Consider the following 96,151-nt stretch of genomic DNA (forward strand, 5'->3'; position numbering starts at 1 on the left):
GCATCACCGACTCATGACGTTTGACCCGAACCAGCCCGATACCCGATGATCAAAGTGTCAACTATGTCCCCGACGAAAGTGTCAACCATGTCCCCGGTCTATACACAGCAGCAAAGAAAGTAACCAAAGAAAGCAGCTTTTCACCGCCCGCGGTCACACGCAGTTTGGCCATGCTTGCCAGCTCGCGGTGGCCCTCGCCTAAGTGTCGCCCTCGAAGGACCAACCGGGCTTGGCTCGCGCACGGTCTGACACATCGCACCACAAGACAGACTGGTTCAGCACCAGATAGCTCCGGCCCGCTTCGCGGCCGATGGGTCAATCGGGTCCGCGCGTACTTTCGTGCTAACGCCACCATCTTAACGCGCTGCACATATATTCCGCTGGTTTCCCTTGCATACCCGACGGCAGCGCGTAGCGCTGTGCCGAAGCGATTTGGTGCTGAACCAGCGCGCTCAAACTTCTAGCGCGGCAGACCGTGCGCGAGCCAAGCCCGATGGGGCCTGTGAGGGCGACACTTAGGCGAGTGCCATTGACGGCTGGCAAGCGTGGCCAACGTGCGTGTGACCGCGGGCTTAAACGAGCTGCTTTCTTTGGTTACTTTCTTTGCAGCAGCAAAGAAAGTGACTGCCGCCCCGCACAGGGGCAGAGCTAATAGACCGACACGAAACCGGGATCCGGCGACCCCCACCCCAACCCCGCAAAACGGAACCAACCTACGGGTAAACCTAAATTCAACAATATAAAACCACTTGTACAATGATAAACAACTAACCCAGAGCGAAGAGATTCGCACCCGAGCTGAACGCGTCTTGCAAAGACGACAAAAGGCCCGACGATGGAGACGATCGAATGTCCGTGAACTACGCCAGTCTGCGTTTCGACTACGAGCGCGCACCCGAGCACGATGCGCCCGTGTCATCGCCATATCCCGTCGCCGTGATCGGCGCCGGCCCTGTCGGTCTTGCAACGGCGATCGAACTCGCGCAGCAAGGCGTGCGCACCGTGCTGCTCGACAACGACGACACGGTCTCGACCGGCTCGCGCGCCATCTGCTTCGCCAAGCGCACGCTGGAAATCTTCGATCGCCTCGGCTGCGGCCACAGAATGATCGAGAAGGGCGTGAGCTGGAATGTCGGCAAGGTCTTTCTGCATGACGATCTCGTCTACACGTTCAATCTCCTGCCGGAAACCGGGCATTCGCGACCCGCGTTCATCAACCTGCAGCAGTATTACGTCGAAGGCTTTCTCGCCGAACGCGCGATGGAGCTCGAGCAACTGCAATTACGCTGGAAGAGCAACGTGACCGGCGTGACGCAGCATGAAGATCACGTCGAATTGCAGGTCGAAACCCCGGACGGCAGCTATTCGCTCAATGCACAGTACGTCGTGGCCGCCGATGGCGCCCGCAGCCCGATGCGCAAGAGCCTCGGTCTCGACAGCCACGGCCGCACGTTCAAGGACCGCTTCCTGATCGCCGACGTGAAGATGAAGGCGCCGTTTCCGACCGAGCGCTGGTTCTGGTTCGATCCGCCGTTTCATCGGAATCAGTCGGTGCTGCTGCATCGTCAGCCGGATAACGTATGGCGCATCGATTTTCAGCTTGGCTGGGACGCGGACCCCGTCGCGGAGAAAGAGCCCGAGCGTGTTATTCCGCGCGTGAAGGCGCTGCTCGGCGAAGACGCCGAATTCGAACTGGAATGGGTGAGCGTGTACACGTTCTCGTGCCTGCGCATGGATAGCTTCAGGCATGGGCGCATCATTTTCGCGGGCGACGCGGCGCATGGCGTGTCGCCGTTCGGGGCGCGCGGCGCGAACAGCGGCGTGCAGGACGCGGACAATCTCGCGTGGAAGCTGAAGCTCGTCGTGAACGGCGACGCGCCGCACACGCTGCTCGACACCTACGCATCGGAACGCGAATACGCCGCCGACGAAAACATCCTCAACTCGACACGCGCCACCGACTTCATCACGCCGAAGAGCGCGGTATCACGCCTCTTTCGCGACGCGACGCTCAATCTCGCGAAGGATTGCGCGTTCGCGCGGCGCATGGCGAACAGCGGACGTCTTTCGGTGCCGGCGGTGCTGCGCGACTCGCCGCTCAATACGCCCGATGCGGAAGGCGACACCTTCGATAGCGCGATGATTCCCGGCGCACCGTGCGTGGATGCGCCCGTGCGCGTCGATGACCGCGATGCGTGGCTCTTGCCTCAGACCCACGGCGGCGCGTTCACTGGCATCTATTTCTGCGGACTGGGTCACGGCCCCGACGTCTGCGCGCAAAGCCTCGCCGCGTTAGCGAACGCGCCGTTGCCCGTGCGCGCGCTCATCGTCGTGCCGCGAGGCATGACTTGCAGCGTGCCGGGCGTCACCGTGATCGAAGATATGGAAGGCATGGTCGCGCATCGCTTCGATGCACGGCCCGGCACGTTCTATCTGCTGCGTCCCGATCAACACGTGTGTGCGCGCTGGCGCGCCTTCGATGCCGCATCGGTTACGGCCGCGGTAAAACGTGCAACCTGCAACGGATGATGAATCGTATGAAGCTCAATCTCGAACTGAATATCGCGGATCACGATGCGTTCTACGAGCGCCTCATCGATACGCACAACGGACTCTCCGACGAAGCGAGCCAGATGCTCAACGCGAAGCTCGTGCTGCTGCTCGCGAATCACATCGGCGATAACGATGTATTGAAGGAAGCGCTCGCGATGGCGCGTCACGGTCTCGCCGCGAGCTGATCCTTCAGCACGATGCCCACGCGGTCGCAGATGAACGCGCCGATGCTCGCGATGTCACTCAGATCGAGCATCGGCAAGCTCGACTCGATCGCGGCCGCATCGTCGGTTGCAATTGCAACGATCTCCACATCGGTCCTGTAGAGCGGATCGCGGCCCGCCGATGGCCGCACGACTTCGAGCCGCGGCATCGCTTCGCGCGCGAATCCTTCGACGATCACGAGGTCCGCGTGCGACAGGCGCGCGGCCAGCTCGGCAAGCGGCGGCTCCGCGTCGCCGTTCAACTCACGCACGATCGCATACCGGTAGGGCGACGCGATCAGCACTTCCCCTGCGCCCGCGCGGCGAAAGCGCGCACTGTCCTTGCCCGGCGGCTCCAGTTCGATCGAGTGATGACTGTGCTTGATGACGTTGACCGTGATGCCGCGAGCGCGCAGCCACGGCAACAGCGCTTCGATCAATGTGGTCTTGCCCTGGCCCGAGCGGCCCGAAATGCCGAAGAGCGGCGGATGACGCGAGTTCATGCGTATGGTCGGCTGATTGCTTTGGTTTCGATCAGACGAGTTTAACGGCTCGATGGCGAGCGCGGAGAATTCGCGCTATCGTCGGGCATTGCCTTTGCGGCACTTCACGCCCGCGCGCGCAACGCTTTTCCGACCCCATCGCGCGAGGCGCAGCAATCAAAGGATCTCCGACATGGCAGAAGACAATCCCAGCACCGCTCTCGCACCGCAGCAGTTCTCCATCGACGTGATGCTCGAAAAATATGCCAAGGGCGACGAGACGCGCGTCGAGGATATTTATCGCCGCGTGGCGCGCGGTGTCGCACTTGCCGAGCCGAAAGAGGCGCGCGCGAAGATCGAAGCGGAGTTCGTCGATAACTTCAAACGCGGCGCGCTCGGCGCCGGACGCATCATGAGCGCGGCCGGCGCGGGCATCGACGCGACGCTCATCAATTGCTTCGTGCAGCCCGTGGGCGACGCGATACAGAGCGTCGATGCCAACGGCTTGCCGGGCATCTACGTCGCGTTGCTGCAGGCCGCCGAGACGATGCGTCGCGGCGGCGGCGTCGGCTATAACTTTTCCGCGATCCGTCCGCGCGGCGCGCGCGTGCATTCGACGGGATCGGCGGCGTCGGGTCCATGCAGCTACATGGACGTGTTCGATGCATCGTGCCGCACGGTCGAGAGCGCGGGCTCGCGGCGCGGCGCGCAAATGGGCATTCTCGATTGCTCGCACCCCGATCTGCTCGAATTCATCGCGGCAAAACATACGAAAGGGCGCTGGAACAATTTCAATGTGTCGGTCGCGGTGACCGACGAGTTCATGCAGGCCGTCGCCGATGACGCCACCTGGCAACTCGTGCACAAGGCCGAGCCTTCACCGGCGCAGCGCGCGGCCGAGGACATGCATCAGCGCGAGGACGGTCTTTGGGTCTATCGCGAAGTGCGCGCGCGCGAAGTATGGAACACGATCATGCGCTCGACTTACGATGTCGCCGAGCCGGGTGTCGTGTTCATGTCGCGCATGAACGACGACAACAATCTGCGCGCGGTCGAATCGATCCGCGCGACCAATCCGTGCGGCGAACAACCGCTGCCCGCATACGGCTGCTGCAATCTCGGTCCGCTCAATCTCACGCGCTTCGTGCACGATCCGTTCGCGCAGATGCGCGGCGGCGCGCCGTCCTTCGACTGGGACGCACTCGCGCGCACGACGCGCACGCAAGTGCGCTTTCTCGACGATGTGCTCGACGTCACGCTCTGGCCACTGGAGGAGCAGGCGCGCGAAGCGGCCGCGAAACGGCGCATCGGCGTGGGCTTCACAGGCCTCGGCGATACGCTCGTGATGCTCGGCCTGCGCTATGACGCGCAGGAAGGGCGCGACTTCGCTATACGCGTCGCACGCACGATGCGTGACGAGGCGTATCGCGCATCGGTCGAGCTCGCGAAAGAGCGCGGCAAGTTTCCGCTCTTCGATGCGAAGCGTTATCTGGAAGAGGGCACGTTCGCCTCGCGCCTGCCCGATGACATCAAGAGCGCGATCCGCGAGCACGGCATCCGCAACAGTCATCTGCTGTCGATAGCGCCGACGGGCACCGTGAGCCTCGCGTTCGCGGACAACGCATCGAATGGCATCGAGCCGGCGTTCTCGTGGACCTATCAACGCACGAAGCGCATGGCGGATGGCACGCGTCAGACCTTCCCCGTCGAAGATCATGCGTACCGGCTTTATCGCGAGATGGGCGGCGACGTGAACGCGCTGCCCGAGTACTTCGTGAGCGCACTGGAGATGTCCGCGCACGATCACATGGAGATGATGGCCGCGGTGCAACCGTTCGTCGATACATCGATTTCGAAGACCGTGAACGTGCCCGCCGATTATCCGTTCGACAAGTTTCAGGATCTTTATTTCGAAGCATGGCGGCGCGGACTGAAGGGGCTCGCGACATACCGGCCCAACGAGACCCTGGGCGCGGTGCTTTCCGTCACGCCCGCCGAGACGCCGAGCGATTCACCGGACCCTGAGCTCGATCTCGATCCGTTGCGCATTGCGATCGATCATCGGCCGAGAGGGGAGTTGCCCGGCATCATCGAGAAGGTCGAGTATCTGACGCAGGCGGGAAAGAAGTCGCTTTATCTCGCGGTGTCGTTCATCGAAGTGACCGGGCGAATCGGCGGTGAGGACGTGACGATCGAGCGGCCCATCGAGTTCTTCATTCCCACGGGGCAGCGCGACGAATCACAGCAATGGATCACGGCGACGATGCGTTCGCTCTCGCTCGCCGCGCGCGGCGGTTTCGCGGCGCGCACGCTGCAGGACATGCGCAAGGTGTCGTGGGATCGCGGGCAAGTGCGTCTCGGCGACGTCGAACGGCTCGACGGACATCGCAGTCCGCGCTGGCACGATTCGGAAGTCGCGGCGCTAGCGTATGCGATCCAGCAGATTCTTTATCGCCGCGGTTTTCTCGACGCAGAAGGAAACCAGGTACCGTCGCGCGTGCTTGCGCGCAAGCGTGCCGATGGCGCGCCGCATCCGGTAGCTGTAGCCGATGAACGCGAAGAGGTATCCGAGGGTATCGCGCGAAGCGAGATCGATCCGCATAGCCTTCCCCTGATGCACGGCCGAAAATGCGCGACGTGTGGTGCCAATGCAGTGATCCGCAAGGATGGCTGCGACTTCTGCACGGCATGCGGCGAAATCGGGGCGTGCGGTTGAGTTAAAGAAAAAAAGGCGCGGGCTTTTGTCCGCGCCTTTCATGTCACGCCCGATGCGAGCGTTCGGTAGTCTCTTGCTTCGTGTCTTGCGCAGCCGTTGACGTATGCCCGGCGTGTTGCGTGAACGGATGCCATACCGGCGTCAGTGCAGGAAGTTCGTCGAGAAGCGAGAACTGATCGAGTGATGTGTTTTCAAACATGATGACCTCTTGAATCTTCTTCTGACGGCGTGATCAGCGCGCCGTTACGTTGCCTTGCGTTGCCGAGCCGTTGGCATACTCGACGATCTCACGGTTGCGCGCTTCCGCCTGCGCCGCATCGCGTGCGCGTTGCTCGCTTTGAGCGGCGACGGCATCGCCCCACATGCTGCGTTCCGGATACGAATTGCGGTTCAATGCCGGCAGAGAACCGTTCGAATAGGCGGCCACGAGTTCGGCGCGAACTTGTGCGCGCGTCTTCGGCGTATCGCTCGAAGTGGCTTGCGTTTGCGTCTGAACCTGATACGTGCCTGCGCGGCCGATACCCTGACCGCCTTCCGCGAATGCGGTTGTCGTGACGACGGCGGAAATGGCTGCGAGAGAAAACCCCGTGATGAGCTGCTTCATGCTTGCGACTCCTTTCATTCCGATGCTGCGTGCGGGCAAATGCGGATTGCAATTGACGGATGAGCACGCTGCGTTAGGGATGAATGTAGTCGCGTGGCAGAGGGGGATAAATGCCGTATCAGCGAATAGATTTATCGATTTCGGCGAATAATCGCGTGAAGGCTTGTGGGGCGGGCGTTTGCGCGCCGCTAAGCGAGTTGCTTATGGAAGAAAGTCGTGCCGCAAAACGTGCCGTCGGGCATCAATGCATAGTTCGGCACGACGCCCACACGCTGCCATCCCGCGCGTTCATAGAGGCGCTCGGCATCGCCGCCGGTAACGGTGTCGAGCACGAGAACCGACTTGCCCGCGGCGCGCGCCGCTTCGTCGGCGGCGATCAACAGACGCTGTGCAATGCCGCGTCGCCGTGCCCGACGCGCGACGAGCATCTTCGCGACATCCGCGCGATGCGGCTGATTCTCGGGCTGATCGGTGACGATCTGCACCGTGCCCAGAACATGCCCTTCGGCGTTCTCCGCAACGAGCAGGATGCGCTCGTCACGCGCGATGCCGTGCATCACGCGTGTCCAGAATTCGATAGCTGTGGCACGCGAGATCGGTAGCATGAAACTGATCGACGCGCCCCCTTCGACGCAATCGATCAGCACGTCCGCCAGCGCTTCCACATACCCCGATGCTTCATTCGCGCCGACGCGGCGCACGGTGATGCTTTCGTTCATCGTTGGTCTTGTGCAAAGCCGCTATGCAATGACATCCTCGGTGCCCGCAACCTCCGGCGTGCCATGCCGCACGATCGTGGGCGATGCCGTGCTCGTCGGCAGGCAGCGTTCTTCCGCATCCTTCTGGCCTTGCAGAAGCGGGCAGCGTTCGAACAACTCGGCTGCCCAGTCGACGAACACGCGCACCTTCGGCGACAGATGCCGGTTATGCGGATACACCGCGGAAATAGGCATCGGCAGCGGATTCCATTGCGGCAGCACTTCGACGAGCTCGCCCGCGCGCAGATGCGGCAACGCCATGAAGCGCGGCACTTGAATGATGCCGACGCCCTTCAGCCCGCAACTCAGATACGCTTCGGCGTCGTTCACCGCGATCATGCCGCGCATCTTCACTTCGATGGTCTCATCGTCGATGACGAAGTCCATATCCATGACGCGCCCGGTGCGGCTCGAAAAATAATTCACCGCCGTGTGATTCTGCAAATCCTCGATCGTTTTCGGCGTGCCGTTGCGTTCGAGATATTGCGGGGCCGCGACCGTCACGCCCTGAAACACGCCGATGCGGCGCGCGACGAGACTCGAATCCTGCAGCGTGCCCACGCGAATCACGCAGTCGACGCCTTCCTGGATGAGATCGACCGGCTTGTCGCCGAAGCCCATCATGAGTTCGATATCCGGGTAACGCGTATGGAAATCGCATAGCTGCGGCATCACGATGAGCCGCCCGATCGCGCCCGGCATATCCACGCGCAGCTTGCCGTGCGGTCCTTTGCCATTGTTCGAGAACGAGCCTTCCGCTTCCTCGATATCCGCGAGGATGCGCACGCAGCGCTCGTAATACGCGGCGCCGTCGGGCGTGAGATTGAGCCTGCGCGTCGTGCGCTGGAGCAGGCGCACGTTCAGATGCGCTTCCAGATTCTGGATGATCGTCGTGACTGAGGCGCGCGGCAGATTGAGCGTGTCCGCTGCGCGCGAAAAGCTGTTGGTGTCGACGACGCGGGTGAAGACCTGCATTGCTTGTAGCCGATCCATGTTCTCTCACCTTCTTTGCTTAGCGTCGCAACTATTTAAGCGAGCGCTAAAAAAATAGCCGGATAAACAATCGCAAGGGATAACCACGATTGTTCGGTGCGACCGAATTGTGTTGCCGGATTATAGGCATTTATTAAAAAAGGCGCGGACTCCAGAATTCGCAGCATCGCAACTCATGCGTGAAGGCCTTGCAGCACGGGCCATGCACCGAGAATAACCATGGCATCACTGTTGGATCTGGAGTCGAGCCCCCGTTTGTGCATCGAAGATGTGCACATCATGGGACACGCGCAGCCGATCACGCTGCGCAGCTATCGTCCCGCATCGGATGGCACGGTGCTGCCCATCGTTCTTTACTTCCACGGCGGCGGTTTTATTCGCGGCGGACTCGATGACGCGGACACCGCCGCCGCAACGATCGCACGCGATACGCCGGCTTGGGTCGTATCGGTCGGCTATTCGCTCGCGCCGAAGTTTCCGTTCCCCGCCGCGCCCGAAGACGGTTATCGCGCGGCGCAGTGGGCCGTCGCGAATGCCCGCGCGCAGCGTGCGGACCCGCAGCGTATCGGCGTTGCCGGTCACGACGCGGGCGGCAATCTTGCGACCTGCGTCGCGGCGATCGCACGTGATCGTGGCGATATTCGCATGTCCGCGCAAGCGCTGCTCGCACCGCTGCTCGATCCGAGCATGACGCGCCTCGCCGACGAACGCAAAGTGCTGTGCCCCGATTTCGAAGCGTGCGAATGCGCGCAGTGGTATCGCGCGTATCTGCCGAATCCTTCGCAACGCCTGCATCCGTATGCCGCGCCGCTCGAATCGCGCCGTCTCGGTGGCCTGCCTCCCGCCATCATCGCGAGCGCCGAGCACGATCTGCTGCATATCGAAGCGGAAAAATACGCGGGCGAACTGATCGCCGCGGGCGTGCCGACCGAAGTGACGCGTCATGGCAAGACCTCGCATCAGGCGCTCGCCGCGCATCCCGATGCGCTCGCCGATGTCGTCGTGTTCTTCAGAAAACGGCTGGCGCGCGCGAAGTAAGCGCTGAAACGTGAGCGCAAGAAACGGCACGCCACGCACGCACCACACAACAACAATCTCAAATCAACCGGAGCCTCTCACCATGTCTTTCACTCGCAAACGCATCTACGCCGCGCTAGGCGCGACGCTGATCATCGTTGGCGCGGGCGGATACACCGCCTGGCGCGGTCACGGCGACTCAGCGATGAACGAAGCCAAAGCCGCCGCCCACAGTCCGACCGCAACGGAAGTGGATGTCGCGGCCGTGGTGTCGAAGACCATCACCGACTGGCAGAGCTATTCGGGCCGTCTCGAAGCGGTCGATCACGTCGACATTCGCCCGCTCGTGCCGGGCACGATCGTCGCGGTGCATTTCAAGGACGGCCAGCTCGTGAAGAAGGGCGATGCGCTCTTCACGATCGACCCGCGTCCGTATGAAGCCGAAGTGGATCGCGCGCAGGCGCAACTCGCGGCGGCGCAGGCGCGCAACGGCTACACGTCGACGGATGCAGCGCGCGCGGAACGGCTGCTCGCCGATAACGCGATCGCCAAGCGCGACTACGACGAGAAGCAGAACGCCGCGCGCGAGGCCGTCGCGAACCTGAAGGCCGCGCAGGCTGCGCTCGAAACCGCGAAGATCAATCTCACTTACACGCATATCGTCGCACCGGTCGCGGGACGCGTGTCGCGCGCGGAGCTCACGGTGGGCAACATCGTGTCGACGGGTGCGAATGCGCCGTTGCTGACGACGCTCGTGTCCGTGTCGCCGATCTACGCATCGTTCGATGTCGATGAACAGACGTACTTGCGTTATCTCGGCCGCGATGCGGGCAGCGCGGTGCCGGTGTCGCTCGGGCTCGCGAACGAGGACGGCTATTCGCGCGAGGGTGTCGTCGATTCCGTCGATAACCGGCTCGATACGACCTCCGGCACGATCCGCGTGCGCGCACGTTTTAACAACCCGGACGGCACGCTCGTGCCGGGTCTCTATGCGCGCGTGAAAGTGGGCGGCGGCACGCCGCACCCGGCCGTGCTCGTGGAAGACGAAGCCATCGGCACCGATCAGGACAAGAAGTACGTGATGGTCGTCGACAAGGACAACCGCGTGCAGTACCGCGAAGTGACGATCGGTCAGACGCATGAAGGTTTGCGTGTCATTTCGAAGGGCCTGCAGCCGGGCGAGCGCATCGTCGTCAATGGCCTGCAGCGCGTGCGTCCCAACGATGTGATCAAGGCCAACAACGTCGCGATGAACGATAGCGGCGCTGCACCCGCGCCCGCCGTGAAGACGGCATCCACGCAGTGATGCGCGTCATCCGCAACAGACAGAATCCGTCATGAACATATCCAAATTTTTCATCGACCGTCCGATCTTCGCGGGCATGCTATCGGTGGTCGTGCTGCTCGCGGGCATCATCGCGATGTTCAAGCTGCCGATCTCCGAGTATCCGGAAGTCGTGCCGCCTTCGGTCGTCGTGCATGCGCAGTATCCCGGCGCGAACCCGAAGGTGATCGCGGAGACCGTGGCCTCGCCGCTGGAAGAGCAGATCAACGGCGTCGAGGACATGCTCTACATGCAGTCGCAAGCGAATAGCGACGGCAACCTCACGACCACGGTCACGTTCAAGCTCGGCACCGATCCGGACAAGAACACGCAGCTCGTGCAGAACCGCGTGAACCAGGCATTGCCGCGTCTGCCGCAGGACGTGCAGCGTCTGGGCGTAACGACGATCAAGTCATCGCCGACATTGACGATGGTGGTTCACCTGAACTCGCCCAACGGCCGTTACGACATGACGTATCTGCGCAACTACGCGCTGATCAACGTGAAGGACCGGCTCGAACGCATCGCGGGCGTGGGTGAAGTGCAGTTGTGGGGCTCGGGCGATTACTCGATGCGTGTATGGCTCGATCCGCAAAAGGTCGCGCAGCGCGGCATGACGGCGACGGATGTCGTCAACGCGATCCGCGAGCAGAACGTGCAGGTCGCGGCCGGCGTGATCGGCGGTTCGCCGACGCTGCCGAACGTGCCGCTGCAACTGAACGTGAATGCGCGCGGCCGCTTGCAGAACGAGTCGGAGTTCCGCGACATCGTGCTGAAGACATCACCGGATGGCGCGGTCACGCATCTCTCCGATGTAGCACGCGTCGAACTCGCCGCATCGGAATATGGCTTGCGCTCGTTGCTCGACAACAAGTCGGCGGTTGCGATCGCAATCAATCAGCAGCCGGGCGCGAACTCGCTGCAGATCTCCGACGAAGTCCGCAAGACGATGAAGGAGCTGAAGGCCGACATGCCGGCGGGCCTCGAATATCAGATCGTCTATGACCCGACGCAGTTCGTGCGTTCGAGTATCGAAGCGGTGATCCACACGCTCGCGGAAGCGATCGCGCTGGTGGTGCTCGTGGTGATCGTGTTCCTGCAAACGTGGCGCGCGTCGATCATTCCGTTGCTCGCGGTGCCGGTATCGATCGTCGGTACGTTCTCGCTGCTGCTTGCGTTCGGCTTCTCGATCAACGCGTTGTCATTGTTCGGGATGGTGCTTGCAATCGGTATCGTCGTCGACGATGCGATCGTGGTCGTCGAGAACGTGGAGCGCAACATCGAGTCGGGGTTATCTGCGAGAGACGCGACGTATCAGGCAATGCGAGAGGTGAGCGGGCCGATCATCGCGATTGCGCTGACACTGGTCGCCGTGTTCGTGCCGCTCGCGTTCATGTCGGGTCTCACGGGCCAGTTCTACAAGCAGTTCGCGATGACCATCGCCATCTCGACGGTGATCTCCGCGTTCAACTCGCTGACGCTGTCGCCCGCACTCGCCGCAATGCTGCTGAAGGGTCACGACGAGCCGAAGGACTGGCTCACGCGAGGCATGGACCGCGTGTTCGGCGGATTCTTCCGCGGCTTCAACAAGGTGTTCCATCGCGGCTCGGATGCGTACGGCAAGGGCGTGAAGAGCGTCATCAATCGCAAGGCAGTGATGATGGCCGTGTATGCCGTGCTGCTTGCCGGCGCCGTGCTGATGGGCAAGGTCGTGCCGGGCGGTTTCGTGCCCGCGCAGGACAAGGAGTATCTGATCAGCTTCGCGCAATTGCCGAACGGCGCATCGCTCGACCGCACCGAAGGCGTGATCCGTCAGATGTCGGATATCGCGCTCAAGCAGCCCGGCGTGGAAAGCGCGGTGGAGTTTCCGGGCTTGTCGGTGAACGGCTTCACCAACTCGTCGAGCGCGGGCATCGTGTTCGTCACGTTGAAGCCCTTCAAGGAGCGTGTGCATGACAAGGCGCTGTCCGCAAATGCCATCGCGGGCGCGCTGAATCAGAAATACGCGGGCATCAAGGGTTCGTTCATCGCCGTGTTCCCGCCGCCGCCGGTGCTCGGTCTCGGCACGCTCGGCGGCTTCAAGATGCAGCTCGAGGATCGCGGCGCGCTCGGCTATGCGGCACTCGCCGATGCAACCCAGGCGTTCATCAAGCGTGCATCGCAGACGCCCGAACTCGGACCTACTTTCTCCAGCTACCAGATCAACGTGCCGCAGTTGAATGTCGATCTGGATCGCGTGAAGGCGAAGCAACTGGGCGTATCCGTGACCGACGTGTTCGACACGATGCAGGTCTATCTCGGCTCGCTTTACGTGAACGACTTCAATCGCTTCGGACGCGTGTATCAGGTGCGCGTGCAGGCGGATGCGCCGTTCCGTGCGAATCCGGAAGACATCGGCTTGCTGAAGACGCGTAACGCGAATGGCGACATGGTGCCTTTGTCGTCGCTCGTGAAGGTGACGCCGACGTATGGCCCCGAAATGGTCGTGCGCTACAACGGCTACACCGCCGCGGATATCAACGGCGGGCCGGCTCCGGGTTATTCGTCGGGGCAGGCGCAGGCGGCGGCGGAACGCATCGCGGCGGAAGTGCTGCCGCGCGGGATCAAGTTCGAATGGACCGATCTCACGTATCAGCAGATCCTGGCGGGCAACGCGGCGCTGTGGGTGTTCCCGATCAGCGTGCTGCTCGTGTTCCTCGTGCTCGCCGCGCTGTATGAAAGCCTGACGCTGCCGCTCGCGGTGATCATGATCGTGCCGATGAGCATTCTGTCCGCGCTGCTCGGCGTATGGCTCACCGATGGCGACAACAACATCTTCACGCAGATCGGTTTGATGGTGCTGGTGGGCTTGTCGGCGAAGAACGCGATCCTGATCGTCGAGTTCGCACGCGAGCTGGAGATGCAGGGCCGCTCCATCGTGCAGGCCGCGATCGAGGCAAGCCGGCTGCGTCTGCGCCCGATCCTGATGACGTCCATCGCGTTCATCATGGGTGTGGTGCCGCTCGTGCTGTCGACGGGCGCGGGCTCGGAGATGCGCCACGCAATGGGCATTGCGGTGTTCTTCGGCATGCTGGGTGTGACGCTCTTCGGTCTGATGCTGACGCCGGTGTTCTACGTGATCCTGCGCAAGCTCTCCCGCACCGAGCACGTGACGGACAAGCACGGCTCGCATCCGCAGATGCGCGGTATCGGTGCCTCCTACGAGGCGTAATGAGGTCGATGATGAATAAGCTACATGTTTTATCGAGTCTGATGGCCACGCTATTGCTGGTGGCGGGCTGCTCGCTCGCGCCCACTTACGAGAAGCCCGACGTCAACGCGCCGTCCGCGTACAAGGAAACGCCGCAAAAGACGCTGGACGCATCGGAAGCGGGCACGTGGAAGACGGCGCAGCCTTCGGAAGAGATGATGCGCGGCGAATGGTGGACGATCTTCGACGACGCCGCGCTCAACGATCTGGAAAAGCAGGCGCAGGACGCGAACCAGAACCTGAAGGCAGCGGCGGCGCGCGTGAAGGAAGCGCGCGCGATCAACCAGACGGCGCGCGCAGGTCTCTTCCCGACGCTCGATGCGGGCTTCGGCCCGACGCGCGAGAAGTTCTCGCCGGCATCGCAATTCCTGCCTGCGGATGGCAACGTGCCCGCGCAGACGCTGTGGCGCGCGCAGGCGAGCGCATCGTATGAAGTGGATCTGTTCGGGCGCGTGGCGGACTCGGTGCGGGCCGCGAACGCCGACACGGAGCAGAGCGAAGCATTGTTCCGCTCCGTGCAGCTCGCGTTGCAGGCGGACGTTGCGCAGAACTACTTCAATCTGCGCGAACTCGATGCCGAGACGGATGTCTTCACGCGCACCGTGCAGTTGCGCGAGGAAGCGCTGAAGCTCGTGCAACGCCGCTATACCGAAGGCGATATCAGCGAGCTCGATGTTGCGCGCGCCAAGTCGGAACTCGCGACGGCGCGCTCGGATGCGATGACGGTGCAACGTCTGCGCGCGGCATCGGAACATAGTCTCGCCGTGCTGCTCGGCAAGGCGCCCGCCGAGTTCTCGGTGGCCGCGAACCCGCTCAAGCCGGTCACGGTGCGCGTGCCGCCGGGGCTGCCTTCGGCGCTGCTCGAACGACGTCCTGATGTCGCGTCGGCGGAACGCGCGATGGCGGCGGCGAATTCGCGTATCGGCGTGGCGAAGGCGGCGTTCTTCCCGTCGCTGACGCTGACGGGCTCGGGCGGCTTCGAATCCGCGACGCTCGGCGATCTCTTCAAGTGGTCGAGCCGCACGTTCCTGCTCGGGCCGTTCGCGGGCACGGCGCTGAACATCCCGATCTTCGATGGCGGCCGTCGCAAGGGCAATCTCGCGAATGCGCGTGCGGTGTATGAAGAGGACGTCGCGAGCTATCGTCAGCAGGTGCTCGTCGCGTTCCGCGAGGTGGAGGACAACCTTTCGGATCTGCGCATCCTCGAAGACCAGACGGCGACTCAGGACGATGCCGTGAAAGCATCGGTGCGCGCGGCGCAGCTTTCGCGCACGCAGTACACTGAAGGCGCGGTGAACTACCTCGACGTAATCGACGCGGAGCGCACCGTGCTGCAGACGCAGCGCGCGTCGGTGCAGTTGCGGGGCACGCAGGCGGTATCGACGGTCAATCTGATCCGCGCGTTGGGCGGCGGCTGGGGCGATGCGAAGCCTACGCCGGTGCCTGAGCCGAGTCTCGCTCAGAAGTGACGTGAACATGGCCCTGCACCACGCAGGGCCATTTCGTTAGTGCGCCCGCTGAAAAGACAGATCGAAGAGACGAGGCCGATTGTTCGTCTCACGGAACATATGTCTTCACCTTCCGAGCGTTTATCCGCAGGGCTCCAATCCTTAAAATTCTATTCATGGGATAGGGAGCCGAAGATGAAAGACTTGATCGCAAAACAACTGTATCAGCCGGCGGTGGTGCTGCCACTGCTGCTGTTGACGCGCCTGATGGTCACGCTCGACTTCAATCTCGCGCAGGTGATGTTCGTGATGATGCTCAAGGGTTCGCAGCACGCATATCAGTTCGCGCTGCGCCACACGGTGGCGCGTCAGCGCAGCAATGTCGCCGTGAAGCATGTCCCGTGCAACAACTGCTGCTGACCCGCGGCGCGTCGTCGAACTTCAATAGATTTCGGGAACGTACATTTCATCCGGCACGGGCTGGCGCAGATAATCGGGGTTGAATACGCGATCGGGCAGTTCGATAGGCTGATGCTCGATCTCGTGATACGGCACCTGACTCAACAGGTGATGAATGCAGTTCAGGCGCGCACGCTTCTTGTCGACGGCCTGCACGACCCACCACGGCGCTTCCGGAATGTGCGTGCGCTGAAGCATGACTTCCTTGGCCGCCGTGTACGCCTCCCAGCGGCGGCGGCTTTCCAGATCCATGGGGCTCAGCTTCCATTGCTTGAGCGGATCTTCGATACGCGCCTCGAAGCGCACTTCCTGTTCGTCGTCGGTGATCGAGAACCAGTACTTGACGATCTGGATGCCACTGCGCACCAGCATCTTCTCGAACTCGGGAACCGAGCGGAAAAATTCCTCATACTCTTCGTCGGTGCAAAAGTTCATCACGCGCTCTACACCCGCGCGGTTATACCAGCTTCGATCGAACAGCACGATTTCGCCTGCCGCGGGCAAGTGCGTGACATAACGCTGGAAATACCACTGTGTGCGTTCGCGATTGTTCGGTGCGGGGAGCGCCGCCACGCGGCACACGCGCGGATTCAGCCGCTGCGTGATGCGCTTGATCGCGCCGCCTTTGCCCGCCGCATCGCGTCCCTCGAACAGCACGACAAGACGATGCCCCTTGTTCACGACCCAGTCCTGCAGCTTCACGAGTTCGCCCTGCAGACGGAACAGCTCGCGGAAATAGGTCTTGCGCAAGACCCGCTCTTCTTCCGAGAAGGTCGATTCGCCGTCCAGGAAGCGATCATCCACCTCCATCTCGAACTCTTCGTCATAGCTGTCGATGATGTCGGCATGGAAGCGGCGCTGTTTTTCCGTCTGATTCATGAAGGGCTCCGTGGGCGTTCTTGGGCTGCCGTCGTCGGGATGACCGGTCGGCGCGGGCGGCGCGATTATGACGCTATTCGATGGCAGTCGTATGACAACGATCGATTCAGGCATTGTAGAAAGCGGCGCGCGCGGGCTCAAATCCGGTTTGCCGCTTTGTGACAAGGCGCCGCGCGCCGTTAGAATGTTCCGGCATTTCGATGGCATGCCGATGGCACATTCAACCGCACCTCAACATCCACAGCGAGCGAACACGATGACCGCAACGATCCCGAGTTTCGACGAAGCCCAAACCGCGCGCCTCGTGCCTTATGACCGGCTCGTGGACACGCTCGCCGCGACGATGCTCGATTACGCGGCCGGCCGCATCGTGAGTCCGGAGCGCATGGTCGTGCCGATAGAGGGCGGCGTCATGCTGTCGATGCCCGCGAGCGCCGCCGATATCGCGATGCACAAGCTCGTGAACGTGTGCGCCGGCAACGGCGCGCGCGGCCTGCCGACGATTCACGGTCAGGTCACCGCATACGACGCCGCGACGGGCGTGCCGCAATTCATGCTCGACGGTCCCACGGTGACGGGGCGGCGCACGGCGTCGGTGTCGATGCTCGCGATCCGCGCGCTTCACGCCGCCGCGCCGCGCGAAGTGCTCGTGATCGGCACGGGCAAGCAGGCGGCGTATCACGTCGAAGCGCTTGCCGCCGTCTATCCGGATGCGCGCATTCGCGTGCAAGGCTCGCGTCCCGGACGCGCGCGCGAGTTTTGCGCCGCGCACGCGTCGGCTTCGGGCAATCTCGCCGCGCTCGACGACGCCGCGATTCCCGATTCGATCGATGTCGTCATCGCCGCGACCACGAGCAAGACGCCCGTCTACACGATGCCCGCGCGTGCGGGGCGACTCGTGATCGGCGTGGGCGCCTTCACCGCCGATGCCGCCGAGATCGCCGCCGCGACCGTCCACGCGAGCGAGCTTTATGTCGATGACCTCGCGGGCGCGCGTCACGAAGCGGGCGATTTCATTCTCGCGGGCGTCGACTGGAACGCGGTGCATGCGCTCGCCGAAGCGCTCGCCGCTCCGAAAAAGGCAGAGCGTCCCGTGATGTTCAAGTCGGTCGGCTGCGCGGCGTGGGATCTCGCGACGTGTCGCGTCGCGCGCGCGGTTTTGTCGGAGGAAAACGGCGCGCCCTGAAAGTTCGGTTGGAACGGTACTTGCTGACGGTTTGCTTAATGATAGAGGCGCAACGGCGTCACGAGATAAACGGCGCAGGCCATGCGCCAAAGCAATCGAGCCAGCGAACTGACCCATGAAAAGTCGATACGACAGCAAGTGGCACCCGTGGATTCCGGCGCACGACGACGGCGGCGAAGGTGCGGGCGCAAACCGAAAGGCGCTCCCGCATGCGTCCGCCTCACCGCCCGCGGCTTACTTCATCTCCGTACTGGAGCTTGCAACAGGCGAAAAACTCGGCAGCGACGAGCGTGTGCGCGCCGTCGCGATGCTCGAATCGCAGTTCGGCGAGGGCCGGCCGCGCACGCTGAAGGAAGCGGTCCGTATTTGCGCCGCAGCGATCGATTCATCGACATTGCAGCGCATGGCGCGCGGCGCAAAGGCCTGAAAAAAAGTCCGATAAAACGACGAATCCGAAGCGCGCTTTTTTCACACGCTTGTAAAACGCGCGTGCTCGCCAAAAAACGCGCGATCGTTCGAGCGCGCGCGTCGGCTTGTTATTTGACGGTCTGAATCACTTCGAAGCCTTCGAACTCCGGATGTCCGAGATAAAGCTGGCGTGTCTCGCCGCCGGCATTGCGATGCGCCGCGCGAAACGCGTCCGAACGCGTCCAGTCTTCGAAAGCCGCCTGATTCGCCCAGATCGTGTGGCTCGAGTACAGGACGTGATCGTCCTTCACCGGGCCCTTGAGCAGATGAAACTCGACGAAACCCGGCACGTCCTTGAGATGCGTGTCGCGACTGGTCCAGAGGCGTTCGAAATCCGTCTCGGCGCCGGGCACGATCTTGAAGCGGTTCATGGCGATAAACATGTCGATGCGTTTCCTTAACCGTAGCGTTAAAAATCAAAACGATCAGCCGCGCTCCAGTTCGACGAGCGTCGTGAAGCCGCCGAAGAACATGCGCTGAGGGTCGAACGGCGGCTCGCCGGACTCCATCATCGCCTTGAGGCGCGGGTCTTCCATCACTTTCGCATTGACGCTGTCGCGCTGCTCGCGCGACTCGTAGACGATATACGAGAACACGACGGTCTCGCCTTCCTTCTGTTGCACGCTCTGCGGAAACGACGTGAGCTTGCCGGGCTTGACGTCGTCGGCGATGGTCTCCACGAATTGCAGCGCGCCATGCTCCATCCAGATCTTGCCGGCGGCTTCGGCCATGGTGCGGTAGGCGTCGATCTTGTCGATCGGCACGGGTACGACGAATCCATCCACGTAATGCGCCATCTGAGTCTCCTGAATCGGTTCGAAAGCGGAACGCGCATGCGATGCGCTGCTCGTTTGAGCGATTCGTAAGCAATGAAGTTCAGGCCGGCTGACGTGGCAGTTCGGCAGTCCATGCTCCGGCGGCCGATGCGCGCTTGAGCACCGTGGACGAGAGCGGCGCGAAGTTCATCCGGTAGACGGATTCGAGCGGCATGCCGAGCGCATGCGCGAGCGCCACTTTCACGACGATCGCATGCGTGACGACGATGCAGCGCTCGCACGCATTCAGGCCATCGATGAACTCCAGCCCCTGCGCGACGCGCACCGCGAGCATGGCGATGCTCTCGCCGCCATGCCCGCGCGCCTGCGGATCGGCGAGCCACGCGGCGACGTGCTCTGGCTCGCGTTCGCCTGTCTCGCGTATCGATTGCCCGCGCCAGCGGCCATAGTCGATGTCGTCGAATGCGGGATCGATGTCGAATGCATCCGCGAGCCATGCTGCCGTCTGGCGTGCCACGGGCGCGGCGCCTGAAATCACGCGCGTACGGTCTTGCGGCCCCACGAAGAGCGGTGCGAGCCGCGAGCGCGCGTCATGCTCGGCGAGCTCGTCGCCGTTGGGAAAGTGGCCGGTTTTCATCGCGCGCGTGGCGGCGTGACACAACAGAATGAGTTCCAAGGGGCGTTAGGGCAATTCGGAATCGTTTTACTTTGCCGCCGATCATCATAGAATGGCAAGCTTGCAGTGCGAGGAAGCCGGTGCAAACCCGGCACGGTCGCGCCACTGTATGCGTTCGTCAGCGTGAAAGCGTTGCGCCGCGAGTCAGACCCCGCTGCAAGCTCTTCGTCAATCGGGACGCGCTTTTCCCTGGAGAACCATCATGAATGCTTCCAGCACGCCGGTCTTTTCCGCTCCGGTTTCCCCGTCGCTCGACGCACCCGTGCCCATCCCGGTGCGCGAAGTGCTGCCGTGGGCCGTCTTCATCGGCCTTCTTTTGCTGATCGCCATTTATTTCGTCGGCGCGGAGCAGGGCGCAACGTCGATTTTCTCGGGCATGTACGTCCACGAATTCGTTCACGACGGCCGGCATCTGCTCGGCTTTCCGTGCCACTGAGGACGCGTCATGATTCGCACTTTGCTGATACGCGGCATGATCGCGGGGCTGGTCGCGGGCCTGATCGGCTTCGGCTTCGCGCGTGCGTTCGGCGAGCCGTCGGTGGCGCGCGCCATCGCGTTCGAGGAACAGCACGAGCATGCGCAAGCCGCGCATGAGCACGAACATGAGCATGCCGACGCCGCGACAGGCGCCGCGCATTCGCACGATCACGGCGACGAGGAACTCGTCTCACGCGATACGCAAGCGGGCCTCGGCCTCCTGACGGGCGTTGCGGTGTTCGGCACCGCGCTGGGCGGTCTTTTCTCGCTCGTGTTCGCGTTCGCCTACGGGCGGCTCGGCGCGTTGCGCGCGCGGGGCACGTCGGCGCTGCTGGCGTTGTTCGGCTTCGTGAGCATCGCCATCGTGCCGTTCCTCAAGTATCCGCCCAATCCGCCGGCGGTCGGCAATGCCGACACCATCGGGCCGCGTACGGCGCTTTTCTTCGGCATGGTGGCGATTTCCATCGCGGCGGCCGTGTTCGCCGTGTGGCTGCGGCGGCGCATGGCGGCGCAACATGACGGCTGGAACGCGACGCTCATCGCCGCGGCCGCGTATATCGTCGTGATCGTGGTGGCGCAGGTCGCGCTGCCGCGCATCGATGAAGTGCCCGCCGATTTCTCGGCCTCGCTGCTGTGGAACTTCCGGCTGGCCGCGATCGGCATTCAGGCGCTGATCTGGACGACGCTCGGTCTCGTGTTCGGCGCACTCGCCGCGCGTGAGCTGGAACGGCCGGCCGTCAGGAGAATGGCCGCGGCTTGACCGGCTTATCCGGCTCGATCACACGGCTCACTTCGCGCGCGCCGCACGCCGCGCGAGCAACGCGTCGAACAGATCGAGCTTCGCGGCATCGTCCATCGATCTGAAGGTCTTGATCTCTTCGCGGCTTCTGAAGCAGCCGAGGCATAAGCCCGTTTCGGGATCGAGCTTGCATACGTCGGTGCATGGCGAGCCGACCGGTTCCTGCGTCTTGGCGCGCTCGATCGTGAAGGCGAGGTCGAGGGGCGTGCGGATGTCTTGCGTGGTCGTCATAGTGATTCGCCGCGAAAGAGCGCGGCGGCAGCGGCCGGATTCGACGGCCAGTAAGCGTGCATGTAGGTGGCCGTCACCGGACCGTGCCGATAGAGCGCTTCGCCCGATGTGCCCGTCGTCGCGTGTTTCGCTTCGAGGACGGCCTGCATCGGTGTGTGCAGCGTCGAGTAATGGAACGTGTGGCCCGTCATCGCGCCGTGCATCGTGTCGATGCGCTGCATCGCGAGGCGCGACAGCTTGCGTTGCATCGCGGCATCGCCGGGGAGAATGCCGAGCATCGCGTGCCGCGTGCCTTCGATGTCCGTCAGCGTGTCGAGCAGATACAGCATGCCGCCGCATTCCGCGACGACCGGCCTCTCTTTCGCGACGTGTCCGCCGATCGACGCGCGCGTGCGCGCATTCACGGCGAGCGTCGCCGCATGCAGCTCGGGATAACCGCCGGGAAGATAGAGCGCATCGGCGTCGTGCGGTGCGGGTTCGTCGGCCAGCGGCGAAAACGTGCTGATGCGCGCGCCCATCGCGACGAGCAGATCGACGTTCGCCGGATAGACGAACGAGAACGCGGCGTCACGCGCAATCGCGATATGCATCCCGTCGAGCAGACGCGGGGGCGTGGGAAGGCTCGCTTCATCGAAATAAACCGACGGCGGCAGATCCGCGAGCGTGGTTTGCGCGATTGCATCGGCGGCGCGATCGAGCCGCGCGTCGAGACCCGCGATTTCTTCCGGCTGCGTGAGGCCGAGATGACGCTCGGGCAGCGCGATATCGTCCGCGTTCGACAGATAGCCGCAATAGCGCAGCCCCTCTGGAATGGTCTCCGACAGCATCTGCGCATGACGCGGCGACGCGACGCGATTCGCGAGCACGCCGTGAAACGGCACGTCCGCGCGATAACGCGCGAGCCCGAACGCGATCGCGCCGAAGGTCTGCGCCATGCCGTGCGCGCCGATCACCGCGAGCACGGGCACGTTGAACGCGGCGGCGAGATCGGCGCTGCTGGGCGTGCCGTCGAAAAGACCCATCACGCCTTCGATGAGGATGAGATCGGCCTCGCGCGCGGCTTGTGCAAGCATTGCGCGGCACGCATCGAGCCCGACCATCGACAGATGCAGCGAATAGACGGGCGCGCCGCATGCGCGTTCGAGGATCATCGGATCGAGAAAATCCGGGCCGGTCTTGAAGACGCGCACGTTCAGGCCACGGCGCGTGTGATGACGCGCGAGCGCGGCCGTCACCGTGGTCTTGCCTTGATGCGACGCGCTTGCGCCGATGAAAAGAGCGGGGCAGTCGGGCATCGCGTTCAGAACTCGACGCCGCGTTGCGCCTTCACGCCCTGCTCGCGATAGGGGTGCTTCACGAGCCGCATCTCGGTGACGAGGTCCGCGAGTTCGATCAGCGCATCGGGCGCATGACGGCCCGTCACGACCACATGCAGCATCGCGGGGCGCGCCTTCAGCACGTCGAGCACTTCATCGAGCGGCAGATATTCGTACTTGAGCACGGTGTTCAGTTCATCGAGCACGACCATCCGATACTCGCCGCTTTCGATCATGCGCCGCGCCTCGTTCCAGCCTTTGCGCGCGGTCGCCATGTCGGCTTCGCGGTTCTGCGTGTTCCAGGTATAGCCGTCGCCCATCGTGACGAAATCGCAATGAGCGATCGCGCCGAGGAAATCGCGCTCGGACGTATGCAGCGCGCCCTTGATGAACTGCACGACGCCGAGCTTCATGCCATGACCGAGCACGCGCACGGCCATGCCGAACGCCGCCGTGGTCTTGCCCTTGCCGTTGCCGGTATTCACGATCAGAAGGCCTTTTTCGTGATCGGCGGCGGCCTGCTTTTTCTCGTGACCTTCCTTGCGGCGTTGGGTCATGCGCAGATGCGATTCGGTATCGGTTTTCACATCGACTCCAGTGTGAACGGGATTGCGGCGGGTCTTTGCATGACGAAAGACGGCCGTATCGTACATCAGGTGGCGGCTGCGTTCGCGGCTTAATTCTGCGCTAACAGACGGTGGGCATCATGCACTCACGCACTCACCGACTTCAGGAGCAGAAAAATGGACGCGCTCTATCTCTATCTGGAACTCGTGGCGCTCATCGTTCTCGTCTGGCTCTGCCGCGACAAGTTCAGGCCGGTTGTCGCGAAGCCGCTCGCCGAAACCAAAAGCCCGCGGATGGCGACGAAGCCGGTATTCATGTTCCGTTCGCACCGGTTTCATGCGCCGCTGCGATCGCGACGGTTACGCCGCAATCGATCGTCTTTGGCACGATGAGCGTGCGCGCGTTGCCCGCAAGCAGCGCGCAGGGCTCGCATACGCCATCGACGTTCAGATGCTTCGCTGCATGATGTGAAATCGCGGTGCGTGGCGCATGCGCGATTTCATCGGCGCTATAGAAGCGCAGCGGCAGACCGCGACGCTCGCAGAACGCGAGCAAGCCCGCTTCATCCCTTTTCGCATCGATACTCGCGACGATCGCGATCTCATCGAATCGATGCGCTCCCAGCGCGAGGCGCACCGCGCGTTCGATCGCATCGGCGCTCGTGCCTCGCCTGCAGCCGATACCGACCGCGAGCCGCATAGCGGCAGACGCATTCATGCGAGCAATGACGGATTCCATGTGCGATTCAAAGAAAGCGCGCCGCGCGGGCCAGCATTATGACACCGCGCGCGCCGCGTCATTTCTTGACGCTCGCGCCCGCCGGGCCTAGACTTTCACGCAGTTTTGGTGCTCGCGCGCGGATTCTCTCGCGCGCAGTTAAACGGGAAGCAGGGCGCGTTCCTTCGACCGATCGAGCGGACGTCAACCTGCGCTGCCCCCGCAACGGTAAACGATTCCCCGTCCACGCGATGTTTTCATCGCACGAACGGGAAGCCGGCTTCGAGGCCACTGCGCGTGATAACGCGCGGGAAGGCGAAGCGGCGCAATCGTCAGCCCGGATACCGGCCAGACTTTCACAGGGATCGCTGTCGCGGGGATGCGGCGCGGCCCATGATCCATCAAGCGTGCGTTTCCCATTTCATCCCGCGGCGTTGTCACGCATCGCGCGACACGAAGCGCACGCACCTGAAGCCACGGAGCTACGATGCAAACCCGCAAGATCCCCGTCACGGTCGTGACCGGCTTTCTCGGCAGCGGCAAGACCACGCTGATGCGACATATCCTGTCCAACGCGCAAGGAAAGCGCATCGCGGTGATCGTCAACGAGTTCGGCGAGCTCGGCATCGACGGGGAAATCCTGAAGGGCTGCGGCATCGGCTGCGACGACGAAGCCGGGTCCAAAGATCGTAATCTGTATGAACTCGCGAACGGTTGCCTGTGCTGCACCGTGCAGGAAGAGTTCTATCCGGTGATGGAGCAGCTCGTCGAGCGGCGTGAGAGCATTGATCACGTGCTGATCGAAACATCGGGTCTCGCGTTGCCGAAGCCGCTCGTGCAGGCGTTCAACTGGCCGTCGATCAAGAATGCGTTCACGGTCGATGCGGTCGTCACCGTGGTCGATGGCCCCGCTGCCGCGAGCGGGCAGTTCGCGGCGAATCCCGTCGCCGTCGATGCGCAGCGCAAGGCCGATCCGAATCTCGATCACGAATCGCCGCTGCACGAGTTGTTCGAGGATCAGCTCGCGTCGGCGGATCTCGTCATCGTGAACAAGACCGATCTCATGGACGATGCAGCGCTGCAAAAAGTCGAGGCGCTCGTGCGTCCCGAGATTCCGCGCGAAGTGAAGATCGTGCCCGCGCAAATGGGCAAGCTCGATGTGCATACGCTGCTCGGTCTCGAAGCGGCGTCGGAAGAGACGATTCATCTGCGCCACGATCATCACGGCTCGCCCGACGATGAAGGCCACGCGGATCATCATCACGACGAGTTCGATTCGTTCGTCGTTCACGGCAAGGTGGAATCGCGCGAGCAGGCCATCGCGGCATTGCATGCGCTCGTCGAGCATCACACGATCTATCGCGTGAAAGGTTTCGCCGCGCTGCCGGGCGCTGCGATGCGGCTCGTCGTGCAGGGCGTCGGGCGTCGTTTCGACAGCTATTTCGATCGCCGCTGGCAAGCCGGCGAAGCGACGACGCAAAGCCGTTTCGTGCTGATCGGCGAAGACCTCGATCGCGACACGCTGCAACGCGCATTCGACGCGGCGCTCGCAAGCGCTGCGGTGCAGGCATAAACAGCCATGCATCTGCTCCGCACGACACCGGGAGGCTTCGTCGACGATGCGCAAGGCGTCATGCGCATCGATCAGACACGCGCGCCGATCGTGGTGCTCAGTTCCGCCGACACGACGCTCGCGTTGCTCGCGAGCGTGTTTCCGCGTCTGGAAGCGGGCTTTCCCGAAGTGCGGCTCGCGAATCAATCGTTTCTGCGCCAGCCCGCGTCGGTCGATTTCTATATCGACGATGTGTTGCGTCACGCGAAGGTCGTGATCGTCGATCACCTTGGCGGCGAATCGTACTGGCCTTACGGCATCGAGCGGCTCGTCGCGCTCGCGAAACAAGAGCAACAGATGCTCGCGATGTTTTCGGGCGATCTCACGGAGGATCCGAATCTCATCGGCAAAAGCACGGCGGATGCCCGGTTCTGCCGCGAGCTGTCGCGCTATCTGCGTGAAGGCGGCGCGCGCAATGCGGAAGAATTCCTGCGCACGATCGCGCATCACGCGTTCGGCTTCGGACGCGAACCGCAGCCGCCGAGCCCGCTGCCTGCCGTGGCGATCTATCATCCCGAGCGCGATATCGCGACGATCGAAGACTGGCAGGCGCGCTGGACCGAAGGCGCGCCCGTTGCCGCTATTCTTTTTTATCGCGCGCATTTGCAGTCGGGTAACACCGCCGTGTTCGATGCGCTCATCGAAGCGCTCGAAAAAGAAGGCATGAACCCGTTGCCGATCGCGATCTCATCGCTGAAAGAGAGCGTGAGCCGCGAAGTCGTGGACCGTTTGTGCGCGGAGCATCGCGCATCGCTCGTATTGAATACGACGGCTTTCGCGGCGAGCGTGATAGGCGAAGACGAAGTATTCGAAGTCGCGGGCGATGCGCCCGTGCTGCAAGTCATTCTGAGCGGCGGCAATCGCGACGACTGGCAAAAGGACAATCACGGGCTGAACTCGCGCGATGTCGCGATGCATGTCGCGCTGCCCGAAGTCGATGGCCGCATCATCACGCGCGCGATCAGCTTCAAGGGCCTCGCGTATTACTGCAAGCACACGCAAGTGGACGTGGTGCGCTATCAGGCCGACGTTGAGCGCGTGCGCTTCGTCGCGGAACTGAGCCGCCGCTGGTGCAGGCTGCGTCATACGCCGAATGCGCAGAAGCGCATCGCGCTCGTGCTCGCGAACTATCCGGCGAACGAAGGGCGCATCGGCAACGGCGTGGGACTCGACACGCCCGCATCGGCCATCGGCATTCTGTCGATGCTCGCGCGCGAAGGCTATCGCGTGGGCGACATTCCCGCGAACGGCGATGCGCTCATCGCCGCGCTGACCGAAGGCGTGACCAACGATCCCATCGTGCGCGACTTGCGTCCCGCGCTGCAGAGTCTCGCGCTCGACGACTATCTCGACGCATACCGCATGCTGCCCGCCGATGCGCGCGCCGCGCTGGAAAAGACCTGGGGCGCGCCCGAAGACGATCCCACCATAAGACGCGGCCGCTTCATGATCGCGGGCTATCGTTGCGGCGAAGTCTTCATCGGCATACAGCCTTCGCGCTCGCGCGAACGCCACGATTACGCGAGCTATCACGATGCCGAACTCGTTCCGCCGCATTCGTATCTCGCGTTCTATGTCTGGCTGCGTCTGCGCTTTCAGATGGATGCGATCGTGCATGTCGGCAAGCACGGCAATCTCGAATGGCTGCCGGGCAAGAGCGTCGCGTTGTCATCGTCGTGCTGGCCCGATGCGATTCTCGGTCCGATGCCGCATCTCTATCCGTTCATCGTCAACGATCCGGGCGAAGGCAGCCAGGCGAAGCGTCGCGCGCAGGCGGTCATCATCGATCATCTGATGCCGCCGCTCACGCGCGCCGAGAACTACGGGCCGTTGCAGGATCTTGAGCGTCAGGTCGACGAATACTACGAAGCGCTGATGGTCGATGCGCGGCGCGCGAAGCTGTTGCGCCGGTCGATCCTCGCGAACATCGTCGAGAACAGGCTGCACGAAGAGCTCGGTCTCGATGCGCCGCGTGATGCCGTAGGCGAAGATGCCTTGCTCACGCGCGCCGACGCGTATCTCTGCGAGCTGAAGGAAGCGCAGATTCGCGATGGCCTGCATGTGTTCGGCGTTTCGCCGCAAGGCATGCAGCGCCGCGATACGCTGCTCGCGCTCGGCCGTTTTCCGATCGGCGACGGGCAGGGCGCGAACGCAGGCCTCATCACGGCGATCGCGCGCGATCTGCAACTGCCCGCCGAGTTCGATCCGCTCGATGCCGACTGGGCTGCGCCGTGGAACGGGCCGTGTCCACGTGCGCTCGTCGAAGTCAGCGATGCGCCGTGGCGTCATCAGGGCGATACGCGCGAGCGCCTCGAAACGCTAGCGATGCAGCTTTTGTCGGACGACGATACCGCAGCGCCCGGTCCGCATGCATCGCTCGTGCTCGAACGTCTGCGCGGCGATGTGCTCGCCCGTCTGGATGCATGCGGCCCGCAAGAGCTTTTGCAATTGAAGCGCGGCCTCGAAGGGCGTTTCGTGCCGCCGGGTCCGAGCGGTTCGCCGTCGCGCGGCAGGCCCGACGTGCTGCCCACGGGCCGCAATTTCTATTCCGTCGATACACGCGCATTGCCGACGCAGGCGGCCTGGTCGCTCGGACTCAAGTCGGCGAACGCACTGGTCGAACGTCATGTGCAGGACCACGGCGATTTTCCGCGTGCCATCGGCTTGTCCGTGTGGGGCACGGCGACGATGCGCACCGGTGGCGACGACATCGCTCAGGCGTTCGCGCTCATCGGCGTGCGGCCGAAGTGGGCGGCGGGCAGTCATCGCGTGACCGACTTCGAGATCCTGCCGATATCGATCTTCAACCGGCCGCGTATCGACGTGACGCTGCGCGTGTCGGGCTTTTTCCGCGATGCCTTCGCGAACCTCATCCATCTCTTCGATGCGGCCGTGCAGGCCGTCGCCGAACTCGACGACGAACCCGCCGATATCAACCCGATCCGCGCACGCATTCTGCGCGAACGCGACGAACTGATCGCGCGCGGCATCGAAGCGAAGGAGGCGCGGCAGCGCGCGGGCTGGCGCGTGTTCAGCACGAAGCCGGGCGCATACGGCGCGGGCTTGCAGGAGCTGATCGACGCAAGACAATGGCAGTCCGATGCCGATCTTTCCGCTGCCTATCAAAGCACGGGCGGTTACGCATACTCGCAAGCGGGCGATGGCGTCGAAGCGCGCGCGAGCTTCGGCACGCGGCTTTCGACGCTCGATGTCGTGCTGCAGAATCAGGACAATCGCGAACACGATCTGCTTGATTCGAACGACTATCACCAGTTTCAGGGCGGCATGATTGCGGCCGTGCGTTATCTGTCGGGCGTGCAGCCGCAGGCGTATAACGCCGATCACAGCAATCCCGCCGCGCCGCGCGTGCGCACCTTGAACGAAGAGATCGCGCGCGTGGTGCGTTCACGCGTCGTCAATCCGAAGTGGATCGACGGCGTGAAGCGGCATGGCTACAAGGGCGCGTCCGAACTCGCCGCCACCGTCGATTATCTTTTCGGCTATGACGCCACGGCGCGTGTCGTGTCGGATCATCAATACGCGCTCGTCACCGATGCATACGTGAACGACGCCGACACGCGCGAGTTCATCACGCAACACAATCCGCACGCGCTGCAATCGATCTGCGAGCGCTTGCTCGAAGCGATGCAACGCGGTCTGTGGCAAGAACCCGCGGGCTATCGCGAGCAGGTCGAACGGCATCTGCTCGATGTCGAACAGTGCATCGAGGGCCGACAACATTGAACCAGAACACTTTCCCCTTTACCGCGCTCGTTGCGCAAGCGCCCTTGCAGCAAGCGCTTTTGCTCGCGGCAGTCGATCCATCGATCGGCGGCGTGCTCGTCAGCGGGCCGCGCGGCACGGCGAAATCCACGGCGGCGCGCGCGCTCGCGGAGCTGCTGCCCGAGGGAAAGCTCGTGACCTTGCCGCTCGGCGCGAGCGAGGAGCAGCTGATCGGCACGCTCGATATTCAAAGCGCATTGCGCGATGGCGGCGTGAAGTTTTCGCCCGGCCTGCTCGCGAAGGCGCATCTCGGCGTGCTGTATGTCGATGAAGTGAATCTTCTGCCGAATCCGCTCGTCGATCAGTTGCTCGATGTCGCGGCGAGCGGCGTGAACATCATCGAGCGCGATGGCATTTCGCATCGGCATGACGCGCGCTTCGTGCTGATCGGCACGATGAATCCGGAAGAGGGCGAGCTGCGTCCCCAATTGCTCGATCGTTTCGGTCTTGCCGTGGAGATGAGCAATTGCTTCGATGCAGGCGTGCGGCAGCGCATCGTGAAGTCCCGGCTCGCATTCGATACGGATCCCGAAGAATTTCGCGTGCGGCACGAAGGCGAACAGACGTCGCTGGGCCAGTGCATTCATGCGGCGCGCGCGGCGCTTTCGTCATTCGATTTCGACGATGCGGTTCATGCGCGCGTGAGCGAGCTTTGCATCGAGGCACATGTGGACGGCTTGCGCGCCGATATCGTGATGCTGCGCGCGGCGCGGGCGCTTGCTGCACTGGACGGTGCGTCGAACGTGACGGTGATGCATGTCGAGCGTGTCGCCGATGCGGTGCTGAAGCATCGACGGCGAGAGACCGAATCGCCTTCGCGTGAACCCGCCGCGCGTGAATCCACGCCGCACGATGCAGGCTCGGGCGAATCGGACTGGGGCGCGATGCCGCCGGAGCCGACGGGCATCGCGAAGGTCAAGCAAGTGAGGCCGCTCGCCGCAAAAAAAGCCTGAACCATCGAAGGCGCGACGCGGATGCCTTCGACGTGAGGCATCGCCTTCGATGGAACGAATCGCGCACGAAAGGCCGCTACGTTGCGCGCGAGGGTGAAGAGAGCGCGTCGATCGACTGGATATCGACGCTGCGCGCGAAGCGCTCGAGGCGTCTCGATGCCCGGCATCTTCGCTATCGGCGCACGCAGGGCGAGGGCGCGGTGCTGCATTGCTTTCTGCTCGATTGCTCCGGTTCGATGCTCGCGGGCGAGCGGCTTGCGCGCGCGAAGGGGATGCTCGTTGCGTTGTTCGATCGGGCCTATCGCGAACGTGCGAAGACCGCGCTCGTGTGTTTCGGCGGCGGACGCGCTGAAGTGCGCCGTCAGCCGGGCGCGGCGCATTGGTTCAACGAGCGCTGGATCGCGCCGATCGGCGGCGGTGGCGGCACGCCGCTCGCGCTCGGGTTATCGAGCGCCGCCACGGTGCTCGAACGCGCGGCCAGGCACAGGCCAGCGCAACGGCGCTGGTTGTGGGTGCTGACCGACGGGCGCACGAACGAGAACCCGCAAGCGCCCGCGTCGGCCGATGAGATCGTCGTCGTGGACTTCGAAGAGGGTTCGATTCGAGCCGGACGCGGCAAGGCGCTCGCCCTCGATTGGGGCGCGCGATACATCACCGCCGATGCGCTGAGCGAAGGCGGCGATCACTCATACCATCGCGGCGTATAAACCCAGTCTCCCACCACACGCGTCGTCGATGATCCGACGATCACCATCGTCCGCATATCGACGTGTTCGCTTTTCAGTTCGCCCAGCGTGACGATGCGCAACGCTTCAGCCGGTCGCCCGATATCTCTTCCCAGCACGACGGGCGTGTGCGGATCGCGATAGCGCTTCACGATGTCGATTGCGCGGTCGAATTGCCAAGGCCGCGCTTTCGACAGCGGGTTATAGAACGCCATAACAAGGTCAGCTTCGCCCGCGTGTGCGATGCGTTTCTCGATCACGTCCCACGGCTTCAGGTTATCCGATAGCGACAGCACGCAGAAATCGTGGCCGAGCGGCGCGCCGGCACGCGCGGCCGTCGCGAGCGATGCCGATACGCCCGGCACGATCGCGAGCTTCACAGCGCTCCATTCGGGATGCGCCGCGCGCCCTTCGTCGAGCGCTTCGAGCACGGCGGCGGCCATCGCGAACACGCCCGGATCGCCGGACGACACCACGACCACGCGCCGTCCCTCGGTCGCCAGTTCGAAGGCGTGGCGCGCGCGCTGCAGTTCCTCGCGGTTGTCGGTCATGTGCACGCGCTGATCGTCGCGAAACGGCCCGGCCATGCGCACATAGGTTTCGTAGCCGAGCACGTCTTGCGCGGCGACGAGCACGGCTCGCGCGGCCGGCGTCATCAGTTCCGCGCTGCCGGGGCCGAGCCCGATCACGGTCAGCGCGCCGCGCGCACGGCCGATCGATTGCGCATCCACGGGCGTATCGCTTACGTGCAATGCGATGCCTTGCGTATCGGCGTCGAACGGCGCGGCATCGCAAAAGCGCAGCGGTACGTTCAGCGCACGCGCGGCGTCTTCGAGCGAACGCGATGTCATGTAGCGCGCAGGCGCTGCCAACGCCGCGAGCGCAAGCGGCGATAGTCCCTGAGCGCGCATCGCGGCACGTATGCGTTCGGCGACATCATCGTCATCGGAAGATAGATGTTCGATCCACGCGAGCACGCAGCGCGGATGAATCACGAGACTGTCTTCGTCGTGCGCGGCGAGCGGCGTGATGCGCACGGCAAGACGTGCATCGCCTGAGCGGGGCAGGTCGGCATCGTCGAGCCAGGGCGCGTGGCCCTCGATGCGCGTGGTTTCGCCCGCGAGCAAATCCGACACGAAGCGCTTGCCCTGCTCGATATCCGCGAGCGCATAACCTTCGGGCGGCGCGAGCAGACATTGACCGAAGCGCAGCTCGCCGCTCGTCGTGATCGCGGGCATGATGCCGAGCGAAACGCCGATCTCGCGCGCCAGCACGTTCACGCCGCTCATCCCGCCGAGCAGCGGCACGACCGCGCTGCCATCCTGCGCAATGGCGAGCACGGGCGGTTCCGCGATCTTGTCGGCAAGCGATGACGCGAGCGCGCGAATCACGATGCCCGCGGAGCACAGCGCGACGATCGGCGTGCCCGACGCATACAACGCGCGTACATGCGCGCCGAAATCGTCATACGCGATATCCGCATTCACGCGGCTGGCGAGGCCATGAACGCGCGCTTGCTCGAAACTCGTCTGAATGCGCCGCGCCGTATCGAGCGCGCCCGCACCGAGAATCACGATCGCCATCGGCATGGAAGCACTCACGCGCGCCATTTTTTCCCCGGCACGACGAGCAGCGAGAAATACGGCGACGCCATCGGATCGACTTCATCGAGCGGCACGATGCGCTGATTCGCCATCGTCGCGCGCTCGACATAGAGCGCACGTTCATCGAGCCCGAGCTCGCCGAGCACGCGCCGCACTTTCTCGAAGTTGCGGCCGAGCTTCATGATGACAGCCGCATCCGCCGCTTCGAGACGGCGCTTCAGATCGTCTTCGGGCAATACGCCCGACAGTACCGACAGACTCTGATTGCGATACACGAGCGGCACGCCCAGCACCGCGACGCCGCCGAGCATCGAGCACACGCCCGGCACGACATGCGCATCGAAGCGCGCAGCGAGACGGTCGTGCAGATACATGTACGAGCCGTAAAAGAACGGATCGCCTTCGCAGATCACCGCGACGTCGCGTCCGGCTTCGAGATGACCGGAGATCGTGAGCGCGGCTTCGTCGTAGAACGCGCTGATGATCGTCTCGTAGCAGAGCGGCGGTTCGAGCGCCTCGGTCGTCACGGGATAGACGAGCGGCAGCCGCGTCTGCGTGTCGTCGAGATGCGATTCGATGATGCCGAACGCATTGCCCTTCTTGCCCTTCGCGACGAAATAAGCAACCACCGGCGCGGCCTTGAGCAAGCGCAGCGCCTTCAGCGTGATGAGCTCCGGATCGCCCGGGCCGACGCCCAGTCCATAGAGACGGCCGCGCATCATTCGGTCTCCGAAGCAAGTGCGTTCACTGCCGCCGCCGCCATCGCGCTGCCGCCGCGCCGGCCGAGCAGGGCGACGAAGGGCACGCCGCGGCTATCGGCGGCGAGCATCGCCTTGGATTCCGCCGCACCGATGAAGCCGACCGGAAAGCCGAGGATGAGCGCGGGTTTCGGTGCGCCCGCATCGAGCATGTCGAGCAGATGAAAGAGCGCGGTCGGCGCATTGCCGATCGTAACGATCGCGCCTTCGAGATGGGGCCGCCACAGTTCGAGCGCGGCGGCCGAGCGCGTGTTGTTCATCGCGCGGGCGCGTTCGGGAATCGACGGATCGTTCAATGTGCAGACGACACGGTTATCGGCGGGCAGCCGCGCGCGCGTGATGCCTTCCGCGACCATGCGCGCATCGCACAGGATCGGCGCGCCTGCCGCGAGCGCGTGCCGGCCGGCGATGCCCGCGCCGGAAGAAAAGCGCAGATCGCTCACGATATCGACCATGCCGCACGCATGGATCAGGCGCACCGCGAGCTTTTCCAGATCGGCGGGAAGGGCGGCGAGGTCGGCTTCGGCGCGGATCGTCGCAAAGGACTGGCGATAAATCTCCGCGCCGTCGCGGATGTAGTCAAGCATCGGCATGGCTCCGGGCGAGCCGTTCGGCCGCCTCTTCGATGGTCAGGTTGCTCGCGACGATTCGTTCGCCGCGATGCAGGTCATATCGTCCCGGCGCGACTGCATAGAGCGTCACCGGGACCGGATGCGCCGCCGCGCACGAGCGCTCGCAGCCGCTCAAGTGCACCTCGCTTTCATCATGCGAGGGCAGAAGCGAAGCGAGGCGATGCGCGTCGGCTTTGGTATCGGCGTGGCTTTTCGCGCAGCCTTCGGACCCTGCGCACGCGATGAGGCGCGCGAGCGGATCGCGCGGGTCGGTCGCGAGGCCTTGCGCGTGTAGGCGTCGCAACACGTCTTGCGCGTCATGCGCGGCGATGCCCGGTATCAGCACGCTTTGCCACGGCGTCATCGCGAGAAGGCCTTCGGCGTGCGTGTCGGCGATATCGGCGAGGGCTTCGAGCATGGCCGCGTCGAGACGACCGAGGGGCGTTTGCGCGCCCGCGTACCACGTCGCGCGATATGGTTCCACGTGGGCGCCGAGGCGCAGCGATGCATCGGCGGGTGCGCGTCGCCAGTGCTCGATGGCTGCATCGAAATCGAATGCTTCGAGAAAGCGCGCGATGCCGACACGTGCGAGCAGATCGCGCATACGATGTTCGTCAGGCGTGGCCAGCGCGAGAAACCTGCGCAGCACGCCGGACACGAATGTCACCATGTCGCTGCGATGAATCGCGCCGAGCGGACACTGGCGTATCGTTCCCGCGAGGCCGAATGCGAAGCGCGCGCCATCGTCCATTGCAGAGAGCCACAGGTCGTGCGGATGATCGAGCATCGCGAGGCGCTCGCCGCCATCGAGTTGCAGCGCGAATTTGGGCGACAGCGCATGCAGCGACGCGTCGGCCTGCATCGCGTCGATGATTTGTGCGGCAAGCGCGCGCGTGTCGTCGCTTGCGAGCGGACTGAGCATCACGTTGCGGATGTCGTCGCCGCCCGACGTCGACGGACCGAGGCCCGCATCGAGCGCGATATCGATCAGCGCGGCATGGGCATCGTCGCGGATGCCGCGCAACTGGAGATTCGCGCGATTGGTCACCTCGATCACGCCCGAGCCGCAGTCACGCGCCGCCCGCGCGACGGCCCGCGCCGCGTGCGCGCTCAACACGCCGCCCGCAAGCCGCAGGCGCGCGAGCCCGCCATCGCGCGCGGGCACGATGCGCATCAGGCCCGGACACGCGGATGCGCGCGGCGCGGCGTTGAGCGATGAGCGGTTCAATGAAGTCAAAAGCGTGACCCGTTGGGCTTCGCGCGTAATGAGCGAACCGGTACACCCCGCCCGGTCGGCGTCGCGCGAATGCGATGAGTCGGCAGGTCTCTTGGCTGGCAGGTCTTCATTCGCGCCGGCCTTCCCGGTAAAAACCAGTGGCAGTGGAGCGCGGACTCGCTGCGTACAATTGCGGGGGCAGCCACAGTTTTCTGTGTTCCCTCTTAGGCCCTGGGTCTCTTCGACCCCGGGCACCGACGGACCTGTATTATGCCCGCTTTTATCGACCATCCAGGCGCTTCGGGGCTGCAGCCGCAAGCGCATTACGAATCATGTGAAGGAGGCGGCGCATGTCGAACTGGCTGACCGTAGTGGGGATCGGTGAAGACGGCTGGCACGGGCTGTCCCGCGTTGCACGCCGCGCGCTGCTCGACGCCCAGTCGATTCACGGCGGCGAGCGCCATCTCGCGTTCCTGCCGGCGCGCATCGCCGCGAGCCGCGTGCCGTGGCCGAAACCCTTTTCGCTCGACGCCGTGCTCGCCGGACGCGGCGACGGCAAGACCCGCATATGCGTGCTCGCGAGCGGCGATCCGATGTGCTTCGGCGTCGGCGCGACGCTCGCGCGTGAAGTCGCCAACGGCGAGATGCGCGTCATTCCCGCGCCGTCGTCGCTGTCGCTCGCGGCGGCGCGCTTGCGCTGGGCGCTGCAGGATGCCGTGTGCGTGTCGCTCGTCGGGCGGCCCGTCGCGTCGTTGCTCGCGAGCCTGCATCGCGGCGTGCGCCTGCTCGTCTTGAGCGCGGACGGCGCGACGCCCGCCGCCGTCGCCGCGGTCCTGACCGCGCATGGTTTCGGCGCGAGCCGCATGACCGTGTTCGAGCATCTCGGCGGCAACAATGAGCGACGTATCGACGAGCGCGCCGACGACTGGCGCGAGCCGCTCGTCGCCGCGCTCAATCTCGTCGCCATCGAATGCCGCACGCATGCCGGGCACGCCGGGCCGCCGCTCACGCCCGGTTTGCCCGACGACGCCTATCGTCACGACGGCCAGCTCACCAAGCGCGACGTGCGCGCCGTGACGCTCGCTCGGCTCGCGCCGCAGCCGGGCGAACTCTTGTGGGACGTCGGCGCGGGCTGCGGCTCGATCGGTATCGAATGGATGCGCGCGCACGGCGCGTGCCGAGCGATCGCGATCGAAGCGAACGAAAGCCGGCAGCGCCTCATCGAGCACAACCGCGACGCGCTCGGCGTGCCCGCGCTGCAACTCGTGAAAGGCGAGGCGCCCGCCGCGCTCGACGGCCTGAGCGCGCCCGATGCCGTCTTCATCGGCGGAGGATTGACCGTGCCGGGCGTGCTCGATGCGTGCTGGGCGCGTCTGCGTCAGGGCGGGCGGCTCGTCGCCAATGCGGTGACGCTGCAAAGCGAGGCCGCGCTCGTCGAATGGCGCGCGCGGCACGGCGGCGAACTGACGCGCATCGGTGTCGCGCAGGCGGAGCCGCTCGGCAACTTCGATACCTGGCGTCAGGCGCTGCCGATCACGCTGTTGCACGCCAGCAAACCGTGATGCGTCATGCGTAAAGAAGCGCCGGGAAACACGAAGCGCGTGCTGCTGCTCGGCGGCACCGGCGACGCGCTCGCGATCGCACGCGCGCTGCCGCCCGCGCATGTCTACAGTCTCGCGGGCCTCGGGCGCGTGCCGGGCGATCTGGCGTGCACGGTGCGCGTCGGCGGCTTCGGCGGCATCGACGGGCTCGTCCGCTATCTGCGCGCGGAGAACATCGCGCTCGTCGTCGATGCGACGCATCCGTATGCCGCGCAAATGAGCCGGCACGCGCACGACGCCTGTACGCTCGCGGACGTGCCGCTCTGGGCGGTGCGCCGTCCCGCGTGGCAGCCGCAGCCGGGTGACGACTGGCGCGATGCGGCGGGCTGGCGCGAAATCGTCGATCGGATCGCGCCGTTTCATCGGCCGCTTTTCACGCTCGGGCGCGAGGCGCTTGGGCATCTGCATGAAATTCCCGCGTCGCAATACTGGACGGTCCGCTGTCTCGAAGCGCATGCGGGCAACGAACGCGCGAAGGTCATCGATGCCCGCGGGCCGTTTCATCTCGAAGGCGAGCGCGCGTTGTTCGGTGCGGCGGGCATCGACGTTATCGTCAGCAAGAACAGCGGCGGGCGCGCGACCGAAGCGAAGCTCGCGGTGGCGCGCGAGCGCGGCCTGCCGGTCGTGATGCTCACGCGGCCGTCGCTGCCGGACGCGGACACGATGTTCGATGATGCCGCGAGCGCCCGCGATGCGCTATTGAACTGGCTCGACCGAATCCACCTATCCGAAACATGACGATCTATTTCATCGGCGCCGGACCGGGCGATCCCGAACTCATCACCGTCAAGGGACAGCGGCTCATCCGCGCGTGTCCCGTGATTCTGTATGCCGGCTCGCTCGTGCCGAAGGCCGTGCTCGACGGGCATCGCGCGACGAAGTGCATCGACACGGCCGAGCTCGATCTCGACGCCATCGTCGCGCTTTTGCAGGACGCGCACGCGAACGGGCAGGACGTGGCGCGCGTGCATTCGGGCGATCCGTCGCTCTACGGCGCGATCGGCGAGCAGATCCGCAGGCTCGAAGCGCTCGCGATTCCCTATGAAGTCGTGCCGGGCGTGACGGCGACGGCGGCAACGGCGGCGGCGCTGAAACGGGAACTGACATTGCCGGGCATCTCGCAGACGGTCATCCTCACGCGCTACGCGACGAAAACATCGATGCCGGAAGGAGAAAGCCTCGCCGATCTCGCACGTCATCGCGCGACGCTCGCGATTCATCTCGGCGTGCGGCATATCGAGCGCATCGTCGCGGATCTGGTGCCGCACTACGGCGCGGATTGTCCGGTGGCGGTCGTGTTTCGCGCGAGCTGGCCGGACGAGACGCGTATCGAGGGAACGCTCGCGGAGATTGCATCGAAAGTGCGCGCGGCGGGCATGGAGCGCACGGCGATGATCATCGTCGGCCGCGTGCTGACCGCCGATGGCTTCGCGGATTCGACGCTCTACGCGAAGGACTGATCGCACGATGCGCGACCTCGACACCGTGTTCGATGCGCTCGCGAAATCGGCATTCCGGCGGCGCTTCGCGCTCGGCGTGCGCGAGGGGAAATATCTGCGGGAGAAGGGCGTCGATACGGTGATCGCGCAGGCGCATGAGCTGATCGGCAAGCGGCTCGCGCCGCCATCGCCCTTGAACGACGGCAAGCAGACGCCGTTTCGCGGGCATCCGGTGTTCATCGCGCAACACGCGACGGCGACGTGCTGCCGTTCGTGTCTGGCCAAATGGCACGGCATTGCGGCAGGCAGGGCGCTCGACGATGCCGAGCGGCAACATGTCGTCGATGCGATCGCGCGCTGGCTGCGCGCGCAACCGCTACCCGCCGCGAATGCCGCCGCGCCCGACAATCCGCAGCGGGAATTGCCTTTCTGAAGCGTTTTCTTAGCGCGCCCGGTCCTTCGCCATCACGGATGCCGCGATAAAGGTCGTCCACATGCCCGCGCACGCGAGCGCGAAACTGAACTGCCACGCAATTTTGTGATATCGCTTGTCATCGTTGGCATGGACTGATCCGCAGCCGAATGTCCGTCAACTCGAATCGCGATTATCAACTTCGTGGCTGAAGGTATCCATCGCGCTTTCCTCTCAGCATTGGGTCCGATTCGATTGCTGCGGCAATGAAGGCGAATCAGTCAGTTTTCTCATTGAGGCGTCGGATACGTTTCCGCTGAGCTTCACGACCGGAGATAAACGCATGTCTGGACTATCTCGTAAGGAAATTGCTTGTGCCGTTCTGACTCTGGCCTGCTGCATTGGCGTCGGTAACGCGGCGCCGAATCCTGCCACCGATGCGACTCGAAATGCCAATCAGGCAATAGCGGATTATTTGCCGTTTTCGAATACGCAGGATTTCGATGATGCTCGCCACGGGTTCATCGCCGATCTTCCGAATCCGGTCGTCAAGGGGAGCGCCGGCAACACGGTTATCGATCTCTCGCAATATGATTTTCTGAAGCAAAGCGGGCCTGCTCCCGCGTCGGTGAATCCGAGCCTATGGAGGCAATCGCAACTGCTCGCGATTCGCGGGCTGTTCAAGGTGGTCGATGGCATCTATCAAGTGCGCAATATCGACCTTGCCAACATGACATTCATTCGCGGCAAGACGGGCTGGGTCGTGATCGATCCGCTCACGTCCACGGAAACCGCAAAAGCCGCTCTCGACCTGATCAATAGCAAGGTCGAGAATCTGCCGGTCAGCGCGGTGATTTTCACGCACTCTCACGTCGATCACTTCGCGGGCATTCGGGCGATCGTGGATGAGAAGGATGCGCGCGCCGGCAAAGTGCCGGTGATTGCGCCGGATGGTTTCATGGAGGAAGCGGTAAGCGAAAACGTGTTCGCCGGCAACGTGATGAGCCGGCGCGCGTCGTACATGTACGGCAATCTGTTGCCGAAGGACCCGGAAGGCAACGTCGGCGGCGGCCTTGGGCTGACCACGGCGGCCGGCACGATTACCCTGTTCGAGCCGACCAAGATTATCGACAAGACAGGTGAAAAGCTGACGGTCGACGGCATCGATGTCGTCTTCCAGATGGCGCCCGGCACCGAAGCGCCGGCCGAGATGTTGTTCTACTTCCCGCAATTCAAGGCGATCTGTCTCGCCGAGGATGCGAATCACACGCTCCACAACATCCTGACCTTGCGCGGCGCAAAGGTGCGCAGCGCACAGAAATGGTCGAGTACGCTGGATCAGACAATCGACTTATGGGGCGGCGACGCGACGGTTTCATTCGGCAGTCATCATTGGCCGCAATGGGGTAACGGCCGCGTTGTCGAACATCTGGAAAAGCAACGCGACCTGTACAAATACATCAACGATCAAACGCTGCGCATGGCCAATCAAGGCCTGACGATGAACGAGATCGCCGAGCAGTTCGTGTTGCCGGATAGTCTGGCGAAAGAGTTTTATAACCGCGGCTACTATGGCGATCTGAAACACAACGTACGCGCTACGTATCAGCTTTATCTGGGATTCTGGGACGGCAATCCGGCCGACTTCAATCCGTTACCGCCTGTCGAAGAGGCGAAGCGATATGTCGAGATGGTCGGTGCGGACAAAATGATTGCGACGGCCAGGGCGGCATATGCCAAAGGCGACTACCGGTGGGCGGCGACGGTGGCGAACAAAGTGGTGTTCGCGCAGCCGAAGAATCAGGCGGCACGCAATATCGAAGCGGACGCGCTGGAGCAATTGGGTTATCAGGCGGAATCGGGTCCGGCGCGCAATTTCTATTTGTCCGGGGCGCAGGAACTGCGTGGCGGCGTCAAGAAAATGGCGACGCCCAATACCAGTTCCCCCGACATCATCCGTGGCATGACCACGGATATGTTCCTCGACTTTCTCGCCATTCATCTGAACGGACCGAGAGTCGGTGACAAGTCTTACGTGTACAACCTGAAATTCCCGGACATCAAGGCGCAGTATGTCCTGACGGTAAAGAACGGCGTAATGAATTACAGCAAGGACAAGCAACTGGATAAAGTGGATGGCACCGTCACGCTGAATCGCTCGACACTGGATGACATCGCGCTCGGCAAACTCAAGCTGGGCAATCTCACGGACAGCGGCGACGTGACCATCGACGGAGACAAAGCGAAGTTCAAGGACATGCTGGGCAATTTCGACAAGTTCGACTTCTGGTTCACTATCGCCGAGCCTTGAGCAAGCCGTACGTGAATCATGGGTTGTTCAAGGATCGAGGTCGTGACGCATGAGCGACCGTTCGACGCGTAAAAAAGCCACGCGTCGAACGGTCTTCATTGCCGCTCAGTGCTTGCCAGAAACACCTGCCGCGCTTGCCTTTCGCCCCTTCGCGCGCCGCGCCAGCATGTTCAGCCCCTCGACCAGCGCCGAGAACGCCATCGCCGCGTAAATGTAGCCCTTCGGCACATGCGTGCCGAATCCTTCGGCGATCAGCGTCATCCCGATCACGAGCAGGAAGCCGAGCGCGAGCATCACGATCGTCGGATTGCGCTCGATGAAGCGCGACAGCGGACCTGCGGCAAACAGCATCACGGTCACGGCGGCGATCACCGCGACGAACATGATCGGAATGTGCTCGGTCATGCCGACCGCCGTCACGATGCTGTCGATGGAAAACACGAGGTCGAGCAGCAGGATCTGTCCGATCGCCGAGAGCGGCGTCAGCGACTTGCCTGATTCGGCGCCGGCAGAGCCGTCGGCGTCGTGCGTGACGTGATGGCGGATTTCGGTCGTCGCCTTCCACACGAGAAACACGCCGCCCGCGATCAGGATCAGATCGCGCCAAGAAAAGCCGTGGCCGAAAGCTTCGAAGATGGGCGTCGTGAGGCGCACGATCAGCGCGACCGTGCCGAGCAGGCCGAGCCGCATGATGAGCGCGAGCGCGATGCCGATGCGCTGCGTGCGCTCCCGGTGCGCCGGGAGCAGCTTGTTGGTCAGGATGGAAATGAAGATCAGGTTGTCGATGCCGAGCACGACTTCCATGACGACGAGTGTTGCGAGCGCGGCCCAGGCGGCGGGATCGGTGATGAGGGCGACGAGATAGTCCATGGTCCGGGAATGATTCGACAGGAGAGGGCGAGATATTAGCCTGATCGCCGTGGATAATGAAAGGAACTTGAAAACTTCATGCGAATCGAATCCGCGGATGGGCACATGCTGCGCATCGCGTAGACGGCGTCGGCATATCGGTCACAAATACCGGAAATTAAACGTTTATTTGCGCTTGATCTGATGATGCGCTGCCGCATTACGGGTAAACTCCTATGCTTTCGTGCCGCGCGTCCGTGGCCGCCGTCCAACCTCCTGTCGCCACAGGACACCGAACCGAATCCGCATGCAGGGAAAATCACAACGTCTCGTCGAGCTGGACTTCTTCCGGGGACTGGTGCTGCTTATCATCGTCGTCGATCATATCGGCGGCAGCATGGTGTCGCGCTTCACGCTTCATTCGTTTGCGCTGAACGATGCCGCCGAAGTCTTCGTGTTCCTCGGCGGCTTCGCCACGGCGACGGCGTATGTGTCGCTCGCGGCACGCCGCTCCGAAAGCGCGGCGCGAGTGCGCTTTCTCAAACGCGCGTTCGAGCTTTATCGCGCGTTCCTCGTCACCGCTGCGCTGATGCTCGCGGCATCCTTCCTGCTGCGGCCCTTTTTTGGTCATGCGCCGAATCTCGCGCTGCATGACCTCGACAGTATGACGTCGCAGCCGCTTTCGTCGATCACGCAGATTCTCACCTTCGAACGCCAGCCGTATCTTGCCGCCGTCCTGCCGATGTACGCGCTGTTCGCGCTCGCCGTACCGATCATGCTGCCGCTTGCGCGCAGCAAGCCCTGGCTGCTGCTCGGCCTGAGCCTGGCGCTGTGGGCGTTTGCGTCGGAGATCGGCGAATTCATGCCCTCCGTCGATGACAACCTCTGGGACTTCAATCCCGCCGCGTGGCAGTTGATGTTCGTGCTCGGCGTGCTGGCGCGCTGCCAGCCGGTTTATCAGCGAGTCAGCGCGAACCGCTTCGGCTGGATCGTGAGCGCGGGCGCGGTCGCGTTGATCGCGGGCATGGCGTACTACAAGCTGCTCGTGCTGCCGCCTGTTCTGGATAGTGCCTTCAAGCGCGATCTGGCTGGACCGCGCGTGATCAATTTCCTCGCCATCGCGTGGATCGCCGCAAATCTGGCGCGCTACGGGGTCGTCAAGGCCGTGGCGCAACGGCTGCCGTGGGTCGGTGCGCTGGGACGTGACGGCATGGTGTCGTTTGTGGCGGGCACGGTGATTTCGCTCGTCGTCGATTCGATCCTGTTCACGCTGACCGACGGCCTTGTCAACGTACCCGCCGGGCTTGCCGCCGATGCCATCGCGATCGGCGCGCTGCTCGCGGTGCCGCATGCGCATCGGCGGGTTTCGACCTGGCTCGGCACGCGTCAACCTTCACCGGCGGCCGTGCCTGCTGCGGCACGCGCGACTGTCACGGCAGCCGCCGACAATCGGGGGCGTTAAGACGCTTTCGGAAGCGGGCAGTTCGCTGCCCGTTTTTCTTACGCTTAGTTCGCAACTAACGGTCTAGTCTAGCCGTCACCTTTGATCGGCGCGGCACGCGCCTTGCAGGCACAGGTCAGCTCAACAAAAACCGGACCCGCCATGCTCAAGCTTGCCATTCTGTTCGCGATCATTTCCGTCGTTGCCGGCCTCTTCGGCTTTACCCGCGTGTCATCCGGTGCGGCGGGCATCGCCAAGATCTGCTTCTTCATCTTCCTGATCCTGTTCGTCGTGTTCCTCGTCATCGCGATCACGGCAGGCTCGCTCGTGCTGTAGTGCCGGGAAACGCCGCGGGGTCGACCCGCGTGCTTCCTCGGATCGACCCCCGCGCCGCGACAGTGTTACATTGCCGCGAGAAGACACGCTGGCGACAGTGAATCGAAAAGGAGGAGGCGATGCAGCATGCCATCGGCGCGGCCTTGCAGCCTGCGCAACACGACGTCATCCGTCATTCGCACGAGCGATCGGCCACGTTCGGCCTGTTCGAAACGATGCGCCCGGATTACGCCGTGCTGTCGGGCGCGGAACTCGCCGTCAAGCTCGGAGAAAGCCGCGCGCTTTTCGCGCACGCGCTGCCGGTGATGGAAACGCTGTACGCGCAGATCGCCAACACGCACAGCATGATCGCGCTGACCGACGCGAGTGGTCTCATCCTCCATTCGCTCGGCGACGACGATTTCCTCGCCCGCGCCGAAAAAGTCGCGCTGCGGGCGGGCGCGTTGTGGAGCGAAGCGCATCAGGGCACCAACGCGATCGGCACGACGATCGCCGAGCGCACCGCCGTCACCGTGCATGGCGACCAGCACTACTTGCGCGCCAATCATTTCCTCTCGTGTTCGAGCGTGCCGATCCTCGATCCGCACGGCAATCTCTCCGGCGTGCTCGATGTCACCGGCGACCGCCGCGGCTATCACCAGCACACGATGGCGCTCGTGAAGATGTCCGGTCAGATGATCGAGAACCGCCTGATCGCGAGCGCGTTCGGCGACGGGCTGCGCATCCGTTTTCATAGCCGGCCCGAATTCATCGGCACGTTGATGGAAGGCCTCGCCGTATTCGATCTCGACGGCCGCCTCTTGTGCGCGAACCGCAGCGCGCAATTCCAGCTTGGGCTCGAACTGGGGCGTCTGCGTTCGCAGACGCTCGAAGCGCTGTTCGGCGAGCGTGCCGACGCGCTCATCGCGTGCGCGGGTGAAGCACCGTGCCGGCTCGAACTGCACAGCGGCGTCGTGGTGTTCGCGAGCGTCGAATTTCATGCGCGTCCGGCGTCGAATGTGGCGCACCCGTCGACCGCGATCGCCGTGCGCGAGCAAGCCGGATCGAGCCTCGCCGATCTCTGCACCGGCGATGCGCAGATGAACGACATCGTCGCGCGCGTGCGCAAGGTCATCGGCAAGAACATCGCCATTCTGATCGGCGGGGAAACGGGCGCGGGCAAGGAGATGCTCGCGCGCGCGATTCACAGCGATTCGCCGCGTCGCGCGGGGCCGTTCGTCGCGGTGAACTGTGCGTCGTTGCCGGAGACGCTGATCGAATCGGAACTCTTCGGCTATGCGCAGGGCGCGTTCACGGGCGCATCGAAGCGCGGCGCGACCGGCAAGATCATGCAGGCGAATGGCGGCACGCTCTTCCTCGATGAAATCGGCGATATGCCGCTCGCGATGCAAAGCCGTCTGCTGCGTGTGTTGCAGGAGCGCGTCGTCGAGCCGCTCGGCGCGGCGCGCGCGGTGCCGGTCGATTTCACGCTTGTTTGCGCGAGCAATCGCAAGCTGCGGGAGTGCGTCGCGCAAGGGACGTTTCGCGAGGATCTGTATTACCGCATCAATGGCCTTTCGGTGACGCTGCCGCCGCTCGCCGAGCGCACGGACCTGCGTGAGGTCGTCGACAAGATGCTGCGTCAGGAGCGGTTTGCGGGACGCATCGTTGGCATCGATGACGATGTGCTCGCACTCTTCGCGCGTCATCCGTGGCCGGGCAACTTTCGGCAGTTGAGCAATGTGCTGCGCACCGCGTCGGCCATGCTCGACGATCACGACACGCGGATCGGCGTCGAGCATCTGCCGCATGATTTTCTCGATGAGTTCGGGGAACGGGTTCAGATCGACGATGTATCGCTGCCTGCTGGCGGTGCGCGGCTTGTGGATATCGAAGCTAGCGCCGTGGCTGCGGCGCTTAAGGCGCATGGGGGTAATGTGTCGGCGACGGCGCGGGCTCTCGGCATATCGCGTACGACGTTGTATCGCAAGTTGCGGGTTTGATTACGGGTTTAGCGTGCGTGCTGGAGATGGTGGGGGTTCGTTTCGCCGGATCCCGATTTCGCGTCGGTCTATTAGCACTGCCCCTATGCGGGGCGGCAGTCACTTTCTTTGCTGCTGCAAAGAAAGTAACCAAAGAAAGCAGCTCTCCCCAGCCTAAGCACTTCACGCCGGCCGCGGCACAGGCGATTGGCTGAATGGCCCGGCAGTAGCGAGTGCCCTCACAAGCAGACAAGAGCTTGGACCGCGCACGGTCTGACGAGCCATAACCTTGAGCGCGCTGGTTCAGCACCAAATAGCTCCGGCCCGCTTCGCGGCCGATGGGTCAATCGGGTGTGCGCGTGCTTCTTCTTCGATGGTTTCCCTCATATACCCAACGGCAGCGCGTAGCGCTGTGCCGAAGCTATTTGGCGCTGAGCCAGCGCGCTAAAACATCTAGCGTGTCAGACCGTGCGCGAGCCAAGCCCGGTAAGTCCTTCGAGGGCGACACTTAGGCGAGTGCCACCGTGGGCTGGCAAGCATGGCCAAACTGCGTGTGACCGTGGGCCTCGACGAGCTGCTTTCTTTGGTTACTTTCTTTGCAGCAGCAAAGAAAGTGACTGCCGCCCCGCACAGGGGCAGAGCTAATAGACCACCGCGAAACCGGGATCCGGCGAAAAAAACCCTACCCTCCAAGCACTCCATAATCCGCCGCAGGCAACGCCCCACTACGATCCTTAAGACCAACGCCAGTGACCTTCACCCTGCGCGCTTCATTCAGCAACCACATCAGCTTGAACGCCGCATTCGCATAATCGAGCCCTTCCGGCCTCACGTTCGAGATACAGTTGCGCTCCGCATCATGACGGCCAGCGCGCGGCGCATAGGTCACATAGAGCCCGAGGCTGTCGGGCGAACTGAGCCCCGGCCGCTCGCCGATCATCACGACGACGATCGTCGCCCGTAAAAGCTCACCGATGCGATCGCCCAGCGCAACGCGCGCCTGCGTCGCGATCACGACGGGCGCCACCTTCCAGCCGTCGAGATTCCCGCGCAGATGCGCGAGCAAGGGTGCAACGTGACGTTGCGCGGCAAAAGCCGACAAGCCATCGGCGGCGACGAAAACGAGTTCGGGCGCATCGCCGGTCGCGGCAGCTTGCGCGGTCAGGCGCGCAACGCTCGCATCGTCGAGCACTCGTCCGAGATCCGGGCGGCGCAGATAGTGATCCCGATCCGGCGCGGCGCTTTGCACGTCGAGCGTGTCGAATCCGGCGGCGCGCAGTGCCTCCCCGAGCGCGGCGGTATCGAGCGGCTGATGCACCGCGTCGCGCGCCTGGGCATGCGCGAGTTCGAACGCGAGCAGGGGCGCGGTCGGCAGGCTGCTGCCCGCGCGGCCGAGCGCGATGCGCGCGTTGGTGAAGCGCCGCAGCGTCTCCCAGACATCGGCGTTCGTCATGAGTCGATCCACTCGAGCAAAGGTTGTGAGGAGCCCGAGAGCAGCGAGCCCTGATCGTCGGTGACGCGCATCTTCGCGAGCCACGCTTCGAACTCCGGCGCGCGCTTCAGATTCAGCACGCGGCGGATATAGAGCGCGTCATGAAACGACGTGCTCTGATAATTGAGCATGACATCGTCCGCGCCCGGTACGCCCATGATGAAGTTGACATTCGCCACGCCGAGCAGCGTGAGAAGCGTGTCCATGTCGTCCTGATCGGCTTCGGCGTGGTTGGTGTAGCAGACGTCGCAGCCCATCGGCACGCCGAGCAGCTTGCCGCAGAAGTGATCTTCGAGTCCCGCGCGAATGATCTGCCGGCCATCGTAAAGATATTCCGGACCGATGAAGCCGACCACCGTGTTCGTCAAAAGCGGCCTGAAGCGCCGCGCGACCGCGTATGCGCGCGCTTCGCACGTCTGCTGATCGACGCCATGATGCGCGTTCGCCGAGAGCGCGCTGCCTTGCCCCGTCTCGAAGTACATGACGTTATCGCCGACGGTGCCGCGCTCAAGCGACAACGCCGCGTCGTGCGCTTCCTCCAGCAGCGCAAGCGACACGCCGAAGCTCGCGTTCGCCCGCTCGGTGCCCGCGACCGACTGGAACACGAGATCGACAGGCGCGCCTTGTTCGATCGCCACGAGCGTGTTCGTGACGTGCGTGAGGATGCACGACTGCATCGGCACATCGTAGCGCTGGCGAAAGTCGTCCATCATCGCGAGCAGCTTGCCGATGGCGGCGGGCGAATCGGAGGCGGGATTCACGCCGATGACGGCATCGCCGCAGCCGTAAAAGAGGCCGTCGAGCATGGATGCGGCAATGCCCTTCGGATCGTCGGTCGGATGATTCGGCTGCAGACGCACCGACAGATGCCCGGGCAAGCCGATGGTCGTGCGAAACCGAGTGACGACCGGACGCTTGCGCGCGGCGAGAATCAGATCCTGGTTGCGCATCAGCTTGGAAACGGCCGCGGCCATTTCGGGCGTGACGCCCATCGTGATGCTTTCGAGCACGGCGGTATCGGTGCTGTCGGCGAGCAGCCACTCGCGGAATTCGCCGACCGTCAGATGCGCGATCGGCGCAAAGGCCTCGCGCGAATGCGTATCGATGATGAGGCGCGTGACTTCGTCGTCCTCGTAGGGAATCAGCGGCTCGTCGAGAAACGCGGCGAGCGGCACCTGCGCGAGCGCCATTTTTGCGGCGACGCGCTCTTCCTCCGTCGCCGCCGCGATGCCCGCGAGCTCGTCGCCGGAGCGGCGCGGGCTCGCGCGCGCGAGCAGCGTCTTCAGATCGTCGAAGCGGTAACGGCGCGCGCCGATCGTCTCGTGATAGCTCATCGCTTCCCCCGGATGGATCGATTGATGCACTTTAGCCGCTTCGCGCGCGGCGCGCCGCGCTCCAAAATGCGCCGCGAGGCCGAAATCCGTGCGCATGCGATAATTTTTCGCTTGATTCAGCCAGTCCGCGCCGCAACCCGTGAAAAACCTGCTCGTTCCCATCGATCGTCTGAGCGATTTCGACGAAATCGTCGACGTCCGCACGCCGCTCGAATTCGCCGAGGACCGCATTCCCGGCGCGATCAACGCGCCCGTGCTCAGCAACGAGGAGCGCGTGATCGTCGGGACGATGTACAAGCAGGTGTCGCCGTTCGAGGCGACGCGCGTCGGCGCGGCGATGGTCGCGCGCAACATCGCGATGCATCTCGACACGATCTTCGCCGGCAAGCCGCGCAACTGGCGGCCGCTCATCTATTGCTGGCGCGGCGGAAAACGCTCGGGCTCGATGACGACGTGGTTCAACATGATCGGCTGGCAGGCGCGGCAACTCGACGGCGGCTACAAAAGCTACCGGCGCGACGTGATCGAGCGGCTCGTCGCGCTGCCGGGACGTTTTCGTTATATCGCGCTGATCGGGCATACGGGCAGCGGCAAGACGCGGTTTCTGAAAGCGCTCGACGCGGCGGGCGCGCAGACGCTCGATCTGGAAGCGCTCGCGGCGCATCGCGGATCGCTGCTCGGCGCGCTGCCGGGGTGTCCGCAGCCATCGCAAAAAGCATTCGATTCTGCGCTCGTGCAGGCGCTTTCCGGTTTCGATCCGGCGAAGCCGGTGTTCGTCGAGGCGGAAGGGCGGCGCATCGGCGCGATCACGATGCCCGATGCCGTGCTCGCCAATCTGCATATCGCGTCGTGCGTGCAGGTGGAAGCGCGCCGCGAAGACCGCATCGCATTTCTGTTGCAGGACTACGGGCATCTCTTCGACGATCCCGCGTTCTTCAAGGCGCAGTTATCGAAGCTCGTCGCGCTGCATAGTCGCGAGCGCGTGGCGCACTGGCATCGGCTGATCGATGAGAACGCGCGCGCCGCGCTCTTTGCAGAACTGATCGACCATCATTACGATCCTGCCTACCGGCGCAGCAATCAGGCGCTCTATACTGAATTGCCGCACGCGGCGCACGTGCTGTTTCGTCCGAACGACGCCGACAGCATCGATCAGGCGAAAGCCCTGCTCGCACAGCTTGCCGAGACGATGCCCGCTCTCGGCTGACCGATTTTCACCCCACGAAACAAAAAAGTTATGACCACGCTCCGACAACCGCGCGTCGCCCTCGGCTGGATGGTGTTTTTGCTGATCGCCGTCGTTGGCCTCTTCTACGTGAAATGGTTTCCGTACTACAACCGCGCGTTCGTCGCGGCGAGCCAGCATTCGATCGGCAAGTCCATTCTGATGGGCACGGCCGCCAGCGCGCCGGAGCCTTCGTGGCAAGCCGCGCTCGATTACGCGATCGCCTATGGCAAGGCAATCTGGCAGGCGATGGTGCTCGGCCTTCTGCTCGGCTCCGCCGTGCAGGCGCTGATTCCGCCGCGCTGGGTCGCGCGCGCGCTCGGCGAGCACAACTTCGGCAGCGTCGTGAATGGCGGCCTGATGTCCTTGCCGGGGATGATGTGCACGTGCTGCGCGGCGCCGGTCGTCGCGGGCTTGCGTGCGCGTGAAGCGGCGCCGGGTTCGGCCGTGGCGTTCTGGCTCGGCAACACGGTGCTCAATCCGGCCGCGCTGGTTTTCATGGGCTTCGTGCTCGGCTGGCAATGGACCGGTCTGCGCCTCGTGCTCGGCGTTCTGATGGTGTTCGGCCTGGGCTACGCGGTGAATCGCATGGTCACGCCGGCGCAGGCGGCGGCGTCGCGTCAGACGCTCGCGAAACTGATCGAAGACGACGAACCCGGCACCGCGTTTTCGCGCTGGATCAAGATCCTCGGCCGCATGACGTTGCGGCTCGTGCCGGAGTACATCGTGCTCGTGCTGCTGCTCGGCGCCGCGCGCGCGTGGCTCTTTCCGCATATCGGGCCGGATATCGGCAACGGCCTGCTGTGGATCGTCGTGTTCGCGGTCGCGGGCACGCTCTTCGTGATTCCGACCGCGGGCGAGGTACCCATCATTCAGGCGATGCTGTCGCTCGGCATGGCGACGGGCCCGGCCGGTGCGCTCCTGATGACGCTGCCGCCCATCAGCGTGCCGTCGCTCGCGATGCTCGCGCGCTCGTTCGCGCCGCGCGTGCTGGCCTTCGTGGCGGTCGCGGTGGTCGTGTTCGGAATCGTGAGCGGGCTGATCGCGGCGGCGTGGTTCTGAGCGCGCGGGCGTTGCGCGTCAATGAATCGCGGCGCCCGCCCTGATCAGCAACTTGAACGGCAGCGCGAGCAGCATCGTGCCGCCGACGCCCGCCATCCACAACGCGACGAACCAGAAAATCTTCCGCGCGCGCTCAGTGGTAGTGATGTTCGCCATGACGCACCTTTCCTCTGAAGACCCAATAGCCGAACGTCGTATAAGCGACGATCACAGGCAGAATCACCGCCGCGCCGACGATCGTGAAGAGCTGGCTCGAACGGGGCGAGGCCGCGTCCCAGAGCGACACGCCGGGGAAAATCTCGTGCGGTGAAATGCTCGCGACGAGTCCCGCGTAGCCGAGCAGCACGAAGCCGAGCGCCATCGCGAACGGACGTTTCTCGTGACGCGACTGAATCGAGCGGCGCATCGCCCACGCGCATGCCGCGACGAGCATCGGCACCGGCAGCAGGCGATAGAACAGCGGCGAATCGAACCAGCGCGACGCGATGCCCGCATCCTGCAGCGGCGTCCAGATGCTGACCACCGCGATCGTCGCGAGCTGCAGAACGGTCAGCGGCCATACCACGCGATACATCCGCCGCTGCAGATCGCCTTCGGTCTTCGCGATCAGCCAGCACGCGCCGAGCAGCGCATAGGTGACGACGAGCGCGCCGCCCGTGAAGATCGAGAAGGGCGAGAACCAGCCGAAAGGATCGCCGGCGAAACGGCCATCGGCGACGGGAATGCCGCCGAGGAACGCGCCGAGCGCCACGCCCTGGAAGAACGTCGCGCCCGCCGATCCGCCGATGAACGCGAGGTCCCACATCGGCTTCGTGCGCTGCGCCTTCGTGCGGATCTCGAACGACACGCCTCGGAAGATCAGGCACACGAGCATCAGCACGAGCGGCAGATAGAGCGCGGAAAGCACGGTCGAGTAGACCATCGGGAAGGCGGCGAAGAGTCCCGCGCCGCCGAGCACGAGCCACGTCTCGTTGCCGTCCCAGACGGGCGCGACGGTGTTCATCATCACGTCGCGATCATGCTGGTCGGGAAAGAACGGAAAGAGGATGCCGATGCCGAGGTCGAAGCCGTCGAGCACGACGTAGAGGAACAGGCCCAACGCGATGATCGCGGCCCAGGCGAGTGTGAGGTCCATATTCTTATGCTCCCTCGATGGACTGTTGCGGCAGGCTGAGCGGAGCTCGCGCGCTGCCGTCGGACGGTTGCGCGGGCGAGCCCGGCAACGCGGGACCGTGACGCAGAAGTTTCAGCAAGTAGTAGATGCCGGTGCCGAACACGATCGTGTAGACGATCACGAACGCGAGCAGCGACACGCCGACTTGCTGCGCGGTGACGAGCGATACGGCATCGGCCGTGCGCATCACGCCGTACACAACCCACGGCTGACGCCCGGCTTCGGTCGTGACCCAGCCCGCGAGCAGCGTGATGAATCCGGTCGGGCCCATCGCCAGTGCAAAGCGATGAAACCAGCGCGCATCGAACAGCCTGCGCTTGCGATGCAGCCACCACGCGGCGATCGACATCACGATCATCAGCACGCCGAGACCCGCCATTACGCGAAAGCTCCAGAAGACGAGCGTCGAGTTCGGGCGATCTTCCTTCGGAAATTCCTTCAGGCCGCGGATTTCGCCGTCCCAGCTATGCGTGAGGATCAGGCTGCCGAGATGCGGAATCGATACGGCGTACTTAGTAGTTTCGGCTTCCATGTCGGGAATGCCGAAGAGATTGAGCGCGGTGCCGCCTTTCTCGGTTTCCCAGATGCCTTCGATCGCCGCGATCTTCGCCGGTTGATGCTCGCGCGTGTTCAGGCCGTGCGCATCGCCGACGAGCGCCTGAATCGGCGTCAAGGCGAGCAGCAGCCAGAGCGACATCGAAAACATCTTCTTGATGGCCGGATCGCGCCGGCCTTTCAGCAGATGCCACGCGCCGGTCGCGGCGACGACGAGCGCCGCGACGATGAACGCCGCGATCGCCATATGCGCGAGCCGGTACGGAAACGACGGGTTGAAAATGATCGCCCACCAGTCCACCGGCACGACATGATCGCCTTCGATGCGAAAGCCCTGCGGCGTCTGCATCCAGCTGTTGGACGCGAGAATCCAGAACGTCGAGATGATCGTGCCGATGGCGACCATCAGCGTCGCGCCGAAGTGCGCCTTCGGACCGACCTTGTTCCAGCCGAACAGCATGATGCCGAGGAAGCCCGCTTCGAGGAAGAACGCGGTCATCACTTCGTACGTGAGCAGCGGCCCGGTGATGGGACCGGCGAAACTCGAAAAGCCGCCCCAGTTGGTGCCGAATTCGTACGCCATGACGACGCCCGACACGACGCCCATGCCGAACGCGACAGCAAAGACTTTCGACCAGAAGAGACACAACTCCTTGTAGACCGGCTTGCCGGTTTTGAGCCAGGCGCCTTCGAGCACCGCGATAAAGCTCGCGAGCCCGATGGAAAGCGCTGGAAAGATGATGTGGAACGAGACGGTGAACGCGAACTGGATCCGCGCCAGATCGAGTGCTTCGGGAGTCGAATGCATGATGACTTGTGCCTTGAAATTCACACCCAGACGTGTAACGGGGCGGAGCTTAGCGTCATTTCGAGAAAGTGTTGCGCTGCGTCAGTGAATCTGCATTGCGCGCAAATGCCGCATTGGCAAGGGTTTGGCGGCGCTACGAGGTTGATTCATTGGCAATTTTGAGATGCCCGGATGATGCGGTGCGGCAAGAGCGCGCATACGCTTTCGCGACAATCGACCGCACTGATTGCATCCGCGCGATGAACCGCCGGGAAAGATCTTTTACGTTGTAATGGCACGAGACGTGCGATGGGCGCGGGTACCATAATGTTTTTGACCACGCGCACCGCGCGGGTAGAAGGAGAAGGATCATGCGCCTCGACGACCAGCCAGAAAGTCAGAACGTGGAAGACCGGCGCGGTGGAGGCGGCTTTCGGGTCGGCGGCGGGTCGCTCGGTATCGGGACGATCATCGTGGCGCTCGCGGCCTCGTATTTCTTCGGCATCAATCCGATGACGATCATCAACGGCGCGCAGGTGTTGCAAGGCAGCGCGCCGCAGCAGCAGGCCGCGCCGCGCAACGCGCAACCCGCAACCGACCCCGGCGCCGTGTTCGTGCGCCGCGTGCTCGGCAATACGGAACAGACGTGGCAGCACATCTTCCGGGCGCAGTTCAATCAGGACTATCCGACGCCGAAGCTCGTCATGTTCTCGGGCGCCACGCAGACCGCGTGCGGCACGGGACAGACGGCGATGGGGCCGTTCTACTGTCCCGGCGATCGCAAGGTGTATATCGATCTGTCGTTCTATCGCGAGTTGCGCGATCGCTTCGGCGCGAGCGGCGACTTCGCGCAGGCCTATGTGATCGCGCATGAAGTCGGGCATCACGTGCAGAACGTGCTCGGCATCATGGGCAAGGTCGATCAGGCGCGTTCGCGGATGACGCGCGAACAGGCGAATGCGCTGTCGGTGCGCGTCGAGTTGCAGGCAGACTGCCTCGCGGGCGTCTGGGCCGCCGTCGCGCAACGCGACAACGCGAAGCTGATCGAACCGGGCGATTTCGAGCAGGGGCTGAACGCGGCGGCCGCGATCGGCGATGACCGTCTGCAACAGCAGTCGCAAGGGCGTGTCGTGCCCGAGGCATTTACGCACGGCACGAGCGAGCAACGTCAGCGCTGGCTGCGGCGCGGCATGTCGTCGGGCGATGTCGGCCAGTGCGACACGTTTTCGGCGCGCGCGCTCTGATCGGAGAGTGCAGTTCGCTAAAAGCGTTATCTCATAAAAACTTTTATGCGCATAAACCTGACGCGTCGCTGGGCGGTAGGAAGTCCACGTCGCGTCAAAAATATAAGTGCGCTAACGTAAAAGTTGCCATTCAGCACTTGACGGCGAACCCGGCAAGCATGACGATTGCGGGAAATACTTAAGAATCGTCCGATGAGATGACCGAAGAAACCGTCGAAGACGCGCGCCAGTTGCTGGTTCGCCTCCAAGCTTCCGAGATTCCGCTTAACGCCCGTCTGGAGTGGCCGATCGTCGCCGCCGATGGCGCGTTGCTCTTCGACGCGGGCGCCGTCGTGCCCGATGCCATGTCGCTCGAATTCATGTTCCGGCATTTCGAGCCGCACCGTGCGATGCGGGAGCCTGCGCCGAGCGCGGCCGACGCGGATGCCGCCGCGGACGGGCCGCTGACGCTGGAGGACATCGGTCTTACCATCGGCGCGCGGGTCGGCTTGCGTGGCACCGGCGGCACGGGCTCCGCGATGTATGCAAGCCGGGTGATCGGTTTCTCGACGCCGCGCCGCAACGGAGAGCGCTCGCTATTCGTGACGCAACCGTTGATGGCGGGATTCGATCCGCTCGATCTGACGCTCGGCGAGCAGGTCGATCTGGTCGCGCTTACGGGGCGGGGCGTGTTCCGCTTCGCCTGTACCGTTGATGCCACCTGTCGCGAGCCGTTCAACTACGCGGTACTGTCGGCGCCGGGCGCGATCCGCAGGCTGCGCACGCGCAAGTTCGCGCGTATGCCGACGCGGCTCGCCGCGCACTTCGTCGCCGATGGCGAGCCGCAAACCGGCCGGCAACTGGGCCGTGTCAGCGACATCAGCCCTTACGGGATGTCGTTGACCGTCGCGAATCCGGCCGCGCACGTGGGCGATCGTCTGCAACTCGCGTTTCAGTTCAAGACCGATGGCGTCGATGTAAAGATCGACACCATCGCGATCGTGCGCCACGTCGGCTCGATCGATCCGGTCGATGGCAGTGCGGCTTACGGGCTCGAATTCGAATCGCTGGAGCCGTCGCAGCGTATCGCGTTGAAATCGTTCATGGCCGAGCACAGCTAGAATCGCGCTACGGCCGGTTCCGAGCCGGTTCAAACGCCCGGAAAACCGTCCGGAAAAAGTCGCCCGACGGCTGCCTCGAAATGCTCGATCGGCGCGGCGCCACGCAGCGCGATCGGCGGCGGCGCTTCCTGACCGGGCGCGGGATCGCGCGACAGCACCGCAAACGGCACGCCGCCCACGCCCAGCTTCTTCGCGAAATCTTCGTCTTCGATCACGAGATCGGTGTAGGTGCCGTCATCGAGCGCCTCTTCGAGCAATTCGGGATCGACGCCGCAGGTCGCCGCGATATCGAGCAGCGAGTCCGTATCGCCGATGTCGATGCCTTCCTCGAAATACGCCTTGAAGATCGCCCGATGCACGACATCGTAGCGGCCCGATTCGCGCGCGAACATGGCCGTCTCGAAGGCCTTGCGGCTGCGCGGCGTGACCGGCGGCATGCGCATCAACACGCCGCGTTCTTCAGCGAGCGGGCGGACCGAGTTTTCCCAGATTTCGACGAGCTTTTCGTCGTTGGGATCGACCAGCGGCGTGGGTTCGGGGCGCAACTCGAACGCGTGCCACCGAATCTCAACCGCATCGCCGTACGCGTTGCGGAACTGATCGAGCACGGGCGTCTCGAGATAGCAGAACGGACACACGAAGTCGGACCAGACGTCGATATAAAGAACAGACGTGGATGCCATGTAAGCCTCAAGCAAAACCGGTATGTTAGCGCGTGCCGACGGGCGGCGCGCGCATGTGCGACCGATCAGAAGCCGCCGTCGATCTCGATCTTGCTGCCGTCGGAGAACCGTGACAGGCGAAACGCGCGCGGATCGACGAGCGGTGCGTCGTTCGCGACGAGGTCCGCCATCAGCTTGCCCGCAGCCGGCCCGATACCGAAGCCGTGCCCCGAGAAACCCGTCGCGATGAAGAGGCCGGGCCGCTCATCCACGCCGGAAATGACCGGCACGGCATCGGGCGTCACGTCGACATAACCGGCCCACGCCTGTTCGATGCGCAATCCGGCAAGCGCCGGAAAGAGCTTGCGGAACTCCGTGAGCGCGGCTTTGTTGAAGGACTCGACGGGTGCGGGATCGAGCGTGCGCTGCGTCTCGAAGACCGTCGGCCGATCGAGCGGCCAGCGGCGCGGCCGGCGCAGTTCCTCGAAAAAGCGCGCGTTCAGTCCCAGCTTGATCGAGCCGAGCTGACTTTTCAGCGCGGGCAGGAATCTGGCGAAAAGGCGAAAGCTGTCCGGCGTGATGTCGTGATAGCTATGAAAGGCATTGGCGATGGTGTAGCCGCCGTCGAGACGCTTACGGTAGCCCATCTCCTGATTGCAGGCGCTCACTTCGGGGCCGTCTTCCAGCGGCGACGTGCGCATCACCGACGAGCGCACCATGAGTTGCGGCACATCGACGCCGATGCTGCCGGCGAAATAGCGCGTCCACGCGCCACCCGCGACGACCACGCTCGCGCACCCGATGCGTCCGTACTCGGTGACGACGCCGCTGATCGCGCCGCCGCTCGTCTCGATGCCGCGCACCGCGCAAGGCGTCAGCACTTTCACGCCGCGTTTGCGCAGCGCGGCGGCCATCGCGGGCACGGCACGTTGCGGCTCGGCGCGGCCATCGCTCGGTGTGTAGATGCCGCCCGCGAAGCGTCGCGCGGTGCCCGACATCAACGTGCCGGTTTCATCGGCCGAGACGATGCGCGAATCGAGCGCGTCGCGGCCCACGAGCGCCACGGCGCGTGCGAGCCATGCTTCGTGATCCGCGAGCGCTTTCGCATCGTCGGCGGCGTAGAGGATGCCGCATTCGCGAAAACCTGTGTCGATGCCGAGTTCGGCATCGATGCGTCGCCAAAGCTCGAGGCTCCTGAGACTCAGTTCGAGCTCGCGCAAGTCGCGATGCGTCGCGCGGCACCAGCCCCAGTTGCGGCTCGACTGCTCGCCCGCGACGTATCCCTTTTCGCATACGGCGACCGACAGGCCTTTGTCGACGAGCGCACGCGCGGTGCTGATGCCGATGATTCCGCCGCCCACGATGACGACATCGACGTGATCGGGAAGCGTGCGGTCTTCGGGAATGCGTTCTGTTGGTGGACCCATGTGTTGTGCGCCTTACGCCCTTTCGATGAATTTCGCGGGTCACAGGATGCTAAGTGAATCGATTGTTTTTGACCATACGAATCGGTATAACCCGAACGGCCTAAGCCGGTTCGCAGCCTCCCTGCGCCCGCACGCGCGATCCGCTACGATGAACAACGACGCGCTCGACATAACCGCTCGGCCGAAGCCGGGCACGGCGCATGCGGCTCATTAAGACGTGCATCACACGTGCGCCGACGTCGCGCGGCGCCGGTCATCGCAGTTCCACTTCATCTCTGGAGAACTCTCGTGCAAAAGACAGCATCGGCAAAATGGAGCGGCGGCATCAAGGACGGCAAGGGTTTCATTTCGACGCAAACCGGCGTGCTCAACGAAGCGCCGTATGGCTTCAAATCGCGCTTCGAGGAAGGTCCGGGCACGAATCCGGAAGAACTGATCGGCGCAGCGCATGCGGGCTGCTTCACGATGGCGCTCTCGCTGCAACTGGAGATGGCCGGCATGAAGGCCGAAAGCCTCGAAACGAAATCGACGGTCACGCTGGAAAAGGACGGCGAGGGCTTCACGATCACGGCGTGCCAGCTCGATCTGAAGGCGAAGATTCCCGGCGCGGATAAAGCCGCGTTCGACAAGGCCGCGCAGGCCGCGAAGGAAGGCTGTCCGGTGTCGAAGCTCTTCGCGGGCAACGCGAAGATCACGCTGAACGCGGAACTCGTTCAGTAAGCGATCAGGCAGTCGGGCAGGAACGCGCGGACGGGCACATCACCCGTCCGCGTTTTTTTCGCGCGTCAGTTCCTCGATGATGAGCCGTGCAGGCGCGGGCAACGGCACGCCTTTTCTCGTCACGACGCCATACGGCTCCGTGCGCGAGCGCACCGCGATTGCGAGCCGCCTCGCGAGTCCGTGTTCGGCGAGAAAGCTCGCCATGTCGAGCGGCATCATCGCGACGAGCGTGGGGTCGCGTTGCAGCAACAGAACGGTCGTGATGGTCGATGCCGTCTCGACAGGATGCGAGGGCAGCGGCAGTCCCGCTTCCTTGAACTCGCGCTCGTAGACGCTGCGGATCGGCATGATGGCTGGATAGACGATCCATCGGCTGGACGCGAGTTCGCTCAGTTCGACACGCGGCGCATCGACGAGCGCATGCGCGACACCCGCGACGATCGCGAGCGGCTCATCGCGCAATTCGACGTAGTGGTATTGATCCGGCTGACGCGCGACGCTCGCCCGGCAGATCGCGACATCCAGCCGTCCCTGATCGAGCAGCGCCAGAAGCCGGGCGCTCGTGTCTTCGACCACTTCGACGGTCAGCGCCGGCTGGCGTTCGCGCAGGCGCGCGAGGGCATCGACGAGCACGCCCGACACCGCGCCCGTGATCGCGCCGATCGCGAGCCGCCCGCCCGTGCCTTGCAGAATCCCCGCCATTTCCTCGCGCAAATGCGCGACGTCCATGTGAATCAGGCGCGCGTAGCGGATCACGCAGCGCCCGAGCTCGTTGGGCTGGATGCCTTGCGCCGAACGCGTGAAGAGCGTCGCGCCCAACGTGGCTTCGATCTCGCGCAGCGACTTCGTCGCGCCCGGCTGGGTGAGCGCCATTTCGTCGGCGGCGCGGTGCAGCGAGCCGTGATCGTCGAGCGCGATCAAGAGGCGCAGTTGCTTGAGCCGCAGGCGCGCGGCGATGGAATCGGCATTCGGCAGCATGGCTGAGAGCGGCTAGGGGACTACGAGAAGATAACGGAAAGTTATCGCCTCGGCAGCAGCTTTCATTATTCAGGCGCGTGCGGCTTATCTACATTGTGGGCTTCTGCTCAACCGTCAAGGAAACAACGACTCATGAAGCTGCTTCGATACGGCGCGCCCGGCCGGGAAAAACCCGGCGTTCTCGATTCCAGCGGCGCGATCCGCGATTTGTCCGGCGTGATCGGCGATATTGCCGGCGACGCGCTCCTGCCCGAATCGCTCGCGCGCCTCGCGAAACTCGATCCGTCGACGCTGCCGCTCGTGCCTTCGTCCGAGCGTATCGGGCCGTGCGTCGGGCGCATCGGCAAGTTCATCTGCATCGGGCTGAACTACGCCGATCACGCGGCGGAATCGAACCTGCCCGTGCCTTCCGAGCCGGTCGTGTTCAACAAGTGGCTGTCGGCGGTCGTCGGCCCGAACGACGACGTGCGCATTCCGCGCGGCTCGAAGAAGACCGATTGGGAAGTGGAACTCGGCGTCGTGATCGGCAAGGGCGGCGCGTACATCGACGAAGCCGATGCGATGAGCCACGTCGCCGGCTATTGCGTGATCAACGACGTGTCAGAGCGCGAGTATCAGATCGAGCGCGGCGGCACCTGGGACAAGGGCAAGGGCTGCGACACGTTTGGCCCGATCGGACCGTGGCTCGTCACCACCGACGAAGTGCCCGATCCGCACAAGCTGCCGCTCTGGCTCGAAGTCGACGGCAAGCGCTATCAGAACGGCAACACCGCCACGATGATCTTCAAGGTCGCCGAAATCGTGTCTTATCTTTCGCGCTTCATGAGCCTGCAACCGGGCGATGTCATCTCGACGGGCACGCCGCCGGGCGTCGGCATGGGACAGAAGCCGGAAGCGGTCTATCTGCGCGCGGGGCAGACCATGCGCCTCGGCATCGAAGGACTGGGCGAACAACGGCAACGGACGGTCGACGCATGAACCGCTACGACTTCACGAAGCGCGCGGCCGTGGTGACGGGCGGCGCGCAGGGCATCGGTTACGCGGTGGCGGAGCGTCTGCTCGAAGGCGGCGCGCGCGTCGCGCTGTGGGATCGCGATGAAGGCGCGTTGGCCGAGGCGCGCGCTCGTCTGGGCGACGTGCAAACCGTGCTCGTCGATCTGACGGATCGCGATGCGGTCGCCAAAGCGACGTCGCGCACGCAGGAAGGCTTCGGGCAAATCGACGTTCTCGTGCACAGCGCGGGCATCGCGGGCGCGAACGCGACGGTCGCAGACTACGCGCCGGAAGAATGGTCGCGCGTGATCGACGTCGATCTGAACGCCGCGTTCCACGTCAATCAGGCGATCGTCAGGACGATGATCGCGCGCGGCTACGGACGCATCGTCAATATCGCGTCGATCGCGGGCAAGGAAGGCAACCCGAATGCATCGGCTTACAGCGCGGCGAAGGCGGGCGTGATCGCATTGACGAAGAGTCTCGGCAAGGAAACGGCGGGACTCGATATCGCGGTGAACGCCGTGACGCCGGCCGCCGCGCGCACGAAGATCTTCGATCAGATGAAGCAGGAGCACATCGACTACATGTTGTCGAAGATTCCGCGCGGGCGCTTCGTCGAAGTGAAGGAGATCGCGTCTATGGTCGCGTTCCTGGCGTCCTCCGAGAACTCGTTCACGACGGGCGCGGTGTTCGATCTGTCCGGAGGACGCGCCACTTACTGACATCGCTGCATCCAGAAAAATACAAGGAGACAACGTGGATTCCATCGCCGCCCCGCGCGACGTCGCGCACGACGACGCCCAGATTTACCGCAAGGTGTTCTGGCGTTTCGTGCCGCTCTTCGTCGCATGCTTCGTGTTCTCGTATCTCGATCGCATCAACATCAGCTTCGCGAAGCTGCAGATGCAGAGCGAACTCGGTTTCTCCGACGCGATGTACGGCTTCGGCGCGAGCGTGTTCTTCGTCGGCTATTTTCTGTTCGAGGTGCCGAGCAATATCGTCCTGCATCGCGTCGGGGCGAAGCGCTGGATTGCGCGCATCATGATCACGTGGGGCATCGCGTCGGCGTGCATGATGTTCGTCCATACCGAAACCTGGTTCTACGTGCTGCGCTTTCTGATCGGCGCGCTCGAAGCGGGCTTCGTGCCGGGCGCGCTGTATTTCTTCACGAAGTGGTTTCCTTCGTCGCGGCGCGGGCGCATCAATTCGTTCTTCATGGCGTCGATCGCGCTGTGCGGGATCATCGGCAGTCCGCTGTCGGGCGCGATCATGAAGTTCTGCGACGGTCTCAACGGCATGCCCGGCTGGCAATGGCTCTTTCTGCTCGAAGGCATTCCGTCGGTGCTGCTCGGCTTCGTCGTGCTCGCTTTCGTCGATGACGACGTCGATCACGCGAATTGGCTCGATGCCGACGAAAAGCGCGCGCTCAAGGCGCAACTCGCGCGCGATCCGAAAGTCGGCGAAGTGCATTCGCTGAAGGCCGCGTTCAGCGAGCCCGTCACGCTCGTGATGGCGCTCATCTATCTGTTCCTCGCAATGGGCATCTACGGTCTCGTCTTCTGGATGCCGCAGCTCGTCAAGACGGCGGGCACGAGCGATCCGTTCAAAATCGGCCTGATTTCGATGCTGCCTTATGCGGTCGCGGGCATCGGCATGATTCTGATCGGCAGACACTCGGACCGCACCGGCGAACGGCGCTGGCACCTCGGCGCCTGCGCGCTCGCGGGCACCATCGGCTATGTGCTGTGCGGCTTCTTTCCGGGCAATACCGTGATGCTCGTGATCGGCCTCACGATCGCGGCAACCGGCATCATCACGTCGCTCGGGCTCTTCTGGATTCTGCCGACGCGCTTTCTCACCGGCATCGCGGCGGCGAGCGGCATCGCGCTGATCAATTCGGTGGGGCAGTTCGGCGGCATCATCAGCCCGTACATGGTCGGCAAGGTAAAGACGATGACGGGCAGCGCGACGCCCGGCCTCTATGCGATCGCGTTCGCGTGCCTGCTCGGCGCGATGCTGATCGTATGGGGTTTGCCGCGCCGTCTCTACTTCCGGGAAAGCGGCGCGGAGTGACCGCATACGGCGCGCAGGGCCGTTCCTTCGAGCGGCCTTGCGTGCAACCAGCCGCCTGAGCAACTACGCTCCGACCATCACGCGCTCGCGTCCACGCACGCGGGCGAACGCGCGACGCCGCGTTTTCGCTATCATGCCGATGGTCTGCGGCCCTTTGTCACGGTAATCTCTCCGCACGCGCGGCGCCCGAGCGGGTCCGATTCATTCGGCGCGTTTTTGCAGACCTTGCGGTTACATCGCATGAGCCGACGATCCCATTCACCCGATCCGCCCGGAGCGCCGATGAAATTCAAGCTGGACTGGACCCTCGCCACCCCGATTCTCGCGCTCGTCGTACTGGCCGGCGCCGCGTTCATCCACAACACCGCGATGATCGTGCTCGCGGCCATCGCGCTCGCGTTCGCGGTGTTCGCGGCCGTGCATCACGCGGAAGTGGTGGCGCACCGCGTCGGCGAGCCGTTCGGCACGCTCGTGCTCGCGATCGCGGTCACGGTGATCGAGGTCGCGCTGATCGTCTCGGTGATGCTTTCCGGCGGCCCCGAAAAGGCCGGACTGCCGCGCGATACCGTGTTCGCGGCGATCATGATCTGCGGTTGCGGGATCGTCGGCCTGTGTCTCCTGATCGGCGGCTTGCGGCATCACGTGCAGGACTTTCAACTGCAAGGCGCGGCCGCCGCGCTCGCGATTCTCTGCGCGCTTTCCGTGCTCACGCTCGTTTTGCCGAACTTCACGAGCACCGTCGTCGGTCCTGCGCTGTCTACATCGCAACTGATTTTCGTCGGTGTGATCTCGCTCGTGCTGTACGTGACGTTCGTATTCGTGCAGACGATCCGCCATCGCGATTACTTCCTGCCGTTCACTCCGCCGATCGCCGCCAACACGCCGGACGAAGATGAAGCGCCGCACGCGCCCCCGCCCAGCAACGGCGAGGCGTGGCTCGCGCTCGGCTTTCTGATGCTGTCGCTCGTGTCGGTGGTCGGGCTCGCGAAGCTCCTGTCGCCGGCGGTCGAGGCCGGCGTCGCGGCGGCGGGCGCGCCGGAAGCCGTGGTCGGCGTCGTGATTGCCGCGCTCGTGTTGCTGCCCGAGGGTCTCGCCGCCGTGCGCGCGGCGCGCCTGAACCGGCTGCAGACGAGCCTGAATCTCGCGCTAGGCTCGGCGCTCGCGAGCATCGGCCTGACGATTCCGACGGTCGCGGTCGTGTCGATCTTCATGGGCCAGCCCATCTCGCTCGGGCTCGCGCCCAAGGAAATCGTCATGCTGGCGCTCACGCTGATCGTGTCCGTCATCACGCTCGGCACCGGGCGCTCGACCGTTTTGCAAGGCGTCGTGCATCTCGTGATATTCGCGGCTTTCCTGTTTCTTTCGGTCGTGCCTTGATGGGCGTCGCGCGGCGAACCGTGGGCGTTTGATACCATTCACGGTTTTTCGCGCGTTTGCGCGCGATGTTTCGCCGTCTCATCGAAAGTCCCGAAGGAAAACATGTCATTCAAGAAGTCCGCATCGTTCGCGATGCTTGCCGCACTCGCCGCCGTTTCGTTCTCGGCGCACGCCAAAGAGATCACGCAAATCCGCTTCGCCGTCGATCCCTCCTATCCTCCGTTCGAATCCAAGCAGGCCGATGGCAAGCTCGCCGGCTTCGACATCGACCTCGGCAACGCGCTCTGCGCGCAGATGAAGGTCAAGTGCGTGTGGGTCGAAAACAATTTCGACGGCATGATTCCCGGCCTGAAGGCCCGCAAGTTCGACGCCGTGCTGTCCGACATGGGCATCACCGAAGAGCGCCTGAAGCAGATCGACTTTACCGAGCCGCTCTACGACACCCACGCGCAACTCGTCGCGCGCGCGGGCTCCGGCATCCTGCCGACGCCTCAGGCGCTGAAGGGCAAGCGCGTCGGCGTGGAGCAGGGCACGGTGCAGGAGCGTTACGCGAAGGTGAAGTGGGAGCCGCAGGGCGTGACGGTCGTGCCTTACGCCGATGAGGAACAGGTCGAGGCCGATCTCGTCGCGGGCCGCATCGACGCGATGTTCACCGACGCCGCGCAAGCCGCCATCGGCTTTCTGAAGAAGCCGCAGGGCAAGCCGTTCGCGCTCGTCGGTCCGATCGTGGAAGACAAGGCGCTCATCGGTCCGGGTACGGCCATCGGCCTGCGCAAGGGCGACGCCGATCTGCAGAACGGCCTTAACAGCGCGTTTGTCGAGATCAAAAAGAACGGCACGTTCAAGCGCATCATGGCGAAGTACTTCGAGACGGATATCTCGATCCAGTAAGCGCCGTTCGACGTATTCGACGTATTCGACGTATTCGACGTATTCGACGTATTCGACGTATTCGACGTATTCGACGTATTCGACGGAAAAGGCATCGCTCGCGGTGCCTTTTCTTTTCGACGAGAGATTTTCGAAGATGCAGATTCATCACCATCCGCTCGTCGGCGCGTCGCTCGGCACCGGGCGGGCGATCACGAGCTACAGGTTCGGTCCGCGGGACGGCGATTCGCCCACGGTTTATATCCAGGCATCGCTGCACGCGGACGAATTGCCCGGCATGGTCGTCGCGTGGTACTTGAAGCGGCGCTTCGCCGAACTGGAAGCGACGGGGCGTCTGCGCGCGCGCGTCGTGCTCGTGCCAGTCGCGAATCCGGCGGGCCTGAATCAGCACTGGTTCGGCGCGCAGATGGGCCGCTTCGAGATGGGCTCGGGTCAGGACTTCAACCGGCGCTTTCCCGAGATCGGGCCCGAGCTGGCGTTGCAACTGAAAGACCGCCTCGGCGATGACGAAGCGCACAACGCGCGCCTCATCCGCGCAGCGCTTTCCGACGCGCTCGCTACGCGCAAACCCGCGACCGAACTGGAGTCGCAGCGGCTCGAACTGATCAAGCTCGCGTGCGATGCGGATCTCGTCATCGATCTCCATTGCGACTGGGAAGCCGTCGCGCATCTTTATACGACGCCCGACGCGTGGCCCGCGATCGAGCCGCTCGCGCGCTATGTCGGCAGCGAGGCGCAACTGCTCGCTGACGTGTCGGGCGGCGAGCCGTTCGACGAGGCGTGCACGGCGGCGTGGCGCTATCTGCGCGGCGCATTCGAAGGCCGCTTTCCGATTCCGATGGCGACGAAGTCCGTCACGCTCGAGTTGCGCGGCGTGCGCGACGTGTCGCACGAGATGGCCGCGCGCGATGCTCAGGCGATCGTCGATTATCTGACGCATATCGGCATGGTCGCGGGCGCAGCGCCGGAGCCGCCGCCGCTGCGCCATCCCGCGACGCCGCTCGCCGGGTGCGAATACGTGCACGCGCCGGTGTCGGGCGTGATTCTGCATCGGCGGGAGATCGGCGAGACGGTGCGCGCGGGCGACGTCATCGCCGACGTGCTCGATCCGCTCGATGACCGGCTCGTGCCGCTCGTCGCGCAGACCGAAGGTGTGCTGTACGCGCGGCACTGGACACGTTTCGCGATGGCGGGAATGCTGGTCGCGCGCATCGCGGGCAAAGACGCGGCGCGGCAGGGCGACTTGCTCGTACCCTAGCGGCGCCGCGCGGTTACCATGGATTCGAAACCGGCCTTACGTCATGGAGAACAAGAAAACATGCTGAAGAACATCGATCCGCTGCTCAACCCCGATATCCTGCACGCGCTCTGCGCGATGGGCCACGGCGACGAAGTCGTGATCTGCGATGCCAACTTTCCCGCCGATTCCGTCGCGCGTCAGACGGTCCTCGGCCGCGTGCTGCGACTCGATGGCGTCGGCGCGCCGCGCGCGGTGAGGGCGGTGCTGTCGGTGATGCCGCTCGATACGTTCGTCGATCATCCTGCCGAGCGCATGGAAGTCGTCGGCGATGCGGCCGCGCTGCCCGCTGTGCAACACGAAGCCCAGCGCGAGATCGACGCTGCCGAAGGTCACGCGGTGCCGTTCGCATCGGTCGAGCGTTTCGCGTTTTACGAGCGTGCGAAGAAGGCGTATTGCGTGATCGCGACGGGCGAAACGCGCGGCTACGGCTGCTTCATCTTCAAAAAGGGCGTGCAACTGGCGCCGGACGCGCCGCAGCAGATGTGACCGATGGCCTAGGGATTACCCTGTTGCTTTTTTGAGAAGATGTTGCAATGCAGCGTAAAAAGCGTATAGTCAGGGTTATCCCTTAGCTACTTACCCTGAGAGCCGCTCATGAAAACCACCGCTCAACAATCCCTGCTCGTTTCGTTCGGTTCCTGGCTGCGCGCGTCGAAGGCTGCGGTGCGTCGCGAGTGGAATCGTGCGCTGCAACTGCACCTCCAAAACTGCGAGATTCTCGTCGAATCGTATCGCCGCAAGTAAGCCGCGCGCGACAGCATCCCGGTCAGGAGTATCGGCAACGCCCCGGAAGCGAAAGGCTTCCGGGGCGTTGTCGCATTTGCGCTGCCGCTTTCATCGAATCCAGCTGCTTGACATGCAACCAAATGGTTGCATAATGCGTTCATGGATGACGATTCGGTTTTTCGCGCGCTCGCGGACGCCAGCCGCAGACAACTGCTCGACCGCCTTCGCGAAACCAACGGGCCGACGCTCGGTGAGCTGTGCGACGGCCTTCGCATGACGCGTCAGGCCGTGTCGAAGCATCTCGCGATACTCGAGGCGGCGAATCTCGTGTCGACGCAGCGTCACGGCCGCGAGAAGCGTCATTTCCTCAATCCGGTGCCGATCCACGAGATCGCGCAACGCTGGATCAGCAAGTTCGAGCGTCCGCGCCTGGACGCTTTGTCCGACCTCAAACGCACGCTTGAAGGAGACGATCATGAGTAGCGACACGTTTGTGTATGTGACGTACATCCGCACGACGTCCGAGAAGCTATGGGAAGCCTTGACGACGCCGGAATTCGTGAAGAAATACTGGTTCGGCATGCATCAGGAATCCGACTGGCAGGCGGGCTCGTCATGGAAGATGCTGTTCTCCGACGGGCGCGTCGCGGATGCGGGCGAAGTGCTCGAAGCCGAGCCGGGCAAACGCCTCGTGCTCAAATGGCGCAACGAGTTTCGCGAGGATCTGAAAGACGCGGGATATTCGCGCTGCACTTACGAACTGGAGCAGCAGGGCGAAGCGGTCAGACTCACCGTCACGCATGTGAGCGACAGCAAGCCGTTCATCGAGGCCGTGTCGGGCGGATGGCCGAAGATTCTGTCGAATCTCAAGTCGTTGCTGGAAACGGGGCAAGTGGCGCTTGTCAGCAAGTAGGCGTGCCGCGTGTGCGCAGGCATATCGAAAATTGACAGAAAGACTGGATTCGTGAGGAATCCTCTCAGAGATAATCGTGCCAGTTCGCGTGAGCGAACGATCTCGACTCCATGCCGCGCCCTAAAGGCGGCGGCATGACAGAAAATTTTCGAATAAGAGGGCGCACACAATGCATTTCGTAAGCAAGCTGGAGAACGGCTATTTGCAACTTGTCAGAATCATCTTTCTGGTGCTGGCGACATTGGCGCTGATCGTCGCGGTCGTGGCCGGCGTGCCGGCCGTGTTGAACTACAACGCCAAGGCAGCGGCCGTGCCTTCGGATATATCAGTGAACGCGTCGGCGTTCCATCTGGAAAGCGCTGAGCCAAGCTCCGATCAGCGTGATACCGACGCCGCGCCGACGGACCCAGCAGAAAAGGAACGAGCGGCGCTGCTCGATGGTCTGCACGCCGTGCTGCTCAAGCATGGAAAGAGTCTTGTGGGGACCGGATTTACCCTGGAGAAGAGCGACCTGCAGGGAGTCGTCGGCTCATGGATGGACGATACCGATCACGGCGCAAACTTCGGGAAAGCGCAAACGAAGTATCTGGACGACGTGCTGTCGCGCGCGGACGTTGGCAAGAAAGTCAACGGATCGCAAGACCAGTTCTTCTCGGTGGTCAGTGCCGCGATCACGCAGTTCACTTCCGGGTGGGAGGCGCAGCACGCGGCCATCGAGTCGAAAAAGACCGCGGCAGAGGTAGATGCTTCCGCAAAACGTATTTCCGCGCTTCAGTCGATCAGCGTGGTCGCCGGTGCGACGGGCCTGTTCATTACGCTGGTGTTGTCGCTGATCATGTTCCGTGTCGATCGCAGCATTCGCAAGATGGCCAGCACGCGCGTCGCTGCTTGACGGGCCCGTAGGCTTCGAAAGCAAAAACGGCGCGCTGTCCTTTCGGACAGCGCGCCGTTTGCATTTTCAGGCGCTGCAACCAGCGATCAGATCGCCCAGCCGCCGAGATAGAACACGGCGAGCACGACCGCGATCGCCACCGTGCCGACATTCAGCTTGCGCCATTCGCCCGCGACGATACGGCCGATCACGAGCGTGGTGAAGCCGAGCATGATGCCCGTCACGATGTTCGCCGACAGCACGATATACACCGCGCAGACGAGGCCGGACATCGTGTCGACGGTATCGTCGAAATGCAGCTTGCTGACATTGCCGAGCATCAGCAGACCGACATACATCAGCGCGGGCGCCGTTGCATAGGAAGGCACGAGCGCGGCGAGCGGCGAGAGGAACATCACCACGAGGAACAACACGCCGACGACCGCGGCCGCGAGGCCCGTCTTCGCGCCCGCCGCGACACCCACCGACGATTCGATATACGCCGCAGCCGGCGCGCCGCCGAAGCACGCGGAGAAGATCGAGCTCAGCGAATCGGCGGTCAGCGCGCGGCCGCCGTTGATGATGCGGCCGTTCTTGTCAATCTGGCCCGCCTGGCCGGCGACAGCGCGGATCGTGCCGGTCGCGTCGAACACGGCGGTCATCACGAGCGCCAGCACGCTCGGCAGCACGGCCATCGACAGCGCGCCCTTGATGTCCATCGCGCCGATGAGCGAAGCATGGCCCGGCGCCGACAGCGACGGCAGCGCGAAGATGCCGTGAAAGCGCACGGACGGATCGAAGATCAGGCCGATCGCTGACAGACCGACGACGACGAGCAGGATGCCGCCCGGCACGCGCCGGCGCTCCAGACCGAAGATCGCAGCCAGGCCGAGGACCGACATCAGCACCGGAAAGGCCGTGATGTGCCCGAGCGACACCGGCATGCCGGGCGCGGGGTTCTTGACGATCAGGCCGACATCGTTCGACGCGATCAGCAGCAGAAACAGGCCGATGCCGATGCCCGTGCCGTGCGCGACGCCCGTCGGCAGATTGCGCAGGATCCACGAGCGCACGCCGGTGACGGAGATCGCCGTGAACACGATGCCCATCAGGAACACCGCGCCGAGCGCGATGGCCGGCGTGAGGCCCTTGCCGAGCACGAGGCCGAAGGCCGTGAACGCGGTCAGCGAAATCGCGCAGCCGATTGCGATCGGCAGGCGCGCCCAGACGCCCATCAGGAGCGAGCCGAATGCCGTGGTGAGACACACGGCGACGAACACCGCGCTTGTGTCGAAGCCTGCCTTGCCGAGCATGCCCGGTACGACGAACACGGAATAGACCATCGCGAGGAAGGTCGTCACGCCCGCGACGATCTCGCGCTTTTCCGTGCTGCCGGTTTGCGAAATGCCGAAGTAGCGATCGAGAAAGCCGCCGCTGGCGGCCTGAGTGCTTTCGTCTCGTTCGGTGGAGGTGATATCGATGTCGCCAAGCTGCTGGGCGGGTGATTCCATCATGAGCTGCTCCTTTATCAGCACGCTGAAACGGCAACCGTGCACCGCGCTCACTGCGCGCGGTCACTGCGGGGCCATCGTCAGGGTCGTCTCGTATGTAGTTCTGGATGATGCCGAGTGACGTGCACTTACGGCTGCACTCGGTCAGGACAGAGACTAGGGGAACAGAACGCGGGGTCCAATCCCATGAAAAACATGCCGGTCATGCCGAGGGGCTTATATGCCGTGAAACCCGCATGGGGCGGGCCTTCGGCAAGACCGGCGAGGAGCCGGACTAGGGCAAACGCTAGTCCGGTCCGGGCCGCTATTTTACTTGCTCGCCGTTGTGCGGCGCATTACCGGATGACGCGCGACACGCCGCGTCCGCGCGGGTCGGACATCGGTTCGGGCTTGTCGCCGTCGATGCGGATCGCCTGAATGTCGCCGTTGAAGCCCTGCATCGTGAACTTGTAGCCCTTGTCCTCGAGCTGCTTGATCACGTCGGCATCGAGCTGATGGTACGGCTCCTGAAAGATCGTGTTCGGCGGCAGCAGCTGATGATGGAAACGCGTCGCGCCCACGGCGTCGCCGAGCGGCATGTTGAAGTCGTACACGTTCGTGATGACCTGGAAGATCGACGTGAAGATGCGCGATCCGCCCGGCGTGCCGATCACCATCGCGACCTTGTCGTCCTTCGTGAGGATGGTCGGCGTCATCGACGAGAGCGGGCGTTTCTTCGGCGCGATGGAGTTCGCATCGCTGCCGACGACGCCGAACATGTTCGGCACGCCCGGCTTCGACGCGAAGTCGTCCATTTCGTCGTTGAGCACGATGCCCGTGCCTTCCGCGATCACGCCCGAGCCGAAGTAGCCGTTGATCGTGTACGTGTTCGATACCGCGTTGCCCCACTTGTCGACGACGGAGAAGTGCGTCGTCTCCGCTTTCTCGGGCATCGACGTGCCGAGTCCCGGCTGCACGCTCTTCGTGTCCGAAGGCGTGTCGGGATTCACTTCCTGCGCGCGCTTCAGGATGTAGTCGTCGTTGATGAGCTGCGCGACCGGCACCTTGTAGAAATCGGGATCGCCGAGATATTGCGCGCGGTCCGCGAAGACGCGCTTCTCGATTTCGGCCACGAGGTGAATGTACTGCGCGGAATCGAGCGGCACGTCCTGGAACTTGTCCTTGATATCGGCCTTCATCTTCAGCAACTGCACGAGGCCGACGCCGCCCGAGCTCGGCGGCGGCGCGGTGATCACGCGATAGCCGTTCCAGCTCGCGGTGATCGGCTGACGCCACACGGCCTTGTAGTCCTTCAGGTCGCGCGTGGTGATGAGGCCGTGGCCTTCCATCGACTTGGCGATCAGATTGGCGGTTTCGCCTTCGTAGAAGCCTTTCGCCCCTTTGTCGGCGATGCGCTGCAGCGTCATCGCGAGGTCGGGCTGCTTGAACACCTGGCCCGCCTTCATGCCGCCGAAATACAGGTCGAAGTTGGTCTTGCCGGCGAATTCCTTCGAGGCGTCGTCGCGGCGCTTGACCAGTTGATCGTCGACTTCGAAGCCGTCCTGCGCGTACTTGATGGCGGGCGCGAGCACCTGCTTCCACTTCAGCTTGCCGAAGCGTTTCTGCGCTTCCCACATGCCGTCGACCGTGCCGGGCACACCGACCGCGCGATGTCCGTAGAGACTCATGCCCTTGATGACTTCGCCCTTGTCGTCGAGGTACATGTTGCGCGTGGCCGAAAGCGGCGCGCGCTCGCGATAGTCGAGGAAGTACGGGCGATGATCGACGTAGAGCGTCATGAAGCCGCCGCCGCCGATATTGCCCGCCTCCGGATACGTGACGGCGAGCGTGAAGGCGATCGCGACGGCCGCGTCGACCGCATTGCCGCCTTGCTTGAAGATCTGCTCGGCTGTGTCGGCGGCGTACTTGTCCGCGACGGCGACCGCCGAGGCGTTCAGCACGGCCGGCTGAGCGTCGGCGGTTTTCGCATAGGCCGGCGCGGTCTCGACGAATCCCGCCGTCAAGAGCGCCGACGCGACGATGGCGCCGAGCGCGAGGGACCGGATGCGCGGTTCTTTTTTCAAAAGCATCTCCTGTATCTCCTTTATTACGTGCGACGAAAGACTAGACGCTTTATATACCACGAGCGCCGCGATGCAACGATCAGGGCATCAGCTGCCCGCCGTTCACGTCGATGATCTGCCCCGTCACATAGCGCGACATCGCCTCGGACGCGAGATAGAGGAACGCGCCGCTGCAATCGTCGGGCTCGCCGATGAAACCCATCGGGATCGACTTGCGGAACGATTCGAGTTGCTCGGGCGTCGTGAAGCGTTCCTGGAACGGCGTCTGAATCACGCCGGGCGCCACCGCGTTCACGCGGATGCGATCCGCCATCAGTTCCTTCGCCATGCCCTTCGTGATCGTGCTGACGAAGCCTTTCGATGCCGCGTAGAGCAGCGCGCCCGGGCCGCCGCCATTGCGCGCCGCCACCGACGTCACGTTGATGATCGAGCCGCCGCCGCCCGAGCGCAGCGACGGCAGCGCCGCGCGCGTGAACGCGACCACCGAGCGCGCGTTGATGTGCATGATCTCGTCGAAGAGTTCGTCGCTCGCGGATGCGATCGGCTCGCGCTTCACGAGGCTGCCCGCGTTGTTGATGAGCACGTCGATCTTGCCGAAGGTATCGACGACCTGCGCGACAGCGGCGTCGATCGCCTTCGAATCGCGCACGTCCGCGCCGACCGTAATCGCCGTGACGCCGAGCGCGCGCACGTCCTTCGCGACTTCCTCGGCCTTGTCCTTCGAACTGTTGTAGTGCACCGCGACATTCGCGCCGTATTGCGCGAAAGCCCGCGCCGCCGCCGCGCCGATGCCGGTGCTCGCGCCGGTAATGAGGATCGATTTGCCTTTCAGATCGTGCATGAGTGCTCCGTTTTGATTGGGTTTGAAGCGACTGCGACAAGCGAGAGTATGAAGCGAAGCGCGAATGCGCGTTCGCGGCGAAGCCGCCGGAATTGGCCGACAGCATGCCCGAGACGCGGGGCCGGATCAAGGCCGGGCACCATCGGCGGAGCATACGTGTCGAAGGGGACGCGGGCAGGGCGTCCGCGATATTTCAGGAGAATGACATGACCTCGCAAGTCGAACCGATTCCGCAGGACCGTCGCGGCGTGATTCCGTACATGGCGGTGGCGGGCTGCGCCGGCGCCATCGACTTCTACACGAAAGTGTTCGGCGCGACGGAAACGTTCAGGATCGAGCAGCCGGACGGACGCATCGGTCACGCGGAGTTGTCGATCGGCGGCAACGTCATCTATCTTTGCGACGAGTTTCCCGATTACGGCACCGTGGGGCCGCTCTCGGTCGGCGGCACGCCTGTGATGCTGCATCTCTACGTGACGGACGTCGACGCGGTCGCGCAACGCGCCGCCGACGAAGGCGCGACGATCCTGCGCCCGGTCGAAGACCAGTTCTACGGCGACCGCGGCGGCAAGTTGCGCGATCCGTTCGGGCATGTATGGTGGATCGCCACTCACGTCGAGGATGTCTCCGCCGAGCAGATGCGCGAACGCGCGAGGAAACTGTTCGGCGGCTGAACTGCGCGCGGCGCGTCAGTCCGCGTTCAAAGGCACGGCGTCCAACGCATCCTCCGGGGCATCGAACGAATAATGCTCGGCGATGCGCTTCACCGAATCCCGGAACGACGCGACGAGATCCGAGCGGATTCCGCTGCTCGGATAGGACAGCACGTATTCGTACTCGATATCGGTCTCGAACGGCCGCACGACGACGCCGTGCGCGCGCCAGACCTTCGCCGCGAACGGTTCCACGATCGATATGCCGAGACCGCCAGCGACCATCGCATAGCGGGTGTGGGCCGTGTCGGTGAAGACCGTATAGCGCGGCCGGTCCTCGGTGGATGAAATCAGCGACTGTTCCGCGTCGTAGGGCTGCCGTGAATTCGGCAGCCAGCCAATCAGTTGCTCGCCGCGCAAGTCGGACGGTCGCACGATCTTCTTTTTGGCGAGCTTGTGCGTGGTGGGCATCGCGCAGGAAGCGCGTGCCTTGAGCAACGTTTCCACCTCGATGCCCGCGACCGCCGGAAACGCGAGGCTCAGCGCGATATCGGCCTTGTGGTTCTGCAGGTTCACGAGCACTTCGGGCACCTTCACCGAATCGACCTTGATCGGCACGCCGGGATGCCGCTCGGTGAAATCGGCGAGCACGGGCGGCAGAAGCGTTGTCGCGAGCACGGGCATGCACGCGACCGTGAGGCCATCGGACGCTTCCTCGCGGATCATGGCGGCGACCTGCTTCAGACGCTCCAGCCCGAGAAAGTTCTCTTCGACGGACTTGTAGAAGCGCAGGCCGGCGGTCGTCGGATTCAGACGGCCGCCGACGCGCGAAAACAGGCTGAAACCGAGATCGGCTTCGAGATCGGCAATGAGTCGGCTGATCGCGGGTTGCGTGACGTGGAGTTTTTTTGCTGCGCCGACACTGGTGCCGGTCATGATGAGGCTACGAAAAGCCTCGATCTGGCGAAAACGGATCATCTTTCGGACGGCATTGAAGCGGCTGTTAACGGCGACGCAATCTTATAGGAAACAAGCACTTGCTGCCTTAGCCCCATTCGTGCGCCGAAAGTCGCAAAGTGCGTCGATCCAACAAATTGAACGACTATTCGAAAAATTTAGTGTCTATAAGCACATGTGAGTGGCATCCGTCTTATTGATGCGAAATACTCGCCGCCAGCCTGAAGCGCGAATGAAAGCGTCCGCGTAAGAATCATTCGCCCGACGCGCGATGCGTGCGTGCAATCGCCGCAGCGATGCGACAGAAACAAGAAAGCTTTTCGTTAAATTTGCCGGGTTCGAGATCGATTTGTTTATTCCATTTGCGATAAACAAGCTGATGCATGTAGGACTCCGAATCTGTGCAAGTAAAACGAAAGCGAAGATCGACAATCGAGACAAAAGAGGATTCCCCATGACGTTCTTTTCCGTTCACCACGTATCGGTCCAGCGCACGAAGCTCGCTGCCGCCGCAGCGCTGCTCGCGCTCTCCGCACTCAACGCGACGGCCGCCATCGTGCCGTCCGGCGTCGCGCTCGCCGCGAAGCAGGAACTCGTGCGTAACAACGGCTCCGAGGTCGAGACGCTCGATCCGGCGCTGGTCGAAACCGTGGTCGCGGCCAACGTCTCGCGTGACCTGTTCGAAAGCCTGACCGCCACGGATTCGGACGGAAAGGTGGTGCCGGGCGTCGCGGAAAAATGGGAACAGAAGGACTCGACGACCTGGATCTTCCATCTGCGCAAGAACGCCCGCTGGTCCAATGGCGATCCCGTCACCGCAAACGATTTCGTCTACGGCTGTCAGCGCTTCGTCGATCCGAAAACGGCGTCGTCGTATGCGAACGTGTTCGGCCCGTTCCTGCTGAACGGCGCGGATATCGTCGCGGGCAAGAAGCCGGCGAGCGCGCTCGGCGTGCGCGCGATCGATGCGAACACCATCGAAGTCAAGACGGACGGTCTCGTGCCGTTCCTGCCCGAACTGATGTCGAATCCGAATCTTGGGCCGGTTCATCGCGCCACGGTCGAGAAGTTCGGCAAGGACTGGACGAAGCCGGGCAACCTCGTCAGCAACGGCGCCTTTCAGCTCAAGGACTGGCAGGTCAACAGCAAGCTCGTGCTGACGAAGAATTCGAACTACTGGGACAAGACGAACGTTCAACTGACGCAGGTCACCTATCTGCCGGTCGAAGACGAGAACACGGACGTCAAGCTGTTCCAGTCCGGCGAGAACGACATGACGTATCAGTTGCCGACCGGCACGTATGCGAAGTACAGCCAGCAATTCCCGAAGGACATCCGCAACTCGCTGATTCTCGGCACGCGCTATTACAGCTTCAACAACCGCGATCCGCTGCTGAAGGACGTGCGCGTGCGCAAGGCGCTCTCGATGGTCATCGACCGCGATCTGCTCGCGCAGCGCGTGACCGCCGACGGCCAGACGCCGCTGTACGGCCTGCTGCCGAAGGGCGTGAGCGGCGCGGAAGTATCGAACTACGAATGGTCGACGTGGCCGATGGCGAAGCGCGTCGAGGAAGCGAAGAAGCTGCTGGAACAGGCGGGCGTGAAGCCGGGCACGAAGCTGAGTTTCGCGATGAACACGAGCGACTACAACAAGAAGATGGCGATCTTCGTCGCGTCGGAATGGAAGACGAAGCTCGGCCTCACGATGGACATCGAGTCGATGGAGTTCAAGGTGCTGCTGAAGAAGCGTCATGGCGGCGACTATCAGATCGCGCGCAATGGCTGGGTGGCCGACTACAACGACGCAACGACCTTCCTCACGCTCGTGCAGTGCAAGTCGGAGCAGAACGACAGCTTCAGTTGCAACCCGAAGGCCGACGCGCTCATCAAGGAAGCGGCCGCAACCACGGATCTCGCGAAGCGCACGCAGTTGCAGACGCAGGCGGCGAAGATCGTGATGGACGACTACCCGATGCTGCCGCTGCTGCAATACGGCTTGCCGCGTCTCGTGAAGAGCTATGTCGGCGGCTATTCGCTGAAGAATCCGATGGATCATTACGGCAGCAAGGATCTCTACATCGTCAAACACTGACGCACAGGAGAAATCGCTCATGTGGTCCTACACATTGCGGCGCGTGCTGCTCACGCTGCCGACGCTCCTGATCGTCGTGACGGTCTGCTATCTGCTCTTGCATGCGACGCCGGGCGGCCCGTTCGACGGCGAGCGCAAGGTATCCGCCGAAGTGCTCGCGAACCTGCAGGCGAAGTACCACCTCGGCGAGCCGTTGTGGAAGCAGTATCTGTTCTATCTCGACGGTCTTTTGCACGGCGATCTCGGCGCATCGTTCCGCTATGCCGACTGGAGCGTGAACGACCTCGTGCTGCGGGCGCTGCCGGTGTCGCTCACGATCGGGGGCGTGTCGATGCTCCTCGCCATCGTGATCGGCGTCGCGCTGGGCGTCGTGGCGGCGCTGCGTCGCAACAGCATCGCGGACTACACGCTCATGCTCGTCAGCAACGCGGGCAATGCGTTCCCGTCGTTCGTGCTCGGGCCGGTGCTGATCCTCGTCTTCGCGATCCTGCTGAAGTGGCTGCCAGCAGGCGGCTGGAACGACTTCCAGTTGCGCTACATGGCGCTGCCCATCGCGCTGCTCGCGATGATCAATGTCGCGACGGTCGGCCGCGTGACGCGTGCGAGCCTGATCGAAGTGCTGAACACGAACTACATCCGCACCGCCCGCGCCAAAGGATTGCCGATGCGCACCGTCGTCCTGCGTCATGCGTTGAAGCCGACGCTGATTCCGGTCGTATCGGTGATCGGGCCGCTCGCCATTTCGTCGATCACGGCGGCGGTCGTCACGGAATCGGTGTTCTCGCTGCCGGGCATCGGCAAGCTGATCGTGAACGGCGCGGCCAATCGCGATTACACGCTCGTGCTCGGCCTCGTCGTGCTGGTCACGGTGGTGGCGGTGCTGCTCAACCTGCTGGTCGATCTCGCGTATGCGTGGCTCGACCCGAAGATCCGTTATTGAAGGGCGCGCGATGAAATCTGCTTCTCTTGCACCGATGCTCGAAAAGGCGGTCGCGGGCCGCAGCCCGTGGCAGGACGCGCGCGCGCGTTTCCTGCGCAACAAGGCCGCCGTCGTGAGCCTGATCCTGCTCGTTCTGATCACGCTCGCGTGCATCGTCGGGCCGTGGCTCCTGCCGAACGAGTTCGATTCCACCGACTGGAACGCGACGAGCGTCGCGCCCACGCTCGCGAACTGGCATCTCTTCGGCACTGACGACACCGGCCGCGATCTGCTCGTGCGCTGCCTGATCGGCGGCCGCGTCTCGCTCATGATCGGCGCGCTCGCGACGCTCACGTCGGTCACGCTCGGCATCGTGTGGGGCGCGATCGCGGGCTTCGTCGGCGGACGCATCGACAACGCGATGATGCGCATCGTCGACATGATGTACGCCATTCCGTATCTGCTCATCGCGATTCTGATGGTGACGCTGCTCGGCCGCGAGTTCTATCTCGTCGTCATCACCATCACGATCTTTTCGTGGATGGACATGGCGCGCGTGGTGCGCGGCCAGACGCTCTCGATCCGCTTGAAGGAGTATGTCGAGGCGGCGCGCGCGATCGGCGTGCCGACGCGGCGCATCATCGCGCGGCATGTGGTGCCGAATCTGCTCGGCATCGTCGCGATCTATACGACCGTCACTGTGCCCGCCGTCATCCTCACGGAATCGGTGCTGTCGTTCCTCGGACTCGGCGTGCAGGAACCGATGACGAGCTGGGGCGTGCTGATCCAGGACGGCGTCGGCGTGATGGAGTCGTCGCCGTGGATTCTGCTGTTCCCGGCGGCGTTGTTGTCGATCACGCTCTACTGCATCAACTTTGTCGGCGACGGGCTGCGCGACGCGCTCGATCCGAAGGACAGGTGAGCCATGCCGCTACTCGAAGTCAACGATCTGCAGGTCGAATTCAGCACGCACGACGCCAACGTGCGCGCCGTGAACGGCGTGAACTTCACGCTGGAAGAGGGCGAGACGCTCGGTATCGTCGGCGAATCGGGCTCGGGCAAGAGCCAGAGCGTGCTCGCGATGCTCGGCCTGCTCGCATCGAACGGGCGCGCGCGCGGACGTGCGATGTATCGCGGCGAAAATCTCATCGGCATGTCGGATCGCGCGATGAACCGCATCCGCGGCAATCGCCTTTCGATGATCTTCCAGGACCCGATGAGCTCGCTCAATCCGTATCTCACGATCGAGCGGCAGATGACCGAAGTGCTGGAGCTGCACAAGAACGTCACGCGCCGCGAAGCGAAGAAACGCGCGATCTCGATGCTCGAAGCCGTGCGCATTCCGGAGGCGGCGCATCGCATCGGGCAGTATCCGCACGAGCTGTCGGGCGGCATGCGCCAGCGCGTGATGATCGCGATGGCCTTGCTGTGCGAGCCCGAAGTGCTGTTCGCCGACGAGCCGACCACCGCGCTCGACGTCACCGTACAGGCGCAGATCCTGCAACTGCTGCGTAACCTGCAACACGACTTCGGCACGTCGATCGTGTTGATCACGCACGATCTCGGCGTGGTCGCCGGGCTATGCGAAAAAGTAATGGTGATGTACGGCGGCCGCGTGATGGAGCAGTGCGATGCCGCCACGCTGTTCGCGAAGCCTTCGCATCCGTACACCATCGGCCTGCTGCGCGCGCTGCCGCGACTCGATCACGCTGGCGGCGAGCTGACCGGCATTCCGGGCAATCCGCCGAACATGGCGCATCCGCCGGCGGGCTGTCCGTTCCACGAGCGCTGCGCCGATGCCAGCGACGAATGCGCCGTCGATGCGCCCGCGCTGAAGGCCGTCGAAACTGGCTGGCTGCGGGCCTGTCATCGTCCGGTTCATCAAGTCACAAAGGAAGCGAGCCATGTCTGACGCGACGATTCTCTCCGTGCGCGACATGCGCGTGCATTTTCAGGTGAAGTCGAAGAACCGCTTGCCGTGGGCGCCGCGCCGCACGCTGAAGGCCGTCGACGGCGTGAGCTTCGAGCTGAAGGCGGGCGAGACGCTCGGCGTCGTCGGCGAATCGGGCTGCGGCAAGTCCACTCTGTCGCGCGCGATCCTGAACCTCATTCCCGCGACCGCCGGCGACATCGTATGGATGGGCGCGACGCTCTCGGGCGCATCGGCGCGCGAATGGCATCGCGTGCGCGGCGACGTGCAGATGATCTTTCAGGATCCGCTCGCGTCGCTCGATCCGCGCATGACGGTCGGACAGATCATCGCGGAACCGCTCGTCGAGCATCGGCCGGGCATGGACAAGCAGGAAATCGACGTACGCGTGCGCGCGATGATGGCGAAGGTCGGCCTGCGCGAGCAGATGATCAACCGCTATCCGCACGAGTTCTCGGGCGGGCAGTGTCAGCGTATCGGCATTGCGCGCGCGCTGATCGTCGAGCCGAAGCTCGTCATCTGCGATGAACCGGTGTCGGCGCTCGATGTGTCGATTCAGGCGCAGATCGTGAATCTGCTCAAGTCGCTGCAAAGGGAGATGAAGCTCGCGCTGATCTTCATCGCGCACGATCTCGCCGTGGTGCGTCACATCTCCGATCGCGTGATGGTGATGTACCTCGGCCGCGTGATGGAGCTCGCTGATAAGCACGCGCTCTACGACACGCCGCGCCATCCGTACACGCGCGCGCTGTTGTCGGCGGTGCCGGTGCCCGATCCGGCGGTCGAGCGTGCCAAGACCGTGCAGATTCTGTCCGGCGATATTCCGAGCCCGATCGATCCGCCTTCGGGCTGCGTGTTCCATACACGATGCCCGATGGCGCAGGCGCGTTGCTCGCAGGAAGTGCCTGCCTTGCGCGCGCTCGGGGCCGACTCATCGGCGGCGTGCCTGTTTGCTTGAACGGCGACTCGCGCCAATTAGAAAACCAACGATATCCGAGGAAGACACCCGCAATAAATAACGTCCGATAACCGGGCGGCCATGCGCCGCTCATCCCTTGCTTCGTTCATCCGCCTGTACGCCTCGACGCTTTTTCGCGTCGCCGGGCGAGGCGTTTTGCAATCCTTAGTTTCGATCAAGCCGTTAGCAGTTGAATCAATATAAGTGGAGACTTTTTTCGTGAAAAAACAAAAACACTCACTCGCGCTATCGATTTTGTTGTTCAGCGGTTTCATGGCCGCCGCGGTTGCCGCGCAAGCCGATGAAACCGATACTGAGCCGCCTTCGCGTCACACCGAAGCGCCGCCGGATTCGCCGCCCAACACCGGGGCGGATGCGCCGGTGAGCAGCCAGGCGAAATCGAAAGGCTTTATCGAGGATTCGCACTTCAACGTGCTGATGCGCTCCTTTACCGAACATGACGAATTCAAGGGCGCGGGCAAGAAGGACGCGTGGGTTCTTGGCGCGCAGGCGGTGTTCGAATCGGGCTATACGAAAGGGCTGATCGGGCTGGGCGGCGACGTGTCGCTCTTCGGCGCGTTCAAGCTGAACGGCGGCGTGGGGGCGGGCAATCGCGTTCACGTCGGCACGGACGGCGGCGGATCGAATCAGCTGGCGTGGGCCTATCCGGGCGTGTGGGATGTGAAGGCGCGCGTGTCGAACACCGTGCTCAAATACGGTCAGCAACTGTTCGACAATCCGTTCCTCGTGCCGCACGACAACCGCGCGTTGCCGCCGACCTATCGCGGCTTCTCGCTTGCAAGCGACGAGATCAAGAACCTCACGCTGAAGGCAGGCACGGTGGACGGCGTGCTCGCGCGCGGCATGACGACTGTTACCGGTCTCACGACGGAATACGGCGGCACGCATGTCTCGCAGTTCACGTACTTCGGCGGCGACTGGACGCACGGTGACGATACCTCGGTCTCGCTCTATGGCAGCGTCGCGAACAACGTGTGGCAGCAGTACTACCTGACGGCGACGCAGAGCATCGGCGATCCGAAAAGTGTCCGCTGGACGGGCTCGTTGAACTACTACTACACGGGCGCGATCGGCGACAAGCGGCAAGGCTCGATCAACAACAACGCGTATTCGCTGGCGCTTGCCGGCACGCACGGCGCGCATACGGTGCAGGTCGCGTTCCAGCAGATCGTGAGCGATCAGACCTTCGACTACATGGGCCAGTCGGCGGGCGATTATCTGTCGAACTCGCTCGATGTGGACTACAACCAGCCGCATGAAAAATCGCTGAGCCTGTCGTATTCGCTCAACATGAAGGAGTACGGCGTACCGGGTCTCAAGTTCACGATGTGGGGTGCGTATGGCTGGGATGCCGATGGCAGCGCGATGGCCAACGGCGGCTCGGCGCAGGCGGGTAACTACTGGTCGGGCGGCAGCGTTGGGAATGGCCAGCCACTGCAGGGCACGCACTACGAAATCGGCGTGATTCCGAGCTACACGATCCCGGACGGCAAGTTCAAGAACACATCGGTCAAGTTCTACTACATGCACCATCACAGCAACAGCGCCTACTATCCGGACGGCACCAGCGATGTGTATCGCCTGATGGTCAACGTGCCCGTGAACGTGTTCTAGACTGTCGAACGCGTAAAACTCGAACCATACAAAAATACCCCTTTACATTACGTTTAACTTTCATTTATAAAGAGAGTGCGTGCTGCGGATTGCCATGTCTCGCCACGCTCATCGCCCGGCAGGCCTGTCTCTGCCGGGCTTTTTTTCGTCTGTTCAATCCGCGTTCACTGCAGCTTTCATGCGCTTACGAAGTGCGACTTCCTAAGTGAAAACCCCGTCATTTCTTTCGCTTGACTTACTTGATATATCACATACTGTGTATATGCGACGCAGCATGCACCGCGTCGCGGGAGGCGTCGTTCGACGTCCAAGTACACAAGGCAATTTGCCAAGGAGACAGGCATGGGAATGAACCAGATGGGCCGCGATGAAAAGGCGTCGCGCCTGGCGTCGCCGTGGGTGCAGTTGGTTTTCGGTGTGATTTGCATGGCGATGATCGCGAACATGCAGTATGGCTGGACGCTCTTCGTCAACCCGATCGACGAGAAGTACCACTGGGGCCGCGCGGCCATTCAGGTGGCGTTCACGATTTTCGTCGTGACGGAGACATGGCTCGTGCCGGTGGAAGGCTATCTCGTCGACAAGTACGGGCCGCGTCCCGTCGTGGTCGGCGGCGGCCTCCTGTGCGCGATCGCGTGGGCGATCAACTCGGTGGCGTCGTCGCTGCCGCTTCTGTACTTCGCCGCGGCTGTCGGCGGGGTCGGCGCGGGCGCGGTGTACGGCACGTGCGTCGGCAACGCGCTCAAGTGGTTCCCGGCGCGGCGCGGACTGGCCGCGGGCATCACGGCGGCGGGCTTCGGGATGGGCTCGGCTGCGACTGTCGTGCCGATCGCGCACATGATCAAGTCGAGCGGCTATGAAGCGACGTTCCTCTGGTTCGGTCTCGGTCAGGGGCTGATCGTGTTCCTGCTCGGCATGGCGCTCTATGCGCCGCCCGCGCAGATGATCGCGTCGGTGAAGAGCGCGGTCAAGGCGGCCGTCTACAACGCGAGCCCGAAACAGGTGCTGGCGTCGCCGATCTTCTGGGTCATGTACCTGATGTTCGTGATGATGGCCGCAGGCGGCCTGATGGCGACGGCGCAGCTCGGGCCGATTGCGAAGGACTTCGGGCTGCACGATTCGCCCGTGTCGATACTCGGTCTGACGCTGCCCGCGCTGACCTTCGCGCTCACCATCGACCGCGTGCTCAACGGCCTGACGCGACCGTTCTTCGGCTGGGTTTCGGATCGGATCGGGCGGGAAAACACGATGTTCATGGCGTTCGCGATCGAAGCGGTGGGCATCGTCGCGCTGTCGAAGTACGGGCACGATCCGGTGGCGTTCGTCGTGCTGACCGGCATCGTGTTCTTCGCGTGGGGCGAAATCTACAGCCTGTTCCCGGCGACGTGCGGCGATACCTTCGGCCCGAAATTCGCGGCGACCAACGCAGGTCTGCTCTACACCGCGAAGGGCACGGCCGCGTTGCTCGTCCCGTTCTCGAGCGTCATCACGTCGATGACCGGAAGCTGGCACGCGGTGTTCATGCTCGCGGCGGGCATGGCGGCGCTATCGGCGCTGCTCGCGCTCTTCGTGCTGAAGCCGATGCGTAACGCGCATTCGCAGAAACATGCGCGTGCGGCGTCGCTCGACATGTCGTACACGACAGTGAAGGAATGATGGCGAAGCCGTGATGTCGGCTGGGCGGGCGACCCGGCGTGTCGCCCGTTTTCTAGTTATCGAGCTCGCGCTTTCCGCGGCTTGCGACTGATGTGCGGCGTTTTCGCGCCGCGTCGCGGATACGCTTTTTGTCTTGCCGCCGGCAGGTGGTCTCCTCGCTCCCTTATCCCCGTGATTCGAGCGATCCCGCGGCAGCAGGATGGGCGTTCGGCGCCGTCGCGGACTACGGCGACGCGCGAAACGAAAGCAGATGACGCCGCGGATTCGACACGCCTCGACGCGCGGCGCAATACGCGAGGCGCGGCACGCGTGTGTCGATGCTGGCGACCCACGCCCGGAATGCCAGCGCGCACGCCGGCGATACGAGAGCGAGAAGAACCAGACTTGCGTGAGCGTTCATGCTGCCTCCAGTCGATGCCGGCTTCGGATATCGCCGACGGTTGCCCAATGAACGTAGTGTCGTCGCGAAGGGCAAGCAGGCAAACCCGGCTCGCGCGGGGAGACCGCGATTATTCAGGAGATAGACGATGCGAGCCCCGCATGTGGAGGGGCGGCGAATCAGAAGCGGGTGCCGACGCTGCAGCCGCCGAAACCGCCGCCATTGGTAGCGAAGCCGCTGCACCCGAAAAGGCCGCAGCCGGAAAGCGTGAGTGAAGCAGCGATGAGCGTCGCCGCGGCGCCGAGAAAACGAAGGTGCTTCATGGTGACATCGGAACGGAGAACGGAACGCGATTCTCGCGGAACCGCCGTATCCCGATGTCAAACAATGTCGCCGATTCAACCCGGCTTGCCATCCGCGCGCGGCTTCCAGAGCGGCGCCGCATAAGCCGCGACATAGAGCGCGAACGCGAGCACCCAGCAGATGCCCGCAGCGAAGATCCACGTCGATTGCCAGGCAGGCACGCAGAGCGGCCCGAGCACGCGCAGCGCGCCCGCCGCCATCACGAGCGCATAGCACGCGACATCGCGCTTGTCCGCGACGAGCGGACGTCCCGTATGCCCGCGCGCGGTGCGCGTGATCATCGCGATGATCGCACCGCCGATCGCGCCGGCCGCGAACGCATGCATCGCGAGGCTATGGGGCACGCGCGTCCATCCGAACGCCGAAAGCGCAAGCAGCGCGAAGCCGAGCGGCAGCCATGCGTAGGCGAGATGCAGGATCGCGAGAATCGGCCGTCCGCGCACCGCGTACGAGCGCCAGCCGATCATGCGCGCGAGGTGCACGGCGCACGCCAGCAAGGCGAGCGGCGCGACGATTGCGGCATCGAGCGCGAAGGCATCCGCGAAGAACGCGGCGAGCGTGAGCGGCGCGAGCATCGATTCGACGATGCGCCAGCGCCGCGCGACGAAGCCGGGAATCGCGTTGGCGGTGAACATCGGAATCACGCGCCCGCCGATCACGCTGACGAGCAGTACGACGATGCCCGCCGACGCATACACGGCGCGCATCGAGAGATCGGCGCGCGTGTCGAATGCAAAGCCATGAAACGCGGCGTTCAGCGCGCCGAACGCGAGCAGCACGACGGCGAGAAAATAATTGCGCCGGTTGCCTGCCTTCACGAGCACGCGGAGCAACAGGAGCGCGGCGACGGGCAGGAACGCGCTATCGACGATCGCGGCCGGCAGCGCGGGGCCGCTCCACACGAGCACGCGCCCGGCGAGCCACAGCAGCATGAGCGCGGCGAGCGTCGCGCCGTTCGCCGTGTCGCGTCCGGTCCATGCGCGCACGGCCGTCAGCAAAAAGCCGACGATGATCGCCGCCGCGAACCCGAACACCATTTCGTGCGCGTGCCAGCCGATCGGGTCTGCGCGCAGCAGATAGCCGCCGGAAAGCGGCACGCCCGACAGCACGAGCAGCCACACCGTCAACGCGAGCGCGCCGAACGCCGCGCCGCACAGATAGAACGGCCGGAAGCCGAGATCGAGCAGCGCGACGCGCCGCCGATGATTGGGATCGCGCTTTAGCGGCGCCGCGACGAAAACGGTGTTGGGTTCTGCGATCTTCATGACGTCCTCACGATGAAACCGTCGTGCGCGCGAGCGCCAGGCACGCGAGCGAGCGCACGCACAAATATCCGATGAAAAGATTCGCGCCGACGAACATCGGCAATGCGAGCGCGTGCGCCACGGGCACGCCGGCGAGCGCGAGCTTCACGCATGCGAGCGTCCCCGATGCCACGCCGAAGCTGTACGCCCACCACGAATACGCGAACGGCTGCGCGCCGAGCCACGATTTCAGCCGCAAGCCGACGAGCAACTGAAAAAGCCCGTAGCCGAGCAGCATCACGAGCCAGCGATCCGTCGAACCCGGTTCGACGGCGAGCACGGCTGCCGCGCACACGACCGGCGGCGCGAACTGGATGCCGACGAGCGGGCGCTCTGCAACCGGCATCGGCTCGCGATGCCACAGCCTGCGGATCACGAGCGGTTCGAGCGCGAGCCACGAGAAGACGCCCGCGCCGAGCAGCAGCCACGCCCAGTCGGCGGCGCCGAGCGCGCCGAGCGCCGCCGCGCCGGTGAAGTTGCCGGCGACGGTCGGCAGATAGATCGTCGGCGCGGTATCGGCGATTTCGCGGCCGCCTTGCCACAACCTGCCCGTATGCCACACGGCGAACGCGAGATGCCATGCGATGCCCGCGATCGTCAGAAGCCAGGCGAGCGGCCGCGAATACGGCAGCACCGCCTGCGCGATGAGGAACGTCGAAATGCCGATGAGCGCGGGCGTCGCGCCGCCGACCGGATGCGCGAATTCATCGGCGACGCGCGCCGGATCGCGCAGCGCGTGCGCGCCGTACGCGAGCACGAGCGCGCCCCAAACGAGCGTCGCGGCGGCGAGCACCGCCTCGCCCGCGACCGCCGGCGCGTGCCACAGCCGCACCGCGACGCGCCACGATTGCCCGAGCCCGGACAGGCCGAGCACGATGCTGAAGAGCGAAGCGGGGACGCGCGGTCGGTTCACGATGTCATCGCCCCGGTCAGTGCGGAATCGGCTGCTTGACCGGATCTTTCTCGCCGACGATCGCGAACACGAGCAGCTTCGCCGGCTTCGTCGCGCTCGCATTCTTCGATACGATGTGATGCGCGCCCGGCGCTTCGTACCACGATTCGCCGGGACCGTACGTCTTCGCGGCCGAACCTTCGAGCTGCGAGGTCACATGGCCTTCGAGCACGTAAGCGAAGATCGACCCCGGATGCATATGCGCTTCCGACGCCTGTCCCGGCTTGTAGGAGACGGTCGCCATCAGCACGTTCTTGCCGGCTGCCTCGGGGATGGCCTGCTTCATCACCGGCGCGACGACCTCCGCGCCCGTGGTGTCGTGCGCGCCGGCATGCGCCGCGCCGATCATCAGCGCGGCCGCCAGAACCAAAGACTTGCGCATGCTCATGTCGATGTCCTCAAGCAGGGGTCTTGCGGAACGCGATAGCGAAGCGGTTCCAGCTGTTGATCGCGGAAATGAGCAGCGTCAGGTCGACGATTTCCTCGTCGCTGAAATGCGGCTTCACGGCCTCCCACACGCTGTCGGGCACGTGGTCGTGCGACACCAGCGTGAGCGCCTCGGTCCAGGCGAGCGCCGCGCGTTCGCGATCGGTGAAGAACGGCGTCTCGCGCCACACCACCACCGTCGCGAGACGCCGGTCCGTTTCGCCGCCCTTGCGCGCATCGGTCGTGTGCATGTCGACGCAGAACGCACAGCCGTTGATCTGCGATGCGCGCAGGCGCACCAGTTCGGTCAGCGATTTTTCGAGCGCCGACTTGGCGATACGCTCTTCGACGCCGACGAGCGCCTTGATCGCGGCGGGGCTGGCCTTGTAGAAGTCGAGACGGGGTTCCATTGAAGTATCCTCTTTGCTTGGGTTTGGAAAGTGCGCCAAAGCGGCGCGGCAAGAGAAGATTAGGCTTCCGGGTGGCTTTTTGAAATGACCGATTTTCTGGAATTTCAGGTGACCACTAAACGGCCGCTTTCCGTTGAAGTGAGGGCGCAAAAAAACCCGCGGCCCAATATGCCGCGGGTCGATGGACGCAGCCTCACGCGCGCAGTCAGTCGAGCGCCGCGGCGGGGCCGAAGAACTCGTAACGGCTCTGCGCCTCGGGCACGCCGAGCGTCTTCAGATGCTTCTTCACCGCCTTCATGAACGCCTTCGGGCCGAGGAAATACGCATCGACATCGCGGTTCTTCGGCAGCCACGTGTCGAGCAGCTTTTCGTCGACGAAACCGATGCCATGCGCTTCATGATCGCCGTCGCGCTTGCGCTCGTAGCAGTAGAAGCGCTTGAGCTGCGGATGGCGCGCCGCCAGTTCCTCGATGGCCGCACGGAACGCATGCACGCCGCCGTGCCGCGCCGAGTGGATGAAGTGCACCGGGCGCTTTGTTTCGAGCGCGGCTTGCAGCATCGCGAGCGTCGGCGTGATGCCGACACCGCCGCTGATCAGCACGAGCGGCTTCTCGCCATGTGCGAGCTTGAAGTCGCCGGCGGGCGGAAAGAGATCGAGCACGTTGTTCTGTCGAACGTTTTCGTGCAGAAAGTTCGACACCTTGCCGTTCGGCTCGCGCTTCACGCTGATGCGATATTCGCGGCCGTTCGGCGCGGCCGAGAGCGAGTAGTTGCGGCGCAGTTCGTCGCCATCGATCAGCACGCGCAGACCGATGTACTGACCCGGATGGAAGTCGAGCAGCGCGCCGCCGTCTTCGGGCACGAGATAGAACGACGTGATTTCGTCGCTTTCCTGTTCCTTGCGGGCGACGACGAAACGTCGCGTGCCGCGCCATCCGCCCGGCGCGTTTTCGCGCTCGCTGTAGATGCCTTCCTCGAGCCCGATCAGCAGATCGGCGAGTTGCCCATACGCGGCGGCCCATGCCTCGATGACAGCGTCGGTGGCGATTTCCTCGCCGAGCACTTCGCGGATCGACTTGAGCAGGCAGCTTCCGACGATCGGATAATGCTCCGGCAGGATGTTCAGCGCGACGTGCTTGTTGATGATCTGGCCGACGAGGCCGCCGAGCTTCTCCAGTTCGTCGATATGGCGCGCGTACATCAGCACGCCGTTGGCGAGCGCGCGTTGCTGCGCGCCGCTTGCCTGGTGCGCCTGATTGAACATCGGGCGCACTTCGGGGTATTCGGTGAGCATCTTGTTGTAGAAATGCGTGGTGAGCGCCTCGCCGCCGCTTTCCAGAAGAGGGACGGTTGCCTTGACGATGGCACGGTGTTCGGCTGACAGCATTCTTCGGTTCCTCGTTGTGATGAAAGGCGGAAGCGGGCGCTTCCGCATCGAAATTCTTCGGATATTTCTCATACACGAACCGTGCCAGAGTAGAATCGTAGATAAATCAATTGCTTATTGGTATTCATGGTCGATTCGACTCTAGTCCAAAAGACTACGGAAGTAGTCGCAATGACTTCGCGGGTGCTGCTCGACGCGCTCGTTCCGCTGATCGAGGACCTATCGAGCGAGATGCCCGAGACGGAGCGCTACCGCCGCTTGCTGCACACGCTTCGCGCGCTCTTTCCCGGCGACGCCACCGCGCTGCTGCGGCTCGACGGCGACACGCTGGTGCCGCTCGCCATCGACGGTTTGTCGAGCGATACGCTCGGCCGGCGCTTTCGCGTGAGCGAACATCCGCGATTCGCGCGCATCCTCGCGCAGGAGGCGCCGACGCGCTTCGCCGCCAGCTCCGACCTTCCCGATCCCTACGACGGCCTCGTCAAGGGCGTGAGCGGCCATCTCGAAGTGCATGACTGCCTCGGTTGCCCGCTCCTCATCAATGGGCGCGCCTGGGGCCTGCTGACGCTCGACGCGCTCGATCCGGCGCGCTTCGACAACATCGACATGGCCTCGCTGCAGGCGTTTCTCAGTCTCGCGGCGGCGACCGTGCGCGTGGCCGAGCGCATCGATACGCTCGCGAAACGAGGTGAGGCCGAGCGTCAGCGCGCGGAGGTTTACCGGCAGGCGAGCGGGCCGCGGCGGCGCGAAATGATCGGCAGCAGCGGGCCGCATAACCGCTTGCTGGAGGAAATCGCGATCGTCGCGTCGAGCGAACTGACTGTGCTCATCGCCGGCGAGACGGGCGTCGGCAAGGAACTCGTCGCGAGCGAGATCCACGCGCTGTCGCCGCGCGCCGACAAGCCGCTCGTCAGCCTGAATTGCGCGGCGCTGCCGGATACGCTCGTCGAGAGCGAGTTGTTCGGGCACGTGCGCGGCGCTTTCTCGGGGGCGTCGTCGGACCGGCGCGGCAAGTTCGAGCTCGCGGACGGCGGCACGCTCTTTCTCGACGAAGTGGGCGAACTGCCGCTGCCCGTCCAGGCGAAACTTCTGCGCGTGCTGCAGAACGGGCAGTTGCAGCGCATCGGTTCGGACAACGAGCACAAGGTCGATGTGCGGCTCATCGCCGCGACCAATCGCGATCTCGCCGACGAAGTGCGCGAAGGGCGCTTTCGGGCGGATTTTTATCATCGGCTGTCGGTGTATCCGCTCGTGGTGCCGCCGTTGCGCGAGCGCGGACGCGATGTCCTGCTGCTCGCGGGCTACTTTCTCGAAGAGAACCGCTCGCGTCTCGGCCTGCTCAGCCTGCGCCTTTCCGCCGACGCGCAGGCCGCGCTGCTCGCGTATCGCTGGCCCGGCAACGTACGCGAGCTGGAGCATCTGATCGGGCGCAGCGCGTTGAAGGCGCTGGCGGCGCATCGGGAACGTCCGCGCATCCTCACGCTCACCGCCGCCGATCTGATGCTCAATGGCGACGGCGTGATGGCCGCGGACAGCACACCGCCGGCGCAGGCATCGCCGTTGCCCGCGCCGGGCACCGATTTCCGCGACGCGGTGACGGCCTACGAGCGCTCGCTCGTCCTCGATGCGCTGAAGCGTCACAACCAGAACTGGGCGTCGGCGGCGCGTGAGCTCGGTCTGGATCGCGCGAATCTCAATCGGCTCGCCAGGCGTCTCGGCCTCAAGTGAACCGCATCGCGTATCTTGAAATTATCGCTCCGATCATTCAAAGTCGCGACCCGCAAACCTCCGCCGATCGAACTCAAGCAATTTACTGTCTCAAAAAAATGCGTTTCATTGTTCAAACGCAAAAAACATTGAGTTGTGTCAAGCGCGTCGGCGTCGTGCATTGAGACAATCGCCAAGCTGGGAAAAACGGGCTGTCTCTTCTAAGATCAGAAAAGCCAAGCGCAACCCATCGGCACCAAGAACATCGCAGCGCCCTGAAGAACCGCGTCGGATGCACGCCTCACACGTCCGGCAACTCGAACACGGCAAATCGACAACGGGGGTTACGTGCGAAACGTGGCAAAGCTCTGCGGTTTCTTTTTATCCGCGCTTTTCGCGTTTTTCAGCTTCGGCGCGTTCGCGGCGGACGCGGCACTCGAACGCGCGCCCGATACCATGCAGGCCCGCGTGATGGGCTGTGCGGCCTGTCACGGCGCGCACGGCGAGGGCACCGACAACGATTATTTCCCGCGTCTGTCCGGCAAGCCCGCCGGTTATCTGTACAACCAGCTCCTCGCCTTTCGCGACGGCCGGCGCAAGTATCCGCCGATGAACTACCTGCTCGCGTATCTGCCCGACGCGTACCTGAAGCAGATCGCCGATTACTTCGCGAGCGAGCGCCCGCCGTTCGCGCCGCCCGCGCCCGTCAGGGTCGATGCGAAGACGCTTGATCTTGGCAAGACGCTCGTCACGAAAGGCGACGCGTCGCGCAAGGTGCCCGCCTGCGTGAGCTGCCACGGCGCGTCGATGACGGGCATGGAGCCCGCGATCCCCGGCCTTCTCGGCCTGCATGCCGACTACATCAGCGCGCAACTCGGCGCGTGGCGTTACGGCACGCGCTCGACCGTCGCGCCGGATTGCATGGGGCAGGTCGCGAAGCTGCTGAACGACCGCGACATCACCGCGATCGCGGCGTATCTCGCGTCGCTGCCCGCGCCGTCGGACCCGGTGCCGGTCGCTGCCGGCTCGTTCAAGATGCCGCTCGCGTGCGGCAGCGTCCATAACTAACGAGGACCCGACGTGCTCCGATTTCGACATTTCCGAGCGCTGACCGTCGCGGTCTTCCTGGCGGCGTGCGCCGTGCCGATCGAACACGCTGTGGCGCAAGGCGCGGACGCGGCCACCGTCAAGCGCGGCGAATATCTCGCGCGCGCGGGCGACTGCATCGCGTGTCATACGCTGCCCGCGGGCAAGACGTTCGGCGGCGGCCGCCCGATGGACACGCCCTTCGGCACGCTCTATACGCCCAACATCTCGTCGGACAAGGACACGGGCATCGGCAAATGGACCGCCGAAGAGTTCTACACGATGATGCACACGGGCAAGTCGCGCGACGGCTCGCTGCTCTATCCGGCGATGCCCTTCACGTCGTATACAAACGTCACGCGCGCCGATTCCGATGCGATCTACGCATTCCTGATGTCCACGCCGGCGGTGCATCAGCCGAACCGGCCGCACGAGCTGCGGTTTCCGTTCAATCATCGTGAGCTCCTGCTCGGGTGGCGTTCGCTTTTCTTCAGGGAAGGCGTGTATAAGCCCGATGCGTCGCAATCGGTCGAATGGAATCGCGGCGCCTATCTGGTGGAAGGTCTGGGACACTGCTCGATGTGCCATACGGCCATCAACGCGCTCGGCGGCAACGTGAAATCGAAGGCGTTCGAAGGCGGCCTGATCCCGATTCAGAACTGGTACGCGCCTTCGCTCACGTCGAACAAGGAAGCGGGGCTGGGCGACTGGAGCCTCGACGACATCGTCGGTCTTCTGCATGCGGGCGTGTCAAATCGCGGCGCGGTCTACGGGCCGATGGCCGAAGTCGTCTACGACAGCCTGCAATACCTGACCGAGGAAGACGTGCGCGCGATGGCCGTCTATCTGAAGGCGCTGCCCGCGCGTTCCGGCGACAAATCTCCGCCGCCGAGCCAGGCGGTCGCCGAGGAAAAGACGAGCCTCTCGCCGCTCGGCAAGAAGATCTACGACGCGCAATGCGCCGAATGCCACGCCGCGCAGGGCCAGGGCAAGCCGCCCGATTTCCCGCCGCTCGCGAACAATCAGTCGATCGAGATGAACTCGGCCGTGAACCCCATCCGCATGGTGCTGAACGGCGGCTATCCGCCCGGCACATTCAAGAACCCGAAGCCCTACGGCATGCCGCCGTTCGCGCAGTCGCTCTCGGATGTCGAGGTCGCGGCGGTGGTCACGTACATCCGCACCGCGTGGGGCAACCACGGCGCGCCGGTCACCGTGAAGGAAGTGAACGAGCTGCGTTCGGCGCCACTTTATTGAGCATCGACGACACCATGACCGAAGACCCGAATGAAATCGCGAAACAGGACGCGGCGCTCGACGAAATCGTGAAGCGCGGCCCGTCGGGCGCGATTGCGCTCGCGGGCATCTCGACCGCGATCGTGATCGGCCTCTGGTTCGTCTTCTACTTCGCCGTGTTCCTGCCGCGTGGCGTGATTCAATGATTCGCAAGGTTCATTAAGGCATCGCATATGGCCATCAATCCAAGCTCGCACGATGTCGCCGAACGGGTCGAACGGCGCTGGGCGATTCTCGTTCTCGCGATCGTCGTCGTGCTGGTCGGCATGGTCGTCTACACCGGCCTGCACTGGGCGATGATGCCGCCGTCGCGCGTCGAGACGATTCGCCCCGAAACGCTGCATGTATCGGGTGAATTCATCGAAAGCAACCTCGGCACCGCGCCGGAGACGGACGGTTCGGTGACGGTGCGCATCGTCGCGCAGCAGTACTCGTTCACGCCGCAGTGCCTTGTCGTGCCAGCGGGTGTGCCGGTGACTTTCCGCGCGACGAGCTCGGATGTCGTGCATGGCTTTCTGATCACCGACACGAATATCAATTCGATGCTGGAGCCGGGCTATGTCTCGACGTTCAAGACGACTTTTGACAAGCCCGGCGAGCATCTGATGCCGTGCCACGAGTACTGCGGCACGGGGCATCAGAACATGTGGGCGCACGTGAAGGTGGTGGACCGCGCCGAATTCATGCAGATGGCCGACAAGATGCCGGCCAATTCGCGGAGAGTGTCCTGTGTTCAATAGCAAGCGCCTCGTACTCGCGCATTTCTGGCTGGCGTTCGGCGCCTTCGGCGTCGCGCTTTTGCTCGGCGCGTGGCAGATGCTCGTGCGCAGCCCGCTGCATCCGTGGCTGCAGAATCCCGAGCTCTACTATCGCTCGGTGACGGAGCACGGCACCGTGATGGGCTACGCGTTCCCGACGCTCATCGCGATGGGCTTCGGCTACGCGGTCAGCGAACTCGCGCTCAAGCGCCCGCTCGTCGGGCTGCGCTGGGCGTGGCTCGGCTTCTGGCTCGTCGCGGTCGGAGCGGTGACGGCGACGGTGCCCGTCGCGATGGGACTCGCGTCGGTGCTGTACACCTTCTATCCGCCGATGATCGGCAACGTGTTCTATTACGTGGGCGTCGTGTTCGTGGTGGTCGGCTCGTGGGTGTGGGTCGCGCTGATGTCGGTGAACCTCGCGTCGTGGAAGCGCGAGAACCGCGGCAAACCGGTGCCGCTCGCGATGTTCGCGACCGTGGCCGGCGCGTATCTGTGGGGCTGGACGGCGGTGGGCGCGGCGATCGAAGTGCTGTTCATGATCCTGCCCGTGGCCATCGGCTGGAAGTCGACCATCGACGCGGGCCTCGCGCGCGTGTTCTTCTCGTGGACGCTGCACGCGATCGTCTACTTCTGGCTGATGCCCGCGTACATCGCGTACTACACGATCATTCCGCGCGCGATCGGCGGCCGTCTCTACAGCGATTCGATGGCGCGCATCTCGTTCATCCTGTTTCTGGTCGTGTCGATGCCCATCGGCATTCATCACCTTTTCGCCGATCCGCAAGTGGGTTCGGGCTTCAAGTTCATGCATTCGGTGTTCACCGCGCTCGTCGCTGTGCCGACGTTGCTGACCGTGTTCACGATCAGCGCATCGGTGGAGATTGCGGCGCGGCTGCGCGGCGGACGCGGGCCGCTCGGCTGGATCAAGGCGTTGCCGTGGGACAACCCGATGATGCTGGCCGTCGCGTTCTCCTTCGTGATGCTCGGTTTCGGCGGCGCGGGCGGGCTCATCAACATGAGCTATCAGCTCGACTCGACGATCCACAACACGCAATGGGTGACGGGCCATTTCCATCTGATCTTCGGCGGGGCGATCGTCATCATGTACTTCGTGATCGCCTACGATCTGTGGCCGCATCTGACGGGCCGCGCGCTGCAGAGCGTGAGGCTGATGCGCTGGCAGTTGTGGCTGTGGTTCATCGGCATGATCGTGCTCACGTTCCCGTGGCATTTCGTCGGCATTCTGGGGATGCCGCGACGCATGGCGTTCTACGACTACAGCGATCCGGCGATTGCCGCGCAAGCGCTCTCGGTGGTGATCTCGGTGCTGGGCGGGCTGATTCTGGTCGTGTCGGCGGTGCTGTTTTTCATCGTCCTGATCAAGGCGCATCGCGCGCCGCAGACGGCGATCGAGGAATTTCGCTTTAGCCGCGCGGTGCATGAGCCGCGCACGCTTCCCGTCGCGTTGAACAGTTTTGCGCTGTGGCTCGTGCTGATGATCGGGCTTACGCTCGTCAACTACGGCTATCCGATTGCGCAGTTGCTCGCGCGTTCGGACACGGCGGTGCCCGCGGTGCCGATCGGAGCGCAGCGATGAGCGACGAACGCCTCTTCACATTCCGCAACCGCTGGTTCGCCGTCAGCGTGTTGGGGACGATCGCCATTGCGGTGGTGTCGGCGCTGATCGGTTTCGTATGGCTGCCCTCGGTGCATCGCGACGCGCCGTTCACCGGCATCTGGAACGCGATCTGCAGCGCGGCGGGCGTGCCGCGCGACTGGTATGAGGGCGGCACGGCCGTCGAGCCGAAGGTGAAGCTCACGAGTGTCGAGGTCACGCCGCAGTTGCTCGTCAACGTGAGTGCGAATTCGGTCGGGCGCGGCGCGACGCTCGCCTTGCGGTGCACGATGTGCCACGGCGAGCGCGGCATGAGCGACGCGAATTCGCCGAATCTCGCGGGGCAGTATGCGTCGGTGATTTACAAGCAGTTGATCGATTTTCAGAAGGGCGCGCGTAACAGCGCCGTGATGTCGCCGATGGCGATGAACCTGAGCGATCAGGACATGCGCGATCTCGCGGCTTACTACGCAAGCCTGCCGCGGCCGCCTGCGCAGCGCAAGGTAAGCGAAACGCTCGCGCCGTCGATCGTCGCGCACGGGGCGCCGATGCGCAATGTCGTGCCATGTGCGGTTTGTCATGGAGGCATCGATAGCAAAGCGGGCAGCCCCTGGCTCGATGGCTTGCCGGCGGCTTATACCAAGTCGCAGTTGGTCGCGTTCGCTAATGGCACGCGGACGAATGATATCGATGGGGTCATGCGCAATGTTGCGCGCAACATGACGTCGGAGGAGATCAATGCTGCGGCGATGTATTACGCGAGGGAGTTGAATGCGAATGTGAAGTGAGGGGTTTTTGGGGGGAGGTTTCTTGTGCTTCTATGGAATCCTGATTT

At 63.8% G+C, this 96,151-nt stretch carries 92 protein-coding genes and 3 riboswitches; of the genes, 55 read left to right on the plus strand and 37 right to left on the minus strand.

All coding sequences use genetic code 11. The features are described 5' to 3' along the window. Window positions 1-849: 849 nt before the first annotated feature. A complete protein-coding gene (locus PQR08_RS27235) occupies window positions 850-2,529 on the plus strand; it encodes an FAD-dependent oxidoreductase (RefSeq protein ID WP_250484856.1) in 1,680 nt (559 codons plus the stop codon). Then, entirely contained in the window at window positions 2,529-2,738 is a 210-nt protein-coding gene (locus PQR08_RS27240) for a DUF2783 domain-containing protein (protein ID WP_035503765.1), read from the plus strand. Before PQR08_RS27235 ends, PQR08_RS27240 begins: the two co-directional genes overlap by 1 nt. Here PQR08_RS27240 and mobB read toward each other — a convergent pair. After that, window positions 2,717-3,259 carry a molybdopterin-guanine dinucleotide biosynthesis protein B gene (gene mobB, locus PQR08_RS27245; RefSeq protein ID WP_250484855.1) on the minus strand — a complete coding sequence of 181 codons (543 nt, stop codon included), beginning with the start codon at window positions 3,257-3,259 and terminating at the stop codon, window positions 2,717-2,719. The two genes, PQR08_RS27240 and mobB, sit on opposite strands and share 22 nt — an antisense overlap. A gap of 172 nt (window positions 3,260-3,431) precedes the next feature. Between mobB and PQR08_RS27250 the strand changes: the two genes are divergently transcribed. Next, complete coding sequence (locus tag PQR08_RS27250) at window positions 3,432-5,954, plus strand: adenosylcobalamin-dependent ribonucleoside-diphosphate reductase (RefSeq protein WP_238213404.1); 2,523 nt, start codon at window positions 3,432-3,434, stop codon at window positions 5,952-5,954. A 232-nt stretch (window positions 5,955-6,186) separates the two neighbouring features. Here PQR08_RS27250 and PQR08_RS27255 read toward each other — a convergent pair whose 3' ends face one another. From PQR08_RS27255 to PQR08_RS27265, 3 genes are all read right to left on the minus strand, one after another. After that, entirely contained in the window at window positions 6,187-6,558 is a 372-nt protein-coding gene (locus PQR08_RS27255) for a DUF4148 domain-containing protein (RefSeq protein ID WP_035503716.1), read from the minus strand. Between the two features lie 188 nt (window positions 6,559-6,746). Next, a complete protein-coding gene (locus tag PQR08_RS27260; protein ID WP_250484854.1) occupies window positions 6,747-7,277 on the minus strand; it encodes a GNAT family N-acetyltransferase in 531 nt (176 codons plus the stop codon). Window positions 7,278-7,298: 21 nt separating this feature from the next. After that, window positions 7,299-8,309, minus strand: a complete 1,011-nt coding sequence (locus PQR08_RS27265) for a LysR family transcriptional regulator (RefSeq protein WP_238213406.1) — start codon at window positions 8,307-8,309, stop codon at window positions 7,299-7,301. 219 nt (window positions 8,310-8,528) lie between these two features. On the opposite strand from PQR08_RS27265, the gene PQR08_RS27270 reads away from it, so the two are divergent. From PQR08_RS27270 to PQR08_RS27290, 5 genes are all read left to right on the plus strand, one after another. Beyond that, window positions 8,529-9,347: an alpha/beta hydrolase gene (locus PQR08_RS27270; RefSeq protein WP_035503710.1), complete on the plus strand. Its 819-nt coding sequence runs from the start codon at window positions 8,529-8,531 to the stop codon at window positions 9,345-9,347. 82 nt (window positions 9,348-9,429) lie between these two features. After that, window positions 9,430-10,632: an efflux RND transporter periplasmic adaptor subunit gene (locus PQR08_RS27275; RefSeq protein ID WP_187606152.1), complete on the plus strand. Its 1,203-nt coding sequence runs from the start codon at window positions 9,430-9,432 to the stop codon at window positions 10,630-10,632. Window positions 10,633-10,663: 31 nt separating this feature from the next. Further along, entirely contained in the window at window positions 10,664-13,861 is a 3,198-nt protein-coding gene (locus PQR08_RS27280) for an efflux RND transporter permease subunit (RefSeq protein WP_250484853.1), read from the plus strand. An 8-nt stretch (window positions 13,862-13,869) separates the two neighbouring features. Beyond that, complete coding sequence (locus PQR08_RS27285) at window positions 13,870-15,369, plus strand: efflux transporter outer membrane subunit (RefSeq protein WP_375336529.1); 1,500 nt, start codon at window positions 13,870-13,872, stop codon at window positions 15,367-15,369. A 174-nt stretch (window positions 15,370-15,543) separates the two neighbouring features. Then, window positions 15,544-15,768 carry a hypothetical protein gene (locus PQR08_RS27290; RefSeq protein ID WP_035503703.1) on the plus strand — a complete coding sequence of 75 codons (225 nt, stop codon included), beginning with the start codon at window positions 15,544-15,546 and terminating at the stop codon, window positions 15,766-15,768. Between the two features lie 21 nt (window positions 15,769-15,789). On the opposite strand, the gene ppk2 is transcribed toward PQR08_RS27290, so the two are convergent. Then, window positions 15,790-16,686, minus strand: coding sequence for a polyphosphate kinase 2 (gene ppk2, locus PQR08_RS27295; protein ID WP_187606155.1), 897 nt, complete (start codon window positions 16,684-16,686; stop codon window positions 15,790-15,792). Window positions 16,687-16,942: 256 nt separating this feature from the next. Here ppk2 and lhpI point away from each other — a divergent pair, with 256 nt between their 5' ends. Both lhpI and PQR08_RS27305 read left to right on the plus strand, forming a co-directional pair. Continuing rightward, on the plus strand, window positions 16,943-17,872 hold the full coding sequence (gene lhpI / locus PQR08_RS27300; RefSeq protein ID WP_250484851.1) for a bifunctional Delta(1)-pyrroline-2-carboxylate/Delta(1)-piperideine-2-carboxylate reductase: 930 nt from the start codon (window positions 16,943-16,945) through the stop codon (window positions 17,870-17,872). A 115-nt stretch (window positions 17,873-17,987) separates the two neighbouring features. Further along, complete coding sequence (locus tag PQR08_RS27305) at window positions 17,988-18,299, plus strand: hypothetical protein (RefSeq protein ID WP_035503697.1); 312 nt, start codon at window positions 17,988-17,990, stop codon at window positions 18,297-18,299. 109 nt (window positions 18,300-18,408) lie between these two features. On the opposite strand, the gene hmuQ is transcribed toward PQR08_RS27305, so the two are convergent. The 3 genes from hmuQ to PQR08_RS27320 all read right to left on the minus strand — a co-directional run bounded on the left by hmuQ (window position 18,409) and on the right by PQR08_RS27320 (window position 19,792). Continuing rightward, window positions 18,409-18,723 (minus strand): heme-degrading protein HmuQ, encoded by a 315-nt coding sequence (hmuQ, locus tag PQR08_RS27310; RefSeq protein ID WP_408162966.1) that lies wholly within the window; start codon window positions 18,721-18,723, stop codon window positions 18,409-18,411. Window positions 18,724-18,765: 42 nt separating this feature from the next. Further along, complete coding sequence (locus PQR08_RS27315) at window positions 18,766-19,137, minus strand: DUF1428 domain-containing protein (RefSeq protein ID WP_187606157.1); 372 nt, start codon at window positions 19,135-19,137, stop codon at window positions 18,766-18,768. A gap of 79 nt (window positions 19,138-19,216) precedes the next feature. After that, complete coding sequence (locus tag PQR08_RS27320) at window positions 19,217-19,792, minus strand: histidine phosphatase family protein (RefSeq protein ID WP_250484849.1); 576 nt, start codon at window positions 19,790-19,792, stop codon at window positions 19,217-19,219. 47 nt (window positions 19,793-19,839) lie between these two features. Then, a riboswitch (cobalamin riboswitch) is annotated at window positions 19,840-19,965 on the plus strand. A gap of 29 nt (window positions 19,966-19,994) precedes the next feature. Here PQR08_RS27320 and PQR08_RS27325 point away from each other — a divergent pair. Then, entirely contained in the window at window positions 19,995-20,228 is a 234-nt protein-coding gene (locus PQR08_RS27325) for a CbtB domain-containing protein (protein WP_187606159.1), read from the plus strand. Window positions 20,229-20,237: 9 nt separating this feature from the next. After that, window positions 20,238-21,029 (plus strand): CbtA family protein, encoded by a 792-nt coding sequence (locus tag PQR08_RS27330; protein WP_250484848.1) that lies wholly within the window; start codon window positions 20,238-20,240, stop codon window positions 21,027-21,029. A gap of 27 nt (window positions 21,030-21,056) precedes the next feature. Here PQR08_RS27330 and PQR08_RS27335 read toward each other — a convergent pair whose 3' ends face one another. From PQR08_RS27335 to PQR08_RS27350, 4 genes are all read right to left on the minus strand, one after another. After that, window positions 21,057-21,299 carry a DUF1289 domain-containing protein gene (locus PQR08_RS27335; protein ID WP_250484847.1) on the minus strand — a complete coding sequence of 81 codons (243 nt, stop codon included), beginning with the start codon at window positions 21,297-21,299 and terminating at the stop codon, window positions 21,057-21,059. Next, window positions 21,296-22,594 carry a cobyrinic acid a,c-diamide synthase CobB gene (locus PQR08_RS27340; protein WP_250484846.1) on the minus strand — a complete coding sequence of 433 codons (1,299 nt, stop codon included), beginning with the start codon at window positions 22,592-22,594 and terminating at the stop codon, window positions 21,296-21,298. Before PQR08_RS27340 ends, PQR08_RS27335 begins: the two co-directional genes overlap by 4 nt. A 5-nt stretch (window positions 22,595-22,599) precedes the next feature. Further along, window positions 22,600-23,202: a cob(I)yrinic acid a,c-diamide adenosyltransferase gene (gene cobO / locus PQR08_RS27345; protein WP_187606162.1), complete on the minus strand. Its 603-nt coding sequence runs from the start codon at window positions 23,200-23,202 to the stop codon at window positions 22,600-22,602. A gap of 292 nt (window positions 23,203-23,494) precedes the next feature. After that, window positions 23,495-23,920 (minus strand): cobalamin biosynthesis protein, encoded by a 426-nt coding sequence (locus tag PQR08_RS27350; RefSeq protein WP_250484845.1) that lies wholly within the window; start codon window positions 23,918-23,920, stop codon window positions 23,495-23,497. An 89-nt stretch (window positions 23,921-24,009) separates the two neighbouring features. Further along, window positions 24,010-24,266, plus strand: a riboswitch (cobalamin riboswitch). A gap of 120 nt (window positions 24,267-24,386) precedes the next feature. Between PQR08_RS27350 and cobW the strand changes: the two genes are divergently transcribed. From cobW to PQR08_RS27370, 4 genes are all read left to right on the plus strand, one after another. After that, a complete protein-coding gene (gene cobW, locus PQR08_RS27355; protein ID WP_250484844.1) occupies window positions 24,387-25,472 on the plus strand; it encodes a cobalamin biosynthesis protein CobW in 1,086 nt (361 codons plus the stop codon). A 6-nt stretch (window positions 25,473-25,478) separates the two neighbouring features. Continuing rightward, a complete protein-coding gene (gene cobN / locus PQR08_RS27360; RefSeq protein ID WP_250484843.1) occupies window positions 25,479-29,255 on the plus strand; it encodes a cobaltochelatase subunit CobN in 3,777 nt (1,258 codons plus the stop codon). Further along, window positions 29,252-30,247, plus strand: coding sequence for a magnesium chelatase ATPase subunit I (locus tag PQR08_RS27365; protein ID WP_250484842.1), 996 nt, complete (start codon window positions 29,252-29,254; stop codon window positions 30,245-30,247). The genes cobN and PQR08_RS27365 overlap by 4 nt, the downstream gene beginning before the upstream one ends. A gap of 119 nt (window positions 30,248-30,366) precedes the next feature. Beyond that, a complete protein-coding gene (locus PQR08_RS27370) occupies window positions 30,367-30,954 on the plus strand; it encodes a vWA domain-containing protein (RefSeq protein ID WP_250484857.1) in 588 nt (195 codons plus the stop codon). Here the strand turns inward: PQR08_RS27370 and cobJ are convergent. The 4 genes from cobJ to cobG are packed head-to-tail and all read right to left on the minus strand — an operon-like array spanning window position 30,930 to window position 35,182. Next, window positions 30,930-32,582, minus strand: coding sequence for a precorrin-3B C(17)-methyltransferase (gene cobJ, locus PQR08_RS27375; protein ID WP_250484841.1), 1,653 nt, complete (start codon window positions 32,580-32,582; stop codon window positions 30,930-30,932). The genes PQR08_RS27370 and cobJ overlap by 25 nt on opposite strands. Further along, window positions 32,570-33,298, minus strand: coding sequence for a precorrin-2 C(20)-methyltransferase (locus PQR08_RS27380; RefSeq protein ID WP_238295252.1), 729 nt, complete (start codon window positions 33,296-33,298; stop codon window positions 32,570-32,572). The genes cobJ and PQR08_RS27380 overlap by 13 nt, the downstream gene beginning before the upstream one ends. Continuing rightward, window positions 33,295-33,921, minus strand: coding sequence for a precorrin-8X methylmutase (locus PQR08_RS27385; protein ID WP_250484840.1), 627 nt, complete (start codon window positions 33,919-33,921; stop codon window positions 33,295-33,297). Before PQR08_RS27385 ends, PQR08_RS27380 begins: the two co-directional genes overlap by 4 nt. Continuing rightward, window positions 33,914-35,182, minus strand: a complete 1,269-nt coding sequence (gene cobG / locus PQR08_RS27390) for a precorrin-3B synthase (RefSeq protein ID WP_250484839.1) — start codon at window positions 35,180-35,182, stop codon at window positions 33,914-33,916. The genes PQR08_RS27385 and cobG overlap by 8 nt, the downstream gene beginning before the upstream one ends. A gap of 64 nt (window positions 35,183-35,246) precedes the next feature. After that, a riboswitch (cobalamin riboswitch) is annotated at window positions 35,247-35,435 on the minus strand. 76 nt (window positions 35,436-35,511) lie between these two features. On the opposite strand from cobG, the gene cbiE reads away from it, so the two are divergent. The 5 genes from cbiE to PQR08_RS27415 all read left to right on the plus strand — a co-directional run bounded on the left by cbiE (window position 35,512) and on the right by PQR08_RS27415 (window position 40,924). Then, complete coding sequence (gene cbiE, locus PQR08_RS27395) at window positions 35,512-36,723, plus strand: precorrin-6y C5,15-methyltransferase (decarboxylating) subunit CbiE (RefSeq protein WP_250484838.1); 1,212 nt, start codon at window positions 35,512-35,514, stop codon at window positions 36,721-36,723. Window positions 36,724-36,729: 6 nt separating this feature from the next. Then, window positions 36,730-37,500, plus strand: coding sequence for a cobalt-precorrin-6A reductase (locus PQR08_RS27400; RefSeq protein ID WP_250484837.1), 771 nt, complete (start codon window positions 36,730-36,732; stop codon window positions 37,498-37,500). Then, window positions 37,497-38,222, plus strand: a complete 726-nt coding sequence (gene cobM, locus PQR08_RS27405; protein ID WP_250484836.1) for a precorrin-4 C(11)-methyltransferase — start codon at window positions 37,497-37,499, stop codon at window positions 38,220-38,222. Before PQR08_RS27400 ends, cobM begins: the two co-directional genes overlap by 4 nt. A 7-nt stretch (window positions 38,223-38,229) precedes the next feature. After that, entirely contained in the window at window positions 38,230-38,634 is a 405-nt protein-coding gene (locus PQR08_RS27410) for a DUF4186 domain-containing protein (protein WP_250484835.1), read from the plus strand. A 124-nt stretch (window positions 38,635-38,758) separates the two neighbouring features. Continuing rightward, the gene (locus PQR08_RS27415; RefSeq protein ID WP_408162973.1) at window positions 38,759-40,924 is read left to right on the plus strand and encodes an alkyl/aryl-sulfatase; all 2,166 of its coding nucleotides are present in this window, start codon (window positions 38,759-38,761) and stop codon (window positions 40,922-40,924) included. A 105-nt stretch (window positions 40,925-41,029) separates the two neighbouring features. Here PQR08_RS27415 and PQR08_RS27420 read toward each other — a convergent pair whose 3' ends face one another. Continuing rightward, the gene (locus PQR08_RS27420; RefSeq protein ID WP_250484833.1) at window positions 41,030-41,794 is read right to left on the minus strand and encodes a TerC family protein; all 765 of its coding nucleotides are present in this window, start codon (window positions 41,792-41,794) and stop codon (window positions 41,030-41,032) included. 286 nt (window positions 41,795-42,080) lie between these two features. On the opposite strand from PQR08_RS27420, the gene PQR08_RS27425 reads away from it, so the two are divergent. The 3 genes from PQR08_RS27425 (at window position 42,081) to PQR08_RS27435 (ending at window position 45,532) form a co-directional block, all read left to right on the plus strand. Continuing rightward, on the plus strand, window positions 42,081-43,235 hold the full coding sequence (locus PQR08_RS27425; protein WP_250484832.1) for an OpgC domain-containing protein: 1,155 nt from the start codon (window positions 42,081-42,083) through the stop codon (window positions 43,233-43,235). A gap of 141 nt (window positions 43,236-43,376) precedes the next feature. Then, the gene (locus PQR08_RS27430) at window positions 43,377-43,550 is read left to right on the plus strand and encodes a DUF1328 domain-containing protein (RefSeq protein ID WP_035503665.1); all 174 of its coding nucleotides are present in this window, start codon (window positions 43,377-43,379) and stop codon (window positions 43,548-43,550) included. A gap of 119 nt (window positions 43,551-43,669) precedes the next feature. Further along, complete coding sequence (locus PQR08_RS27435; protein WP_250484830.1) at window positions 43,670-45,532, plus strand: sigma-54-dependent Fis family transcriptional regulator; 1,863 nt, start codon at window positions 43,670-43,672, stop codon at window positions 45,530-45,532. A gap of 661 nt (window positions 45,533-46,193) precedes the next feature. Here the strand turns inward: PQR08_RS27435 and eutC are convergent. Both eutC and PQR08_RS27445 read right to left on the minus strand, forming a co-directional pair. After that, window positions 46,194-46,964: an ethanolamine ammonia-lyase subunit EutC gene (gene eutC / locus PQR08_RS27440; RefSeq protein ID WP_250484752.1), complete on the minus strand. Its 771-nt coding sequence runs from the start codon at window positions 46,962-46,964 to the stop codon at window positions 46,194-46,196. Next, complete coding sequence (locus PQR08_RS27445; protein WP_250484818.1) at window positions 46,961-48,337, minus strand: ethanolamine ammonia-lyase subunit EutB; 1,377 nt, start codon at window positions 48,335-48,337, stop codon at window positions 46,961-46,963. The genes eutC and PQR08_RS27445 overlap by 4 nt, the downstream gene beginning before the upstream one ends. A gap of 139 nt (window positions 48,338-48,476) precedes the next feature. On the opposite strand from PQR08_RS27445, the gene mnmH reads away from it, so the two are divergent. Then, complete coding sequence (mnmH, locus tag PQR08_RS27450) at window positions 48,477-49,544, plus strand: tRNA 2-selenouridine(34) synthase MnmH (protein WP_408162977.1); 1,068 nt, start codon at window positions 48,477-48,479, stop codon at window positions 49,542-49,544. Between the two features lie 30 nt (window positions 49,545-49,574). Continuing rightward, entirely contained in the window at window positions 49,575-50,624 is a 1,050-nt protein-coding gene (locus PQR08_RS27455; protein ID WP_238291106.1) for a permease, read from the plus strand. A gap of 18 nt (window positions 50,625-50,642) precedes the next feature. Here PQR08_RS27455 and PQR08_RS27460 read toward each other — a convergent pair whose 3' ends face one another. From PQR08_RS27460 to PQR08_RS27470, 3 genes are read right to left on the minus strand one after another with little or no spacing between them, the layout of a single operon-like run. Further along, window positions 50,643-50,780, minus strand: a complete 138-nt coding sequence (locus tag PQR08_RS27460) for a hypothetical protein (protein ID WP_187606183.1) — start codon at window positions 50,778-50,780, stop codon at window positions 50,643-50,645. Next, on the minus strand, window positions 50,758-51,759 hold the full coding sequence (gene cydB / locus PQR08_RS27465; protein WP_250484751.1) for a cytochrome d ubiquinol oxidase subunit II: 1,002 nt from the start codon (window positions 51,757-51,759) through the stop codon (window positions 50,758-50,760). The genes PQR08_RS27460 and cydB overlap by 23 nt, the downstream gene beginning before the upstream one ends. A 4-nt stretch (window positions 51,760-51,763) precedes the next feature. Beyond that, entirely contained in the window at window positions 51,764-53,161 is a 1,398-nt protein-coding gene (locus PQR08_RS27470; RefSeq protein ID WP_250484750.1) for a cytochrome ubiquinol oxidase subunit I, read from the minus strand. A gap of 350 nt (window positions 53,162-53,511) precedes the next feature. Here PQR08_RS27470 and ypfJ point away from each other — a divergent pair, with 350 nt between their 5' ends. Beyond that, on the plus strand, window positions 53,512-54,384 hold the full coding sequence (gene ypfJ, locus PQR08_RS27475) for a KPN_02809 family neutral zinc metallopeptidase (RefSeq protein WP_250484749.1): 873 nt from the start codon (window positions 53,512-53,514) through the stop codon (window positions 54,382-54,384). Window positions 54,385-54,581: 197 nt separating this feature from the next. Continuing rightward, window positions 54,582-55,484, plus strand: a complete 903-nt coding sequence (locus PQR08_RS27480; RefSeq protein ID WP_250484748.1) for a flagellar brake protein — start codon at window positions 54,582-54,584, stop codon at window positions 55,482-55,484. A 29-nt stretch (window positions 55,485-55,513) separates the two neighbouring features. Here the strand turns inward: PQR08_RS27480 and PQR08_RS27485 are convergent, their stop codons facing one another. Together PQR08_RS27485 and PQR08_RS27490 are read right to left on the minus strand one after the other, a co-directional pair. Continuing rightward, entirely contained in the window at window positions 55,514-56,167 is a 654-nt protein-coding gene (locus PQR08_RS27485) for a DsbA family oxidoreductase (protein WP_187606187.1), read from the minus strand. A 65-nt stretch (window positions 56,168-56,232) separates the two neighbouring features. After that, complete coding sequence (locus tag PQR08_RS27490; RefSeq protein ID WP_408162979.1) at window positions 56,233-57,573, minus strand: NAD(P)/FAD-dependent oxidoreductase; 1,341 nt, start codon at window positions 57,571-57,573, stop codon at window positions 56,233-56,235. Between the two features lie 288 nt (window positions 57,574-57,861). Between PQR08_RS27490 and PQR08_RS27495 the strand changes: the two genes are divergently transcribed. Then, the gene (locus PQR08_RS27495; RefSeq protein WP_035503645.1) at window positions 57,862-58,293 is read left to right on the plus strand and encodes an OsmC family protein; all 432 of its coding nucleotides are present in this window, start codon (window positions 57,862-57,864) and stop codon (window positions 58,291-58,293) included. Window positions 58,294-58,332: 39 nt separating this feature from the next. Here the strand turns inward: PQR08_RS27495 and PQR08_RS27500 are convergent, their stop codons facing one another. After that, window positions 58,333-59,271, minus strand: a complete 939-nt coding sequence (locus PQR08_RS27500) for a LysR family transcriptional regulator (RefSeq protein ID WP_250484746.1) — start codon at window positions 59,269-59,271, stop codon at window positions 58,333-58,335. A 132-nt stretch (window positions 59,272-59,403) separates the two neighbouring features. On the opposite strand from PQR08_RS27500, the gene PQR08_RS27505 reads away from it, so the two are divergent. From PQR08_RS27505 to PQR08_RS27555, 11 genes are all read left to right on the plus strand, one after another. Further along, a complete protein-coding gene (locus tag PQR08_RS27505; protein ID WP_250484745.1) occupies window positions 59,404-60,249 on the plus strand; it encodes a fumarylacetoacetate hydrolase family protein in 846 nt (281 codons plus the stop codon). Continuing rightward, window positions 60,246-60,989: an SDR family oxidoreductase gene (locus PQR08_RS27510; protein WP_250484744.1), complete on the plus strand. Its 744-nt coding sequence runs from the start codon at window positions 60,246-60,248 to the stop codon at window positions 60,987-60,989. Before PQR08_RS27505 ends, PQR08_RS27510 begins: the two co-directional genes overlap by 4 nt. A 34-nt stretch (window positions 60,990-61,023) precedes the next feature. Then, window positions 61,024-62,340, plus strand: coding sequence for an MFS transporter (locus PQR08_RS27515; protein WP_250484743.1), 1,317 nt, complete (start codon window positions 61,024-61,026; stop codon window positions 62,338-62,340). Window positions 62,341-62,622: 282 nt separating this feature from the next. Then, window positions 62,623-63,717 carry a calcium:cation antiporter gene (locus tag PQR08_RS27520; protein ID WP_187606193.1) on the plus strand — a complete coding sequence of 365 codons (1,095 nt, stop codon included), beginning with the start codon at window positions 62,623-62,625 and terminating at the stop codon, window positions 63,715-63,717. A gap of 102 nt (window positions 63,718-63,819) precedes the next feature. Then, the gene (locus PQR08_RS27525; RefSeq protein WP_250484742.1) at window positions 63,820-64,608 is read left to right on the plus strand and encodes an ABC transporter substrate-binding protein; all 789 of its coding nucleotides are present in this window, start codon (window positions 63,820-63,822) and stop codon (window positions 64,606-64,608) included. Window positions 64,609-64,744: 136 nt separating this feature from the next. Beyond that, on the plus strand, window positions 64,745-65,866 hold the full coding sequence (locus PQR08_RS27530; RefSeq protein WP_250484740.1) for a succinylglutamate desuccinylase/aspartoacylase family protein: 1,122 nt from the start codon (window positions 64,745-64,747) through the stop codon (window positions 65,864-65,866). A gap of 60 nt (window positions 65,867-65,926) precedes the next feature. After that, window positions 65,927-66,394 carry an RbsD/FucU family protein gene (locus PQR08_RS27535; protein ID WP_250484739.1) on the plus strand — a complete coding sequence of 156 codons (468 nt, stop codon included), beginning with the start codon at window positions 65,927-65,929 and terminating at the stop codon, window positions 66,392-66,394. 108 nt (window positions 66,395-66,502) lie between these two features. After that, window positions 66,503-66,652 carry a hypothetical protein gene (locus PQR08_RS27540; protein WP_160147434.1) on the plus strand — a complete coding sequence of 50 codons (150 nt, stop codon included), beginning with the start codon at window positions 66,503-66,505 and terminating at the stop codon, window positions 66,650-66,652. A gap of 141 nt (window positions 66,653-66,793) precedes the next feature. Then, window positions 66,794-67,117 (plus strand): ArsR/SmtB family transcription factor, encoded by a 324-nt coding sequence (locus PQR08_RS27545; RefSeq protein WP_187606197.1) that lies wholly within the window; start codon window positions 66,794-66,796, stop codon window positions 67,115-67,117. Beyond that, window positions 67,110-67,547: an SRPBCC family protein gene (locus PQR08_RS27550; RefSeq protein ID WP_250484738.1), complete on the plus strand. Its 438-nt coding sequence runs from the start codon at window positions 67,110-67,112 to the stop codon at window positions 67,545-67,547. Before PQR08_RS27545 ends, PQR08_RS27550 begins: the two co-directional genes overlap by 8 nt. A 169-nt stretch (window positions 67,548-67,716) precedes the next feature. Next, window positions 67,717-68,439, plus strand: coding sequence for a hypothetical protein (locus PQR08_RS27555; RefSeq protein WP_250484737.1), 723 nt, complete (start codon window positions 67,717-67,719; stop codon window positions 68,437-68,439). Window positions 68,440-68,525: 86 nt separating this feature from the next. On the opposite strand, the gene PQR08_RS27560 is transcribed toward PQR08_RS27555, so the two are convergent. The 3 genes from PQR08_RS27560 to PQR08_RS27570 form a co-directional block, all read right to left on the minus strand. Further along, window positions 68,526-69,932, minus strand: a complete 1,407-nt coding sequence (locus PQR08_RS27560) for an NCS2 family permease (protein WP_035503626.1) — start codon at window positions 69,930-69,932, stop codon at window positions 68,526-68,528. A 332-nt stretch (window positions 69,933-70,264) separates the two neighbouring features. Beyond that, complete coding sequence (gene ggt / locus PQR08_RS27565) at window positions 70,265-71,998, minus strand: gamma-glutamyltransferase (protein WP_187606199.1); 1,734 nt, start codon at window positions 71,996-71,998, stop codon at window positions 70,265-70,267. A gap of 73 nt (window positions 71,999-72,071) precedes the next feature. Next, window positions 72,072-72,833: an SDR family NAD(P)-dependent oxidoreductase gene (locus PQR08_RS27570; RefSeq protein ID WP_035503624.1), complete on the minus strand. Its 762-nt coding sequence runs from the start codon at window positions 72,831-72,833 to the stop codon at window positions 72,072-72,074. Between the two features lie 206 nt (window positions 72,834-73,039). On the opposite strand from PQR08_RS27570, the gene PQR08_RS27575 reads away from it, so the two are divergent. Further along, the gene (locus tag PQR08_RS27575) at window positions 73,040-73,507 is read left to right on the plus strand and encodes a VOC family protein (RefSeq protein WP_250484736.1); all 468 of its coding nucleotides are present in this window, start codon (window positions 73,040-73,042) and stop codon (window positions 73,505-73,507) included. Between the two features lie 15 nt (window positions 73,508-73,522). Here the strand turns inward: PQR08_RS27575 and PQR08_RS27580 are convergent, their stop codons facing one another. Both PQR08_RS27580 and PQR08_RS27585 read right to left on the minus strand, forming a co-directional pair. Beyond that, window positions 73,523-74,422 carry a LysR substrate-binding domain-containing protein gene (locus tag PQR08_RS27580; protein WP_250484735.1) on the minus strand — a complete coding sequence of 300 codons (900 nt, stop codon included), beginning with the start codon at window positions 74,420-74,422 and terminating at the stop codon, window positions 73,523-73,525. 274 nt (window positions 74,423-74,696) lie between these two features. Next, window positions 74,697-74,828 carry a hypothetical protein gene (locus PQR08_RS27585; protein WP_284509046.1) on the minus strand — a complete coding sequence of 44 codons (132 nt, stop codon included), beginning with the start codon at window positions 74,826-74,828 and terminating at the stop codon, window positions 74,697-74,699. A 69-nt stretch (window positions 74,829-74,897) separates the two neighbouring features. Between PQR08_RS27585 and PQR08_RS27590 the strand changes: the two genes are divergently transcribed. The 7 genes from PQR08_RS27590 (at window position 74,898) to oxlT (ending at window position 83,633) form a co-directional block, all read left to right on the plus strand. After that, on the plus strand, window positions 74,898-76,535 hold the full coding sequence (locus PQR08_RS27590; protein ID WP_250484734.1) for a peptide ABC transporter substrate-binding protein: 1,638 nt from the start codon (window positions 74,898-74,900) through the stop codon (window positions 76,533-76,535). Window positions 76,536-76,554: 19 nt separating this feature from the next. After that, window positions 76,555-77,475 carry an oligopeptide ABC transporter permease OppB gene (gene oppB, locus PQR08_RS27595; protein WP_238291312.1) on the plus strand — a complete coding sequence of 307 codons (921 nt, stop codon included), beginning with the start codon at window positions 76,555-76,557 and terminating at the stop codon, window positions 77,473-77,475. Between the two features lie 10 nt (window positions 77,476-77,485). Then, the gene (locus PQR08_RS27600) at window positions 77,486-78,376 is read left to right on the plus strand and encodes an ABC transporter permease subunit (protein WP_408162986.1); all 891 of its coding nucleotides are present in this window, start codon (window positions 77,486-77,488) and stop codon (window positions 78,374-78,376) included. A gap of 3 nt (window positions 78,377-78,379) precedes the next feature. Then, on the plus strand, window positions 78,380-79,366 hold the full coding sequence (locus PQR08_RS27605) for an ABC transporter ATP-binding protein (RefSeq protein WP_250484733.1): 987 nt from the start codon (window positions 78,380-78,382) through the stop codon (window positions 79,364-79,366). After that, window positions 79,359-80,342 (plus strand): murein tripeptide/oligopeptide ABC transporter ATP binding protein OppF, encoded by a 984-nt coding sequence (gene oppF / locus PQR08_RS27610; protein ID WP_250484732.1) that lies wholly within the window; start codon window positions 79,359-79,361, stop codon window positions 80,340-80,342. The genes PQR08_RS27605 and oppF overlap by 8 nt, the downstream gene beginning before the upstream one ends. 273 nt (window positions 80,343-80,615) lie before the next feature. Next, on the plus strand, window positions 80,616-81,977 hold the full coding sequence (locus tag PQR08_RS27615) for an OprD family outer membrane porin (RefSeq protein WP_284509047.1): 1,362 nt from the start codon (window positions 80,616-80,618) through the stop codon (window positions 81,975-81,977). 342 nt (window positions 81,978-82,319) lie between these two features. Continuing rightward, a complete protein-coding gene (gene oxlT / locus PQR08_RS27620) occupies window positions 82,320-83,633 on the plus strand; it encodes an oxalate/formate MFS antiporter (RefSeq protein WP_187606208.1) in 1,314 nt (437 codons plus the stop codon). 223 nt (window positions 83,634-83,856) lie between these two features. Here oxlT and PQR08_RS27625 read toward each other — a convergent pair whose 3' ends face one another. From PQR08_RS27625 to hmpA, 7 genes are all read right to left on the minus strand, one after another. After that, on the minus strand, window positions 83,857-84,033 hold the full coding sequence (locus PQR08_RS27625) for a hypothetical protein (protein ID WP_238213821.1): 177 nt from the start codon (window positions 84,031-84,033) through the stop codon (window positions 83,857-83,859). 158 nt (window positions 84,034-84,191) lie between these two features. After that, on the minus strand, window positions 84,192-84,335 hold the full coding sequence (locus tag PQR08_RS27630; RefSeq protein ID WP_250484730.1) for a hypothetical protein: 144 nt from the start codon (window positions 84,333-84,335) through the stop codon (window positions 84,192-84,194). Between the two features lie 75 nt (window positions 84,336-84,410). Continuing rightward, the gene (locus PQR08_RS27635; protein WP_250484728.1) at window positions 84,411-85,640 is read right to left on the minus strand and encodes an NnrS family protein; all 1,230 of its coding nucleotides are present in this window, start codon (window positions 85,638-85,640) and stop codon (window positions 84,411-84,413) included. Window positions 85,641-85,647: 7 nt separating this feature from the next. Continuing rightward, a complete protein-coding gene (gene tehA, locus PQR08_RS27640) occupies window positions 85,648-86,592 on the minus strand; it encodes a dicarboxylate transporter/tellurite-resistance protein TehA (protein ID WP_238291355.1) in 945 nt (314 codons plus the stop codon). A gap of 16 nt (window positions 86,593-86,608) precedes the next feature. Then, window positions 86,609-87,013, minus strand: coding sequence for a cupin domain-containing protein (locus tag PQR08_RS27645; RefSeq protein WP_408162990.1), 405 nt, complete (start codon window positions 87,011-87,013; stop codon window positions 86,609-86,611). A gap of 16 nt (window positions 87,014-87,029) precedes the next feature. Next, a complete protein-coding gene (locus PQR08_RS27650; RefSeq protein ID WP_187606213.1) occupies window positions 87,030-87,467 on the minus strand; it encodes a carboxymuconolactone decarboxylase family protein in 438 nt (145 codons plus the stop codon). Window positions 87,468-87,672: 205 nt separating this feature from the next. Then, entirely contained in the window at window positions 87,673-88,854 is a 1,182-nt protein-coding gene (gene hmpA / locus PQR08_RS27655) for an NO-inducible flavohemoprotein (protein ID WP_250484726.1), read from the minus strand. Window positions 88,855-88,980: 126 nt separating this feature from the next. Between hmpA and norR the strand changes: the two genes are divergently transcribed. From norR to PQR08_RS27690, 7 genes are all read left to right on the plus strand, one after another. After that, complete coding sequence (gene norR, locus PQR08_RS27660; RefSeq protein ID WP_250484725.1) at window positions 88,981-90,582, plus strand: nitric oxide reductase transcriptional regulator NorR; 1,602 nt, start codon at window positions 88,981-88,983, stop codon at window positions 90,580-90,582. A 336-nt stretch (window positions 90,583-90,918) separates the two neighbouring features. After that, window positions 90,919-91,629 carry a c-type cytochrome gene (locus PQR08_RS27665; RefSeq protein ID WP_035503611.1) on the plus strand — a complete coding sequence of 237 codons (711 nt, stop codon included), beginning with the start codon at window positions 90,919-90,921 and terminating at the stop codon, window positions 91,627-91,629. Window positions 91,630-91,641: 12 nt separating this feature from the next. Then, complete coding sequence (locus PQR08_RS27670) at window positions 91,642-92,904, plus strand: c-type cytochrome (protein ID WP_408162993.1); 1,263 nt, start codon at window positions 91,642-91,644, stop codon at window positions 92,902-92,904. 14 nt (window positions 92,905-92,918) lie between these two features. Next, a complete protein-coding gene (locus PQR08_RS27675; protein WP_187606217.1) occupies window positions 92,919-93,089 on the plus strand; it encodes a hypothetical protein in 171 nt (56 codons plus the stop codon). 27 nt (window positions 93,090-93,116) lie between these two features. Further along, on the plus strand, window positions 93,117-93,683 hold the full coding sequence (locus tag PQR08_RS27680; protein ID WP_035503609.1) for a cupredoxin domain-containing protein: 567 nt from the start codon (window positions 93,117-93,119) through the stop codon (window positions 93,681-93,683). After that, a complete protein-coding gene (locus PQR08_RS27685) occupies window positions 93,673-95,298 on the plus strand; it encodes a cbb3-type cytochrome c oxidase subunit I (protein WP_250484724.1) in 1,626 nt (541 codons plus the stop codon). Before PQR08_RS27680 ends, PQR08_RS27685 begins: the two co-directional genes overlap by 11 nt. Continuing rightward, complete coding sequence (locus PQR08_RS27690; RefSeq protein WP_250484723.1) at window positions 95,295-96,104, plus strand: c-type cytochrome; 810 nt, start codon at window positions 95,295-95,297, stop codon at window positions 96,102-96,104. The genes PQR08_RS27685 and PQR08_RS27690 overlap by 4 nt, the downstream gene beginning before the upstream one ends. Window positions 96,105-96,151: the final 47 nt, after the last annotated feature.

It is taken from the genome of Caballeronia jiangsuensis, from assembly GCF_046030135.1.
GTDB lineage: Bacteria > Pseudomonadota > Gammaproteobacteria > Burkholderiales > Burkholderiaceae > Caballeronia > Caballeronia jiangsuensis.

Coding starts and splice junctions, on each gene's coding strand:
- PQR08_RS27420 (WP_250484833.1), bottom strand. CDS start 41,794: ATGGACTATCTCGTCGCCCTCATCACCGATCCCGCCGCCTGGGCCGCG.
- PQR08_RS27485 (WP_187606187.1), bottom strand. CDS start 56,167: ATGGCATCCACGTCTGTTCTTTATATCGACGTCTGGTCCGACTTCGTG.
- cobJ (WP_250484841.1), bottom strand. CDS start 32,582: ATGGCGCGCGTGAGTGCTTCCATGCCGATGGCGATCGTGATTCTCGGT.
- PQR08_RS27560 (WP_035503626.1), bottom strand. CDS start 69,932: ATGATGGAATCACCCGCCCAGCAGCTTGGCGACATCGATATCACCTCC.
- oppB (WP_238291312.1), top strand. CDS start 76,555: ATGTGGTCCTACACATTGCGGCGCGTGCTGCTCACGCTGCCGACGCTC.
- PQR08_RS27385 (WP_250484840.1), bottom strand. CDS start 33,921: ATGCTTGACTACATCCGCGACGGCGCGGAGATTTATCGCCAGTCCTTT.
- cobM (WP_250484836.1), top strand. CDS start 37,497: ATGACGATCTATTTCATCGGCGCCGGACCGGGCGATCCCGAACTCATC.
- PQR08_RS27400 (WP_250484837.1), top strand. CDS start 36,730: ATGCGTAAAGAAGCGCCGGGAAACACGAAGCGCGTGCTGCTGCTCGGC.
- PQR08_RS27615 (WP_284509047.1), top strand. CDS start 80,616: ATGGCCGCCGCGGTTGCCGCGCAAGCCGATGAAACCGATACTGAGCCG.
- PQR08_RS27330 (WP_250484848.1), top strand. CDS start 20,238: ATGATTCGCACTTTGCTGATACGCGGCATGATCGCGGGGCTGGTCGCG.
- PQR08_RS27425 (WP_250484832.1), top strand. CDS start 42,081: ATGCAGGGAAAATCACAACGTCTCGTCGAGCTGGACTTCTTCCGGGGA.
- mobB (WP_250484855.1), bottom strand. CDS start 3,259: ATGAACTCGCGTCATCCGCCGCTCTTCGGCATTTCGGGCCGCTCGGGC.
- norR (WP_250484725.1), top strand. CDS start 88,981: ATGGTCGATTCGACTCTAGTCCAAAAGACTACGGAAGTAGTCGCAATG.
- PQR08_RS27480 (WP_250484748.1), top strand. CDS start 54,582: ATGACCGAAGAAACCGTCGAAGACGCGCGCCAGTTGCTGGTTCGCCTC.
- PQR08_RS27545 (WP_187606197.1), top strand. CDS start 66,794: ATGGATGACGATTCGGTTTTTCGCGCGCTCGCGGACGCCAGCCGCAGA.
- PQR08_RS27305 (WP_035503697.1), top strand. CDS start 17,988: ATGAAAAGTCGATACGACAGCAAGTGGCACCCGTGGATTCCGGCGCAC.
- cobW (WP_250484844.1), top strand. CDS start 24,387: ATGCAAACCCGCAAGATCCCCGTCACGGTCGTGACCGGCTTTCTCGGC.
- PQR08_RS27605 (WP_250484733.1), top strand. CDS start 78,380: ATGCCGCTACTCGAAGTCAACGATCTGCAGGTCGAATTCAGCACGCAC.
- cobN (WP_250484843.1), top strand. CDS start 25,479: ATGCATCTGCTCCGCACGACACCGGGAGGCTTCGTCGACGATGCGCAA.
- ggt (WP_187606199.1), bottom strand. CDS start 71,998: ATGCTTTTGAAAAAAGAACCGCGCATCCGGTCCCTCGCGCTCGGCGCC.
- PQR08_RS27460 (WP_187606183.1), bottom strand. CDS start 50,780: ATGGCGAACATCACTACCACTGAGCGCGCGCGGAAGATTTTCTGGTTC.
- PQR08_RS27350 (WP_250484845.1), bottom strand. CDS start 23,920: ATGGAATCCGTCATTGCTCGCATGAATGCGTCTGCCGCTATGCGGCTC.
- oxlT (WP_187606208.1), top strand. CDS start 82,320: ATGGGAATGAACCAGATGGGCCGCGATGAAAAGGCGTCGCGCCTGGCG.
- PQR08_RS27500 (WP_250484746.1), bottom strand. CDS start 59,271: ATGCTGCCGAATGCCGATTCCATCGCCGCGCGCCTGCGGCTCAAGCAA.
- PQR08_RS27555 (WP_250484737.1), top strand. CDS start 67,717: ATGCATTTCGTAAGCAAGCTGGAGAACGGCTATTTGCAACTTGTCAGA.
- PQR08_RS27240 (WP_035503765.1), top strand. CDS start 2,529: ATGAATCGTATGAAGCTCAATCTCGAACTGAATATCGCGGATCACGAT.
- PQR08_RS27680 (WP_035503609.1), top strand. CDS start 93,117: ATGGCCATCAATCCAAGCTCGCACGATGTCGCCGAACGGGTCGAACGG.
- PQR08_RS27235 (WP_250484856.1), top strand. CDS start 850: ATGTCCGTGAACTACGCCAGTCTGCGTTTCGACTACGAGCGCGCACCC.
- ypfJ (WP_250484749.1), top strand. CDS start 53,512: ATGCGCCTCGACGACCAGCCAGAAAGTCAGAACGTGGAAGACCGGCGC.
- PQR08_RS27430 (WP_035503665.1), top strand. CDS start 43,377: ATGCTCAAGCTTGCCATTCTGTTCGCGATCATTTCCGTCGTTGCCGGC.
- lhpI (WP_250484851.1), top strand. CDS start 16,943: ATGACCGCAACGATCCCGAGTTTCGACGAAGCCCAAACCGCGCGCCTC.
- PQR08_RS27590 (WP_250484734.1), top strand. CDS start 74,898: ATGACGTTCTTTTCCGTTCACCACGTATCGGTCCAGCGCACGAAGCTC.
- PQR08_RS27585 (WP_284509046.1), bottom strand. CDS start 74,828: ATGCATCAGCTTGTTTATCGCAAATGGAATAAACAAATCGATCTCGAA.
- PQR08_RS27335 (WP_250484847.1), bottom strand. CDS start 21,299: ATGACGACCACGCAAGACATCCGCACGCCCCTCGACCTCGCCTTCACG.
- PQR08_RS27635 (WP_250484728.1), bottom strand. CDS start 85,640: ATGAAGATCGCAGAACCCAACACCGTTTTCGTCGCGGCGCCGCTAAAG.
- PQR08_RS27600 (WP_408162986.1), top strand. CDS start 77,486: ATGAAATCTGCTTCTCTTGCACCGATGCTCGAAAAGGCGGTCGCGGGC.
- PQR08_RS27275 (WP_187606152.1), top strand. CDS start 9,430: ATGTCTTTCACTCGCAAACGCATCTACGCCGCGCTAGGCGCGACGCTG.
- PQR08_RS27445 (WP_250484818.1), bottom strand. CDS start 48,337: ATGAGCTATCACGAGACGATCGGCGCGCGCCGTTACCGCTTCGACGAT.
- cydB (WP_250484751.1), bottom strand. CDS start 51,759: ATGGACCTCACACTCGCCTGGGCCGCGATCATCGCGTTGGGCCTGTTC.
- PQR08_RS27675 (WP_187606217.1), top strand. CDS start 92,919: ATGACCGAAGACCCGAATGAAATCGCGAAACAGGACGCGGCGCTCGAC.
- PQR08_RS27580 (WP_250484735.1), bottom strand. CDS start 74,422: ATGACCGGCACCAGTGTCGGCGCAGCAAAAAAACTCCACGTCACGCAA.
- PQR08_RS27380 (WP_238295252.1), bottom strand. CDS start 33,298: ATGATGCGCGGCCGTCTCTATGGACTGGGCGTCGGCCCGGGCGATCCG.
- PQR08_RS27535 (WP_250484739.1), top strand. CDS start 65,927: ATGCTGAAGAACATCGATCCGCTGCTCAACCCCGATATCCTGCACGCG.
- PQR08_RS27285 (WP_375336529.1), top strand. CDS start 13,870: ATGATGAATAAGCTACATGTTTTATCGAGTCTGATGGCCACGCTATTG.
- PQR08_RS27280 (WP_250484853.1), top strand. CDS start 10,664: ATGAACATATCCAAATTTTTCATCGACCGTCCGATCTTCGCGGGCATG.
- PQR08_RS27325 (WP_187606159.1), top strand. CDS start 19,995: ATGAATGCTTCCAGCACGCCGGTCTTTTCCGCTCCGGTTTCCCCGTCG.
- PQR08_RS27520 (WP_187606193.1), top strand. CDS start 62,623: ATGAAATTCAAGCTGGACTGGACCCTCGCCACCCCGATTCTCGCGCTC.
- PQR08_RS27410 (WP_250484835.1), top strand. CDS start 38,230: ATGCGCGACCTCGACACCGTGTTCGATGCGCTCGCGAAATCGGCATTC.
- PQR08_RS27645 (WP_408162990.1), bottom strand. CDS start 87,013: ATGCGCAAGTCTTTGGTTCTGGCGGCCGCGCTGATGATCGGCGCGGCG.
- PQR08_RS27315 (WP_187606157.1), bottom strand. CDS start 19,137: ATGGCGCATTACGTGGATGGATTCGTCGTACCCGTGCCGATCGACAAG.
- PQR08_RS27340 (WP_250484846.1), bottom strand. CDS start 22,594: ATGCCCGACTGCCCCGCTCTTTTCATCGGCGCAAGCGCGTCGCATCAA.
- PQR08_RS27690 (WP_250484723.1), top strand. CDS start 95,295: ATGAGCGACGAACGCCTCTTCACATTCCGCAACCGCTGGTTCGCCGTC.
- PQR08_RS27260 (WP_250484854.1), bottom strand. CDS start 7,277: ATGAACGAAAGCATCACCGTGCGCCGCGTCGGCGCGAATGAAGCATCG.
- PQR08_RS27265 (WP_238213406.1), bottom strand. CDS start 8,309: ATGGATCGGCTACAAGCAATGCAGGTCTTCACCCGCGTCGTCGACACC.
- PQR08_RS27505 (WP_250484745.1), top strand. CDS start 59,404: ATGAAGCTGCTTCGATACGGCGCGCCCGGCCGGGAAAAACCCGGCGTT.
- PQR08_RS27435 (WP_250484830.1), top strand. CDS start 43,670: ATGCAGCATGCCATCGGCGCGGCCTTGCAGCCTGCGCAACACGACGTC.
- PQR08_RS27575 (WP_250484736.1), top strand. CDS start 73,040: ATGACCTCGCAAGTCGAACCGATTCCGCAGGACCGTCGCGGCGTGATT.
- PQR08_RS27470 (WP_250484750.1), bottom strand. CDS start 53,161: ATGCATTCGACTCCCGAAGCACTCGATCTGGCGCGGATCCAGTTCGCG.
- hmuQ (WP_408162966.1), bottom strand. CDS start 18,723: ATGTTTATCGCCATGAACCGCTTCAAGATCGTGCCCGGCGCCGAGACG.
- PQR08_RS27625 (WP_238213821.1), bottom strand. CDS start 84,033: ATGAACGCTCACGCAAGTCTGGTTCTTCTCGCTCTCGTATCGCCGGCG.
- PQR08_RS27290 (WP_035503703.1), top strand. CDS start 15,544: ATGAAAGACTTGATCGCAAAACAACTGTATCAGCCGGCGGTGGTGCTG.
- PQR08_RS27250 (WP_238213404.1), top strand. CDS start 3,432: ATGGCAGAAGACAATCCCAGCACCGCTCTCGCACCGCAGCAGTTCTCC.
- PQR08_RS27510 (WP_250484744.1), top strand. CDS start 60,246: ATGAACCGCTACGACTTCACGAAGCGCGCGGCCGTGGTGACGGGCGGC.
- ppk2 (WP_187606155.1), bottom strand. CDS start 16,686: ATGAATCAGACGGAAAAACAGCGCCGCTTCCATGCCGACATCATCGAC.
- PQR08_RS27540 (WP_160147434.1), top strand. CDS start 66,503: ATGAAAACCACCGCTCAACAATCCCTGCTCGTTTCGTTCGGTTCCTGG.
- cbiE (WP_250484838.1), top strand. CDS start 35,512: ATGTCGAACTGGCTGACCGTAGTGGGGATCGGTGAAGACGGCTGGCAC.
- PQR08_RS27255 (WP_035503716.1), bottom strand. CDS start 6,558: ATGAAGCAGCTCATCACGGGGTTTTCTCTCGCAGCCATTTCCGCCGTC.
- PQR08_RS27530 (WP_250484740.1), top strand. CDS start 64,745: ATGCAGATTCATCACCATCCGCTCGTCGGCGCGTCGCTCGGCACCGGG.
- PQR08_RS27630 (WP_250484730.1), bottom strand. CDS start 84,335: ATGAAGCACCTTCGTTTTCTCGGCGCCGCGGCGACGCTCATCGCTGCT.
- oppF (WP_250484732.1), top strand. CDS start 79,359: ATGTCTGACGCGACGATTCTCTCCGTGCGCGACATGCGCGTGCATTTT.
- PQR08_RS27570 (WP_035503624.1), bottom strand. CDS start 72,833: ATGCACGATCTGAAAGGCAAATCGATCCTCATTACCGGCGCGAGCACC.
- hmpA (WP_250484726.1), bottom strand. CDS start 88,854: ATGCTGTCAGCCGAACACCGTGCCATCGTCAAGGCAACCGTCCCTCTT.
- eutC (WP_250484752.1), bottom strand. CDS start 46,964: ATGACGAACGCCGATGTCTGGGAGACGCTGCGGCGCTTCACCAACGCG.
- PQR08_RS27270 (WP_035503710.1), top strand. CDS start 8,529: ATGGCATCACTGTTGGATCTGGAGTCGAGCCCCCGTTTGTGCATCGAA.
- PQR08_RS27525 (WP_250484742.1), top strand. CDS start 63,820: ATGTCATTCAAGAAGTCCGCATCGTTCGCGATGCTTGCCGCACTCGCC.
- PQR08_RS27490 (WP_408162979.1), bottom strand. CDS start 57,573: ATGGGTCCACCAACAGAACGCATTCCCGAAGACCGCACGCTTCCCGAT.
- PQR08_RS27550 (WP_250484738.1), top strand. CDS start 67,110: ATGAGTAGCGACACGTTTGTGTATGTGACGTACATCCGCACGACGTCC.
- PQR08_RS27650 (WP_187606213.1), bottom strand. CDS start 87,467: ATGGAACCCCGTCTCGACTTCTACAAGGCCAGCCCCGCCGCGATCAAG.
- PQR08_RS27455 (WP_238291106.1), top strand. CDS start 49,575: ATGACCACGCTCCGACAACCGCGCGTCGCCCTCGGCTGGATGGTGTTT.